The organism is Pseudarthrobacter sp. CC4 (assembly GCF_048957775.1).
In the GTDB taxonomy this organism is placed as follows: Bacteria; Actinomycetota; Actinomycetes; order Actinomycetales; family Micrococcaceae; genus Arthrobacter.
On sequence record NZ_JARCCZ010000013.1, the window covers coordinates 1 to 115,343 of the forward strand.

General features: G+C 65.8%; 101 protein-coding genes, 1 tRNA gene and 2 pseudogenes. 62 read left to right on the top strand and 42 right to left on the bottom strand.

From position 1 onward, the window contains the following. Window positions 1-80 precede the first annotated feature (80 nt). The 12 genes from PV768_RS09885 to PV768_RS09940 form a co-directional block, all read right to left on the bottom strand. The gene (locus PV768_RS09885) at window positions 81-332 is read right to left on the bottom strand and encodes a Flp family type IVb pilin (RefSeq protein ID WP_421092930.1); all 252 of its coding nucleotides are present in this window, start codon (window positions 330-332) and stop codon (window positions 81-83) included. Between the two features lie 267 nt (window positions 333-599). Beyond that, entirely contained in the window at window positions 600-815 is a 216-nt protein-coding gene (locus PV768_RS09890; RefSeq protein WP_421092931.1) for a Flp family type IVb pilin, read from the bottom strand. Between the two features lie 8 nt (window positions 816-823). Next, a complete protein-coding gene (locus PV768_RS09895; RefSeq protein ID WP_421092988.1) occupies window positions 824-1,699 on the bottom strand; it encodes a type II secretion system F family protein in 876 nt (291 codons plus the stop codon). Window positions 1,700-1,710: 11 nt separating this feature from the next. Further along, window positions 1,711-2,658, bottom strand: a complete 948-nt coding sequence (locus PV768_RS09900) for a type II secretion system F family protein (RefSeq protein ID WP_421092932.1) — start codon at window positions 2,656-2,658, stop codon at window positions 1,711-1,713. Window positions 2,659-2,660: 2 nt separating this feature from the next. Then, the gene (locus PV768_RS09905) at window positions 2,661-4,136 is read right to left on the bottom strand and encodes a CpaF family protein (protein ID WP_321214061.1); all 1,476 of its coding nucleotides are present in this window, start codon (window positions 4,134-4,136) and stop codon (window positions 2,661-2,663) included. Beyond that, window positions 4,133-5,338, bottom strand: a complete 1,206-nt coding sequence (locus PV768_RS09910) for an AAA family ATPase (RefSeq protein ID WP_321214060.1) — start codon at window positions 5,336-5,338, stop codon at window positions 4,133-4,135. The genes PV768_RS09905 and PV768_RS09910 overlap by 4 nt, the downstream gene beginning before the upstream one ends. After that, window positions 5,335-6,111 carry a Flp pilus assembly protein CpaB gene (cpaB, locus tag PV768_RS09915; protein WP_421092933.1) on the bottom strand — a complete coding sequence of 259 codons (777 nt, stop codon included), beginning with the start codon at window positions 6,109-6,111 and terminating at the stop codon, window positions 5,335-5,337. The genes PV768_RS09910 and cpaB (PV768_RS09915) overlap by 4 nt, the downstream gene beginning before the upstream one ends. Window positions 6,112-6,132: 21 nt before the next feature. Beyond that, entirely contained in the window at window positions 6,133-7,134 is a 1,002-nt protein-coding gene (locus tag PV768_RS09920; RefSeq protein WP_421092934.1) for a pilus assembly protein TadG-related protein, read from the bottom strand. Continuing rightward, entirely contained in the window at window positions 7,122-7,514 is a 393-nt protein-coding gene (locus PV768_RS09925; RefSeq protein ID WP_421092935.1) for a TadE/TadG family type IV pilus assembly protein, read from the bottom strand. The genes PV768_RS09920 and PV768_RS09925 overlap by 13 nt, the downstream gene beginning before the upstream one ends. A gap of 73 nt (window positions 7,515-7,587) precedes the next feature. Further along, on the bottom strand, window positions 7,588-7,788 hold the full coding sequence (locus PV768_RS09930) for a Flp family type IVb pilin (RefSeq protein WP_421092936.1): 201 nt from the start codon (window positions 7,786-7,788) through the stop codon (window positions 7,588-7,590). A 119-nt stretch (window positions 7,789-7,907) separates the two neighbouring features. Then, on the bottom strand, window positions 7,908-8,108 hold the full coding sequence (locus tag PV768_RS09935) for a Flp family type IVb pilin (protein WP_421092937.1): 201 nt from the start codon (window positions 8,106-8,108) through the stop codon (window positions 7,908-7,910). A 277-nt stretch (window positions 8,109-8,385) separates the two neighbouring features. Continuing rightward, window positions 8,386-9,021 (bottom strand): prepilin peptidase, encoded by a 636-nt coding sequence (locus tag PV768_RS09940; RefSeq protein ID WP_421092938.1) that lies wholly within the window; start codon window positions 9,019-9,021, stop codon window positions 8,386-8,388. A gap of 325 nt (window positions 9,022-9,346) precedes the next feature. On the opposite strand from PV768_RS09940, the gene rplM reads away from it, so the two are divergent. Both rplM and rpsI read left to right on the top strand, forming a co-directional pair. Beyond that, window positions 9,347-9,790 (top strand): 50S ribosomal protein L13, encoded by a 444-nt coding sequence (gene rplM, locus PV768_RS09945; RefSeq protein WP_015937805.1) that lies wholly within the window; start codon window positions 9,347-9,349, stop codon window positions 9,788-9,790. A gap of 38 nt (window positions 9,791-9,828) precedes the next feature. After that, window positions 9,829-10,335, top strand: coding sequence for a 30S ribosomal protein S9 (gene rpsI / locus PV768_RS09950; protein WP_050684362.1), 507 nt, complete (start codon window positions 9,829-9,831; stop codon window positions 10,333-10,335). Between the two features lie 59 nt (window positions 10,336-10,394). On the opposite strand, the gene PV768_RS09955 is transcribed toward rpsI, so the two are convergent. Further along, on the bottom strand, window positions 10,395-12,098 hold the full coding sequence (locus PV768_RS09955; RefSeq protein ID WP_421092939.1) for an ArnT family glycosyltransferase: 1,704 nt from the start codon (window positions 12,096-12,098) through the stop codon (window positions 10,395-10,397). 290 nt (window positions 12,099-12,388) lie between these two features. Next, window positions 12,389-13,633, bottom strand: coding sequence for a glycosyltransferase (locus tag PV768_RS09960; RefSeq protein ID WP_421092940.1), 1,245 nt, complete (start codon window positions 13,631-13,633; stop codon window positions 12,389-12,391). Window positions 13,634-13,827: 194 nt separating this feature from the next. Between PV768_RS09960 and glmM the strand changes: the two genes are divergently transcribed. Continuing rightward, window positions 13,828-15,189 (top strand): phosphoglucosamine mutase, encoded by a 1,362-nt coding sequence (gene glmM, locus PV768_RS09965; RefSeq protein WP_421092941.1) that lies wholly within the window; start codon window positions 13,828-13,830, stop codon window positions 15,187-15,189. On the opposite strand, the gene PV768_RS09970 is transcribed toward glmM, so the two are convergent. The 4 genes from PV768_RS09970 to coaA all read right to left on the bottom strand — a co-directional run bounded on the left by PV768_RS09970 (window position 15,179) and on the right by coaA (window position 18,767). Then, window positions 15,179-16,354: a hypothetical protein gene (locus PV768_RS09970; RefSeq protein WP_421092942.1), complete on the bottom strand. Its 1,176-nt coding sequence runs from the start codon at window positions 16,352-16,354 to the stop codon at window positions 15,179-15,181. The two genes, glmM and PV768_RS09970, sit on opposite strands and share 11 nt — an antisense overlap. 110 nt (window positions 16,355-16,464) lie before the next feature. Next, the gene (gene mscL / locus PV768_RS09975; protein ID WP_421092943.1) at window positions 16,465-16,869 is read right to left on the bottom strand and encodes a large conductance mechanosensitive channel protein MscL; all 405 of its coding nucleotides are present in this window, start codon (window positions 16,867-16,869) and stop codon (window positions 16,465-16,467) included. A gap of 24 nt (window positions 16,870-16,893) precedes the next feature. Further along, window positions 16,894-17,766 (bottom strand): D-alanyl-D-alanine carboxypeptidase family protein, encoded by an 873-nt coding sequence (locus tag PV768_RS09980; RefSeq protein ID WP_421092944.1) that lies wholly within the window; start codon window positions 17,764-17,766, stop codon window positions 16,894-16,896. 5 nt (window positions 17,767-17,771) lie between these two features. Continuing rightward, a complete protein-coding gene (gene coaA, locus PV768_RS09985; RefSeq protein WP_321214048.1) occupies window positions 17,772-18,767 on the bottom strand; it encodes a type I pantothenate kinase in 996 nt (331 codons plus the stop codon). A gap of 116 nt (window positions 18,768-18,883) precedes the next feature. On the opposite strand from coaA, the gene glmS reads away from it, so the two are divergent. The 8 genes from glmS (at window position 18,884) to PV768_RS10025 (ending at window position 31,667) form a co-directional block, all read left to right on the top strand. Beyond that, window positions 18,884-20,770: a glutamine--fructose-6-phosphate transaminase (isomerizing) gene (gene glmS / locus PV768_RS09990; protein WP_421092945.1), complete on the top strand. Its 1,887-nt coding sequence runs from the start codon at window positions 18,884-18,886 to the stop codon at window positions 20,768-20,770. 116 nt (window positions 20,771-20,886) lie between these two features. Next, window positions 20,887-21,234, top strand: coding sequence for a holo-ACP synthase (locus PV768_RS09995; RefSeq protein ID WP_157241634.1), 348 nt, complete (start codon window positions 20,887-20,889; stop codon window positions 21,232-21,234). A gap of 29 nt (window positions 21,235-21,263) precedes the next feature. After that, on the top strand, window positions 21,264-22,859 hold the full coding sequence (locus PV768_RS10000) for an NAD(P)H-hydrate dehydratase (protein WP_421092946.1): 1,596 nt from the start codon (window positions 21,264-21,266) through the stop codon (window positions 22,857-22,859). 67 nt (window positions 22,860-22,926) lie between these two features. Further along, window positions 22,927-25,182, top strand: a complete 2,256-nt coding sequence (gene glgX / locus PV768_RS10005) for a glycogen debranching protein GlgX (protein WP_157241636.1) — start codon at window positions 22,927-22,929, stop codon at window positions 25,180-25,182. Next, window positions 25,179-27,506 carry a malto-oligosyltrehalose synthase gene (gene treY / locus PV768_RS10010; RefSeq protein ID WP_421092947.1) on the top strand — a complete coding sequence of 776 codons (2,328 nt, stop codon included), beginning with the start codon at window positions 25,179-25,181 and terminating at the stop codon, window positions 27,504-27,506. Before glgX ends, treY begins: the two co-directional genes overlap by 4 nt. Next, window positions 27,503-29,272 carry a malto-oligosyltrehalose trehalohydrolase gene (treZ, locus tag PV768_RS10015; RefSeq protein WP_421092948.1) on the top strand — a complete coding sequence of 590 codons (1,770 nt, stop codon included), beginning with the start codon at window positions 27,503-27,505 and terminating at the stop codon, window positions 29,270-29,272. Before treY ends, treZ begins: the two co-directional genes overlap by 4 nt. Window positions 29,273-29,377: 105 nt before the next feature. After that, entirely contained in the window at window positions 29,378-30,418 is a 1,041-nt protein-coding gene (mgrA, locus tag PV768_RS10020; protein ID WP_321214044.1) for an L-glyceraldehyde 3-phosphate reductase, read from the top strand. Window positions 30,419-30,581: 163 nt separating this feature from the next. Continuing rightward, a complete protein-coding gene (locus PV768_RS10025) occupies window positions 30,582-31,667 on the top strand; it encodes an inositol-3-phosphate synthase (protein ID WP_421092949.1) in 1,086 nt (361 codons plus the stop codon). Between the two features lie 123 nt (window positions 31,668-31,790). Here the strand turns inward: PV768_RS10025 and PV768_RS10030 are convergent, their stop codons facing one another. After that, a complete protein-coding gene (locus tag PV768_RS10030) occupies window positions 31,791-32,408 on the bottom strand; it encodes a MerR family transcriptional regulator (RefSeq protein WP_421092950.1) in 618 nt (205 codons plus the stop codon). A gap of 92 nt (window positions 32,409-32,500) precedes the next feature. On the opposite strand from PV768_RS10030, the gene PV768_RS10035 reads away from it, so the two are divergent. Then, on the top strand, window positions 32,501-33,058 hold the full coding sequence (locus PV768_RS10035) for a DUF2306 domain-containing protein (RefSeq protein WP_421092951.1): 558 nt from the start codon (window positions 32,501-32,503) through the stop codon (window positions 33,056-33,058). A 44-nt stretch (window positions 33,059-33,102) separates the two neighbouring features. On the opposite strand, the gene PV768_RS10040 is transcribed toward PV768_RS10035, so the two are convergent. The 3 genes from PV768_RS10040 to PV768_RS10050 form a co-directional block, all read right to left on the bottom strand. Further along, entirely contained in the window at window positions 33,103-34,779 is a 1,677-nt protein-coding gene (locus PV768_RS10040) for a formate--tetrahydrofolate ligase (RefSeq protein ID WP_157243037.1), read from the bottom strand. Window positions 34,780-34,821: 42 nt separating this feature from the next. Then, window positions 34,822-36,087, bottom strand: coding sequence for a D-inositol-3-phosphate glycosyltransferase (gene mshA, locus PV768_RS10045; RefSeq protein WP_157241642.1), 1,266 nt, complete (start codon window positions 36,085-36,087; stop codon window positions 34,822-34,824). Window positions 36,088-36,162: 75 nt separating this feature from the next. Beyond that, on the bottom strand, window positions 36,163-37,584 hold the full coding sequence (locus PV768_RS10050; RefSeq protein WP_421092952.1) for a 6-phospho-beta-glucosidase: 1,422 nt from the start codon (window positions 37,582-37,584) through the stop codon (window positions 36,163-36,165). A gap of 69 nt (window positions 37,585-37,653) precedes the next feature. Here PV768_RS10050 and PV768_RS10055 point away from each other — a divergent pair, with 69 nt between their 5' ends. From PV768_RS10055 to tsaD, 6 genes are read left to right on the top strand one after another with little or no spacing between them, the layout of a single operon-like run. Beyond that, window positions 37,654-38,745: a carbohydrate kinase family protein gene (locus PV768_RS10055; RefSeq protein WP_157241644.1), complete on the top strand. Its 1,092-nt coding sequence runs from the start codon at window positions 37,654-37,656 to the stop codon at window positions 38,743-38,745. 41 nt (window positions 38,746-38,786) lie between these two features. Further along, on the top strand, window positions 38,787-40,007 hold the full coding sequence (alr, locus tag PV768_RS10060; protein WP_323056651.1) for an alanine racemase: 1,221 nt from the start codon (window positions 38,787-38,789) through the stop codon (window positions 40,005-40,007). Further along, window positions 40,004-40,585 (top strand): tRNA (adenosine(37)-N6)-threonylcarbamoyltransferase complex ATPase subunit type 1 TsaE, encoded by a 582-nt coding sequence (gene tsaE / locus PV768_RS10065; RefSeq protein ID WP_321214037.1) that lies wholly within the window; start codon window positions 40,004-40,006, stop codon window positions 40,583-40,585. Before alr ends, tsaE begins: the two co-directional genes overlap by 4 nt. Further along, window positions 40,585-41,256 (top strand): tRNA (adenosine(37)-N6)-threonylcarbamoyltransferase complex dimerization subunit type 1 TsaB, encoded by a 672-nt coding sequence (tsaB, locus tag PV768_RS10070; RefSeq protein ID WP_157241645.1) that lies wholly within the window; start codon window positions 40,585-40,587, stop codon window positions 41,254-41,256. Before tsaE ends, tsaB begins: the two co-directional genes overlap by 1 nt. A gap of 44 nt (window positions 41,257-41,300) precedes the next feature. Beyond that, window positions 41,301-41,780: a ribosomal protein S18-alanine N-acetyltransferase gene (gene rimI, locus PV768_RS10075; RefSeq protein WP_321216278.1), complete on the top strand. Its 480-nt coding sequence runs from the start codon at window positions 41,301-41,303 to the stop codon at window positions 41,778-41,780. Then, window positions 41,777-42,880 carry a tRNA (adenosine(37)-N6)-threonylcarbamoyltransferase complex transferase subunit TsaD gene (gene tsaD, locus PV768_RS10080; protein ID WP_421092953.1) on the top strand — a complete coding sequence of 368 codons (1,104 nt, stop codon included), beginning with the start codon at window positions 41,777-41,779 and terminating at the stop codon, window positions 42,878-42,880. Before rimI ends, tsaD begins: the two co-directional genes overlap by 4 nt. Window positions 42,881-42,895: 15 nt before the next feature. Here the strand turns inward: tsaD and PV768_RS10085 are convergent, their stop codons facing one another. Continuing rightward, the gene (locus tag PV768_RS10085) at window positions 42,896-44,047 is read right to left on the bottom strand and encodes a glutamate--cysteine ligase (RefSeq protein ID WP_321214035.1); all 1,152 of its coding nucleotides are present in this window, start codon (window positions 44,045-44,047) and stop codon (window positions 42,896-42,898) included. A gap of 377 nt (window positions 44,048-44,424) precedes the next feature. Between PV768_RS10085 and PV768_RS10090 the strand changes: the two genes are divergently transcribed. Further along, the gene (locus PV768_RS10090; RefSeq protein WP_321216277.1) at window positions 44,425-45,858 is read left to right on the top strand and encodes a glycoside hydrolase family 3 N-terminal domain-containing protein; all 1,434 of its coding nucleotides are present in this window, start codon (window positions 44,425-44,427) and stop codon (window positions 45,856-45,858) included. A gap of 109 nt (window positions 45,859-45,967) precedes the next feature. Further along, window positions 45,968-46,765 (top strand): shikimate 5-dehydrogenase, encoded by a 798-nt coding sequence (locus PV768_RS10095; RefSeq protein WP_157243042.1) that lies wholly within the window; start codon window positions 45,968-45,970, stop codon window positions 46,763-46,765. On the opposite strand, the gene PV768_RS10100 is transcribed toward PV768_RS10095, so the two are convergent. Further along, window positions 46,749-48,032, bottom strand: a complete 1,284-nt coding sequence (locus PV768_RS10100; protein WP_421092954.1) for a THUMP-like domain-containing protein — start codon at window positions 48,030-48,032, stop codon at window positions 46,749-46,751. The genes PV768_RS10095 and PV768_RS10100 overlap by 17 nt on opposite strands. Window positions 48,033-48,086: 54 nt before the next feature. On the opposite strand from PV768_RS10100, the gene PV768_RS10105 reads away from it, so the two are divergent. Continuing rightward, on the top strand, window positions 48,087-48,464 hold the full coding sequence (locus PV768_RS10105; protein WP_157241648.1) for a hypothetical protein: 378 nt from the start codon (window positions 48,087-48,089) through the stop codon (window positions 48,462-48,464). Here PV768_RS10105 and PV768_RS10110 read toward each other — a convergent pair. Continuing rightward, window positions 48,392-49,324: a DMT family transporter gene (locus PV768_RS10110; protein ID WP_370460645.1), complete on the bottom strand. Its 933-nt coding sequence runs from the start codon at window positions 49,322-49,324 to the stop codon at window positions 48,392-48,394. The genes PV768_RS10105 and PV768_RS10110 overlap by 73 nt on opposite strands. Window positions 49,325-49,550: 226 nt before the next feature. Between PV768_RS10110 and groES the strand changes: the two genes are divergently transcribed. Next, entirely contained in the window at window positions 49,551-49,844 is a 294-nt protein-coding gene (gene groES / locus PV768_RS10115) for a co-chaperone GroES (RefSeq protein ID WP_003805290.1), read from the top strand. Between the two features lie 77 nt (window positions 49,845-49,921). Then, window positions 49,922-51,532: a chaperonin GroEL gene (gene groL, locus PV768_RS10120; RefSeq protein WP_157241649.1), complete on the top strand. Its 1,611-nt coding sequence runs from the start codon at window positions 49,922-49,924 to the stop codon at window positions 51,530-51,532. Between the two features lie 102 nt (window positions 51,533-51,634). Here groL and PV768_RS10125 read toward each other — a convergent pair whose 3' ends face one another. Beyond that, on the bottom strand, window positions 51,635-52,237 hold the full coding sequence (locus tag PV768_RS10125; RefSeq protein ID WP_421092955.1) for a dihydrofolate reductase family protein: 603 nt from the start codon (window positions 52,235-52,237) through the stop codon (window positions 51,635-51,637). A 78-nt stretch (window positions 52,238-52,315) separates the two neighbouring features. On the opposite strand from PV768_RS10125, the pseudogene PV768_RS10130 reads away from it, so the two are divergent. The 4 genes and pseudogenes from PV768_RS10130 (at window position 52,316) to PV768_RS10145 (ending at window position 57,148) form a co-directional block, all read left to right on the top strand. Beyond that, window positions 52,316-53,839 (top strand): annotated as a pseudogene (locus PV768_RS10130) (ATP-dependent DNA ligase). A 127-nt stretch (window positions 53,840-53,966) separates the two neighbouring features. Next, window positions 53,967-55,610 (top strand): LuxR C-terminal-related transcriptional regulator, encoded by a 1,644-nt coding sequence (locus PV768_RS10135; protein WP_370460646.1) that lies wholly within the window; start codon window positions 53,967-53,969, stop codon window positions 55,608-55,610. 90 nt (window positions 55,611-55,700) lie between these two features. Beyond that, window positions 55,701-56,045 (top strand): hypothetical protein, encoded by a 345-nt coding sequence (locus PV768_RS10140; protein ID WP_157241652.1) that lies wholly within the window; start codon window positions 55,701-55,703, stop codon window positions 56,043-56,045. Then, complete coding sequence (locus PV768_RS10145) at window positions 56,042-57,148, top strand: flavin-containing monooxygenase (protein WP_421092956.1); 1,107 nt, start codon at window positions 56,042-56,044, stop codon at window positions 57,146-57,148. Before PV768_RS10140 ends, PV768_RS10145 begins: the two co-directional genes overlap by 4 nt. On the opposite strand, the gene PV768_RS10150 is transcribed toward PV768_RS10145, so the two are convergent. Then, a complete protein-coding gene (locus tag PV768_RS10150; protein WP_323056644.1) occupies window positions 57,117-58,085 on the bottom strand; it encodes a DUF389 domain-containing protein in 969 nt (322 codons plus the stop codon). The two genes, PV768_RS10145 and PV768_RS10150, sit on opposite strands and share 32 nt — an antisense overlap. 123 nt (window positions 58,086-58,208) lie before the next feature. On the opposite strand from PV768_RS10150, the gene PV768_RS10155 reads away from it, so the two are divergent. The 5 genes and pseudogenes from PV768_RS10155 to PV768_RS10175 all read left to right on the top strand — a co-directional run bounded on the left by PV768_RS10155 (window position 58,209) and on the right by PV768_RS10175 (window position 65,868). Then, a complete protein-coding gene (locus PV768_RS10155) occupies window positions 58,209-60,287 on the top strand; it encodes an acyltransferase family protein (protein ID WP_421092957.1) in 2,079 nt (692 codons plus the stop codon). 230 nt (window positions 60,288-60,517) lie between these two features. Then, window positions 60,518-62,029, top strand: a complete 1,512-nt coding sequence (guaB, locus tag PV768_RS10160) for an IMP dehydrogenase (RefSeq protein ID WP_104998577.1) — start codon at window positions 60,518-60,520, stop codon at window positions 62,027-62,029. Between the two features lie 20 nt (window positions 62,030-62,049). Then, the gene (locus tag PV768_RS10165; protein ID WP_421092958.1) at window positions 62,050-63,477 is read left to right on the top strand and encodes a hypothetical protein; all 1,428 of its coding nucleotides are present in this window, start codon (window positions 62,050-62,052) and stop codon (window positions 63,475-63,477) included. A 91-nt stretch (window positions 63,478-63,568) separates the two neighbouring features. Further along, window positions 63,569-63,976: a hypothetical protein gene (locus tag PV768_RS10170; protein ID WP_421092959.1), complete on the top strand. Its 408-nt coding sequence runs from the start codon at window positions 63,569-63,571 to the stop codon at window positions 63,974-63,976. Window positions 63,977-64,014: 38 nt separating this feature from the next. Further along, window positions 64,015-65,868, top strand: a pseudogene (locus PV768_RS10175) (ABC transporter ATP-binding protein). On the opposite strand, the gene PV768_RS10180 reads toward PV768_RS10175, so the two are convergent. After that, window positions 65,846-66,529 carry a hypothetical protein gene (locus tag PV768_RS10180; protein WP_421092960.1) on the bottom strand — a complete coding sequence of 228 codons (684 nt, stop codon included), beginning with the start codon at window positions 66,527-66,529 and terminating at the stop codon, window positions 65,846-65,848. The pseudogene PV768_RS10175 and the gene PV768_RS10180 sit on opposite strands and share 23 nt — an antisense overlap. Before the next feature lie 65 nt (window positions 66,530-66,594). Here PV768_RS10180 and PV768_RS10185 point away from each other — a divergent pair, with 65 nt between their 5' ends. From PV768_RS10185 to PV768_RS10215, 7 genes are all read left to right on the top strand, one after another. After that, window positions 66,595-67,731 carry a GuaB3 family IMP dehydrogenase-related protein gene (locus tag PV768_RS10185; protein WP_321214022.1) on the top strand — a complete coding sequence of 379 codons (1,137 nt, stop codon included), beginning with the start codon at window positions 66,595-66,597 and terminating at the stop codon, window positions 67,729-67,731. Between the two features lie 75 nt (window positions 67,732-67,806). Then, window positions 67,807-69,546: a glycerol-3-phosphate dehydrogenase/oxidase gene (locus tag PV768_RS10190; RefSeq protein WP_157241659.1), complete on the top strand. Its 1,740-nt coding sequence runs from the start codon at window positions 67,807-67,809 to the stop codon at window positions 69,544-69,546. A gap of 41 nt (window positions 69,547-69,587) precedes the next feature. Then, window positions 69,588-70,076 (top strand): PTS sugar transporter subunit IIA, encoded by a 489-nt coding sequence (locus PV768_RS10195; protein ID WP_157241660.1) that lies wholly within the window; start codon window positions 69,588-69,590, stop codon window positions 70,074-70,076. Between the two features lie 107 nt (window positions 70,077-70,183). Continuing rightward, window positions 70,184-71,020, top strand: coding sequence for an SURF1 family protein (locus PV768_RS10200; RefSeq protein ID WP_421092961.1), 837 nt, complete (start codon window positions 70,184-70,186; stop codon window positions 71,018-71,020). Beyond that, window positions 71,017-71,571 carry a DUF3817 domain-containing protein gene (locus PV768_RS10205; protein ID WP_421092962.1) on the top strand — a complete coding sequence of 185 codons (555 nt, stop codon included), beginning with the start codon at window positions 71,017-71,019 and terminating at the stop codon, window positions 71,569-71,571. The genes PV768_RS10200 and PV768_RS10205 overlap by 4 nt, the downstream gene beginning before the upstream one ends. 90 nt (window positions 71,572-71,661) lie before the next feature. Further along, window positions 71,662-73,257, top strand: coding sequence for a glutamine-hydrolyzing GMP synthase (gene guaA / locus PV768_RS10210; protein ID WP_421092963.1), 1,596 nt, complete (start codon window positions 71,662-71,664; stop codon window positions 73,255-73,257). A gap of 130 nt (window positions 73,258-73,387) precedes the next feature. Next, window positions 73,388-77,545, top strand: a complete 4,158-nt coding sequence (locus PV768_RS10215; protein WP_421092964.1) for a DUF4011 domain-containing protein — start codon at window positions 73,388-73,390, stop codon at window positions 77,543-77,545. 85 nt (window positions 77,546-77,630) lie between these two features. On the opposite strand, the gene cpaB (PV768_RS10220) is transcribed toward PV768_RS10215, so the two are convergent. The 3 genes from cpaB (PV768_RS10220) to PV768_RS10230 all read right to left on the bottom strand — a co-directional run bounded on the left by cpaB (PV768_RS10220) (window position 77,631) and on the right by PV768_RS10230 (window position 79,520). Further along, window positions 77,631-78,398, bottom strand: a complete 768-nt coding sequence (cpaB, locus tag PV768_RS10220; protein ID WP_421092965.1) for a Flp pilus assembly protein CpaB — start codon at window positions 78,396-78,398, stop codon at window positions 77,631-77,633. Window positions 78,399-78,502: 104 nt separating this feature from the next. After that, complete coding sequence (locus PV768_RS10225; protein WP_321214016.1) at window positions 78,503-78,775, bottom strand: FmdB family zinc ribbon protein; 273 nt, start codon at window positions 78,773-78,775, stop codon at window positions 78,503-78,505. A gap of 121 nt (window positions 78,776-78,896) precedes the next feature. Then, window positions 78,897-79,520, bottom strand: coding sequence for a 5-formyltetrahydrofolate cyclo-ligase (locus PV768_RS10230; RefSeq protein WP_421092966.1), 624 nt, complete (start codon window positions 79,518-79,520; stop codon window positions 78,897-78,899). 79 nt (window positions 79,521-79,599) lie between these two features. On the opposite strand from PV768_RS10230, the gene galU reads away from it, so the two are divergent. The 5 genes from galU (at window position 79,600) to PV768_RS10255 (ending at window position 83,355) form a co-directional block, all read left to right on the top strand. Continuing rightward, window positions 79,600-80,505, top strand: coding sequence for a UTP--glucose-1-phosphate uridylyltransferase GalU (galU, locus tag PV768_RS10235; RefSeq protein ID WP_421092967.1), 906 nt, complete (start codon window positions 79,600-79,602; stop codon window positions 80,503-80,505). A 4-nt stretch (window positions 80,506-80,509) separates the two neighbouring features. Continuing rightward, window positions 80,510-81,130 carry a GNAT family N-acetyltransferase gene (locus PV768_RS10240; RefSeq protein WP_157241666.1) on the top strand — a complete coding sequence of 207 codons (621 nt, stop codon included), beginning with the start codon at window positions 80,510-80,512 and terminating at the stop codon, window positions 81,128-81,130. 105 nt (window positions 81,131-81,235) lie between these two features. Continuing rightward, window positions 81,236-82,156, top strand: a complete 921-nt coding sequence (locus PV768_RS10245; protein ID WP_421092989.1) for a hypothetical protein — start codon at window positions 81,236-81,238, stop codon at window positions 82,154-82,156. 130 nt (window positions 82,157-82,286) lie between these two features. Beyond that, window positions 82,287-82,359: transfer RNA gene (locus PV768_RS10250), tRNA-Ala, on the top strand. A gap of 231 nt (window positions 82,360-82,590) precedes the next feature. Continuing rightward, complete coding sequence (locus PV768_RS10255; protein ID WP_321214014.1) at window positions 82,591-83,355, top strand: PKD domain-containing protein; 765 nt, start codon at window positions 82,591-82,593, stop codon at window positions 83,353-83,355. A 26-nt stretch (window positions 83,356-83,381) separates the two neighbouring features. On the opposite strand, the gene PV768_RS10260 is transcribed toward PV768_RS10255, so the two are convergent. The 4 genes from PV768_RS10260 to PV768_RS10275 are packed head-to-tail and all read right to left on the bottom strand — an operon-like array spanning window position 83,382 to window position 85,879. After that, window positions 83,382-83,906: a hypothetical protein gene (locus PV768_RS10260; protein WP_421092968.1), complete on the bottom strand. Its 525-nt coding sequence runs from the start codon at window positions 83,904-83,906 to the stop codon at window positions 83,382-83,384. Window positions 83,907-83,909: 3 nt separating this feature from the next. After that, window positions 83,910-84,905 (bottom strand): magnesium/cobalt transporter CorA, encoded by a 996-nt coding sequence (gene corA, locus PV768_RS10265; RefSeq protein WP_157241670.1) that lies wholly within the window; start codon window positions 84,903-84,905, stop codon window positions 83,910-83,912. Between the two features lie 37 nt (window positions 84,906-84,942). Further along, window positions 84,943-85,368 (bottom strand): DUF1761 domain-containing protein, encoded by a 426-nt coding sequence (locus tag PV768_RS10270; RefSeq protein WP_421092969.1) that lies wholly within the window; start codon window positions 85,366-85,368, stop codon window positions 84,943-84,945. Window positions 85,369-85,399: 31 nt separating this feature from the next. Then, window positions 85,400-85,879, bottom strand: coding sequence for an Lrp/AsnC family transcriptional regulator (locus tag PV768_RS10275; RefSeq protein WP_421092970.1), 480 nt, complete (start codon window positions 85,877-85,879; stop codon window positions 85,400-85,402). 172 nt (window positions 85,880-86,051) lie between these two features. Between PV768_RS10275 and PV768_RS10280 the strand changes: the two genes are divergently transcribed. Continuing rightward, window positions 86,052-87,305: an MFS transporter gene (locus tag PV768_RS10280; RefSeq protein ID WP_157241673.1), complete on the top strand. Its 1,254-nt coding sequence runs from the start codon at window positions 86,052-86,054 to the stop codon at window positions 87,303-87,305. A 17-nt stretch (window positions 87,306-87,322) separates the two neighbouring features. Here the strand turns inward: PV768_RS10280 and PV768_RS10285 are convergent, their stop codons facing one another. Beyond that, window positions 87,323-87,826 carry an Lrp/AsnC family transcriptional regulator gene (locus tag PV768_RS10285; RefSeq protein ID WP_321214012.1) on the bottom strand — a complete coding sequence of 168 codons (504 nt, stop codon included), beginning with the start codon at window positions 87,824-87,826 and terminating at the stop codon, window positions 87,323-87,325. 131 nt (window positions 87,827-87,957) lie between these two features. Further along, entirely contained in the window at window positions 87,958-89,199 is a 1,242-nt protein-coding gene (locus PV768_RS10290) for an MFS transporter (RefSeq protein WP_421092971.1), read from the bottom strand. A gap of 173 nt (window positions 89,200-89,372) precedes the next feature. On the opposite strand from PV768_RS10290, the gene PV768_RS10295 reads away from it, so the two are divergent. Continuing rightward, window positions 89,373-90,347, top strand: coding sequence for a LysR family transcriptional regulator (locus PV768_RS10295; protein ID WP_421092972.1), 975 nt, complete (start codon window positions 89,373-89,375; stop codon window positions 90,345-90,347). Between the two features lie 66 nt (window positions 90,348-90,413). After that, window positions 90,414-91,343 carry an N-acetylglucosamine kinase gene (locus PV768_RS10300; RefSeq protein ID WP_323056627.1) on the top strand — a complete coding sequence of 310 codons (930 nt, stop codon included), beginning with the start codon at window positions 90,414-90,416 and terminating at the stop codon, window positions 91,341-91,343. A 5-nt stretch (window positions 91,344-91,348) separates the two neighbouring features. On the opposite strand, the gene PV768_RS10305 is transcribed toward PV768_RS10300, so the two are convergent. Beyond that, complete coding sequence (locus PV768_RS10305) at window positions 91,349-92,371, bottom strand: pirin family protein (protein ID WP_321214008.1); 1,023 nt, start codon at window positions 92,369-92,371, stop codon at window positions 91,349-91,351. 249 nt (window positions 92,372-92,620) lie between these two features. Here PV768_RS10305 and PV768_RS10310 point away from each other — a divergent pair, with 249 nt between their 5' ends. From PV768_RS10310 to PV768_RS10335, 6 genes are all read left to right on the top strand, one after another. Continuing rightward, the gene (locus PV768_RS10310; RefSeq protein ID WP_157241675.1) at window positions 92,621-93,718 is read left to right on the top strand and encodes an ABC transporter ATP-binding protein; all 1,098 of its coding nucleotides are present in this window, start codon (window positions 92,621-92,623) and stop codon (window positions 93,716-93,718) included. Then, window positions 93,718-94,449 carry an ABC transporter permease gene (locus PV768_RS10315; protein WP_157241676.1) on the top strand — a complete coding sequence of 244 codons (732 nt, stop codon included), beginning with the start codon at window positions 93,718-93,720 and terminating at the stop codon, window positions 94,447-94,449. Before PV768_RS10310 ends, PV768_RS10315 begins: the two co-directional genes overlap by 1 nt. Continuing rightward, a complete protein-coding gene (locus PV768_RS10320) occupies window positions 94,446-95,192 on the top strand; it encodes an ABC transporter permease (protein ID WP_157241677.1) in 747 nt (248 codons plus the stop codon). The genes PV768_RS10315 and PV768_RS10320 overlap by 4 nt, the downstream gene beginning before the upstream one ends. Continuing rightward, the gene (locus PV768_RS10325) at window positions 95,189-96,151 is read left to right on the top strand and encodes an ABC transporter substrate-binding protein (RefSeq protein ID WP_157241678.1); all 963 of its coding nucleotides are present in this window, start codon (window positions 95,189-95,191) and stop codon (window positions 96,149-96,151) included. Before PV768_RS10320 ends, PV768_RS10325 begins: the two co-directional genes overlap by 4 nt. A gap of 167 nt (window positions 96,152-96,318) precedes the next feature. Then, complete coding sequence (locus tag PV768_RS10330) at window positions 96,319-97,539, top strand: pyridoxal phosphate-dependent aminotransferase (RefSeq protein WP_157241679.1); 1,221 nt, start codon at window positions 96,319-96,321, stop codon at window positions 97,537-97,539. Between the two features lie 51 nt (window positions 97,540-97,590). Further along, window positions 97,591-98,445: a polyphosphate kinase 2 family protein gene (locus PV768_RS10335; protein ID WP_157241680.1), complete on the top strand. Its 855-nt coding sequence runs from the start codon at window positions 97,591-97,593 to the stop codon at window positions 98,443-98,445. Window positions 98,446-98,455: 10 nt separating this feature from the next. On the opposite strand, the gene PV768_RS10340 is transcribed toward PV768_RS10335, so the two are convergent. Continuing rightward, window positions 98,456-98,674 carry an exodeoxyribonuclease VII small subunit gene (locus PV768_RS10340; RefSeq protein WP_321214006.1) on the bottom strand — a complete coding sequence of 73 codons (219 nt, stop codon included), beginning with the start codon at window positions 98,672-98,674 and terminating at the stop codon, window positions 98,456-98,458. Then, window positions 98,667-100,007: an exodeoxyribonuclease VII large subunit gene (gene xseA, locus PV768_RS10345; protein ID WP_421092973.1), complete on the bottom strand. Its 1,341-nt coding sequence runs from the start codon at window positions 100,005-100,007 to the stop codon at window positions 98,667-98,669. The genes PV768_RS10340 and xseA overlap by 8 nt, the downstream gene beginning before the upstream one ends. A gap of 194 nt (window positions 100,008-100,201) precedes the next feature. Here xseA and PV768_RS10350 point away from each other — a divergent pair, with 194 nt between their 5' ends. Both PV768_RS10350 and PV768_RS10355 read left to right on the top strand, forming a co-directional pair. Continuing rightward, window positions 100,202-101,050 carry a hypothetical protein gene (locus PV768_RS10350; protein ID WP_321214005.1) on the top strand — a complete coding sequence of 283 codons (849 nt, stop codon included), beginning with the start codon at window positions 100,202-100,204 and terminating at the stop codon, window positions 101,048-101,050. Window positions 101,051-101,059: 9 nt separating this feature from the next. After that, complete coding sequence (locus PV768_RS10355; RefSeq protein ID WP_157241683.1) at window positions 101,060-102,139, top strand: 4-hydroxy-3-methylbut-2-enyl diphosphate reductase; 1,080 nt, start codon at window positions 101,060-101,062, stop codon at window positions 102,137-102,139. A 19-nt stretch (window positions 102,140-102,158) separates the two neighbouring features. Here the strand turns inward: PV768_RS10355 and PV768_RS10360 are convergent, their stop codons facing one another. Further along, window positions 102,159-103,400 (bottom strand): DNA recombination protein RmuC, encoded by a 1,242-nt coding sequence (locus PV768_RS10360; protein WP_421092974.1) that lies wholly within the window; start codon window positions 103,398-103,400, stop codon window positions 102,159-102,161. Between the two features lie 115 nt (window positions 103,401-103,515). Between PV768_RS10360 and ychF the strand changes: the two genes are divergently transcribed. From ychF to PV768_RS10390, 6 genes are all read left to right on the top strand, one after another. Continuing rightward, window positions 103,516-104,601: a redox-regulated ATPase YchF gene (gene ychF / locus PV768_RS10365; protein WP_321214003.1), complete on the top strand. Its 1,086-nt coding sequence runs from the start codon at window positions 103,516-103,518 to the stop codon at window positions 104,599-104,601. An 84-nt stretch (window positions 104,602-104,685) separates the two neighbouring features. Next, window positions 104,686-106,458 carry an ABC transporter family substrate-binding protein gene (locus PV768_RS10370; protein ID WP_421092975.1) on the top strand — a complete coding sequence of 591 codons (1,773 nt, stop codon included), beginning with the start codon at window positions 104,686-104,688 and terminating at the stop codon, window positions 106,456-106,458. A 267-nt stretch (window positions 106,459-106,725) separates the two neighbouring features. Further along, complete coding sequence (locus PV768_RS10375; RefSeq protein ID WP_157241686.1) at window positions 106,726-108,411, top strand: peptide ABC transporter substrate-binding protein; 1,686 nt, start codon at window positions 106,726-106,728, stop codon at window positions 108,409-108,411. A gap of 122 nt (window positions 108,412-108,533) precedes the next feature. Next, complete coding sequence (locus PV768_RS10380) at window positions 108,534-109,463, top strand: ABC transporter permease (RefSeq protein WP_321214001.1); 930 nt, start codon at window positions 108,534-108,536, stop codon at window positions 109,461-109,463. Further along, complete coding sequence (locus tag PV768_RS10385; RefSeq protein WP_157241687.1) at window positions 109,453-110,397, top strand: ABC transporter permease; 945 nt, start codon at window positions 109,453-109,455, stop codon at window positions 110,395-110,397. Before PV768_RS10380 ends, PV768_RS10385 begins: the two co-directional genes overlap by 11 nt. Before the next feature lie 11 nt (window positions 110,398-110,408). Continuing rightward, the gene (locus PV768_RS10390) at window positions 110,409-112,115 is read left to right on the top strand and encodes a dipeptide ABC transporter ATP-binding protein (RefSeq protein ID WP_421092976.1); all 1,707 of its coding nucleotides are present in this window, start codon (window positions 110,409-110,411) and stop codon (window positions 112,113-112,115) included. A gap of 67 nt (window positions 112,116-112,182) precedes the next feature. Here the strand turns inward: PV768_RS10390 and PV768_RS10395 are convergent, their stop codons facing one another. Next, window positions 112,183-113,025: an SGNH/GDSL hydrolase family protein gene (locus PV768_RS10395; protein WP_421092977.1), complete on the bottom strand. Its 843-nt coding sequence runs from the start codon at window positions 113,023-113,025 to the stop codon at window positions 112,183-112,185. A 268-nt stretch (window positions 113,026-113,293) separates the two neighbouring features. Here PV768_RS10395 and typA point away from each other — a divergent pair, with 268 nt between their 5' ends. Continuing rightward, entirely contained in the window at window positions 113,294-115,222 is a 1,929-nt protein-coding gene (gene typA / locus PV768_RS10400) for a translational GTPase TypA (RefSeq protein WP_157241690.1), read from the top strand. Window positions 115,223-115,343 lie beyond the last annotated feature (121 nt).

The following is a 115,343-nucleotide window of genomic DNA, read 5'->3' on the forward strand; positions in this document are numbered from 1 at the left end:
TTTCGACATAAGGAGTGGCGGCGGCTTGAATGCCGCCGCCACTCAGGAGCTTAGTAACGCCCTCGAGGGACGTACTTTGACTATGGGGTAGTGGGGTAGGCGCAGGTTCCGCCTGCGGATACGCCCTCTGCTGCTGCGGTCGCCGACCATGTGCCGCCGCCGACCTGGCACTGCACCTGTTCGAACATGGCGTTCAAGGAGCCGCCAAGAAGGCTCACGGCGACAATGATGACAACTGCGATGAGTCCGACCATGATGCCGTATTCGACGGCGGTGGCACCCTTTTCGTTGCTGCGGAGACGGACTGAGAGATTGGTGTAGAGAGAAAGCATTTGAGACTCCTGAGCGAGTGGGGAAGCTGGTCCTGCACCAGCTCTGAAATCAAGTTAGCAACGGACGCTAGGCCTGCGGCCGGATCTTGGAGCATCCTGCGCGAAGGCTTTACGCAGTGTATTTTTCTTGCGCTTATCCTTGGTTTTCGCTGCGCTAACGCTGGGTTTGGAATTGCCCGGGCACACAAACGGACCCCCTCGGTTCTGGGTGCCGAGGGGGTCCGGTCTATGGGGCGCCAAGGCGGCGCGGTACTTTCATCAGGTGAGCTAAGGGATGCCCAGGGCTGCGCTTAGGGCTGCCGTGAGGCTTTGGTAGTGAAGATTCAATGCGTGACCGAAAGCCGTGACACCGAGGACCAGCGCCAAAGCCAGGAACGAAACCAAAATCCCGTACTCAGTGGCGGTGGCGCCACGTTGGTCCTCAAGAAGGGTCTTGAGTGTCCCTGAAAGACGCACCGGGCATCTGCTGATATGGAGATGCATAACTTCCCCTAGGAGAACACAGACATGATCTGAAGCACGGCCGGCCCCAGCAGGACGATGAAAAGAGTAGGCAGGATGAAGAAGATGAGCGGAAAAAGCATCTTGACCGGCATCTTCATTGCGTGTTCTTCCGCGAGCTGCCGGCGCTTGATTCTCATATCCTTCGCTTGCGTCTTGAGGACGCCTGCGATGGCAATGCCGTACGTGTCGGCCTGCACGACGGCCCGTACGAAAGTACGGACTGAAGGAACATCGACTCGTTCGGAAAGCGCCAAGTAAGCCTCCTTGCGTGAACGTCCCACCTGGATGTCCTGCAGGGTCCTGATCAGCTCGTCGGCCAATGGCCCGCGGCCGTTCTCGCCCGCCCTGCCCATCGCAGATTCGAAACCCAGGCCCGCCTGGACGGAGATGAGCATCTGATCCAAGGCGTTGGGAAGTTCAAGACGGATCTCTTCCCGCCGCTTTTGGGCCCGGTTTCGGATAAGAAGGTCGGGAACGAAGTAGGCCAGCGCAACCATGACCACAGCGATGGCGAACCTGCCGGCCGAGGGTGCGCCCAGGAAAACCAGGAGGCCAAGAAGCGCGCCAGCGAAAGCGAGCAGGGGCTTCACCATAAGAATCCGGGTAAGCGGCCATTGCTTCGGCCGACCTGCACCAGCCAGCTGCTTGTCTAGCCAGGCTTCGTAGCTCTTGGGCGTAATGCGCTTGGACAGATCCGTGAACTGCTGGCTGATGTTGAGGGACTGCACGGCTTGACTTGGGCGGCCGCCAAGGTTGGCCTTGATCCGACGCAATCCTGCACGGTCTCCCGTGAAGGACAGCCAGACCATGCCGGAGATAGGAACGATAATTGCCAAGATTGCTGCTAGAGCGATGGGTTGCATGTCGTGTCCCCCTAGTACTTTGGCTTGATGATGCGGCTGAGCCAAAACCCGCCGGTAGAGAGGAGTGCGATCGCGGCGGCCAACATGACAAATCCGATGAAGGTCGTCGTGAACACCCGCGCGTAGGTCGGGTTGAACGTCACCAGTCCGATGAACATCAGGATGGGCAAGGCCATGAGAACCAGGGCGGAAATTCGCCCTTCCGCACTCAGGGCCCTCACCTGGCCTTTCACCTGGTTCCGGTCACGGATGGTGTCACCCACGTGGTCCAGGACCTCGGCAAGGTCACCACCGACTTCACGGTGAATCTCAATTGCCTGTGCGATCCAATAGAAATCTTCGCTCGCGGTTCTCCTGGAGACATCCGCCATCGATTCGCCCAGGTCCCGGCCGATCCTGGTCTCGTTGACGATGCGGCTAAGCTCCTCGGCCATCGGACCATCGTTTTCCTGAGCGGCTGCATCGATGGCACGGAGCAGGCTGTGGCCTGCACGAAGACCTCCCGAGAACATTTGAAGCGTATCCGGTACTTGGGAGTCGAACGTCTTTCGACGCCGGGAAATAAGGAAGTTGAGGGCGACGTAAAGGAGGACTGGGGCCATGATGAAGGTAAGGACGCTGATGCCGAGACCGCCGAGCAAGAAGCCCAGCACCGTCGCCACCAGCGTGATTGCCCCCGCCATCAGGAGGTAGTCTCCCGGTTCTTTGTTTAGGCCTGCCTGCTCGAGCTTTTCCCTGTTGAAGAGGCCCGTGGGTCGCTTCTTAAGACTGCGGTTCAGGACCCCGACGGCCTGGTTGGTCAGGCGGGACAGGCTCGAAGAATGCTGGGCAATGTCCGGACGTCTCCGCGAGAGGGGGACGGCGGAGCTTCTCCACACAACCGTGAAGACCAAGGCCAGTGCAGCATAGACCAGGAACAGTCCGGCCATGAACACCGCGACAGGAGTGTCGACTGCCATTGTCATCGACCCCTGATCGGGTCGGCCCCAAAGATGTGGGGTGAAACGTGGATCCCGAGCTCAATAAACCGGTCAGTGAACCGCGGGCGAACGCCTGTAGGAATGGGCTTCCCGAGGAAGCGTCCGCTTGCATCTACCCCGGCCGAGTAGTCAAAGACGAAGGCATCCTGAAGGGTTACGATATCCCCCTCCATCCCTTGAACCTCGGTGATGTGAGTGACTCTCCGGGTTCCGTCGCGGAGCCTGGAAATGTGGACGATGAGGTTCACGGCGGAAGCTACTTGTTCCCTTACTGCTCGGAGCGGCAGATCCATGCCGGCCATCAGGACCAAAGTCTCCAGGCGGGCGATTGCGTCCCTGGGTGAGTTCGCGTGGACCGTTGAGAGGGAACCGTCGTGCCCGGTGTTCATGGCCTGCAACATATCGAGACATTCGCCGCCGCGGACTTCGCCTACAACGATTCGGTCAGGCCGCATGCGAAGCGAGTTCCGGACAAGGTCCCGGATGGCAACCTCGCCCTTGCCCTCGATGTTTGCCGGCCGGCTCTCCAACCTCACCACATGGTCCTGCTGCAGTTGGAGCTCCACCGCGTCCTCAATAGTGACGATCCTGTCCGAAGCCGGGATGAAGGACGACAGTGCGTTGAGCAAGGTGGTTTTGCCTGTACCCGTACCGCCGGAAACGATGATGTTCATTCGTGCCAGTACGCAGGCCTGGAGAAGTTCTGCCATCTCAGGGGACAGGCTGCCAAAACCAATCAGCTTTTGTACGGTGAGCGCATCACCTCCAAACTTTCGGATGGTCAGTGCCGGTCCGTTGACCGCCAGCGGCGGGATGATTGCGTTGACGCGGGAGCCGTCAGCCAAACGTGCGTCCACCAGCGGAGAGGACTCGTCAATACGGCGGCCAACCTTGGAGACGATACGTTCGATGACGCGACGCAGTGCGTCGTCGGAAGCGAACTTGGTATCCGTGAGTGTCAGTTTGCCGGCGCGCTCCACGTAGACCTGGTCAAAACGGTTCACCATGACTTCGGTGACCGACGGATCATCCAGGAATCGCTGGATGGGCCCGTGGCCAAGGACGTCGTCGATGATTTCCCGAATCAACCGCTGCCGTTCAGCGGATGTGAGGGGGACCTGCTCCTCGTCGACGACGATTTTCAGCTCGTCTTTGACATATTGATGGAGCTCTGCCTCCTCAAGCGACGAGTCAGTGATGCGCGCGCCCAGGCGCTCGTAAAGCGCTTGGCTAGCACGTTCCTTCAGGGCGCTGAGAGCGCCGCTGGCCACGGCGGCTGTGGGTGCCAACTCAACGACCTCGGCTATTTCCGCTGATTTCGCCTCATGGATCCGCCCGAGAGTGGCCGGTTCAAGAGGGCCCATCGCTGGCACGAAGACGTTTTGCGGCTCGACTTCCGCTACTGGCGCGGTTGACTCAGTACCGCGTACCTTTTCAAGCCTGCGTGAGAGGTTCACTGGACAACCGCCCTTCTATGCAACTTCTTGTGTGGTCTTTCTTCCCAATTGGGCTTGAAACGCTCTACCAGCTGCCGGAGCCCCCTTGTTGCGGGGTCCCTGGTGCCGTCCTGGAGCAGCGGTATGCCTTTGTTGGTTGAGAACGGCAAGGTCCTTGAACGGGGGAGTACGACATCCACCGGCGCACCGATAGTTGCTTCGACGTCCTGAAGGGTCAGTCCGCTTCTGCGGTCAGCCATGTTGAGCACCACGTGCCGCCGTTCCGGCAGAAGGTTCAACTCCGCAAGAATCTGGTTGCCGGTGCGAAGGCCGCGGATGCTTGGAACGTCCATTCCGCAGATCCATACGGCGTCGGAGGCCATGTCAAGCGTGGCCAGAACGTGCTCGCCGAGCCCAGGTGCAGTGTCAACCACAACGTACTGGAATTCCTGGCGGAGCTGTGAGAGGAGATGACTGACGTTTTCTCCACTAATCCTGTCCATTTCGACGGGGTTTTTTGGCGCGCACAGTGCATAGATTCCGCCTGGATGAACTGTCAGGTATGTCTTGAGAACCATGGAATCCTGGCTTGCCGCGCCCACAACAGCATCCGTGATGGTGTGCTCAGGTTCCAGCATCAGCCCGCTCGCAACGTCGCCAAACTGGAGGTCGAGGTCGACGATGACCACACCCATTGGTGCAATCTTCCCCAGCCCTATGGCGATGTTCGTTGCAACGGTTGTCTTGCCGACGCCGCCCTTCGGTGAGATGACAGCGATGATGCGTCCGCCGGCGGCATGCTCGTGGTGCTCGGAGCTGCTTGGCGCCAAACCGCGCCGGCGACCTGCTGATGCCAGGCTGGCACGTTCCACAATGATCCGGATATGGTCCACGTCCGCTGCTGGATCCAAAAGATCGCGGATTCCGGCGCGCATCGCTTGGATTGCCACGTCCGAGGACTCACCGGCCACCAGGATCATGCTGATCTCCGGATACTGCAGGTCCATGACGGCGGCGAACTTCAGAGCGTCGTCCGCAGGAAGGCCCGGACCGAGGACGAATACCTCGGGTGGTTCCCCCAGCAGCTGCCTGAGGACCTCTTCAGGGCCCTGCGGGAGGTAATCGGCTTGGAAGTACTGGAGGGAGCCAGGCATGCCGACTGTTGCCATACGAACCCGGCGTTCAAAATCCGTATTGGGTGTGATCAGTACGAAGCGGCTCATCGGAATACCTTCGTCTTATCCACAACACCGTTGTTGCCCTCGGTGGCTTCGCTGGGTTCCTTGGAGAGGTAGATCCTTCCGAATTCGGCAGCGTATACGAGCCGTTCGGCTTCTACGGAGTTGCGGGCAACCGTGATGAGGTAGGTGCCGTCGCTCTGGTTTTCTCCGGAGCTCAGCTTGCCGTCAGACTGTCCTTCCTTCGCTGCATCCGGCTGGGCGGGGCTGCCGTTGCTGAACTGGGTGGCGGTTACAAGCACCTTGTGGAATGTCAGCTGCGTACCTGCGGACTGAGTGGCGTTCGCGCCTTCACCGGTTGAGTCCGTCAGGGAAATGAAGATGCCCACGGTGTCGCCGGCGGTAATTTTTCCGCCCACAACACGTTCAATAGGAAGTTTGAGCGAAATCTCCTGCATGCCATCGGGGACCGCAACCCTGGAAGGACCAAGGAACGAGTTGGCTTCGACCAGGCGGCTGGCCAGCAACTGTTCACCAGGAACGAGCGACACCGCGGTGACTTTGGCTCCTTCATCAGCAAGGTCAGTGACTGTGTCACTCGTCAGCGCGGACTTGGGCAGCGGCTTTTTTACCACCATCCCTCCTATTTCGCTGACCGGTGTTCCCGCTGGAATGGGTGCCTGGACCACAAGTACCTCAGTGGTTTCGGTTCCTGCCATTGCCCGCGCGTCGGCACTTTGTACGTAGGTGATCAGAAGGACTGTGCCGGCTATCGCAATAACCAACGCGGCGATGCCTCCCAGTAGGCGTGCTTTCACTTTCTTCCCCTTTGATGATGCTTACTTGATCAGCCCCAGGACAACGACGTTGCCCGTGGGTGTGGTTGTTCCTCCGGTGAAGAGGTTGGGATCTGCGGAATAGCCGACGAAGGTGCCGTAAAGACCTTTCTCGCTTCCGCTGAATACGTTGGTCGGGTCATACTTGGCCTGACCGGACAAGTTCCAGGCCTGGAGTTTGAACCCGGCCCACTTTTCGATGAAGTACTGGACGGTGCTGCCGCTGCAACTGCCGAACTGTGCGGCAGGCATTCCATCGCAGGTGTATTTGTAGACAGGCAATGCCACCGTGGATCCTGCGAGGGAAGGGTTCAGAGATGGATTGAAAAGGTCAATGCATCCATTTGGTACGGCGGCACCAGCGCTCGTTTCGCTCCATTCGTCGACCTTCGCGGTGACTTTGCAGCCTGTGGAGCTATCCGGATTGAGCCACGCGAAGCCACCAGGAATGATCTGGTTCGAGGGGTTAAGGCCGTTACAGTCCTGGGCGCCGCCCTGGATTAGAATCTTGTGGGGTAGCCCGTCGTCCTTGAATTCGCAGGTAGCAAAGGTGAGGGGAAGAACTGTGATCCCTTCGGTTGGATACAGCCACTTGGCTGTCGCCGTCGCACCTACGGTGGCTGCCGGTGCGTTCAAGGCACTCGCAAACATTTTGCTGAGGAAGCCTGCGTTCGTAGTCCCGTCCTTCGTGGACGTGGTGACGGTGACCTCGCCGGGAACAGAAAGATCCACGGACTGAACCGTGGACTTATTGTCATTGGAGTTGCTGTTGGCAAGGGCCTCGGCCACCGCATTTGCGTTCGCTTGCGTGCAACCCCCGGCTTCGGAGCAGATGTCCACACCAGCAAGGGCGCCAGCATCCGCTGCGTTTTGCAGCTGGGCGCGTTCGGCATAGATCTGCCCGGTGTCCACGGCCAGGGCGCCGGCGCCGATGAGGACGACCATCATGACGGCCACCAATACCCCGGCAGCTCCCCGTTCGGAATCGCCGCCTATCCGTTGCATCGCATAGCTCCTACTCCTGTGAGTGTGACGGAACTGCCAAAGAACCCGGTTAGCGTAGACGCGGGATAGGTGATCGTTACTTGGGCAGTTGCGTTCGGCGCGCAAGCTGCTGGACTGAAGGTGTAGGCGAAAGCCGCGGAGTTGATCCCAGGCGAACCGGCAACCGCCGCTGCTTTGGCGTCGGCTTGGTTGTTTTTCACTGCCATCGTTCGGGCCGCTTCACGCGCCGCCTGAGTGACTGATATTTGGGCGTTATAGGCGTTGGCGAACTCCACGATGCCGACGACGAGCGCCAGCAGCACCGGAGCGACCAAAGCGAACTCCACGGCGATGGCACCGCGGCTCTTGTGCTCCCTGTTTTCTTTACGGGTCTTCTTCAACTGATCCCCCGAGGATGGTTGTAAGGGTGGGAATGTGCCGCCTGTTTATACGGGCGGCACATTCCTTTGAGCTTTACCAGCCGCCGACGGTAGTTCCGAGGTTGGTGAACCAGCTGTTGAGTGCGGTCCCAAATGCGGTGACGCCGACGATGATGAGCAAGGCAATGAAGGCCACGAGGAGCGAGTACTCGGTGGCGGTCGCGCCCCTCTCTGATGAGAATCGTTCTTTAATTCCTGTGAGGAAGGCCAAAAGTGCGACCTGAGAAAAAGCCATGTCATGTTCCTTCTTGTGTGGAAGTTGCTGTCCTTAGTGCCGGTGCAGGGCTGATTCGCGTAATGCGCGGGGGGTGCCGAGTCCTTCGAGAACTTGGCACCTCCCAGGTGCTGCTGCTGTTACCAGCCGCCAACACGAGTGCCGAGGCTGGTGAACCAGGTGTTCAGCGCGCCGCCGAAGGCGGTGACGCCGACGATGATGAGGAGCGCGATGAAGGCGACAAGGAGCGAGTACTCAGTCGCGGTGGCGCCCTTTTCAGAGGAGAAACGATCCTTGACGCCGGCAACGAAAGCCATCATCGAGACCATAAGTGAAGTCATTGTAATTTCCTTTAATTCGGTGAAATGGAGTTGATTTGATTTCAACGAATTTCCAGCTGCCCCCATAATTCTTTAGCGGCTGGACTTCGCTAAGAAAAGATTGTCAGTGAGGGGGAAGGGCAACAATGCGTAGTTGTACTCGAATTTTTTTCCGGGCCCGATGTGGCCGTACTCAGATGGAGGTCGCTGTACTCAGGTGCCGGCCGTTTGCCGACGTCGACTACTTGGGGACCCCATGCCTCAAGGGAGTGGGAGGGGCAATGAAGCCCGAATCTAACTAGTTGACGAAGAGAGCGACGACTGTGGTCGCAAGCAGCATGGAAGGACCGTGCGCCACTTCTGCCCCTGTGATCCGGCGGTTTCTGCCGGCGGCCAACGCCGAGACCAGCCCGTTGATAATGAAGCCCAGGAGGCCCCCGTAGAGAAGCTGCGTCCAGCCTAGGTACCCAAGGTAAAGGCCGATGGGCGCAGCGAGCTTGACGTCGCCCATCCCGATGCCCGCCGGCGAAATCAGCGCCAAAATCAGGTACGCGAAGAACAAAATCAGGCCGCCAGCAAGTGCTCGCGCGAGTGCACCAGCTTGATTATCGAAGAGGGCCGGCAGCATTAACAGGAGGAGGCCGCCAGCAAGAAGTGTTAGGACAAGTGGGTTGGGCAGCAGGTGCCGGGAGATATCAATTCGCCCCAACTGCGTGCCCATAACCGCCAGGAATAGAAAAGCCGGCAAGCTAAAGGTAATTCCCAAGCGAAAGGAAAAGGCAGCGCACGCTGCGAAGGTAATTGCCGCCGTCGTGATTTGGGCAGGGATGCTGGGGCGGGTACCCGCCCTGGGAAGGAAGTGGGCGATGGCAACCTCCGCGGCGGGGGAGAGGATACCGCCAAGGACGCCGGCTCCGACGACGAAAAGCCACACAGCAGACCCATCGTTGACCCAAGAATTCACTGTGTCCCCCCGCGAACGTCGATCCGGCCCGGCGCGGACCAGCGTCCGGCTACCCCATTTTGACCCTGAACCCCTTAACGCGCTAATCTTGGTAGTCGTTGTGCGTGTCCTATTCCGATGGTGCGTGCCCGCTTGAGAATCCGGTTGCAGGATGACTACTCAACGTGCACATTCGGAAGCAAAGGATGACTGGTTACATAGAGCCCTCACCTCTGTTCCGGTAGCGCGCAGATAGTAGGTGCACGAGCTAGTGACACCTAAACAAGAACGCCAGAACAAGAACGAGGCAAACACCGTGCGTACGTACACCCCGAAGCCCGGCGATATCAACCGCCAGTGGCACGTCATTGACGCCACAGACGTTGTCCTTGGTCGTCTCGCGAGCCAGACCGCAATCCTGCTGCGCGGCAAGCACAAGGCCACCTTTGCGTCCCACATGGACATGGGCGACTTCGTCATCATCATCAACGCTGAGAAGGTAGCCCTGACCGGCGCCAAGCTGGAGCAGAAGCGCGCATACCGCCACTCCGGCTACCCGGGCGGCCTGACCTCCGTCAACTACGCGGAACTCCTGGAGTCCAACCCGGTCCGCGCCGTGGAGAAGGCCATCAAGGGCATGCTCCCCAAGAACTCCCTCGCTGCCCAGCAGCTCGGCAAGCTGAAGGTGTACCGCGGTGCTGAGCACCCGCACGCCGCCCAGCAGCCCAAGACTTTCGAAATCACCCAGGTCGCCCAGTAGTCCTGGCCACCAAACAACTTATCTATACAAGGAGAATCGTGGCTCAGAACGAAGAGACCACCGAAGCCGTTGAGGCTGAGGAAACCCTGACCAGCTACACCTCTGAAAGCTCAGCAGCTGACGCTGCTGCGCCGAAGAAGGAGCGCCCGGCACTGACCGTCGCCGGCGCAGCTGTTGGCCGCCGCAAGGAAGCTGTTGCACGCGTTCGCGTTGTCCCCGGCTCCGGCAAGTGGACCATCAACGGGCGTGCGCTGGACAACTACTTCCCGAACAAGCTGCACCAGCAGGACGTCAACGAGCCCTTCAAGATCCTTGATCTCGAAGGCGCCTACGACGTCATCGCCCGCATCCACGGCGGCGGCATCTCCGGCCAGGCCGGCGCCCTGCGCCTCGGCATCGCCCGTTCCCTGAACGAGATCGACGTCGAGAATAACCGCGCCACCCTGAAGAAGGCCGGTTACCTCTCCCGTGACGCCCGCGTCATCGAGCGTAAGAAGGCCGGTCTCAAGAAGGCCCGCAAGGCCCAGCAGTACTCCAAGCGCTAAATCCGCTTGTACAGAAGCCCGTCCCGCCTTTGGCGGGGCGGGCTCTGTTGTTCGGTGTATCAGCTCTTCGTGAGCTGATACACCGTCGTGCTTTCAATGCTTGTCGGAGAAAAGTTCTCGTGAACCCATCGCGAGATAGCCGTTGACTCGCTCTCGGATGCCTGCACCTCGAGGAATGCCTCCTGCTCTACGAAGTAACAGATTTCTCCGGCAGCTACTTTTTCTTTAAATTCCTTAAGCGTGGGGGAGGGATCGCTCCCAGCGAAGCCGCCGAGTGGCATGACGGCGCGACCAGACTCGAGTTGGAGCCTGGCTGCCGTTTGGCTGGCATAACTGGCTGCTGCCCAAGTGCATTCATCGGCTTCTGCCAGAGTTTCCACTACCGCCGGGTCAGGGTCGCGTCCGAACGCAATATCATGCCCCCAGGGGAGTTCGTTGTTACGTAGTGATTCCATGAGATGGCTGATGCTAGCCGGATTTCTAGAGAGAACGCCGGATAGCGGATTCGACCCGTTGAATCCCACTGTCACGTTTTGAACTGAAGTAACCAAGGGGCCGCAGAGCAGGGAGGCGGCCAGAACTCCGGCTGCACCGTACTCGAACTTCTTACTGGGTGGCCTAACAATTAACGTTGCAACCGAAGCGATGCCTAAGCCAAGTATGGCTGTTGGCAGCCAGACCGGCCATTCGGCGCTTCTCAGTACGAGCCATGCTGTCAGGAGTCCGCTCATAGCGATGGCGGCTCCAGAAAGCCGAACTAGCCGTGTGTCACGTCTGTTAATAAGATTGTCTAGCGTAAGGCCAAGCACCAGAGCCAAAGGCGGTCCAAGCACAGCTGTGTAATAGGTGTGAATCTGTTCGCCCATAAAGCTCAGAAGTAGAAATGCCGTGAATAGCCAAGCCGCCGAAATCAATACCAGCGGACGGGTGGTTACGTTTTGGGCAAGATTCTTCCACTGCATAGCTAACAGTCCGACGGCAACAAGCGCACTAAGTAGGAGCCACGAAGCCTCCTGGTTGTAGTTAGCGTTGAATAACCGGAAGAAGCCTGCGTCGCTGTCCACTGGACGGAATTGGGCAGGAACCTGCATCGCCGCTGGCATTTGGGCGCCATTTCCGATGATCCGCTCGACACCGTTGTAGGCAAAAGTCAATTCAAGAACACTATTGGACGGGGATCCGCCGACATACGGTCGATGTTCCTGGGGAATTAGATCAACGACCAGCATCCAGAGCCCGCCGGTAACTGCTAGAGCGAAAGCGCCACCGGCCGCAGTTGCCAAGCGCTTGGACCATTGCTGTTGGCTAAAGAGTAGAAAGGCCAGCCCGAGGGCTGGCACACTGATGAGTCCCTGCAATTGTTTGGTCATAAAGGACAACCCCAAAAGGGCTCCGGCCACGACGAAGAGATGTCCGCGTCCGGTTTCGATGCTCCGGAGTACAAACCAGACGCTGGCCACCATGAGTAGAAGCATCAAAGGGTCGGGGTTGTTATAGCGCGACATTAAGGTGATTATTGGCGTCGTAAAGAAGACGGCTGCACCAAAAAGTGCAGCCGTGCTTGACGCACATCGCCTTAGAATCAGGTAGATGAGTAGTGTGGTGCCCACGCCCATGGCGACTTGAGGAAGCAGCAGGGCCACCGGATTGAAGCCCAAGACGCGGACTGACAGTCCCATAACCCAAAGGCTCAAGGGAGGCTTGTCCACTGTGATGGAGTTGCCCCAATCCGAGGAGCCGAAGAATAAGGCCTTCGCATCCATGGTGCCAGCTTGAACAGCGGCGCTGTAGAAAAAGTTAGCCCAGCCGTTTATGCCCAGGTTCCAGCAGTACAGCACTGCATTTACTGCTAGGAGCGCTAGCAAGACTGGTCGCTCCCAGCTTGGATCTTCAGCGCGACCTCGCCACCAGCCGCGAACAGATCTCGCAGCACGAGCTTGGAAGCCGGGCAAACGTCCGGGGCGCTGGTTGCTTGCCTTGGGAGGCAACGAGGTCGTCGTCGTCCAGGCATCCTGATTTTTCCTTGGAATTGATAGGGCCTCATGAATGTCGCTCATAGGAAGCGTCCACTTGGTGCAGGAGGTGCGGTAACGGAAATGGCGGCGGCTCCGTCATTTTGCCGCACTCGGAACACCCAGAGCCGCAAGAGAACGAACCTCAGCAGAGTGGCGAGGATGTTAGCCGCCGTCAGCGTAAGCAGTTCCAGGTTCGGCGCCGCATCAGCGTTCACGGCGTGCAGTACCAGCAGCGACGACGACGTGATTGTCCAGGCCAGCAGGAACACCATCAGACCCTGGAACTGCTGGGTGAACAGCTTCGCCGGTCCGGTGATGCCGAACGTGAACCGGCGGTTGGCCGCTGTGTTACCCACGGCCGTCAAAAGCAGAGACAAGAAATTTGCTTCCTGCGCCCCGAAGGGACCCTGCAGAACCAGGTAAAGCAACGCGAAGGCCAAGGTTGACACCGCGCCGACCATGCCGAACCGCAGCACCTGGCCGAAGAAGCTTGGCCGGCTCTCCGGAACAATGGGACGGCGCCCCAGCTCGGCGTATATCGCTTGAACAGGAATGACGCCTTTCACCAGGGAGCCTGCCACGCGCACCATGCCCCGCAAATCGTCCAGGGCGGTCTGCTTAATATCCACCCGGCTGTCGGGGTCGTCCACCCAGTCAACGGGGATTTCGTGAATCCGGAGACCAGAGCGCTCCGCAATTATCAGCAGTTCGGTGTCGAAGAACCAGCCGTTGTCCTCCACATACGGCAGGAGGCGCTTTGCTACGTCAGCACGAATGGCCTTGAATCCACACTGCGCATCCGAAAAGCGCACCTGCATTGTCCGGCGTAGCAGAAGATTGTAGGACCTGGATATGAATTCACGTTTGGGTCCCCGGCTTACCCGGGAGCTTTGCCCCAGCCGGGTGCCAATGGAAATGTCCGAATGCCCCGACAGCAAGGGAGCAACCAAAGGGGGCAATGCCGCAAGATCGGTGGACAAGTCTACGTCCAGGTACGCTAAGACCTTTGCTTCAGATGCGCCCCACGCATCCCGGAGGGCGTAACCGCGTCCCTTAATCTCAAGGCGTCGGTATTCAACGTTCGGCATGTGCTCGCTGAGCCGAGCGGCAATCACCGGAGTCCGATCGGTGCTTGCATTGTCGGCGATCGTGATTTTCCACGTCGACGGCATTTCGTGCGTCAGATATTCGGCGAGCCTCGTGATGCTGCTTTCGAGTACCGCTTCTTCGTTGAAGACCGGTACAACAATTTCGAGCGCCAAGCCCCCATAGCTAGGTGTCATGCATGGATCGTAGGTGCGCTGAAATGGCCGTGGCGAGGCTTTTGGGCAAAGACAGGTACCGGCCAAATAAACCAAGTAGTCCCAGTAATTGGCCCTGATGACACCTAGGTACTTGGCCTCCCGCCAACAAGTAGAAACGTCATGCGCGTCCGTCCAACGCGCCCCGGCCCGAACCCATCCTCTAGACTTGACCGGTGTCTAGATTATTTGGAACTGATGGTGTCCGGGGACTGGCGAACGGCCTGTTGACTGCGGAGCTGGCGTTGCAGCTGGCCCAGGCGGCCGCCGTCGTGCTTGGCCACGACCGCAACTCCAACGGGTCGCGGCCGCGCGCCGTGGTGGCGCGTGACCCTCGCGCGAGCGGTGAGTTCATCGCCGCTGCCGTGGAGGCCGGGCTCTCAAGCTCAGGCGTGGACGTCTACGACGCCGGCGTCCTCCCCACGCCTGCGGCGGCCTACCTGGTAGCTGACCTGGACGCCGATTTCGGCGTGATGATCTCCGCCTCCCACAACCCCGCACCGGACAACGGCATCAAGTTCTTCGCCCGCGGCGGCCAGAAACTGCCGGACGACGTTGAGAATGCCATCGAGGCGCAGATGTCCAAGGAAGCGGTGCGGCCCACCGGCGCTGATGTGGGCCGGATCCAGCGCTTCTCCGACGCCGAGGACCGCTACATCGTCCACCTCCTGCGCACTCTGCCGCACAACCTCGAGGGCATCAAGGTGGTCCTGGACTGCGCGCACGGCGCCGCCAGCGGCTGCTCACCCCAGGTGTTCAAGGATGCCGGCGCGCACGTGGTGGTCATCGGCGCCGAACCCGACGGCCACAACATCAACGACGGCGTCGGCTCCACCCATCTTGGCCCGCTCAAGGAAGCGGTGGTCAAATACCAGGCCGACCTCGGTATTGCCCACGACGGCGACGCCGACCGCTGCCTCGCGGTGGACCACGAGGGCAACGAGGTGGACGGCGACCAGATCATGGCCATCCTCGCAGTTGCCCTGAAAAAGTCCGGCAAGCTCAAGGACGACGTCCTGGTGGCCACGGTCATGAGCAACCTCGGCCTGAAGATCGCGCTCCGCAACGCGGGCATCAGCATCCGCGAAACGGCCGTGGGGGACCGTTACGTCCTGGAGGAAATGCGCGACGGCGGCTTCAACCTGGGCGGGGAACAGTCCGGGCACGTAATCTTCGCCGACCATGCCACCACGGGCGACGGCGTCCTGACCGGCCTGCAACTGGCGGCCCAGATCGCCCTGACCGGAAAGCCGCTCAAGGAACTGGCCACCGTGATGACCAAGCTTCCCCAGGTGCTCATCAACGTCAAGGGCGTTGACCGCACACGGGTGGGCAGGAACGAAGTCCTGGCCCAGGCCGTGGCGGCGGCAGAGGCCGCCCTCGGCGAGACTGGCCGCGTCCTGCTCCGCCCCTCCGGCACCGAGCCCGTCGTGCGCGTGATGGTGGAGGCAGCCGACGAAGATACAGCCCAGTCCATCGCCGAACACCTGGCCCAGGTGGTGCGCACCGAGCTGGCTCTGGAGCTTGTCACGGACTAACGGATACCAATCGGCTGTGCGCCCAAGGGTCCGCGTTCTTTGCTAACCAATGCCATAGCAGCAAGACCCCGAAGGCCTGAACGACCGACAAAATCATTAACGGCCATGCGTAGTGGTTGCTTACGAAATAGAGAACATAGACCGTAAGCCCTGTCCCAGACAAGAGCCACGGTATTATCTGGAGGTTGTTTGCTCGGAGCATCAAGAGGGACATGACTTCGACTGAGAAGAAGTAGCGGTCATGCATCTGTGGGAGAAGCAGGGGGCATGCGGCAAGAGTGAAGACGGCCAGGAGGATTCGGCGCTGGTTCGAGTCTTTCCCACGCCAGTACGCCACGCCCGCCAATCCCACTACGGCAGCACATAACGCAATTCCCCACCATCTACCTTGGGCCACGCTCGCCTGTGGAAACCAGGCGAAGATATTAGCGGCGCCAGACAGAAGCCGATCCCCTTGGGTTTGAGCCATATAGACACCCAACGCGTTGGCTGCGGAGCGTCCGTACAGTACAGGGGGCAAGCTCAACGTGGCCCAGACGCCGCCAGCTAGAAGGGGAAAGAAGATGCTATAGCGGTTTCGCAAGGAGACCATTACGAGTGCTGGCAGGAAGAACACGGATTGCAGCTTGAATGAAAAGGCAATGCCCCAGAATAGCCATGCGCTGCGTCCATCATCCCGCAACAAACTCCTTAGCGAAAACAGCAGGAAGGCCGTGTAGATGGAATCACATTGTCCCCACATGCTGGCATTGAGCAAGACGGTGGGCAAGAAGAGCGCAACCAGCGCCGCTAGTCTCGGCGATACCCTCGCTGTAGGGAACTGAGACACGAGTGCCGCAACAGAGACGGCCAAGAAGCAGTCTCCGGCGAGAGAGACAATCTTGATCGCGGCCAGTGGGTCCGCCGGGAGGTGGCTGGCAAGAAACATTAAGAACAAGTAAGGGAAGTTGTAGTTGGAAAAGTCACCAACCAAAGCGCTGGCACCGCGATTTCGAAATTCCAGCATCCAAGGCAGCAAGAAGTTTGTGGCGTCTTCACTTGCGTATGGCAATAACGCCGCGCGGGCTACTATGGCGATGGCAGCAACCAACCAGGCGACCGGGTCCGGAAGATCCCATTCGGTCCGACGGGTGTGGCCTTTGCTAGTTGTCTGCGGTTCCCCCATTAGGTCATCATTTTGCGAGGGCGTCCAGTGTGTCAATGAACTCATTCCAAATAGCGGAAGACACGTCTCTTGATAGAGGCCGGCAGCTGCGTTGGGTGGGTGTAGTTTAGCTAATTAGTTCGGCTCTTCAGGGCGTCCCGGATCTCGGTGAGCAGGGCGATCTGAGGATCCTCCGCCGACTCCTTCTTGACGTCCTGGCCGATCCCCAGCCTGCGGTTGCGGCGTTCCACCATGAGGTTCATAGGCATCACCACCACGAAGTAGATGGCGGCCGAGATCAACAGGAAATTGACGATCGCCGTCAGCAGGACGCCAAACTCGATGGCGTTGCCGTTGAAGTCAATCTTGGCGAAGCTGTCAAAGTTGGGTGAACCGGTCAGCCCGGCGATGAACGGCATGAGCACTTTGTTCACCAAAGCAGTCACCACCGCGCCGAAGGCGGTGCCGATAACCACGGCGACGGCAAGGTCAACAACGTTGCCCTTCATGATGAAGTTCTTGAATCCAGTCAGCATAGGAACCAAACTAGCGCAGTTGCCTTATGGGTAGCCCGGCGCCGCCTCCACACCGAAGTACTCCTCGAGCGTGAAAATCCCGCGCGCAACCATGTCCGTGGCCGCTTCCACGCCGATGTACCGCAGGTGCCACGGCTCGTAGTAGTACCCCGTGACGGGGTGGAACATCCACGGGTACCGCACCACGAAGCCGAACCGGTGCCCGTTCGCCTTGGCCCACACGGCGGCGGGCTGGTCCGCAAAGCACGGCTGGAAACTGCACGCGCCCCCGCCGTCGGCGATGTCGAACGCCCAGCCAGTCTGGTGCTCCGAGTAGCCAGGGCGCGCACTGGCCGTGTCCGCGTCGGCCTGCCCCCGCGCAGCGACGTAGGTGTTGTAGGTCCCCACCTGCGTACCGTACGAGCGGTACCCGCTGGCCAGGACCATCGCCACGCCGTCCCGCCCGGCAGCGGCGAACATCGCCTCCGCAGCCGCCGCCGTCGTGCTGTTCAGCAGCGCAGCTTCGCCGGACGCGGTCATTGCGACGGCGGGCGGCACCAAATCAGCCGGGACGTAGTCGGCCGGGACCAGGGGGCGGCGCTTGTTGACCACCAGCCAGGGGCTCGCGGGGTCTGTGAGCGAGAACTGCCGCGGCAGCGCTGCGGAGGGCGACGGCGCGGGGGACGGAGCGGCAGGTGCGGCAACCTCGGTGGGGGGCGCCGCCGTCGTGCTTTCCGGGGCGGGTGCGGGGGCACCGCCCGCGGAGGATGAGGGGGAGGTGGACGACGGCGCCATCGCCGCGGGTGCCTCCGGCGTGCACGCTGCCAAAACAGTCAGGCCGGCGCCGGCTGCCAGGAACCGGGTGAAGCTGCGCCGGCTCGCCGTCTGCCTGGAAACAGGCGAGCAGTCGTGGCACACGTGTGTTAAACCTTCCGGAGCAACATCCGGCGGATCGAGTGGTCCGCCTCCTTCGTCAGCACCAGCTGCGCACGGCCCCGGGTGGGAAGGACGTTTTCTTCCAGGTTGGGCTCGTTGATGCGCTTCCAGATGTCCCGCGCGGTGACCTCGGCTTCTTCGTCGGACAACGTGGCGTAGCGGTGGAAGTACGATTCCGGCTGGGCAAACGCCGTGCTCCGCAGCTTGCGGAACCGGTCCACGTACCATTCCTCGATGTAGGAAGTCTTGGCATCCACGTAGATGGAGAAGTCGAAGAAGTCGCTCAAGGCCAGGCCCTGCCGGCCGTCGTGCCGCGGCCGCGCCGGGGCCAGCACGTTCAGCCCCTCAACAATCAGGACATCGGGCCGGCGCACCACCACTTCCTTGTCCGGAACGATGTCGTACGTTACGTGGGAATACCACGGGGCGCGCACTTCCTCGGCGCCGCTCTTGATCTCACTCACGAAACGCAGCAGGGCCCGCCGGTCGTACGACTCCGGAAAGCCCTTGCGCTCCAGCAGCTGCCGCCGCTTCAGCTCCGCCAGCGGATAAAGGAAGCCGTCCGTGGTGATGAGTTCCACGTTGGGGGTACCGGGCCAGCGCCGCAGCATCTCGCGGAGCACGCGCGCAATGGTCGACTTGCCCACCGCCACGGACCCCGCCACGCCGATCACAAACGGCGTGCGCTGGGTGTGCTCACCCAGGAACGTGGTGGTGGCGGCGTGCAGCTGCCCGGCAGCCTCGACGTACAGGTGCAGGAGCCGCGACAGGGGAAGGTAGACCTCGCGGATCTCCTTCATGTCCAAAGGATCCCCGAGGCCGCGGAGACGGATGATGTCCTCTTGGTTAAGAGGCTGTTCCATCTCGTCTGCGAGCCGGGACCAGGTCTGCCGGTCCAGCTCCACGAACGGGGAGACACCCTCTCCGTTCGCCTCGTTGCGTTGCAAAGTCACGTTAGTGATTCTGCCCCTCGCCCGGCACATAGCGAAATGGAGGCGCATTTGAGCGCGTAAGCAGCGGCTATGCGCGCCGCGGATCACAGCCCGTGCAGAGTGTCCCGGTTTAGATGTAGGGCACCCCTGCCGATAGTCTTGAGCCTATGTGTGGAATCGTGGGTTATGTGGGCCGTTCTGGTAACGGCGGAAGTCACAGTGCGTTGGATGTTGTCCTTGAGGGGCTGCGCCGCCTGGAGTACCGGGGCTACGACTCCGCCGGGGTGGCTGTGGTGTCCAAGGGCGTGATCGAGTCCCGGAAGAAGTCCGGGAAGCTGAGCAACCTGATCGCGGAGCTGGAGGCGCGTCCGCTGCCGGAGACGATGACCGGGATCGGCCACACCCGCTGGGCCACGCACGGCGGGCCGACGGACCGGAACGCGCACCCGCACCTGGCTGATGAGGGCAGGCTTGCCGTGATCCACAACGGCATCATCGAAAACTTTGCCGAGCTCAAGCAGGAGCTGCTGGACAAGGGCGTCGCGTTCCTGTCCGAGACGGACACCGAGGTGGCTGCGGCGCTGCTGGGCGACATTTTCCGGAACAAGCTCGGCGGGGACGCGTCCGACGGCGGCCTGACCCGGGCCATGGAGCTCGCCTGCCAGCGCCTTGAGGGTGCGTTCACGCTCCTCGCGGTCCACGCTGACCAGCCCGACGTCGTGGTGGCCGCCCGCCGCAACTCGCCCCTGGTGGTGGGTCTGGGTGAGGGGGAGAACTTCCTCGGCTCGGACGTGTCCGGGTTCATCGACTACACCCGCCGGGCGGTGGAGCTGGGCCAGGACCAGATCGTCACCATCACCGCGGACACGGTGGAGATCACCGACTTTTACGGCAACCCGGCCGCGGGCAAGGAATACCACGTGGACTGGGACCCGGCCTCGGCCGAAAAGGGCGGGTTCAGCTCGTTCATGGAGAAGGAAATCCATGACCAGCCGGACGCCGTGGCGCAGACCCTGCTGGGCCGCTCGGACATCAACCACAAGCTGACCCTGGATGAGCTCCGGATCGATCCGGCGCTTTTGAAGCAGGTCAACAAGATCATCGTGTTGGCCTGCGGCACCGCGGCGTACGCGGGGATGGTGGCGAAGTACGCGATCGAGAACTGGTGCCGGATCCCCACCGAGGTGGAGCTCGCGCACGAGTTCCGCTACCGGGACCCGATCCTGGACGCGAACACCTTGGTGGTGTCCATCAGCCAGTCCGGGGAAACCATGGACACCCTGATGGCCGTCCGCTACGCCCGGGAACAGGGCGCCAAGACCATCTCGGTCTGCAACACCAACGGTTCCACCATCCCGCGCGAGTCCGACGCCGTGCTCTACACCCACGCCGGCCCGGAAATCGCGGTGGCCTCCACCAAGGCGTTCCTGGCCCAGATCACCGCCGCGTACCTGCTGGGCCTGTACCTGGCGCAGCTGCGCGGGAACATCTTCTCCGGCCAGATCAAGGACGTCCTCGCGGACCTGAACAAGATCCCGGCGAAGATCCAGAAGATCCTGGACAACGCCGGCCCGCTGCGCGAGCTGGCCCGGAGCATGGCCAACGAGAAGTCGGTGCTGTTCCTGGGCCGCCACGTGGGCTACCCGGTGGCCCTGGAGGGTGCGCTGAAGCTGAAGGAAATCGCGTACATCCACGCCGAGGGCTTCGCCGCCGGTGAGCTCAAGCACGGCCCGATCGCCCTGATCGATGAAGGCCAGCCGGTGTTCGTGGTGGTCCCGTCCCCGCGCGGCCGTGATTCCCTGCACGCCAAGGTGGTCTCCAACATCCAGGAAGTCCGCGCCCGCGGCGCCCGCACCCTGGTCATCGCCGAGGAAGGCGACGAAGCGGTCAAGGCCTACGCCGAGCACGTTTTCTACGTCCCGGAAACCCCGACGCTGCTGATGCCGCTGCTGACCACCGTCCCGCTGCAGATCTTCGCCGCGGAACTGGCCCAGGCAAAGGGCTACGACGTGGACCAGCCCCGCAACCTCGCCAAGAGCGTCACCGTCGAGTAACTGGACCTGATTTAGAGCTGAAGCCCCGGGCACAGAGCCCGGGGCTTCAGCTTTTAAGCGTGTGCTCCGGCCCGGCATGGGCGGCAGCCCGGGGGCGTCACCGTAGAATAAGCCGCATGATTGTTGGCATTGGCGTAGACGTTGTAGACATCGAGCGGTTCGGCCGCCAGCTTGAGCGCACCCCCGGCCTCCGGGACCGGCTGTTCGTTCCGGCTGAGCGGGAACTGAACACCCGGTCCCTCGCCGCGCGGTTTGCCGCGAAGGAGGCTGTGGCCAAGGTCCTGGGCGCGCCGGCCGGCATGAACTGGCAGGACTGCTGGATCGGCCTGGACCACAACGGGCCCACCGTCCAGGTGAAGGGCACCGTGCTGGCCGTGGCAGAGGCCAAGGGCGTCAAGCGCTGGCACCTCTCCATGAGCCACGACGGCGGCATCGCCACTGCGACGGTCCTGGCCGAAGGCTGAGCGGCTCCGGCCGTCACGGGACTGACACGTTGATCAGCGCCTATACCGGCACCCAGGTCCGGCAGGCCGAGGAACCGCTCCTCGCCTCCGGCCTGGGGGACGCCCTCATGCAGCGCGCCGCCCACGGCCTGGCCAACGCGGTCTTCGCCGAGCTCAAAACCCGCGGCCGCCGCGTTTACGGTGCCAGCGTCGCAGTGCTGGCCGGCAAGGGCAACAACGGCGGGGACGGGCTGTACGCGGCCTCGTTCCTTGCGGCCCGGGGCGTGCGCACGACGGCGGTCCTCACCGGGGATTCCGCCCACGCACTGGCGTTGGCTGCCTTTGAGCGCGCCGGCGGCCGGGTCCGCCGCCTCTCCGAAGCGGCACCCGGGAAACTTGCGGCAGAAACGGCCTGCGCCGACGTCGTGATTGATGCCGTGCTGGGCACAGGTGCGCAAGGCGGGCTGCGGGGAAGTGCTGCCGGCCTCGTGGCCGCCCTCGCCGAGCTCAGGGCTGACGGCGCCGGAAACACCTTTGTTGTGGCCTGCGACCTTCCCAGCGGCGTGGACGCCGACACCGGGGAAGTGTCCCGGCCTGTGCTGCCGGCTGACCTGACCGTCACGTTCGGCGGCGCCAAGGCGGGCCTGCTGGCCGACCCGGGCGCCGACTATGCCGGCAGGGTGGAGGTAGTGCCGATCGGCATCGAGGAACACCTGCCCGAACCGTTGCTGCGCCGGCTCGAAGAAGTGGACATGGCCAGGATCCTCCCGCGCCCTGCCCGCCGGGCCCACAAGTATTCGCGCGGGGTGCTGGGAGTGGTGGCGGGGTCCGCTGATTATCCGGGCGCCGCCGTCCTGGCCTGCCGGGGTGCGCTCGCCGCCGGGGTGGGGATGGTCCGTTACCTCGGTCCGCCCGAAGTCGCTGACCTGGTGCGGCAGTCCTGCCCCGAAGTGGTCTGCAGTACCGGCACGGTTGCGGAGAACCGCGTCCAGGCCTGGCTGGTGGGCTCGGGCATGGGTCCCGGGGACCATGACCAGCTCCAGCGCGCCCGTGATGCCGTGGACTCCGGGCTCCCTGTCGTGGCAGATGCCGGGGCCCTGCCCGCCCTTCCCGATGTTCTGGCCCCGCAGGTTGTCCTCACCCCGCATGCCGGCGAGCTCGCCGCGCTCCTGCGGCGCCTTGGCCGGGGGGAGGACAGGGAAGCCGTGGAAGCCGGAACCCTGGCCGCCGTCCGCCAGGCTTCGCAGCTGACCGGGGCCACAGTGCTGCTCAAGGGCGCAACCACCCTGGTGGCCGCACCCTCCGGCAGCGTGTACAGCCAGGCTGACGGCACACCCTGGCTCGCCACCGCCGGCAGCGGCGACGTCCTGGCCGGCGTCATCGGCGCGCTGCTCGCCCAGGCAGGTTCCGACGTCGGACGCTTCCGGACGGAGGGCGCTGACGGGGACGCGCGCTGGGCCGCTATTGCCGCGCTGGGAGCCGCCCTGCACGGGAAAGCCGGCACGTCGGCGTCGGACGCGTGCTCCGGTGGTCCGATCGCTGCTGGCGGAATTGCCGACGCCTTACCCGAAGTGTGGGGTAAAGTCAGCAAGCTTAGTAACTCTGGGGCCGGGAAATGTAATAGTCACAGCCAGCCGTTACGGTAGGCATTAGTTCGCACCGGCAGTAGGGGCGCTCCTGCTCCTCTGCTGCCGAATCACAAAGAGGAGCATTATGGAAGTCTGGCCTGGATCGGCTTATCCCCTGGGTGCCACGTTCAACGGAACCGGCACCAACTTTGCCCTGTTCAGCGAACGAGCAGAAAAAGTCGAACTTTGCCTCTTCGATGAGGACGGCAAGGAAACCCGCATCACCCTGGACGAGGTGGACGGATACGTCTGGCACTGCTATATCCCGCAGGTCCAGCCGGGTCAGAAGTACGGCTACCGCGTCCACGGACCCTACGACCCCGCGTCGGGCAACCGCTTCAACCCCAACAAGCTCCTGTTGGACCCCTATGCCAAGGCCGTGCACGGCCAGGTGGACTGGGATCCGTCCCTGTTCACCTACAACCTGGGCGAGCCGGACTCCATCAACAACGAGGACTCCGCCAGCCACATGATGATGGGCGTGGTCATCAACCCCTTCTTCGACTGGGACGGCGACCAGAACCTCCGGATTCCCTACCACCAGTCCGTTATCTACGAAGCCCACGTCAAGGGCCTCACCCAGCTCCACCCGGAAATCCCCGAGGAACAGCGCGGAACCTACGCCGGTGTGGCGCACCCCGCCGTCATCTCCCACCTGCAGAAGCTCGGCGTCACCGCCATCGAGCTGATGCCCGTGCACCAGTTCGTCAATGAAGGCACCCTGCAGGACAAGGGCCTGAACAACTACTGGGGCTACAACACCATCGGCTTCTTTGCGCCGCAGAACACCTACAGCTCCACCGGCGACACCGGCCAGCAGGTCCAGGACTTCAAAGCCATGGTGCGGTCCCTTCACAAGGCCGGCATCGAGGTCATCCTGGACGTCGTCTACAACCACACCGCGGAAGGCAACCACCTGGGCCCCACGCTGTCCTTCAAGGGCATCGACAACGCCGCCTACTACCGTTTGATGGAGGGCGACGAAAAGCACTACATGGACTACACCGGCACCGGCAACTCCCTCAACGTCCGCCAGCCGCACTCCCTGCAGCTGCTGATGGACTCACTGCGCTACTGGGTCAGCGAGATGCACGTGGACGGCTTCCGCTTCGACCTCGCCTCCACCCTGGCCCGCGAGTTCTACGACGTTGACAAGCTGTCCACCTTCTTCGAACTCATCCAGCAGGACCCGGTCGTCTCCCAGGTGAAGCTCATCGCCGAGCCCTGGGACGTTGGTCCCGGCGGCTACCAGGTGGGCAACTTCCCGCCGCAGTGGACTGAATGGAACGGCAAATACCGTGACACCGTGCGGGACTTCTGGCGCGGCGAGCCCGCCACGCTCGGCGAATTCGCCTCCCGCATCACCGGTTCCGCGGACCTGTACGAGCACTCCGGCCGCCGGCCGGTGGCCTCCATCAACTTCGTCACCGCGCATGACGGCTTCACCCTCGCGGACCTGGTGTCCTACAACGAGAAGCACAACGAGGCCAACGGCGAAGGCAACAACGACGGCGAATCCCACAACCGGTCCTGGAACTGTGGCGTCGAAGGTCCCACCGATGACCCCGAAGTCCTTGGCCTGCGCGCCCGGCAGCAACGGAACTTCATTGCCTCGCTGCTGCTGTCCCAGGGCGTCCCCATGCTCCTGCACGGTGACGAAATGGGGCGCACCCAGCAGGGCAACAACAACGGCTACTGCCAGGACTCCGAGCTGACCTGGGTCAACTGGGACACCGTCGACCAGCCACTGATCGAGTTCACGGCAGCGGTCAACGCGCTGCGGGCCAAGCACCCCACCTTCCGCCGCAGCCGGTTCTTCGACGGACGGCCCGTGCTGCGGGGCGAGGGAGAACGGCTGCCGGACATCGTTTGGCTGGATCCGTCGGGCGAGACCATGAAGCCGGAAGCGTGGGACAGCGGATTCGGGCGGTCCGTGGGCGTCTTCCTGAACGGCCATGGCATCCAGGGCAAGGACAGCCGCGGCCGGAGGATCACCGACGTGAACTTCCTGCTGTACTTCAATGCCCACGATGACACCGTCAAGTTCACCCTGCCTGCGGACGAATACGCACCGGCCTGGGACGTCATCATCGACACTGCCGGGCAGAACGCGGACACCCAGCCGGTCAACGCCGGGGAGCCGCTGCCCGTGGAAGCAAAGTCCCTGGTGGTCCTGCGCGCGCACCAAGTCGAGGAAGTTGAGCCTGACCACTCCGTGGCCGCATCCCTGGCGGCCCTGACGCAGACCTCCACCAGCGAAACCGAGTCGCTCACCACGCCCATGGTGGCCGAACCCGGGAAGACTACCAAGGTCGGCTCGCGGAAGTCTTCCAAAAAATGAGGGTGCCCGCATCCACCTACCGCCTGCAGATCCGAAGCAGCTTCACACTGTTTGATGCTGCCGAAAAGGTGCCGTACCTGAAGTCGCTCGGGGTGGACTGGGTGTATCTTTCACCCATCCTGACGGCAGAGCAGGGCTCGGACCACGGCTATGACGTGACCGATCCCTCCGCCGTGGACCCGGCGCGGGGCGGCCCCGAGGGGCTGGCGGCGCTGTCCAAGGCCGCGCGCGAACACGGCATGGGCGTTTTGGTGGACATTGTGCCCAACCATGTGGGCGTGGCGACGCCGGCCCAGAACCCGTGGTGGTGGTCTTTGCTGAAGGAAGGGCAGGGCTCACCGTACGCCGAAGCGTTCGATGTCGAGTGGGAGCTTGCCGGCGGGAAGATCCGGCTGCCCATGCTGGGCTCTGACGGGGACCTGGACAAGCTGGAGATCAAGGACGGAGAACTTCGGTACTACGACCACCGCTTCCCGCTCGCCGAGGGCACGTACTCCGACGGCGATTCACCGCAGGAGGTGCACAGCCGCCAGCACTACGAGCTGATGGACTGGCGCCGCGCGGACGCGGAGCTCAACTACCGGCGCTTCTTCGCGGTTACCACGCTCGCGGGGATCCGGGTGGAAACTCCGCGCGTGTTCGAGGAAGCCCATGCCGAGGTGGGCCGGTGGTTCCGCGAGGGCCTGGTGGACGGCCTGCGGGTGGACCACCCTGACGGGCTGGCAGATCCGGTGGGGTACCTGCGCTGGCTGAAGGACCTCAGCGGCGGCGCCTATGTGCTGGTGGAGAAAATCCTCGAACCGGGCGAGGACCTGCCCAGCGAGTTCGCGTGTGAAGGAACCACCGGGTACGACGCCCTGGCGGACGTGGACCGGGTGTTCGTGGACCCGGCCGGAGAACAGGCGCTGGACGCCCTGGACGCGAAGCTCCGGCACTCTGATATTCCCGCGGATTATGCCGGGATGATCCGGGGCACCAAGCGGATGATCGCGGACGGCATCCTGCGCTCCGAGGTGCTGCGGCTGGCCCGGCTGGTTCCCGAGTCCCACGGGCTTACGGTGGAACAGGCAGCCGACGCCATCGCCGAGATCATTGCCGCGTTCCCGGTGTACCGGACCTACCTGCCCACCGGCGCTGAGATCCTCAAAGAGGCGTGCGAGTCCGCCGCTGCCTCGCGGCCCGAGCTGGAGGTTGCCGTGGGAACGCTGCTGCCGCTGCTCCTTGATCCGGCGAACCCCATCGCGGTCCGGTTCCAGCAGACCTCCGGCATGGTGATGGCCAAGGGCGTGGAGGACACCGCGTTCTACCGCTACACCCGTCTGGGCACGCTGACGGAGGTAGGGGCCGAACCGACCGAATTCTCCGTGCCGGTTGAGGAGTTCCACCACAGGATGCTTCGCCGCCAGCAGGAGCTGCCGCTGTCCATGACCACCATGTCCACCCATGACACCAAGCGCAGCGAGGACGCCAGGGCACGGATCTCGGTCATCGCTGAACTTCCCCGGGAGTGGGCGGACACCCTGGACACGCTGCGCGGACTTGCCCCGATCCCGGACGGCCCGTACGAGAACCTGCTCTGGCAGGCGGTCGTCGGAGCGTGGCCCGCCAGCCGGGAACGGCTCCAGGGCTACGCGGAAAAGGCCGCCCGGGAAGCCGGCAACTCCACCACCTGGACGGACCCGGACGGGGACTTCGAGTCCTCAGTCAAGGCAGCCGTGGACGCAATGTTCGACGACGCCCGGGTCGCCAGGGTGGTGGAGGATTTCGTGGCACGGATCGACTCCTACGCCGCGTCCAACTCCGTGTCCGCCAAGCTGGTCCAACTGACCATGCCGGGCGTTCCGGACGTGTACCAGGGCAGCGAGTTCTGGGAACGGTCCCTGACCGACCCCGACAACCGGCGGCCCGTGGACTTCGCCGGCCGGCAGGAGGAGCTGGCAAAGCTCGACGCCGGCACCTTGCCTGAGGCGGGCACCGAAACCAGCAAGCTCCTGGCCACCTCCCGGGCACTCCGGCTCCGCCGCGATCGGCCCGAACTGTTCCAGGGCTACCACCCTGTGACGGCCACAGGTTCCGCGGCAGCGCACCTGCTCGCCTTCCACCGCGGGAGTGACGGTGCCGCGGGCGCCCTGACGCTGGCCACCCGGCTGCCCGCCGGACTGGCGGCCAACGGCGGCTGGCAGGACACCGCCGTCGAACTTTCCGTAGCCATGCGGGACGCCCTGACCGGCGCCGGCTACGGGCCGGGCGCCGTTTCGGTGGCAGACGTGCTGGGTACCTACCCCGTGGCTTTGCTGGTACCAGTGGATGGAGAACAGGCATGACCCTCGTGAATGTTGGGCCGGAGCGTTTCGATGTCTGGGCCCCGGAGGCCAGGTCGGTAACCCTGCTCGCGGACGGCCGGCAGTACCCCATGGTGAAGAAGGAGACGGCGCCCGGCTCGGACGGCTGGTGGGCCGCTCCGGACGCACCGGGCGAGGGCGAGGTGGACTACGGGTACCTGCTGGACGGGGACGGCCACCCGCTGCCGGATCCGCGGTCGCGGCGGCTGCCTGCCGGAGTGCATGAGCTCTCCAGGACCTTCGACCCCGCCGCCCATGCCTGGCAGGACGGCGGCTGGAAGGGCAAGGAACTGCAGGGCTCGGTCATCTACGAACTCCACGTGGGGACCTTCACGCCCGAGGGAACCCTGGAGGCCGCCGCCGCAAAGCTAGGCTATCTGGCGGACCTCGGCGTCGACTTCGTCGAACTGCTGCCGGTCAACGGCTTCAACGGAACCCACAACTGGGGCTACGACGGCGTCCAGTGGTACGCGGTCCACGAAGGCTACGGCGGCCCGGCGGCCTACCAGCGGTTCGTGGACGCGGCCCATGCTGCCGGCATTGGCGTCATCCAGGACGTTGTCTACAACCACCTCGGCCCCAGCGGGAACTACCTGTCCAGGTTCGGGCCCTACCTGAAGCAGGGCGACGCCAACACGTGGGGCGACTCGGTGAACCTGGACGGCCCCGGCTCCGACGTGGTGCGCGAGTACATCCTGGACAACCTGGCGCTGTGGCTCCGCGACTACCACGTGGACGGGCTCCGGCTGGATGCGGTGCACGCGCTGCGCGATGAGCGGGCCGTGCACATCCTGGAAGAGTTCGGCGCCTTGGGCGACGCCGTCTCGGCCGAAACGGGGCTGCCGAAGACCCTGATTGCGGAATCGGACCTGAACAACCCCCGCCTGCTGTATCCCCGGGACGCCAACGGGTACGGGCTGGCCGGGCAGTGGAGCGACGACTTCCACCACGCGGTGCACGTGAGCGTCAGCGGCGAGACCACCGGGTACTACGAGGACTTCCAGTCGCTGGGGGTCCTGGCGAAGGTACTCAAGGACGGCTTCCTGCACGACGGCAGCTACTCCAGTTTCCGCGGCCGGCACCACGGCCGGCCCATCAATGCTTCGCTGGTGCACCCGGCGGCATTGGTGGTGTGCAGCCAGAACCACGACCAGATCGGCAACCGCGCCACGGGGGACAGGCTCTCGCAGTCGCTGTCCCACGGGCAGTTGGCCATGGCCGCCGTACTCACGCTGACCTCGCCGTTCACGCCCATGCTGTTCATGGGCGAGGAGTTCGCCGCGAGCACCCCCTGGCAGTTCTTCACCTCCCACCCTGAGCCTGAACTCGGCAAGGCCACTGCGGAAGGCCGGATCAAGGAGTTCGAGCGCATGGGGTGGGATCCCGCCGTCGTGCCCGATCCCCAGGACCCGGAGACCTTCCGCCGGTCCAAGCTGAACTGGGACGAGGCCGCCAGGGGTGACCACGCGCGGCTCCTTGAGCTTTACCGCTCCCTGACGGCATTGCGCCGGGAGCACGCGGAACTTGCCGGCCTTGGCTTCACCGAGACGGACGTGACGTTCGACGACGACGCGGGCTGGCTGCGATTCCGGCGGGGGAGCATTGAGGTGCTGCTGAACCTGTCGGACGCCAAGGTCCGGCTGGAAAACGTGCCCGGTGCCGTCCTGCTGGCAACGGACGAGGGGACCGGCCTTGACGGCGAAGCCCTCGCCCTGGCGCCTTGGAGCGCGGCCATTGTGAAGTCCTGATCCCTGGTCAGGCAACGTTTGCGCCGCGGGCTGGAGTTGTCAGCCCGCGGCGTAACTTTTGCGCTCCGGACTGTAGCGCCCGTCACAACTGGCAGGATGGAACGTATGACTTATTCAGCCGCGGAAAACCGCTATGAATCCATGCCTTACCGCCGCGTCGGCCGGAGCGGCCTGAAACTCCCGGCCATCTCGCTGGGCCTCTGGCACAACTTCGGTGACGACAAGCGCTTTGACGAACAGCGCGCCATCCTCCGCCGCGCCTTCGATCTGGGCGTGAACCACTTCGACCTCGCCAACAACTACGGCCCGCCGGACGGCTCCGCCGAAACCAACTTCGGCCGCCACCTGCAGGATGACTTCAAGCCCTACCGGGACGAGCTGGTCATCTCCACCAAGGCCGGCTACTACATGTGGCCTGGCCCGTACGGGGAGTGGGGCTCCCGCAAGTACCTCATCTCCAGCCTGGACCAGTCGCTGCAGCGGATGGGCCTGGACTACGTGGACATCTTCTACAGCCACCGACCCGACCCCGAGACGCCCATGGAGGAGACCATGGGCGCCCTGGACTACGCCGTCCGCTCCGGCAAGGCGCTGTACGCCGGCATCTCGTCCTACACACCCGAGCAGACCCTTGAAGCCGCCCGCATCCTGAAAGAGCTCGGCACCCCGCTGCTCATCCACCAGCCCAGCTACTCCATGCTCAACCGCTGGACCGAGAACGGAACGCCGAACCTGTACGAGGCGCTCGACCAGGTGGGTGCAGGCTCCATCGCCTTCTCCCCGCTGGCCCAAGGCATGCTCACCGACCGCTACCTGAACGGCATCCCCGCCGATTCCCGGGCAGCCAAGGCACGTTTCCTCTCCGAGGACGCCATCACGGAGGAGAAGCTGGACCGGATCCGGGGCCTGCACAGGATCGCCGAGGGCCGCGGGCAGTCGCTGGCCCAGATGGCCGTTGCCTGGATCCTGCGGGACCAGCCGAAGGGCTCACCGGTCACCTCCGCCCTCATCGGCGCCTCCAGCGTCCGCCAGCTGGAGGACACCCTGTCCGCCATCAACAACCTCGAGTTCACCGCGGACGAGCTGAACGCCATCGACGAGTTCGCCGTTGAATCGGACATCAACCTCTGGAAGCAGCCTGCCTGATTCCGTTACCGTGATTCCACAGAGTGGGACGGGGGAACAAGCCCCGGTCCCACTCAGTTGGATACTATGAAAACGCGCCGCTTGGCGCAGAGCCTGCCGCGCCGCCGTCGTCCATTCTTCGACGCGATCGCGGCGGGCTGACGTTTGTCCTCAAAGGAGTTCCGTGTCTTCACATCCGATTCGTGTTGCAATCGTCGGCGTAGGTAACTGCGCCGCTTCGCTGGTCCAGGGCGTCCACTACTACAAGGACGCCGACCCCAAGGCCACGGTTCCGGGCCTGATGCACGTTGAGTTCGGCCCGTACCACGTGGGTGACGTTGAGTTCGTCGCCGCGTTCGACGTCGACGGCAAGAAGGTCGGCGTTGACCTTGCCGACGCCATTCTGGCCAGCGAAAACAACACCATCAAGATCGCTGACGTGCCGCCCACCGGCGTCACCGTCCAGCGCGGCCACACCCTCGACGGCCTGGGCAAGTACTACCTCGAGACCATTGAGCAGTCCACCGAAGAGCCCGTGGACGTCGTCCAGGCGCTCAAGGACGCCAAGGTCGACGTCATGGTCTGCTACCTGCCGGTGGGGTCGCAGGAAGCCGCCGAGTTCTACGCCCAGTGCGCCACCGACGCCGGCGTCGCCTTCGTGAACGCCCTGCCCGTGTTCATTGCCGGGACCAAGGAGTGGGCTGACAAGTTCACCGCCGCCGGCGTTCCGATCGTGGGCGACGACATCAAGAGCCAGATCGGTGCCACCATCACGCACCGCGTCATGGCGAAGCTCTTCGAAGACCGCGGCGTCACCCTGGACCGCACCTACCAGCTGAACGTCGGCGGCAACATGGACTTCAAGAACATGCTGGAGCGCGACCGCCTGGAGTCCAAGAAGATCTCCAAGACGCAGGCTGTGACGTCGAACGTCGAAGCCGAACTGGCTGCCAAGGACGTGCACATCGGCCCGTCCGACTACGTCCAGTGGCTTGACGACCGCAAGTGGGCGTTCGTCCGCCTTGAGGGCCGCAACTTCGGCGACGCGCCCGTGTCGCTCGAATACAAGCTGGAGGTCTGGGATTCCCCGAACTCCGCCGGCGTGATCATCGACGCCATCCGCGCCGCCAAGATCGGTCTGGACCGCGGCATCGGCGGACCCCTGCTTTCGGCATCGAGCTACTTCATGAAGTCCCCGCCGGAGCAGTTCAACGACGACCTCGCCCGCGAAAAGGTGGAAGCCTTCATCCGCGGAGACCTCGAGCGCTAAACCTCCAGTCCGGTTGCCCCTGAGACCCTCTCTCACTTGACGCGGGTTTCTGGACGATCCTCTCTCACTTAACGTGGGCTTTCACGCGGCGCTCTCTCACTTCGGTGGGGGAGCGCCGCGCCTTTAATCCTGGTATCGGCGGATGGCGTGGCTGGCCTGGGCGAGTGCCAGGAGTTTGAGCAGAAGCTGGCTGTGCATATGCATGCCGACGGCGGCAGTAAGTATGAGCCTGTCGGTGCTCTCCGGGGCGGTCGTCGCGGCAATGTCGATTCCGGCCACCTCGTCCATTGCCTTGCTGTACGCCTCCAGAACTGTCGCAGAGACAGGAATCTTGAGGCCCGCCATCAGCTCCAGGTGGGCCGTGAGTGCGTTCCGGGCGTCACTTGGGGAATCCGGCCAGCCGCGGAGACGTACGACGGCGGCAGTCGCCTCTGCCGCTTCGCCACCGATCGCCGTGGTGTAGTTACCGAGATCCAGCACCACCCGCTGGACCGCAGCTAGGAGATCGAGGCGGGGCACGCCGTCGTCGGCCATTTTCACGAGGCCGCGGATTTGCCCGATGTTGAGGCCCACGATCCGGCGGAGCGCCTGGATTAATTCGAGCCGCTCGAGATGACTGGCTGAATACTCGGCACGGGTTGCGTGAACGGCCTCGCCCGGCGGAAGCAGGCCTTCGCGCAGGTAGTACTTGATGCTTGCGGGTGTGACTCCTGACCGCTGGCTCAGTTCATGGAGCTGCATCCCGCCTCTTTCCCTGCCCGTCTGTTTGGATAGTGAATCCGGCCCCGGCTATCCTGATGTACACACTTGGATAGTGGCTCTATCCTAAGCCTATGGAGCCTTGGAATGTCCTACTTGCCAGCCACGTGGTTGCCGCCCTTTTTGTTCTGGCCATCGGGCCCCTGCAGATACTGCGCCCACGGCGAGACCGCATCCACCGCACCATGGGCTACTTATGGGTGGCTGCCATGTACTACGTCTGCTTCAGCAGTTTCTGGATTGTGTCCGACGGGCATTTCAGCTGGCTGCACGGGCTGTCGGCCTTCACCATCGTGACCGTTACTCTGGGCCTGGTCAGTGCCGTTCGCGGCAACATCGCATCGCACAGGGGAAACATGATCGGCAGCTATATCGGAATCGCGGTGGCGTTTATCTTTGCCGTCACAGTGCCCGGGCGGGCGATTCCGAAGTTGGTCAGCGAGGACCCCATTTCCGTGGCGTTCGTCTGCGGGCTTGTGGTGCTGACTACGGTGGCGATCTTCGTTTCGCTGAAGCGCGGAGACCGGATGGGCGGGCCGTCACGGACCGTTGTGACCCCACAAGCGTCGGCCGCACGGGTCCCTGACTCGTCGGAAGTGAGAGAGCGTCTGTGGAAAGCCCGCATCAAGTGAGAGAGGGTGCCTTAAAAGCGCACATTAAGTGAGAGAGGGTGCGGCTAGGCGAGGCCCACGGGGTTGCCGTCGCCGTCCACGTCCATCCGCATCGCGGCCGGGGCAGCGGGCAGCCCGGGCATGGTCATCACCGCTCCGGTCAGCGCCACAATGAACCCTGCACCGGTCTTGGGCAGGAGGTCCCTGACGTGGATGGTGAATCCCTTGGGGGCGCCCAGGCGTGAGGCGTCGTCCGTGAACGAATACTGGGTCTTGGCCATGCATACGGGGAGGCCGCCCCAGCCGTTCCGCTCGATATCGGCCAGCCGTTTCAGGGCCGGTACGGAGAAGTCCACCCCGTCCGCCCCGTAGATTTCCTGGGCGATGGTCCGGATCTTGTCCTCCACCGGCAGCCCCAGCGCGTACAGGTGCCGGAAATTGTTTGGCCCCGCCACCGTCTTCGCCACGAGCGCCGCAAGTTCATCCCCGCCGTCACCTCCGCCGCCGCGTCCCCACACATCGGCGACGGCGGCCGGCACTCCTTCCGCCGCGCACCACGCCAGCAGCCAGTCGAGTTCCTCGGCCGAGTCGGAGGCGAACCTGTTGATGGCCACCACGGGCGGAACCCCAAATTTCTCCACGTTCCGCACGTGCCGGTGCAGGTTGGCCATTCCCGCCTCGAGGGCGGCGAGGTTCGGTGCGGTGAGCTGGTCCTTGGCCACTCCGCCCTGCATCTTCAGGGCCCGCACCGTTGCCACCACCACCACCGCCGAGGGGGCCAGGCCACCGGTCCGTGCCTTGATGTCCATGAACTTCTCGGCACCAAGGTCGGCGCCGAAGCCCGCCTCCGTGACCACAATGTCCGCCAGCCGCCGGGCCGTCTGGGTGGCAATGAGCGAATTGCAGCCGTGGGCAATGTTGGCGAACGGGCCGCCGTGGACCAGGGCGGGGGTACCGGCGATGGTCTGCACGAGGTTGGGCTTGACGGCTTCCTTCAGCAGCAGCGTCAGCGCCCCCTGCACGCCGAGATCCGCCACGGTCACGGGCGACCGGTCAAAGGTGTAACCGAACGTGATCCGGCCCAGCCGGGACCGGAGGTCGGCCAGGTCCGTGGCCAGGCAGAAGACCGCCATGATCTCCGACGCCACGGTGATGTCGAAACCGTCCTGGCGCGGGACGCCCTGCGTGGGCCCGCCCAAACCTATGACCACCTCCCGCAGTGCGCGGTCGTTCATGTCCAGCACCCGCTTGAACGTCATGCGCCGGGGGTCGATGTTGAGCTGGTTGCCCTGGTAGATGTGGTTGTCCACCAGGGCCATCAGGGCATTGTTGGCGGCCGTGACGGCATGGAAATCCCCAGTGAAGTGGAGGTTGATTTCGTCCATCGGCAGCACCTGGGAGTAGCCGCCGCCGGTGGCTCCGCCCTTCATGCCCAGCACCGGGCCCAGGGAGGGCTCGCGCAGGGCGATCATTACCTTGTGGCCGGCCCGGGCAAGGGAATCGGCAAGCCCCACCGTGGTGGTGGACTTCCCCTCGCCGGCGGGGGTGGGGGACATCGCGGAGACCAGCACCACCTTCCCTGCCGGGGCCGGAGCCTGCAGCCGCGCGGGGTCGATCTTCGCTTTGTAGCGCCCGTACTGTTCCAGGGCGTCAGCGTTGATGCCGGCCGCCGCTGCGATTTCCTCGATGGGCCGGATCCGTGCCGTCCTGGCGATCTCCAGGTCACTTGGGGTGGAAGGCATCATTGTCCTTTGCTTGGCGGGTCCGGTGGGGTGTAGGGGTGGTCAGGAGGCCGGAAAGGCCTGCACCAGCCTGCTCCCCGAGTAACGGTCGACGGCGGCGTGGTAGCTTTCGAGCGTGATGGCGGCGGTGCGGGCCCATCCGGAGTTCTGGGCGCGGATGGCGGCTGCCCGCCCCATGTCCTCGCGGGTGGCGGGATCGTCATAAAGGGCCTCAAGCGCATCAGCCCAGTCGGCGGCGTGGTGACCGTCCACCAGCAGCCCGGTCCTGCCGTGGAAGATCGCCCGCGACAGCCCGCCCACCCGCGTGGCCACCACCGGCGTGCCGCAGGCCTGCGCTTCGAGCGCCACCAGCCCGAAGGACTCGCTGAAGGAAGGCATCACCACTACGTCCGCCGCCCTGAACCACGCCGCAAGTTCCGGCGCCGTGACCGGCGGAAGCTGCGTGACGACGTCGTCCATGTCCGCCTCGGAGACCAGGCGGCGGAGGTTGAATTCCTTGTTACCGCTCAGCGAGCCAAGGATGGTGACCTGGAGGTCGATGTCCGGGCGGCGCCGCCGGAGCAGCGCGGCGGCCTTGACCAGGACCTGGGGCCCCTTCAGCCGCTGGATGCGGCCGGCGAAAACAAGGTGGAACGTCCCGGGACGGATACCCCGTTCTGCCCGGGACCGTGCCCGGAAGGCAGGCGTGAAGGTGCTGAGGTCCACGCCGGGCGGGGCGATGTCGATCCGGTCGTACGTGGCGCCGTAATGCGAAACGAGTTCAGCGGCCTCGGCACTGGTATTGGCAATCAGCCGGGCCGCCCCGTCCACGATCCGGTGCTCGCCCAGCTCCCGCCGCCGCGGCTCCGGCTGCTCACCCGATTCCAGGAGCAGGTTCTTGACCTTGGCCATGGTGTGCATGGTGTGGACCAGCGGCACGCCCCAGAGTCCGGACAGCTCCAGCCCCGCGATTCCGGAGACCCAGTAGTGCGAATGGATCACGTCGTAGCGCCCGTGCGGCTGGCGGCGGCGGATCTGCTCGATCTCGGCAACCATGCTGTGCAGGAGGCCAGGAAGCTCTTCCTTGGGAATCTTCTTCAGGGGCCCGGCCAGGACGTTATGGACGCAGACGCCGGGATCCGGGTGCTCGACGGCGGGCTGGTTGGCCGAGGTGGACCGGGTGAAGATCTCCACCTCAACGCCTGCTTCGGCCAGCGCGGATGCGAGTTCGCGGATGTAGACGTTCATTCCGCCGGCGTCGCCGGAGCCCGGCTGCTCCATGGGGGAGGTATGGAGGGAGAGCAAAGCGACCCTGCGGATCAGTGCCATGGGACCTCCTTCCGGCCACCGGCGTGTCCTGGCAGCGCCGGTAGTGTGCGCATCCGATAAAACACTACTCCTCCCTTAACGCCCGCCACGGCGCCACAGGTCCCGGAGCTCGGGGAACTCCCGCTCATAACCCGCCAGCAGCTGCCCGGCCAGCTCCCGGGAATCCACCAGCGGATGGCGCGTGAACGCGTCCAGGGCCGCGTCCCGGTCACCGGCCGTGGCCGCCCGCACCGTCAGCCGCTCCACCTCCTTGACCCGCCGGAGGAGTGCCAGTTGCGGCTCCGGGGGAGCCTGCTGGGCCAGCGGCAGCGCGCCGTCGGCCGTCACCGTGCAGGGAACTTCGACGACGGCGTCCGCCGGCAGCCCGGGAATCGCCGGTTCAAGGGCGGCCGGGCCTGCGGTGGCCGGCTCAGGCGTGCTTGTCTCCGCTGGGCGGGAGAGGGAGTTGCGGGTGTTGAGGATCAGCTGTGTGCCGCCTCCTCCGGACAGGGCGTGCATTGCGGCAAGGGCCACCCGCTCGTAGCCGCCGCCCGCCAGGTCGGCCTCGTCCCGCTGCCCGCCCTCATGGCGGGCCTCGGCCAGGTAGCCCTCCTCGCGGGACCGGCGCGCCTCTTCCCACAGCCGGAAGGCGTCGGCGCCAGCCGCGGCCAGCCGTGGATAAAGCTCCTGCTGCTGGCTGTGGATGGTTTCTCCGCGGGTCCGGGCCATGGCGCGCATCGCCGTCCGCGCGGCGTCCTGCCGGTAGTAGTAATAGAGGTACTCGTTGGGCAGGGCGCCAAGCCCGGCCAGGAACGGCTGCGGGAACAGCCGGCCTTCCTCGAACGAGCCCAGCGCCCGCGGGTCCCGGAGCAGCTCCGGCAGCACATCCAGCCCGGCGGACTCCAGCCGGTACAGCCAGCCCAGGTGGTTGAGCCCGTAGTAGCCCACGCCGTCGAGCCGTCCTTCCGGAAGCGCCGCGCCGGCCGCCCGTGCGGCCCGCTGCACCAGGGCCCCTGCGGAGTCGCAGATGCCGATCACCTTCCGGCCCAGCTCAGGGAACAGCGCCTCCGTGACCATGCCCGCTGGATTGGTGAAGTTGATCAGCCAGGCATCCGGGCAATGCTCCCTCATCAGCCGGGCCAGTCGAAGCATGTGCGGGATGGTCCGCAGGGCGTAGGAAATCCCGCCCGCGCCCGTCGTTTCCTGCCCCAGCAGGCCAAGGTCCTGGGCCACCTTTTCGTCCGCCACCCGTCCTGCCGTCCCGCCGGGCCGGATCGCGGCGAACACCATCCCGGCACCGTCCAGCGCCTCGGGAAGGTCGGTGGTGGAATGGACGGGAAGGCGTGCACCGGGTCCTCCCGGCATGCTGCGAAGAACAGCGGTGACAGCCTCGAGGCGGGCGGGGTCGACGTCGTACAGCACAAGGTCGCTGACCATCCCCGCAAAGCGGCCGGAGGCCAGCGCCCGGTATATCAGCGGCACCCGGAAACCCCCGCCGCCGGCAATAAGAAGCCGCATAATCAGCAGTCTAGGCCCGCGCCCGGCAGGCCCCTACCGGATGTCCGCGCCAGGGCGTAGTGTGCGGACATGGACGCGATCCCAGCCCGCCCCTTCGACCCCCTGGAAGCTGTCCGCCCGCCCTCCACTCCCGGATTCGACGTGCTGCTGGCCGGAACAGTTTTCCAGGACATCATTTTCACGGGCCTTCCGCACGCGCCGGAGCCCGGCACCGAAATCTGGAGCGACGGCATGGGCAGCTGCCCCGGCGGGGTTGCCAACCAGGCCATCGCCGCGGCACGGCTGGGACTGAAGACAGGACTGGCCGCCGCGTTCGGCGACGACGGCTACGGGGACTTCAACTGGAAGATTCTCTCCGGCCAGGAGCACGTGGACCTCTCGCTGTCGCAGAAAGTGCCCGGCTGGCACTCACCCGTCACCGTCTCCCTCTGCGTGGAGAAGGACCGGTCGATGGTGACCCACGGCCACGCCGCGCCCATCACCTCCTCCGAGCTGATCGGGGACCCCCCTCCTGCGCTCGCAGGCATCGCGGAAGTGGGCAGGGAGATCGAGCCGTGGGCCAAGGCAGCCCACCACGCGGGGGTCAAGCTGTTCGGCGACGTCGGCTGGGACCCGAGCGGAGAATGGGCGCCCGCCCGGCTGGACAACCTGCAGTACTTCCATGCCTTCCTGCCCAACCAGCGCGAGGCCATGGCCTTCACCGGGAAGGACGATCCCTGGACAGCCCTCTATGCGCTGGCGGACCGGGTCCCGGTGGCCGTGGTGACGCTCGGTGCCCAGGGTGCCATGGCCGTGGACTCCGAAACGGGGGAGGAGGAATGGGTGCCGTCGCTTCCGGTCAAGGCCTACGATCCCACCGGCGCGGGGGACTGCTTCGACGCCGCGTTCATCGTTGGCAGCCTCGCTGGCTGGCCGCTGGGCAACAGGCTGCGTTTTGCCAACCTCTGCGCCTCGCTGGCGGTGCAGGAGGTGGGCGGATCGCTGGCCGCCCCCGGCTGGGGAGATATCGCCGACTGGTGGAAGCGCGCCAACGCCCGTCCCGAGCGCCAGACAAGCCAATGGCTGAGGCGCTTCGGCTTCCTCGCCGACATCATCCAGGACGTCCCGCTCGCCGCCCAGCGCCGGGCTTCGGCAACCATCGCCCACCTCTCGGACGCCTGACGGATTATTCGGCCTGAAGCGCCAGCACTAGAATCACTAGGGTGACTTACCCCGCAACAACCGGAGAATTCAGCGCTGCCCCGGGGCCCGGCCCCCGCTATGAACGGTCGGCCGTGATCGACCTCGACGCGATCCGGCACAACGTCCGGCGCCTGGCCGCCGCCGCCTCCCCCGCGAAAGTCATGGCCGTGGTCAAGGCTGATGCGTACGGGCACGGTGCGGTCCCGGTGGCGCGGGCAGCCCTGGAGGCAGGCGCCGCCTGGTTGGGCGTGGCCCACATTTCCGAGGCCCTGGCGCTGCGCGCTGCCGGTATCGACGCGCCGCTGCTCGCCTGGCTGCACACCACGGAAAGCAACTTCGGTGCTGCCGTGGCGGCCGGCGTCGACATTGGCTGCTCGGGCTGGGAGCTGGAAAGCATCGTGGCCGCGGCCCGGGAGCAGGAGCGCCCCGCCCGCATCCACCTGAAAGTGGACACCGGACTGGGACGGAACGGAGCCGCCCTGGACACCTGGGACCAGCTGGTGGGCGAGGCCATGGAGTACCAGGACCAGGGCCTGCTGCGCGTAGTGGGAATCTTCTCCCACCTTGCGGTTGCCGATGAGCCCGAGCGCCCCGAAACAGACCAGCAGCTGGCCACATTCCGGGAGGTCCTTGCCGTTGCCGAGGACGCCGGGGTGGACCCGGAGGTCCGGCACCTCGCCAATACCCCTGCCACGCTCTCCCGGCCCGACACCCACTTTGACCTGGTCCGGGTGGGCCTTGGCATCTACGGCCTCTCGCCGTTCAGCGGGCAGAGCTCAGCCGAGCTGGGGCTGCGTCCGGCCATGACCCTGCGGACCCTGGTGTCACAGTGCAAGGACGTGCCGGACGGGCAGGGCGTCTCCTACGGCCTCCGCTACCACACCAGCGGCCCCAGCACGCTGGGCCTGATCCCGATGGGTTATGCCGACGGCGTCCCGCGCGTCGCTACCGGCGGCCCGGTCCGGGTGGCAGGCACGACCTATCCCGTGGTGGGCCGGATTGCGATGGACCAGATGGTCATTGACATGGGCGACGACGGCCCCGCCAGCGCGGACCTGCTGGGCGCGGAGGCGGAACTGTTCGGCGACGGCGCGGACGGCGGCCCCACCGCCGATGACTGGGCGCGGGCGGCCGGCACCATCAACTATGAGATCGTCACCAGGATCAGCCCCAGGGTGCCGCGCTGCTTCGTCAACGAAGAGGACCCGGGCTCCGTGTCCAGCCAGGAGAAGCTCCCGTGAGCACCAATGGCGAGGCTGCCCTGCCCAACTGGGAACAGACTTTCACCGCGACGACGGCGGAGCAGACCCATGCGCTCGCCGTCCGCCTTGCTGCGGTCCTGGAGGCCGGGGACCTGCTGGTGCTGAGCGGCGAGCTGGGTGCCGGGAAGACCACCTTCACCCAGGGGCTGGGAGAGGGGCTGGGCGTCCGCGAGGGCATCATTTCCCCAACGTTCGTCCTGGTCCGCATCCACCCCAACCTGCCGGCGGGACCACGGCCCGGCGGCCCGGACCTGGTCCATGTGGATGCCTACCGGCTGGGATCAGCAGCCGAGATTGACGACATCGACCTTGAAAACACCATGGACTCCTCCGTCACGGTGGTGGAGTGGGGCAAGGAGCGGGTGGAACACCTCAGCGAAAGCAGGCTGGAGATCGACCTGCACCGGGCCATCGGGCTCGGCACTGGCCTGCCCTCGGCCGGCCTGGACTTCGACACGGAAGACGCGGACGAGCCCCGCACCATCGTCATGCGCGGGTACGGTCCCCGCTGGCCTGAAGCCCCGGCGCTCGGCGCCGCGAAGGAAGGCGTCCGCTGATGCTGATCCTCGCCATTGACACCTCCGCCGTAGCCAGCGCCGCCCTGGTTTCAGACCATGTGCCGGAAGGAGTGCTCGCCAGCTTCTCCACAGAGGACACCCGCAGCCACGCCGAGGTCCTTGCCCCCGGGATCGCAGGGATGCTCGCCGACGCCGGCGTTACCGGAAACGACATCGACGCCCTGGTTGTGGGGGTGGGTCCCGGGCCTTTCACCGGGCTGCGGTCCGGAATCGCCACCGCGAGGACCCTGGCCTTTGTCTGGGGCAAGCCCCTCCACGGGCTGATGAGCCTGGATGCCGTGGCCCTGGAAGTGGCGGAATCCTCGGCGGCGGTGAGCGAGTTCCTCGTGGCAACCGACGCGCGCCGCAAAGAGGTCTACTGGGCTCGCTACAGCCTCACGGAAGGCCAGCTTCCAGTCCTGGAAGACGGCCCGCATGTCAGCTTCGCCGCCGACCTGCCCGACCTGCCCGCTTTCGGTGCCGGAGCCGGCCTGTACGCGGACGTACTGAAAGTCCACCCCGACTTCGCGGAGGAACAGCCGGACGCCCTGTACCTGGGGCAGTTCGCGCTGGCCAGGCTGGCGGCCGGCAACGGACTTCCCGACTCCACGCCGCTGTACCTTCGGGAATCCGACGCCCAAGTCCCCGGACCAAGGAAGAGGGCCCTGTGAACGCCACGCCCGGCTCCCGCAGCCAGGACGTCACCGTCCGCGACATGACCCTGGACGACATCCCCGCCGTCAGTGCCCTGGAACAGCGGCTCTTCCCGGTCGATGCCTGGCCCCTGCAGATGTTCCTCGACGAACTGTCCCAGCCGGAAACCCGCCGCTACCTGGTGGCGCAAGGCAGCGACGGCATCGTGGGCTACGCCGGCCTGATGTGCATTGAGCCCATCGCGGACGTCCAGACCATCGCCGTCGTCCCTGAGTATGAGGGCCGGGGCATCGGCACCGCGCTGCTCACCAGCCTCATCGACGAAGCCCGGCGCAGGCGGGCGGCGGACGTCCTGCTGGAGGTCCGGGCGGACAACCCGCGGGCCCAGCAGCTGTATGTCCGCTTCGGCTTCGAACAGATCCACGTCCGCCCCCGGTATTACCGCGACGGCACCGACGCCCTCATCATGCGCCTCCAGCTCACCGGAACCCCGGGAACAGGCACTGAAGACGCGAATCCCACGGAAGGACGCCGGCCATGAACCGCTCGCAGCCACTGGTGCTGGGCATCGAATCGTCCTGCGACGAGACCGGCGTCGGCGTGGTCCGCGGCACAACGCTGCTCACCAACACCGTGTCCTCCTCCATGGACGAGCACGTCCGGTTTGGCGGTGTCATTCCCGAGATCGCCTCCCGGGCCCACCTGGATGCCTTCGTTCCCACCCTGGAACAGGCGCTTTCCGACGCCGGCGTGACCCTCGACGAGGTGGACGCCATCGCCGTCACGTCCGGTCCTGGCCTGGCCGGAGCCCTCATGGTGGGGGTGTGCGCGGCCAAGGCGCTGTCGGTGGCAACCGGCAAGCCCCTGTACGCCATCAACCACCTGGTGGCCCACGTGGGTGTGGGACTGCTGGACGGGGGCGCCCCGGCCGGAACGGCCCCTGGTACCCCGCAGCTGCCCGAGAACCTCGGCGCCCTGCTGGTCTCCGGCGGCCACACTGAAATCCTGAAAATCAACAGCATTACCGACGACGTGGTGCTCCTCGGCTCCACCATCGACGATGCCGCCGGCGAAGCCTACGACAAGGTGGCCCGCATCCTGGGCCTCGGCTATCCGGGCGGACCGGCCATCGACAAGGTGGCCCGCACCGGCAACCCGAAGTCCATCCGGTTTCCCCGCGGCCTCAGCCAGCCCAAGTACATGGGCACGGCCGAGGAGCCCGGCCCGCACCGCTATGACTGGTCCTTCAGCGGCCTCAAGACGGCGGTGGCCCGCTGCGTGGAGCAGTTCGAGGCGCGCGGCGAGGAGATTCCGGTGGCTGACATTGCGGCCGCCTTCCAGGAGGCCGTGGTGGACATCATCTCTTCCAAGGCCGTCCTGGCCTGCCGTGAACACGGCATCAAGGACGTGCTCCTGGGCGGCGGCGTAGCGGCCAACTCAAGGCTGCGCGAGCTCACGGGCCAGCGCTGCGCCTCCGCCGGGATCAGGCTGCACGTGCCGCCGCTGGACCTCTGCACGGACAACGGCGCCATGGTGGCGGCACTGGGCGCGCAGCTGGTGATGGCGGGCGTGGAACCCAGCGGCCTCCGCTTCGCCCCGGACTCGTCCATGCCGGTCACCTCGGTGTCCCTCCCGGCGTAAACCGCCGGAAGGGGCCTAAGCGGTGGGGCCGTTGCGCATCTGGTTGACCAGGTCCAGGACCACGGCCCGGAGGTCTCCGCCGTGTTCGGCGGCCACGCGGCGCTGGCGCTGGTAGCCGGCACCGCGGCGGATGATCTTTTCGACGTCGGCCAGCTCGTCCGGGCAGCCCAGCTTGGCGGCCACGGGCTCAAGCCGGTTCAGGGTCTCCAGCAGGTGCTCGGTGACCAGCTGCTCGTGGCCCGCGGCGTCCAGGATGATAATGGCGTCCATGCCGTAGCGGGCTGCGCGCCACTTGTTTTCCTGGATGTGCCAGGGCGGCATGGTGGGGATGGTGCCGCCGTTGTCCAGGATCGTGGAGAACTCGTCCACCAGGCACTGGGTGAGGGCCGCGATGGCGCCCACTTCCTCCAGCGTGGCCAGGCCGTCGCAGATGCGCATCTCAATGGTGCCCAGGTTGGGCACCGGCCGGATGTCCCAGCGGATCTCCGAGAGGGTGTCGATCACGCCGGTGGTGAACATGTCCTGCACGTAGGACTCGTACTCCTCCCAGGACTTGAACTGGAAGGGCAGGCCGGCGGTGGGGAGCTGCTGGAACATCAGCGCCCGCTGTGAAGCGTAGCCGGTGTCCTCGCCGCCCCAGAACGGGCTTGATGCGGAGAGCGCCTGGAAATGCGGGAAGTAGTTGACCAGGCCGTCCAGCACGGGCAGCGCCTTGTCGCGGCGGTCCAGGCCGACGTGGACGTGCACGCCGTAGATGACCATCTGCCGGCCCCACCACTGGGTGCGGTCGATCAGCTTGGCATAACGGGCCTTGTCCGTCACCGGCTGCAGCTGCGGCGGGCTGAACGGGTGGCTTCCGGCACAAAAGAGTTCCACGCCCATGGGATCGGTGATTTCGCGGACGGCGGCCAGGGAACGGCTGAGGTCCTCCTTGGCTTCAGCGGCGGTCTCGCAGATGCCGGTCACCAGTTCAACCGTGTTCAGGAGCAGTTCCTGCTTGATGTGGGGATGCTCGTCGTCATCATTGAGTTCCGGGTGTCGTGAAGAAACGCCGCGAAGCACCTCATTGGCTACGGACGCGAGTTCGCCTGTCCTGCCGTCCACCAGCGCGAGTTCCCACTCAACTCCCAGCGTTGACTGCCTTGAGGGGGCGAAATCGATCTTCACGCATTTCCTAACTGTCCTGTTTGCCGCTGGCTCACGCCGTCACTGACAGGCTGTTGCCGGCAGGCGAACGGATGGTTCAAGTCTAGTGCAGGGGTAGCATCGTATTGATGGCCTTGTTCCAACACCTGCGTGAGAGTCCTAACAAAACCTTCCCCCTCCTGGCGGCAGCCTCCGCCGCAGTAGCCCTGGCGTCCTGTACGGCCGCACCCGGCCCCGTCCCGTCGTCGGCCCCTTCTGCGCCAGCCCCGCCCGCCGCATCGCCGAGTACGACGACGGCGCCCGCCACCTCCTCCCCGCCACCTGATCCGGGTGCCCGGCCACTGGGCTGGGGGCCCCGGCAGCGCGACCAGGACAAGGCCGCCGCGGCGGTGGCGGCGATGACCACCGAGGAGAAAGCCGGGCAGGTCCTCCTTCCGTCCTTCAAGGGCAAGGAGGTGGAGGCCCACGCTGCCGCCATCGAGCGCCTGCACCTTGCCGGGTCCATCATCATGGGCGACAACGTTCCGCTCGACCCCCAGGGCAGGCTGGACGTGTCCGGCATGGCCGCCGTCAACCAGCGGCTGGCCCAGGCTGCAGCCGCCGGCGGCCGGCCCTGGCCCGGGATCATCGCGGTGGACCAGGAAGGCGGCCAGGTTGCCAGGCTGGGGCCACCCCTGACGGAATGGCCCACGCCCATGAGCTACGGGGCCGCCGGGAGCGTGCCACTGGCCAAGGAGGCCGGGCAAGGTCTGGCTGCGGAGCTGGTGCCGCTGGGGTTCAACGTGGACTTCGCTCCCGATACGGACGTCACCATCGGCCCGAAGGATCCCACCATCGGTGCCCGGTCCATGTCCTCGGACCCGGGCGCTGCCGCTTCGCTCGGCGTGGCATTCTCCCAGGGGATGCTCGCGGCGGGCGTCCTGCCTGCGGTCAAGCACTTCCCGGGACACGGTTCGGTGGCCGTTGATTCCCATGTCAGCCTCCCCGTGCAGCCCGCGGCCGTTGCGGACCTCGGCGGCCGCGACTGGAAACCGTTCGGGGCCGCCATCGCCGCCGGTTCGCCCATGGTGATGACAGGGCACATCGCCGTCCCGGCGCTGCAACCCGGCGTGCCGGCGTCGCTCTCCGGACCCACGTATGCCGCACTGCGGGGCCTGGGCTTCAACGGGGTGGCGGTGACGGACGCCCTGAACATGGGCGCCGTGGCCAAGCAGTACCCCGGCGGAACCGCCGCCGTGATGGCCCTTGCCGCCGGAGCTGACCTCCTGCTGATGCCGGCCGACGTGGGGCAGGCGCATGCGGCCATCGTCCAGGCCGTCGCCTCCGGCGCCCTGCCGGCTGAGCGCCTGGACGAGGCCGCCCGGCGGGTGGCAACGATGATGGCGTGGCACGGCAGGACCGCTGCGGCGAACGGTGCGCCGGCGGGAAGCGGGGGAGCCCTCTCAGCCCGGGTTTCCGCCTCCGCCGTCACCGTGCTCTCCGGACCGTGCAGCGGACCCCTGGTGCCCGGAGCGGTGCGGGTGGCCGGCGGCGGGCCGGGGGACAGGGCCCGGTTTGAGGCCGCTGCCGCCCGGGCCGGACTGTCCGTGGGCTCCGGGCCGCTGGTGAGCCTCATCGGCTACGGCGGGCGCGGGGTGGAAGGGGACATCGCCGTCGCGCTCGATGCGCCCTGGCCGCTGCAGGACTCGCCCGCTCCGGTGAAGATAGCCCTCTATGGCCGCACCGACGGTGCCTTCGACGCCCTGGCCGCCGTCCTGGCAGGGAAGGCGCCCGCCCCCGGGAAGCTGCCCGCCGCCGTCGGGAGCTTCCCGGCCGGCACCGGCTGCCCCTAACCCAACTAGGTAGCGCTAAGTGTCGTTTTGGGGGCTCAAAACGACACTTAGCGCTACCTAGTTGGGCGGGAGCGGGTTAAATGGTGGGGTGCCCATTCTGAATAAAGACATGACCCTTTGCATCTCGCTCTCGGCCCGGCCCAGCAACAACGGGACCCGGTTCCACAACCACCTGTATGAGCAGCTGGACCTCAACTGGATCTACAAGGCCTTCGCCCCCACCAACCTTGAACAGGCCATCGCCGGGGTCCGGGGGCTGGGCATCCGCGGCTGCGCCATCTCCATGCCGTACAAGGAGGACGTCATCGCCCTCGTCGACGAGATGGACCCCTCGGCCAAGGCCATTGATTCAGTGAACACCATCGTGAACACGGACGGGCACCTCAAGGCCTACAACACCGACTACACGGCAATCGAACAGCTTCTGGCCGCCAACAAGGTGCCTACGGGCTATTCCGTCCTGGTCCAGGGCGCGGGCGGGATGGCCAAGGCCACTGTCGCCGCGCTTCGGGACGCCGGCTTTACCGACGTCACGGTCATTGCACGGAACGAAACCACGGGCCGGGCGCTCGCAGAACAGTACGGGTTCCAGTGGCGCGCCGAACTCGACGGCGGGACCGCCGACCTGATCATCAACGTGACGCCGATTGGCATGGCGGGCGGATCCGAGGCAGGTGCCCTGGCCTTCCCGCAGGAAGCCATCGACGCCGCCAAAGTGGTGTTCGACGTGGTTGCGCTGCCCGCCGAGACGCCGCTGGTCAAGGCTGCGCGGGCGGCGGGGAAACCCGTGATTACCGGTGCGGAAGTGGCAACCATCCAGGCCCTGGAGCAGTTCGTGCTGTACACCGGCATCCGGCCCACTGCCGGGCAGGTGCGCGCGGCGGAAGAGTTCATGCGCGCGCAGTAGCCGTTTCTTCGCGGGCAGTGCCCGGCACCGGCTCCACCACGATGGCCACCCGGTCCTCCCCGATACGGGTCAGGACCAGGGTGGCTGTTTTGGTCCCGGCCTTCTTGCCGGAGTTCTTTCCGGCTGCGCTCTTCCCCCCTGGCAGGAGCTGCCTGCGGAGCTCCTCGGGAGTGACGGCGGTGCCGCGCTTTTTGATGTCCAGCACCCCGATGCCCTCTGCCTTCACCCAGGCCTTGAGCGCCTTGACGTTGTAGGGCATCACGTCCAGGACCTTGTAGGCGCGCGCGAACGGTGTATCCACCAGCTCCGGTGCGCACACATAGGCGATGTGCTCATCCACCAGGTGTCCGCCAAGCTGCAGCGCGACGTCGGCCACCAGACCGGCCCGGATCACCGCGCCGTCCGGTTCGTAGAGGTAGCCCCCCACCGGCCCCACCGGAGCGGCAGGACCGGCGCCGAAGTCTTCTCCGCTGGTCAGCTCCGCCGCGCCCCGGGCGCCGAGCACCAGAGCGGCCCGGCGGACTCCGGGCCGGCGCACTGCGTTGAACCACAGCGCAACCTCGGTGACGTCGCCCGCCACCGAAACCCACTGTGCCTCACAGCCGGCCGGAACGGACTCGTGCGGCATGCCCGGGCCCATCTTGACCCCGACGGCCAGGCCGGACGCGGCCAGGCCCTCAACGAAGGACAAGGGCGGCGAAAAGGCTTCAGGGTCCCAGATCCGCTTGGTGCCCGACGTCGAAGTAACCCGGCGCGCGGGATCCAGCCAGACGCCGTCGATCCCGTCCAGCGGCACCGCCGTGGCGTCTGCGTGGACCACGGTGGCGTTGGGGAACGGAATGAGGTTCACCGTGGCGCAGGCCGCCGTCGTCTCGTCCATCTCCACAGCGGTGACGTTGATGTCCATGGAAGCCAGCGCCAGCGAGTCCGCGGCCAGGCCGCAGCCCAGGTCCGCCACGTGGCGGACTCCGGCCTCGGCGAACCTCTGGGCATGGCGGGCGGCGACGTTCAGCCGGGTTGCCTGTTCCAGCCCTGCCTGGGTGAACAGCATGCTGCGGGCGAACTCACCGAACTTCGCCGCGGCCTTGGTGCGGAGCCGGGACTGGGTCAGGACGGCGGAAACCAGTTCGGGGGAGTGGCCGGCCTTGCGGAGGGCCGAGTTCAGCTCGAAGGACTTCTCTTCCTGGTAGGGGCCCAGGGACGCCAGGAGCTCCCAGCCTTCAGGGGTGAGCAGCGGTGCAATCTGGTCCTGGGGAGCGTGAGCCATGGGTTCCAGCCTAGTGGAGGAGCGGGCCGCCGCTATGCCGATAGTGTTGAAGCCATGAACCAGAGTGCAGGTCCGCAGCAGCCCCGTCAGCACCAACCCGGGGACGGCGGCCCGGCGAGGTTCGCCCGGCCGGCACTGATCGCAGGTTCCGTGGTGGCGGTGGTGTGCCTGGCGCTCCTGGTGATCATCTTCTTCCTGGACACCTTCAACGCCACCGTCTATTCGGTGGGCGGCAACGACATCAAGGACGACACCCAGGAGGCCCGGGATATCCGGGGGCTGTACGACGGAGCCCGGGCCGGCAGCGTCGTCTTCCTTGCCGCGTCGCTGTTGACCGCCCTGGTTTCTGCCTTCCTCCTCTACCGGGGGCGGAACTCCGCAGGCGGGGCCGACGGCGGAGAGGACGTCGACTTCGACGACCTGGGCCGCTGAGGTGGCCTGCCGCCCGCGCTGGTGAGCAGGACCCCGGAAATGACCAGGACGCCGCCCAGGACCTGCGGGACCGTGATGGGCTGGCCAAGGGCCACCGTGATGATCGCGGTGAAGACGGCAATGAGGTTCAGGTAGTTTCCGGCATTGGCAGCCGAGGTGCGCTTGAGTGCAAGGTTCCAGAGCAGGTAGGAACCCAAGGAGGGGAACAGGGCAATGTAGGCCAGCGACCAGCCCTCCGAGGCGGTGGCCGGCAGCCCTGCCCCGGTGGCCACCGCAAAGGGAACCAGGACAATCGCCGCCATGGCCACCTGCACCGCGGTGGACGTAATCGCCGGGACGGAGAGCCTGCGGGCGATGATCGTATAGAAGCCCCAGACGGTGATGGCGGCCACGATCAGCAATTCGCCGGCATCAATCGAGAAAGTCAGCAGCCGCTGCAGGTTGCCTCCGGTGAGGACCAGCAGGACGCCTGCCAGGCCCAGGGCAACGCCCACCCAGCTCAGGGGACCCGGCCTGTCCCGAAGCAGGATGGCGGCCAGGACCATGATCAGGGCCGGGTTCGCAGCCGTCACCAGGGAGGCGTTCAGGGCAGAGGTGTGCCCCAGCGCACTGTAGAGCAGCAGGGTATAGGCGCTCATCCCAAGGCAGCTCAGGAGCAGGAGCATCGGCCAGCGGCGCAGGACAGCGCGCCAGTCCGGCCGGTCCACCGCCTGTGCCAGGGCCAGCAGCGGCACGGCAGCCAGGGCCCAGCGCCAGAAGGTCAGCTGGAGCGGCTGCATGGTTTCCATGGCGGCCTGGCCTACAACGAAGTTACCCGCCCAGAAGAGGGTGGCAAGGGTCAGGTACAGGGCTGCTCGCACCGGTCAAATGTACATGGATTGGTGTCCGCCCATGACGAAACGCTGGCACTCGCCTTGACCGAGTGCTAAGCCTTACATAGAGTCATCATTAGCACTCTCCCTAGGAGGGTGCTAACACATGAAGAGCTGCCAGCCTGGCTGCTGCCGGCACCGCGACGACGGTTTGCCAGCCAGGGCGGAAAGCTTTCCAGTCCACGAATTTGCTGACGAAGAAGGAGAGGTCCGAGTGTCGGTCTCTATTAAGCCTCTTGAGGATCGTATTGTTGTCCGCCCGCTCGAAGCCGAGCAGACCACGGCTTCCGGCCTGGTCATCCCGGACTCCGCACAGGAGAAGCCGCAGGAAGGCGAAGTTGTTGCAGTAGGCCCCGGCCGCTTTGAGGACGGCAACCGCGTTCCTGTCGACGTAGCCGTTGGCGACGTCGTTATCTACTCCAAGTACGGCGGAACCGAAGTCAAGACCGGCGGCACCGAGTACCTCGTGCTGTCCGCCCGCGACGTCCTGGCGATCGTCGTAAAGTAACTCTCCGGATCCCCGTGCCGCTGGTCATGCATTCTGCTGGTCGGCTGCGCGGGGTTCTGTCTTGAAAGGACAAAACCATGGCAAAGCAGCTTGCGTTTAACGACGCTGCCCGCCGGTCTCTTGAAGCCGGCATCGATAAGCTCGCCAACACCGTCAAGGTGACGCTCGGCCCCCGCGGCCGCAACGTCGTCCTGGACAAGAAGTGGGGCGCTCCCACCATCACGAACGACGGCGTCACCATCGCCCGCGAAGTGGAACTGGACGACCCCTACGAGAACCTTGGCGCGCAGCTGGCCAAGGAAGTCGCAACCAAGACCAACGATGTTGCCGGTGACGGCACCACCACGGCAACCGTCCTGGCGCAGGCCCTGGTCAAGGAAGGCCTGCGCAACGTGGCTGCAGGCGCAGCTCCCGGCCAGATCAAGCGGGGCATCGAGGTTGCCGTTGAGGCCGTCGCCGCCCGCCTGCTGGAGAACGCCCGCCCCGTTGAAGGCACCCAGGTGGCCAACGTTGCAGCCATCTCCGCCCAGAGCGACGAGATCGGCGAGCTCCTCGCCGAGGCATTCGGCAAGGTGGGCAAGGATGGTGTGATCACCATCGAGGAGTCCTCCACCACGCAGACCGAACTGGTCCTGACCGAGGGCATGCAGTTCGACAAGGGCTACCTGTCCCCGTACTTCGTCACGGACGCGGAACGCCAGGAAGCAGTCCTCGAGGACGCCCTGATCCTGATCAACCAGGGCAAGATCTCCAGCATCCAGGAATTCCTGCCGCTGCTGGAAAAGGCGCTGCAGGCTTCCAAGCCGCTGTTCATCATTGCCGAAGACGTTGAGGGCGAGGCCCTGTCCACGCTGATCGTCAACCGCATCCGCGGCACCCTGAACGTCGTCGCCGTCAAGGCTCCCGGCTTCGGTGACCGCCGCAAGGCCATGCTGCAGGACATCGCCACCCTCACCGGTGCGCAGGTTGTGTCCCCGGAACTGGGCCTCAGCCTGGACACCGTCGGCCTTGAGGTGCTGGGCACCGCCCGCCGCATCACCGTCACCAAGGACAACACCACCATCGTTGACGGCGCAGGCTCGGCCGAAGACGTGGCAGCACGCGTGGCCCAGCTCCGCGCCGAGCTGACCCGCACCGATTCCGACTGGGACCGTGAAAAGCTCCAGGAACGCCTGGCCAAGCTGGCCGGCGGCATCGGTGTCATCAAGGTTGGCGCAGCCACCGAGGTTGAGCTCAAGGAGAAGAAGCACCGCATCGAGGATGCTGTTTCCTCCACCCGAGCTGCCCTGGAAGAAGGCATCGTGGCCGGCGGTGGCTCGGCCCTGATCCACGCCTTGAAGGCACTGGATGAGGACCCGGCCGTCAAGGCACTCGAAGGCGACGCCGCCGCTGCCGTGGGCATTGTCCGCCGCGCGCTGGTCCAGCCGCTGCGCTGGATTGCCCAGAACGCCGGCTTCGACGGCTACGTCATCACCGCCAAGGTTGCCGAGCTCGAAACCAACAACGGCTTCAACGCCAAGTCGGGCGAGTACGAGGACCTGATCGCTGCCGGTGTCATCGACCCCGTCAAGGTCACCCGCGCGGCCCTCCGCAACGCGGCTTCCATCGCTGCCCTGGTTCTCACCACCGAGACCCTGGTTGTCGAGAAGCCTGCCGAGGAAGACGAGCACGCGGGACACAGCCACTAGCAAGTAGCTGCGCACGGGCAACCGTGTAACGCAAAAAACCGGTCCAGCCTCCGCTGGGCCGGTTTTTTGTTGCCCCGGGACCGTCCGTTCAGGGCATCCGCTCTACGCTCCCGGCATGTCCTGCGTTTCCACGTCGCCGGCGCGCTCGTAGACCAGCGACACCGCCCCCTTCGGGAAACTGCGTGCCGGCTCCGCGAGGCGGAAGGACGCAGGGATGGTCCCGGCGTCGAACAGGCGCTTGCCCTGCCCGAGGGTTATCGGATAAAGCCAGAGGTGGAGGCGGTCCAGTACGTTTGCCGCGAGCAGCGAACGGATGAGGACGCCGCTGCCGAACATGTGCACCTGGTCGTATTCCTCCCGCAGCCGGCCCGCGGCCGTGGCATCCGGCAGGACTTTTGTGCCCGCCCAGCCCGGAGAGGTGAGGGTGCCGGAGACAACGTACTTCGGCACCCGGTTGAGCGTGCCCCCGATATCACCGGACTGGCGGGGCCAGTACGAAGCGAAAATGTCGTAGGTTTTCCGGCCGAGAAGCAGGGCGTCGATCTGGCTGATCTCAGCCTCGATGGCCGCTTCAGCCTCGTCGTCGGACACGGGCGCCTGCCAGCCGCCGAAGGCGAAGCCGCCCGCAGTGTCCTCCTCGCGGCCGCCGGGCGCCTGGTAGACGCCGTCGAGGGTGATGAACAGGTTGGCGATAATGATCCCCACCAGCCCATTTTGGGACGGAGTTCCGGCCCTGTCCAGCATCCGCCGCCCGCGGCACAACAGCCGTGGCAGACTGGGGCAATGCTGCTCGACGAGCTCGTGAGTACTTCGGATGCCGTCGCGTCCACCCGGTCCCGGCTGGCGAAGGTGGACGCACTGGCCCACCTGCTGCGCCGCCTCGAGCCCGCGGAGATCGCGACGGCGGTGGGCCTGCTGGCTGCCAGGCCGCGCCAGGGCCGGGTAGGGATTGGCTGGCGCGGCATGTCAGCGGCCATGGGGGAGCCGGCCGCCGAGCCCAGGCTTACTGTCGCAGACCTCGATGCGGCGTTGGACCGGCTGCTCGCAACAGCAGGCGCGGGATCGGCAGCAGAACGTGCTGCGACCCTCAGGACGCTCACAGCGGCAGCCACTGAACGCGAGCAGGCATTCATCGCCGGCGTGCTGCTGGGAGAACTGCGGACCGGTGCGCTCGAGGGCGTCCTGGCGGATGCGGTTGCCCGTGCCTCCGGCCGGCCGGTCGAGGCCGTGCGCCGGGCGGCCATGCTCTCCGGCGACCTGGGCGACACCGCCGTCCTGGCGCTCACGGGAACGCCTGCCGAGCTTGACGCCGTCGGACTCGTCGTGGGACGCCCCGTGCAGCCCATGCTCGCCTCAACCGCGGCCAGCGTCGGCGCGGCGCTGGAGGTCACCGGGGAGGCGTCCGTGGAATACAAGCTCGACGGCGCACGCATCCAGGTGCACCGTACCGGCGACGACGTGCGCATCTACACACGCACCTTGGCGGAAGTGACCCACAGGCTGCCTGAGGTGGTGGAGGTGGTGCGCGGACTTGGGGTGCGGGACGTGATCCTCGACGGCGAGACCCTCGCCCTGGACGAGGACGGCGGCCCCCGGCCGTTCCAGGAAACCATGTCCCGGTTCGGGGCGGACGCTGCACGCGAGACGCTGCTGCATCCGTGGTTCTTCGACGTGCTGCACCTTGACGGGCGGGACCTGCTGGACGAACCGTTGTCCACACGCATCGGCGTGCTTGAAAGCATCGTGCCCGGGCACAGGATCCCCGGGGAGATCACGGCGGACCCGGCCGCTGCCGAAAGGGTGTCGCGCGATGCACTCGCTGCCGGCCATGAGGGCGTGGTGGTGAAGGCCGTGGGGTCCCCTTACGCGGCCGGCCGCCGGGGCTCCAACTGGATCAAGGTGAAGCCGGTGCTCACTTACGACCTGGTGGTGCTCGCCTGCGAATGGGGCTCGGGCCGGCGCACCGGGCTGCTGTCCAACCTGCACCTTGGCGCCTTGGACCCCACGGGTGAGTTTGGTGATCCCGGCGGCTTCGTCATGGTGGGCAAGACCTTCAAAGGCCTCACTGATGAGCTGCTGCGCTGGCAGACCGGGCGGTTCCAGGAACTCGAGGTGCGGCGCACGGCGGGCACCGTCTGGGTAGAGCCGGTCACGGTGGTCGAGATTGCCATCGACGGTGTACAGTAGTCGTCCCGCTATCCAGGCGGTATCGCGCTGAGGTTCGCGCGCGTAAAACGCTACAGGGACGACAAGCCGGCCGCGGAAGCGGACACCATCCAGACCCTGCGGGGGCTGCTGCGGCCGTAGCCGGACCCGCCTCTTCCAGCCGCTTGTGCCCGGTGTGCACCGGGCGTAGCGTGACGCTTAGGTCCCGGGCGTCCGGCGCCCGTGGCGGCGAGGCCGGCGGGGCGGGCAGGTGCCCAAGGAGGTCCGAGTGTCAACTGAAACGGCCATTGACGAGGGCAGGTCAGCCTTCCGGGAGAATCGCTGGACCGATTCCCTCAGGAGCTACACGGACGCGAACCAGCGTGGCGGGCTTCCCGCCGCCGACCTTGAACGGCTGGCCACCGCCGAGATCCTGACCGGAAACACCACAACGGGCCTGGACACACTCACCCGGGCCCACGAAGAGTACCTGGAAATCGGCGATGTGGCAGGGGCCGCCCGGTGTGCCGGCTGGCTCGGGATCCAGTTCATGAACCTCGGCGAGGCGGCGCAGGCCGGGGGATGGTTCGCCCGCGGCCAGCGGCTCCTCGATGAGCTGACGGAGCCCAACGTCGTGGAGGGGTTCCTGCTGGTCCCCGCAGCCCTGGGCAAACTATATGGCGGGGAGCCCGCAGCCGCACTCCAGCTCTTCTCCCAGGCTGCCGAGGTCGGCCGGAGGTTCCAAGATAAGGACCTGTCCGCACTTGGCCTCCTTGGCACCGGCCAGGCCACCCTTATGCTGGGCCGGGCGGACGAGGCGATCAGCTTGTTCGATGAGGCCATGGTCGCTGTGACAACAGGTGAGCTGTCCCCGATCCCTTCCGGCATCATTTACTGCGCGGTCATCGGCAATTGCCATCTGGCCTTCGACCTGAAGAGGGCGCTGGAGTGGACAGCGGCCCTCGACCGCTGGTGTGCTGCCCGCCCGGATATGGTGCCGTTCAGCGGCCAGTGCCAGTCCCACCGGGCCGAACTCTTCCGGCTCCATGGCGCCTGGCATGAAGCACTGGAGGCAGCGGCGGTCGCACAGCAACGGGCCATCCACGGTGATCCCCAGGCGCTGTTCGGCGGCTACTACCAGCAGGGCGAGGTGCAGCGCCTCGCCGGCGACCTTGACGCAGCGGACGCTTCCTACCGCCAGGCGGCCCGGAGCGGCTACGAGCCCCAACCTGGCCTTGCCCTCCTTTGGCTGGCACGGGGTGACCCTCGGCAGGCGCAGTCGATGATCCGCCGGACCGCCGGCGAAGCTGATGAGGCCACCCGCCGGCACCTGCTGCCGGCACTGGTGGAGATCGAGTTGGCAGCAGCCGATGTGGAAGCAGCGGCCCGGGCTGCCGCAGAGCTGGAGTTCTTCGCCCGGGAGTACCCCAAACCAATGGTCCGGGCGGCAGCCAGCCAGGCTGATGGGGCGGTCCGGCTGGCGGAAGGCAATCCTGCCGCGGCGTGCGTGTCTTTGAGGCAGGCCTGGCACCTGTGGGCTGGACTTGGCGTGCCGTACGAGGCTGCCCAGTGCCGTGTGCTGATCGGAATTGCCTGCCGGGCGTTGGGCGATGAAGCCTCTGCGCTGATGGATTTTGAGTCCGCCCATGCTGAATTCCTCGAACTTGGCGCCGCTCCGGCCGCCGCGTGGGCGGCCTCCCTCATGCAGGCAGGCACGGACGACGCCGGCCGGCACCAAGGCCCCTTGACCGAGCGGGAGGTCGAGGTGCTGCGGCTCGTGGCGTCCGGGGAGGGTAACCGCGCCATCGCGGCGCACCTGTTCCTCAGCGAGAAAACCGTGGCCCGGCACATCAGCAACATCTTCCTGAAGCTCGGACTGTCTTCGCGGGCTGCGGCCACGAAGTACGCCTTCGAGCACGGGCTCACCGGCTAGGGGGTGCACAAAATTACCCAGCAGGTCCTGCGGCCCAGTTGCATGTTTTGCCCGACGCGCCCGCCCGTTCGCGGCCCATAGCCTTCAAGCATGAACCTTTCAGTCCTTGCCGGCACCCTTTCCACGGTGCTCTTCGCCCTCGGTATGCTGCCGATGCTGGTCAAGGCGGCACGGACCAAGAACCTGTCCTCCTACAGCCTGGGAAACCTGCTGCTGACAAATGTGGCCAATGCGGTCCATTCCGTGTACGTGTTCAACCTCCCGGCCGGGCCCATCTGGGCCCTCCATCTCGCCTACGTCGCGGCTTCCGGCCTGATGCTGGTGTGGTGGCTGCGCTACGGCGGCGCAGGCCGCACTGAGGGAGGCGCCCACGCGTCAGGACAGGAAGGCTCAGAATCAGGCATTCCCATCAGCACAACAGGAGCACAGCCATGAACAGCAGCAACGTGACCGGCATGCTGGACACAATGATCATCGGTGGCGGCCAGGCGGGACTCGCCCTGGGCCACCACCTCAAGGAGCAGCAACGGACCTTCCTCATCCTGGATGCAAATCCGCGCACCGGCGACGCCTGGCGCCAGCGGTGGGATTCGCTCCGGCTGTTCACGCCCGCGAAGTTCGACGGACTTCCCGGAGAACCGTTCCCGGCCGATCCGCTGTCCTTCCCCACGAAGGACGAGGTGGCCGGATATCTGGAAAGCTACGCCGCGGGGAAGGGCCTGCCCATAGTCCACGGCACCCGGGTGGAACGCCTGTGGCGGGAAGCGGACCACTTCGTCGCAGCGTCCAACGGCCGCCGCTGGGAGGCGCGCAACGCCGTCGTGGCTACCGGGGTCAGCCAGGCACCCAAAGTGCCTGCTTTTGCGGCGGAGCTTGCCCCCTCCATACTCCAACTCCACTCCAGCGGCTACCGGAATCCGGGCCAGCTGCAGGACGGGCCGGTCCTGGTGGTGGGGCTGGGCAACTCGGGGGCGGAGATAGCCCTCGAAGTATGCCGGACCCACCCCACTACCGTGGCGGGCAAGCCCGGCGGCGAGCTTCCGGTGAAACACGGCCGGGCCGCTGCCCGCTACGCTCTGCCCCTTGTCCGCTTCCTTGGGCTGCATGTGCTCACGCTTGGCACGCCCATCGGGCGCAAAGCGGCGCCGGTCTTCAAAGCGCACGCCACGCCCCTGATCAGGACCAAGACCAAGGACCTGGCGGCGGCCGGCGTGCGGCTCGCACCGCGGGTGGCCGGCGTGGAGGACGGCAAGCCGGTCCTGGCGGACGGCACCCGGCAGGATGCCGCAAACGTGATCTGGTGCACGGGGTTCCGGGACGATTTCAGCTGGATCGATCCGGACCTGCTCGACGGCGGCGCGCTGCCGCGCCAGCACCGCGGTATCGCCCTGGACACCCCCGGGCTGTTCTTCCTGGGGCAGGAATTCCTGTACGCGGCGGCCTCCGCAACCCTTCCCGGAGTCGGCCGCGACGCGCGGTACCTTGCGGCCAGGATTCCTGCTCCGCTCAACCGCGAGTCCGCCGTAGCTCCCACTTGAGCCGCCGCGTTGTGGCCTCAGGCAGCCGTTTGGAGACAACACGGTAGATGAGGAGGATCGCCACAGCGGCTACAACTATGCCGACGAGGTTCAGCAACAGCTGGAAGGCGGATCCGGCCGCCTTCTGGAACTCGCCCAACACCAGCGCCACGGCAACGTATCCCGCCGCCGGGACGGTGGTGACCGAGATAAAGACGCCGATGAGCGCCGCTGACCGGCGACTGATGACGGACAGCATTCCGGCGGCGCCGGCCAGGATGGCGACGATCAGTGAATAGGGTCCTGGATGGTAGATGAATTCGACGGCGGATCCGGTGTCCAGGGCATCGGCGGGAAAGAGCCCGAGCGGGATGGATAGCCAGGCGGTCAGCGCCGCCAGCAGCATCGCCACCGGAAAACCGACGCCAAGCGCGACGGCGGCCTTCCGGCCGAGCCCCCACTGGCCCCGCGCCAGTGCCACCGCCAGCGCAGCCAGGGGACCGAACTCCGGCCCTACGGCCATCGCCCCCACGATGGCGATTGTGGAATTGGTCACGATGCCGATCGCGGCAAGCTGGGTGGCCAGGACCAGGAAGGCCAGATAGCTCCACGATAATTTTGAGTCCTCGCCGGTCTGGTGCGAGACCTCGTCCCAAATCACCGCATCCGCGCCGAATCCAGGGGCAGCTGACTCGGCACTGTCTGCGCGCCGCGACAGTACGAGCTCCGGCATCGAAATGACGATCGATCCCATCTCTTGCGCCTTGAGGACATCAAGTTTCTCAAGCAGCCCCTCGACCGATTCCCGGGCAACCTGGAGTTCGATGACATCGCCCGGGGGCGCCACGGATGCGCCTGGAAAAAAGGCTGCCTCGGCCGTTCCGGGGTGGTCCTGACAAGTATTCAGCGTCACTGCCGACAACTCTTCCGGCACACAGATCCGCAGCTGGACAATCACGTCGGCTCCCCTCCCTGGTTGTGGCAAGCATAGTTCGTGGGCTGGGGCGCTGCCGTTTATTGGCCTTGGCCGACGCCGATCCGTAGGCTTGATGTTTTGGCTGGCGGGTCTGGAGGGGTTTTCATGTCGAGTGCGGGGACCTTGGTTGAACCACGCCGTGGACGCCAGGCCCGGTCCGGCCAGCGGAAACCGACCTTCCGTCCCGAAGTCCAAGGGCTCCGGGCGCTCGCCGTCCTGATGGTCGTCGCCTACCATGTGTGGCTTGGCCGGGTATCGGGCGGAGTGGACATCTTCCTGTTGGTCTCCGCCTTCCTGCTGACACTCTCCTTTGTCCGGAAAGCCGAAGCAGGGCGCCCGTTTGGACTCCTGGCCCACTGGCTGCACCTGTTCAAGCGGCTGCTGCCGGCCGCCGTCGTGGTAATCCTAGGCGTCCTCGCCGGCACCTGGCTGATCCTCCCGCAGAGCCGTTGGCCGCAGGTACTGGAACAGGCCTGGGCCTCGCTGCTTTACGGCCAGAACTGGCTGCTCGCGGACACGGCGGTGGACTACTACGCGCAGGACCACGCAGGCGCCAGCCCGCTTCAGCATTTCTGGTCGCTGTCCATCCAGGGCCAGGTGTTCATCCTGTGGCCACTGATCTTCACCGGCACCGCGGCGCTGCTGGCGTTGCTGCACCGCGTCCCGGCACTGGCCGGGGTCAACTACCGCGGGTTGTTGGGGCTGGCCTTCGGCGCGGTGTTCGCGGCATCGCTGGCATACTCCGTGGAGCAGACAGCCACCAACCAGGCCTACGCCTATTTCGACACCAGGACCCGGCTCTGGGAGTTCGCGCTGGGCTCCCTCCTGGCGCTTGCCCTGCCCTGGCTGAGGCCGGCACGGGCCCTCCGCGTGGTGCTGGGCTGGGCAGGCCTGGCTGCCATGGTCTCCTGCGGCCTGCTCCTGACCGTGGACCGCTCGTTTCCCGGGTACGTTGCACTCTGGCCCACCCTGGCCGGCGCCGCGATCATCCTGGCCGGGCAGACCGGCAGCCGGTGGGGCGTGGACCGGCTCCTCGGCAGCAAGCCGCTGGTGGCACTGGGAGACAATTCGTATGCCCTGTACCTGTGGCACTGGCCCGTCCTGGTCCTCTCGCTCGCCGCCACCGGCGTGGAGGCGCCCAATCTCGTCCAGGGCCTGGGGATCGTCGGCGCCTCCATCGTGCTCGCCGTCCTCACCACGCGTTTTGTGGAAAAGCCGCTCCGCGACTGGCGCTGGCCCCAGCTGCGGGCCCGGCGCACCGCCGTCGTCATTGCCGCCTGCGGTGCCGTCCTGGCGGGGCCCGTCGCAGTGTGGCAGACCACGCTCACCGCCGAGGAAAGCGCGACGGCGGCGCAGCCCCGGGAGCTCACGCCCGGTGCCGCGGCACTGAACCTGGAAAACGCCCCGGTGCCGGCCCCGGATGCCAGGATCATTCCCGGGCCTGCCGCGCTGGACAACGACTGGGCCGGGATCCATGCTCCCTGCACCGGGGCCAACGCCACCAGCGACCCCATCCTTGAGGGCTGCCGGCAGGAGCTTCCGGAAGGGGAGGCGGCCAGGCGCATTGTGGTCCTGGGCGACTCCCACTCCCAGCAGTACCTCGGCGCGCTGGCGCCGGTCGCGGCCAGCCGGGGCTGGGAACTGGTGACGCTGCTGATGCCGGCCTGCCGCTTCGGGGCGGAATCGGCCGAAAGGAGCGCCGAGTGCAACGCCCACAACCGGGCCAGCGCTGCCTACGTCCTGGAGCATCGGCCCGATGCCGTGTTCACGGTGGCCTCGCTGACGCACGAGGAGGCGCCCTACGAGACTGAGGTCCCGGGATACCTTGAGGGAGTCCGCCCGTTCGCGGCCGCGGGAATCGATGTGATCGGGATCAGGGACAACCCCCGTTTCACCTTCAACATGCCCGAGTGCGTGCAGCGGAACGGCGCGGACGCCGCGGAATGCAGTGTGCCCCTGGCGGAGTCCCTGGCGGACCCGTCGCCGCTGGACGGCTACCGGGGCAAACTGGAGCGGCTGCACCTGATGGATCTGAGCGACTTCATCTGTGCCCGGGGGATCTGCCCCGGCGTGGTGGGGAACGTCTATGTGTACAAGGACGACAACCACCTCACCCGGACGTATGTGGAAAGCATGATCCCCATGTTTGAGGAGCGGTTGCTGGCAGCCGCGGGGTGGAGCTGAGGGCCGGGGCTGCTCAGCGGCCGGCCGGGACGTGCAGTTGCTCACATTGCACGCGTGGAATAGGGGGATCGGCGCGGAGGTTCTAATATTTACTCAATACTTTCCGGCCCGCAGGGCGCCGCCCCCGCGGCTGCCCGGCAACATCTCCTGCACAGGCCAGTCCCGTAATGACGGGCTGGTCATCGGCTGCAACCCCTACCCGTCCAGCAACCAAGGTAAGAGGCGCACTCATGACCGAGCCCGAACACAACCCCTTCGGCTTCATAGGCCTGACCTACGATGACGTCCTGCTCCTGCCGGGCCACACCGAGGTCATCCCGTCCGAGGCCGACACGTCCTCCCGGATCTCCAAGCGGATCACTGTGCAGACGCCGTTGCTTTCCGCGGCCATGGACACCGTCACCGAATCCCGCATGGCCATCGCCATGGCGCGGCAGGGCGGCCTGGGCGTGGTGCACCGGAACCTTTCCATCGCGGACCAGGCGGACCAGGTGGACCGGGTCAAGCGCAGCGAATCCGGCATGATCACCAACCCGCTCACCATCCGGCCCGAGGCAACCCTGCGCGAGCTGGACAACCTCTGCGCCCAGTACCGGGTCTCAGGCCTTCCCGTGGTGGATGAGGACAACCGCCTGCTGGGCATTGTCACCAACCGCGACACCCGCTTTGTTCCCGAGTCCGACTTTCCGCTCCGGCTGGTCAGCGACGTCATGACCAAGATGCCGCTGGTCACCGGACACGTGGGAATCAGCCGCGAGGAAGCCTCGCACAAGCTGGCCACCAACAAGATCGAGAAGCTGCCCCTGGTTGACGACCAGGGCCGGCTCAAAGGCCTCATCACCACCAAGGACTTCACCAAGGCGGAGCAGTACCCGCTGGCCACCAAGGACGACGAAGGCCGGCTCCGCGTGGGGGCCGCCATCGGCTTCTTCGGGGACGGCTGGGAGCGCGCCATGGCACTCGTGGACGCCGGCGTCGACGCCCTGTTCGTCGATACCGCCAACGGCCACTCCCAGGGCGTGCTGGACATGATCCGCAGGCTCAAATCCGATCCCGTTGCCGCGCACGTGGACATCATCGGCGGCCAGGCCGCCACCCGCGAAGGCGCCCAGGCGCTGATCGACGCCGGTGCCGACGGCATCAAGGTGGGCGTGGGGCCGGGCTCCATCTGCACCACCCGCGTGGTGGCCGGTGTTGGCGTCCCGCAGATCACCGCCATCTACGAGTCCGCCAAGGCCGCCATCCCGGCCGGCGTTCCGCTGATTGCCGACGGCGGCCTGCAGTACTCGGGCGACATCGGCAAGGCGCTGGTTGCCGGAGCCGACACCGTCATGCTCGGCTCCCTGCTCGCGGGCTGCGACGAGTCCCCGGGTGAACTGATCTTCGTCAACGGCAAGCAGTTCAAGTCCTACCGCGGCATGGGCTCGCTGGGCGCCATGCAGTCGCGCGGCAAGAACACGTCCTACTCCAAGGACCGCTACTTCCAGGCGGACGTCTCCGGGGATGACAAGCTCATCCCCGAGGGCATCGAAGGCCGGGTTGCCTACCGCGGTCCGTTGTCCTCCGTGGCCTACCAGCTGGTGGGCGGCCTCCGCCAGACCATGTTCTACACCGGTGCGCCCACCGTTGCCGAACTGAAGGCCCGCGGCAAGTTCGTCCGGATCACCCCGGCCGGCCTGAAGGAATCGCACCCGCACGATATCCAGATGACCGTCGAGGCGCCGAACTACGGCTCCCGCTAAACACCAGGAAGGGATGGGCAGTGCTGCCCATCCCTTCTTTTTGCGCCGTCAAGTACATTCGATGGATCAACATCCGGCAATTGGGGGACGGTTTGAACGGCGGATTCTACGGAGCTGACGTCGCGCAGTTGCAGCAGCTCGCAACAACCATGAGCAGCGCGGGCCGGATGCTGGAGATGCAACGGCTGGCTCTGAACGGCCGGGTGGCCGGCACGCCCTGGCCCGGTCCGGACGCTGAGATATTCCGCCAGGACTGGAAAACCGTCCACAGCCGCTCGCTTGGGGCAGCCGCCATACTCCTGCAGCAGGCAGCTAAGGACCTGATGCGGCAGGCGGATGAACAGCAGCGGGCAAGTGCTGCAGGCGGTGCTTCAGCGATGCTGTCCCTGCCTGGCGTCGAGCGGTCCCCGGAGCCCCGGCCCGAGGACCTTCACGGCAGATCCCCGGCGGAGATAAGGACCTGGTGGTTCGGGCTGGCCGGCCACCAGCAGCAGGCGTTCATCCGCAACCACCCCCACGAGGCGGGAAACACCAACGGGATCCCTTTCGACGCGCGGATCGAGGCCAACCGGCTCAACGCCCGGTTACGGATCGACTGGCTGCAAAACAACGATCCTGAGCCCAGGCTGAATCCCTGGATCCTCGACTCGGGCTATCCCGCACGCTTCGCTGCCGAACATGAGGCGTGGCGCAAGCGTCAAGATGGCATCGGATACCTTCAAAATGTCGTGGAAGGCAAGATCCACCTGGCAGCCTACGATCCCGGCCAAAGTTCGATCGTGGAGCTGCTGGGTGAATACAACGCTGCCACGACGACGGTGATCACCTACGTTCCCGGAACCACCACCAACGAGGCGTCTTTTTACGACGGCGGCCCACAGGCTGTGCCCAACCGCCTGGTCCAGGCCGATACCTCCGGGAGCACGGCGGCATTTGTCTACAAGGGATCCGAGTTCCCCGACGGCGACCTCGTGGAGGCCTTCCTGGTGGAGGCCAAAAGCGATGAATTCGTGGCTGCATCGGCACCGGTCCTCGCTGCCTTCCAGGAGGCGGTGGACCTGGAGCTGCCACGCGACGCCCAGACGGTGGGCATGGGCCACAGCTGGGGCCTGCGGAACGTGACGGGCTCCGAAATGGAGGGGGCGTCCTACAGCAAGGTCATCGCGCTCTCAGGTGCCGCGATGCCGCCGGGCTGGACGCCCAGCCCTGGGACCGACTACACCAGCTACACCTACCCCGATATCCTGCTCACGGCAGAGGCCAACGGGCTGGTGGGCGAGAACTACCCCATGCGGGAGCCCGCCTTTGACAAGCACGTCTACGCTCCGCCGGGCGGTCTCAGGCCCTCGGAGATGTACAGCATCGACAACCATTCGCTGATTGCCGAGACTGTTCCCGAAAACGAGGAAGCCCTTGATGACATCGAAGAGGAAATCAGTGGCCGGTAAGTCCAGGCGCGCTTCTGCCTGGCGACTTGCAGGAGCAACAGCACTGCTAGCAATGGTGGCCTCGTGCGGACAGGCCGGAAATGGAAAGAACATGGACATCAGCCTGGAATCAGCCAAGGACAAGGTCATGTCCACCGAGCAGGAGATCGTAGGCCTCCTGCCCCAGGACAAGGTGCTGTCCAGGTTCGCCCACGACACCTCGCCGCTGATGCCCTGTTCCGGGGAACAACGAAAGTGGACCGGCGACGCCGAGGCCGAGCTTGCGCCGGGAGTTGACCGGGATGCATTCCTGGACGATGTCGTGGCGTCGATGTCCACCAAGGACGGCTGGACAGTGGATGACGGCAAAACCGCCGGCGGAAAGCGCAGGGTCGACCTGTTGCACAGTGACGGTACCCACTTGCTGGTGTCCTTCCGGGATGCACCCGAGACACTCAGGGTGTCCGGCTACAGCGCCTGCTTCCCCTTCCCCGAGTACGAGTACGGCGAGGAGTACTGACGCCCGCCCGACCCGGGGCGCGGCGCTAGGCTGGGACCATGCCCCCAACGCAACATCCGGCGGAGCTTACCCCCAAGCGGGAGCCCTCGCGGCGGCTGGCCCTTCGCCCATACGCCCGCGCGGTGGCCCAGGTACTGCGCGTCAGCTTCCATGCCTCGCCTGGCGCTGTGATCATGAAGGTGCTCGGCTCGCTGATCTCGGCCGTGCTTCCCTTGGTGACCACCTACTTCGCCGCGCTCACCACCACGGCGCTGGCGGCGGCCTACGCAGGTGACTCCGGCGCAGGGCAGCTGGCCATCGTCTACGTCATCATCACCGCTGCCCTGGGGCTGTTCTGGGGCGCCTTCAGCAGCGTGGACCGCTACATCCAGCAACTGATGAGCTTCAGGGTGGGCGCCATCGTGGGCGACCAGATGTACGAGCGGTTCCTGGCGCTGGAGTTCTGGCGGTACGACGACAAAGAAACCGTTGACCTGTACGACCGTGCCAAGCGTTTCTCCGATTCCTACGCCCGGGTGCTGGACCGGATCGCAGCCATCTTCACCCAGCTCGTATCGGTGATCCTGGCCGTCGGGGCGCTGCTCCTGGTCAGCTGGTGGATCGCGGTGATTGTCCTGGTGGCCATCGTGCCCAGCGTCTACCTTCAGTTCAAGCTGTCCCGTGAGCAGATTGCCCACTGGAACACCCAGGTGGACTCGCGCCGGCAGCGCAGGATGATCGAAACGAACCTCCTCCGGCCGCAGCACATCGCGGAGATGCGCCTCTACGGCATCGTGGGATTCCTGATGGGCCTCCGTTCCCGCCTCCGGGACGCGGACGAGCGCCGCCGCCTTGATTTCCAGCGCCGGTATATCCCGAAGCAGCTCGCCGCTGATGCCCTGCAGTACGGCGCGGAAGTGGTGTCCCTGATCTGGGTGGTGGGGCAGATCATCGCCCGGGCCCAGCCCGTGGGCCAGTTCCTCTACGTACAGCAGATTGTCAGCAGGGCACTGTCCACCGCGAACAGCCTCGTATCCTCCCTCAGTTCCATCGATGAGGACCTGGCCAACCTCAAGGACTACGAGCTGTTCATGCGGTTGCCGGTGCACTCGGAACACGCGCCGCCCCTGCTGGAGTCCCCGAAAACCGTTGAGCTGAAAGACATCCGCTTCACCTACACGGGCAGCGACATCGAGGTGATCCGCGGCATCAGCATGACCATCCGCGAGGGCCAGCACATCGCCGTCGTGGGGGAGAACGGCGCCGGAAAGTCCACCCTGATACGTATACTCGCCGGACTCTACCGCCCCGACTCCGGGCAGGTGATGCTCGACGGCGTTGACCTCGCCGCCGTCGACGTCACCTCCTGGCACCGGCACCTGGCGGTGCTGAGCCAGGAGTTCCTCAAATACGAGTTCGCCACGGCTGCGGAAAACATCTACTTCGGCGACGTCGACTCGCCGCGGGACGATGCGCGCATCCGCAAGGCTGCTGGAGACGCGGAGGCGCTGGAGTTCATCAACAAACTGCCTAACGGCCTGGAAAACCACGTCAGCAACTGGATGGAGGACCCGCGCGGCCGGAAGGGCAGCGGCCTCTCGGGCGGCCAGTGGCAGCGGCTCGCGATGGCCCGCAACTTCTACCGGAACGCTTCATTCATGGTGATGGACGAGCCGACGTGAGCCATCGACGCCCTCGCCGAGCACCGGATCTTCACCCGCCTCTTCGCCGACCGCGGCAGCACGATCATCGCCATCAGCCACCGCCTGGCCACCATCGAGAAGGCGGACATCGTGTACATGCTGGAGGACGGCAGGATCGTGGAGCGGGGCACGCACAAGGAACTGGTGGCGCTGCGCGGGCGGTACTTCCGGATGTTCGAGTCCCAGCTCAGCGTCCCCACCAGCCCCTGACCCCGCTTCGCCTGCCAGGGAACCGGCGGGCGTCGGCCGCAGGCGGCCGGCGGGGCGCGGCCTCAACCACGGTGGTGCGCACGCGGGCGAGGCTTGGCTGCGGCGGAACGCTGCTGAAACCGAAGGTCACCGGCGGGTGGACAGGTGCCAGTGCGCCGGCGTCAGCGCCGTCCCAGCTGACGACGGCGGCACTGATGGTGTGCAGGTCGCTCACCCCGTAGTACTCCCGCCGGCCGCTGCCCGCGGTGCCGGACGTCCGGGAGCCGCCGCTGACAATGCCGGCCACGGGACTGACGGCGCGCAGCCAGCCGGGGTGGACTGCCAGCCGCCGGGGGACGGCCCGCAGCGCGCTGCCAAGGAGGGTCCGGCTGCCCAGGCTGGCGCTGATCCCCAAGGGACCGGCGTCGACCGTCAGGATCCCCTGCTCCAGCCGCGCGGACACGCCGACCACTGCAACGTCATCGAAGGTGTAGGTGGCGGAAATGAAGTCCGCCGCCGCCCCGGTGGGGGCCAGCAGTTGCCGGTGCCCGGAGGGGTGCTGGACCATCACTTCCGCAAACCGTCCGAACGGGGACTCCTGCCAGATGCCCACCACCGCCCGCAGTCCGGAGCCCGTGCCAATGCCGGCAATATGGCCGTCGAATACCCACTGTGAACCCATCAGGCCACTGTAGCCACGGACAGCCGCAGCCGTGGCCAGCACCCCGGCTGGGATAACCTAGAGCAGTGACTTACGAGATCGAGATCGGCCGTGGCAAGCGTGGGCGTCGAGCCTACTCCCTGGATGACATTGCAATCGTCCCTAACCGTCGTACCCGCGACCCCAAGGACGTCTCCGTCTCCTGGCAGATCGACGCCTACCAGTTCAGCATGCCGGTGATCGCGGCGCCGATGGATTCAGCCATGTCGCCCCAGACCGCCATTGCCCTGGGCCGGCTCGGCGGCCTCGGCGTGCTTGACCTCGAAGGCCTGTGGACCCGCTACGAGGACCCGCAGCCCATCCTGGACGAGATCGGCGCGCTGGAGGATGAAACCAACAGCCCCGCTGTGACGGGGCGGATGCAGGAGCTGTACAAGGCGCCCATCCAGCCTGAACTGATTACGTCCCGCCTGGCGGAGATCCGCGAGGCCGGAGTGACCGTTGCGGGGTCGCTCACCCCGCAGCGCACCCAGGAGCACTACAAGACCGTCGTGGCCGCCGGCGTCGACATCTTCGTCATCCGCGGCACCACCGTATCCGCCGAGCACGTCTCCAAGGACCACGAGCCGCTGAACCTCAAGCAGTTCATCTACGAACTCGACGTCCCCGTTATCGTGGGCGGCGCGGCCGGCTACACGCCCGCCCTGCACCTCATGCGCACCGGCGCGGCCGGTGTCCTGGTGGGCTTTGGCGGCGGTGCCACCACCACCACCCGCCGCGCCCTGGGCATCCACTCGCCCATGGCCTCCGCCATTTCCGACGTCGCCGCCGCACGTCGGGACTACATGGACGAATCCGGCGGCCGCTATGTCCACGTGATTGCCGACGGCGGCATGGGCACCTCGGGCGACATCGTCAAGGCGATCGCAATGGGAGCCGACGCCGTGATGCTCGGCAGCGCCCTGGCCCGGGCCGAGGAGGCGCCAGGCAAGGGATGGCACTGGGGCCAGGAAGCCCACCACCTCGAACTTCCCCGCGGCGACCGCGCCAACGTGGGCACTGTAGGCCCGCTGGAGGAAGTGCTGTTCGGGCCGGGCCACCACACCAACGGAACCTCCAACCTCATCGGCGCATTGCGCCGCTCCATGGCGACCACCGGCTACTCGGACCTGAAGGAATTCCAGCGGGTCGACGTCGTGGTTTCCCCTTACGCCGGAAACTGACAGACTCCTGCCCAAGCGTGCCCCAAGCAAGTAGGGTGGTTTTACTACCGGCACGAGAGGCACTGGAGGCGTTCAATGAAGAGATTTCCTGTTAACGGCGGGGCACTCGGCCCGGAAGCCAGGGAAGCATCCATCCAACGGCTGCGTGCGACCTCGGAGCCCGGCCAGGAGCTGGACATCCTCATTGTTGGCGGCGGGATCGTGGGCACCGGAGCCGCGCTGGACGCCGTCACGCGGGGCCTGACGGTGGGCATCGTTGAGGCGAACGACTGGGCGGCAGGCACGTCCTCCAGGTCCTCGAAGCTTATCCATGGCGGCCTCCGCTACCTCGAAATGCTGGATTTCGGCCTGGTGAAGGAGGCCTTGCAGGAGCGGGGGCTGCTGCTCTCGGAACTGGCGCCCCACCTCGCGCGGCCGGTGCCTTTCCTGTATCCGCTGACCAAGCCCTTCATCGAGCGGCCCTACGTGGGTGCCGGGATCGCGTTGTATGACGTCATGTCCATCTCCAGCGGGCACAGCAGGGGAGTGCCGTTCCATAAACACCTCACCCGCCGGGGCACCCTGCGTGCCGCCCCCAGCCTCAAGAACGATGCCTTCGTTGGCTCCATCCGGTACTACGACGGCCAGGTGGACGACGCCAAATACTGCGCCAACCTGGTGCGGACCGCCGCCTACTATGGCGCCCACGCCGTCAACCAGATGAAGGTGGTGGATTTCCTCCGCGAGGGTGAACGGGTAGTGGGGGCCAAGGTGGTCAACCATGAGGACGGGACGCAGTTCAACATCCGCGCCAAGCAGGTCATCAATGCCACGGGCGTCTGGACGGACGAAACCCAGGCCATGGTGACCGACCGCGGCCAGCTGAAGGTCAGGGCCTCCAAGGGCATCCACCTGGTGGTTCCGCGGGACCGCTTCCAGTCAACGGTGGGGCTGATCCTGCGCACCGAAAAGTCGGTGCTGTTCGTGATTCCCTGGGGCCGGCACTGGATCATCGGCACCACGGACACCGACTGGAACCTGGACAAGGCCCACCCGGCCGCCTCCAGCAAGGACATCGACTACATCCTGGAACACGTCAACAAGGTCCTCAAGCGGCCGCTGACCCGGGAGGATGTGGAGGGCGTCTACGCCGGCCTGCGTCCGCTCCTGGCCGGGGAAAACGACTCCACCGCCAAGCTGTCCCGCGAACACGTGGTGGCCCATCCCGTTCCGGGCCTTGTGGTGGTGGCCGGCGGGAAGTGGACCACCTACCGCGTGATGGCCAAGGACGCGGTGGATGAGGCCACCCGCACCATGGACGAGCGGGTTCCGCCCAGCTGCACGGAGACCATCCCGCTGCTGGGCGCAAGCGGCTTCAGGGCGGCCTGGAACCGGCGCAACCGCACCGCGGAGGAATCCGGCGTGCATGTGGCCCGCATCGAGCACCTGCTGAACCGCTATGGCTCCATGACCGATGAAGTGCTGGCCATCATCGAGGAGAATCCGGCAATGGCTGAGCCGATTCCCGGCGCTGATGACTACCTCCAGGCCGAGGCCGTCTACGCCGCCACCCACGAGGGTGCCCGGCACGTGCACGACGTCCTGACCCGAAGGACCCGGATTTCCATCGAGGCGTGGGACCGCGGCGTGTCCGCCGTGCCGGTTGTCGCTAAACTAATGGGTGACGTTCTTGGCTGGAGTGACGAACAGCGCGAAAACGAGGTCCGGCACTACATCGCACGGGTGGAGGCCGAACGCCTCAGCCAGCAACAGCCGGACGACGAATCCGCAGACGCCGCCCGCCTGGGCGTGGAAGACATCGTGCCCTTGCGCTGAGGGGTCCACGGCAACAGCACTCCTGACCGAAGGGACACGCCTTGGCGGAACCACTTGACCGGTACGATGCCGGGCTCACCACGCCCGAAATGGTGATCCTGGAGCTGGAGGCAACGGACAAGGCTGATGCCGCCACGCAACTCGCCAAGCGGCTGTATGCCGCCGGGCGGATTTCGGACCTGGACGGATTCCTCAAGCATGTGAATGCCCGGGAACACCAGCTGGCCACAGGGCTTCCCGGCGGGATTGGCCTTCCGCACGCCCGCAGCGAGTTTGTTTCCCGCACGTCCATTGCCGTCGGCATCGCCAAGTACGGACATGCCCTGGACTTTGGCGCGGCGGACGGTCCCGCTACCGTGATCCTGCTGATCGCCACCCCCGCGAGTTCCTTCTCGGACCACCTCGAAGTCCTGGCAACCTTGGCCCGGTCGCTGTCCAAGGAGTCGTTCCGGGAGTCGCTGCGCCGGGCTTACGATCCTGAGGTGATTGCGGAGCTCATCAACTCGAGCCTGGTGTTCTTCGATCACTAGGCAGCCCCAGCCAACCACCCGGGCCACCGGGACCGACCGTCCGGTGCGGTTCCTGCCGCCGTCCCGGCGTTTAGTTGTTCTACAGCGGCACGAAGTACGGTTAAGACGTGTGGAAAACAGCCCTTAAGCCCCGATGGATCGCCGGTTTTGTCTTCGCGATCGCCATCTCCGGGGTCTTCGTGCTGCTGAGCCAGTGGCAGTTCGGGCGGTCCACCAGGCCCGAAATCCCCGCCAACCCCGCCACCGAACAGGTCCAGCCCCTCACTGAAACCCTGCAGCCCGGCGAGTTCTTCCACGGAACGGATGCCGACCAGATGGTTTCGGCAGAGGGATCCTATGATCCCGCAAAGCAGCTGCTGGTTCCCGGTCGGCTTCACGACGGCAGGCCAGGCTACTGGGTAGTTACCGCCTTTGCCGTCTCCGGCGCACCCACGCTGAGCGGCGTTGCCGCCTCACCCCAGACGTGGATCCCGGTGGCCCGCGGCTGGGTGGCGGACCGTGCGGCTGCTCCAGCGCCGCCGTCGGGCATCCTCCAACTGACGGGGCGGCTCCTGCCGTCCGAGGCGCCCGTGCCGGGAACGGCACCCCAGCCGGGAGAAGCCACCGCGGTTTCCGTGGCTGAGCTGATCAACTACTGGGAGGTCAGCAGCTACCCCGGTTTCGTCGCCGCCACCGCGGAAATAACGGGCGGTGAGGACGTCAGCCCGGCTGCCGTGCCCGGCGAGCTCCTTCCCCTGAACATCGGCCCGCAGCCGCCGGCCCAGCAGATCAACTGGCTCAATCTCTTCTACTCCCTCGAATGGGTGGTCTTCGCCGGCTTTGCCCTCTTCATCTGGTGGCGGCTCGTCAAGGACGACTACCACCGCGACCTCGAGGACAGCCTTGAGGAAGAAGACGAAGACACCCTGCATCCCGAACACAACCAGCAAAAGGTACAGCCATGATCGACCCGAAACCGGCCAACCCCGCCACCGCCGCAGGCAGTAACACGGGCACCAACACAGGCACCAACACAGGCACCAGCCCGGCAGGAAAGTCCGCCGGCAGGAAGCGGCGCTTCGGCGGGACTGAGGCCCAGATCCGCTCTGCCCTGAAGTTCTACAAAGTGCTCGCGTACCTGACCGGCACCATGCTGCTGCTGCTCTGCGCCGAACTGGCCGCCCGGTACGGCTTCGGGCAGTACCTGTTTGCCGGTGGCACCAATGCCGTCACCGGGCAGCCTTTCGGCTTCGGTTTTGCCGATGCGGAGCCTCCGGGTGTGCTGGGAGGCGTCAACCTGTCCGTGGCCGTCCTGATTGTGCACGGCTGGATGTACGTGGTGTACCTGATCTCCAACTTCCGGCTCTGGTCCCTAATGCGCTGGCCGTTCCTCAAACTGGTCCTGCTGGCACTGGGCGGCGTGGTTCCCTTCCTCTCCTTCATCGTGGAAAAGAAAGTCCACGCCGAGGTTGAGGCGGAGCTGGCCGCCAACCCCCAGGCACCCCGGCGCTACTGACCGGCAATGGCCGGGGCTGCCCGCCGGGGAGTCTGCTCCGTCACAGCACCGCTTCTCAAGGTGCGCCGGCGCAACGGCGCAAAGTAGGCTATGACGGTGACTACTCCCACTGCATCCCAGACTTCCCAGAAGCCGGTGCTGGTTGTTGACTACGGTGCCCAGTACGCGCAGCTGATTGCCCGCCGCGTCCGGGAAGCAAACGTGTATTCGGAAGTGGTTCCGCATACTTACACCACCGAGCAGCTCCTGGCCAAGAACCCCGCCGCCATCATCCTGTCCGGCGGCCCCTCCAGCGTTTACGCTGACGGGGCCCCGAGCGTCGGTGCCGACCTCTTCGAGGCCGGGGTCCCGGTCTTCGGCATCTGCTACGGCTTCCAGGCCATGGCGAACGCCCTCGGCGGCAAGGTGGACAAGACCGGGCTGCGCGAGTACGGCTCAACCCAGACCACCATCATCGGTGAAGGCCGCTCGGTCCTGGAAGGCATGCCCCAGCACCAGAACACCTGGATGAGCCACGGCGACTCCGTCCACGAGGCCCCGGAAGGCTTTGAAGTGCTGGCGACGACGGCGGGCGCCGAAGTGGCTGCCTTCGCCAACGAGGAGAAGGGCCTGTTCGGCGTGCAGTGGCACCCCGAGGTAAAGCACTCCGCCTACGGCCAGCAGGTCCTGGAAAACTTCCTCTTCAAGGGTGCCCGGATCGAGCCCAACTGGACCACCGGGAACATCCTCGAGGAGCAGGTGGAGCGGATCCGGAAGCAGATCGGTGATGCGAGGGTCATCTGCGGCCTCTCCGGCGGCGTGGATTCCGCCGTCGCCGCAGCCCTGGTGCAGCGCGCCGTCGGTGACCAGCTGACCTGTGTGTTCGTGGACCACGGACTGCTGCGCGAAGGCGAAGCCGAGCAGGTGGAGCGCGACTTCGTGGCCGCCACCGGCGTGAAGCTGTATGTCGCGAACGAGCAGGAGCGCTTCCTGTCCGCGCTTGCCGGCGTCAGCGATCCCGAAACCAAGCGCAAGATCATCGGCCGCGAGTTCATCCGCGCGTTCGAGGAAGCCGAACTGACCATCATCGCCGAGGCCGCCGCCCATGGCGAGAAGATCAAGTTCCTGGTCCAGGGAACCCTCTACCCGGACGTCGTCGAAAGCGGCGGTGGCGAGGGCGCAGCGAACATCAAGAGCCACCACAACGTGGGCGGCCTGCCCGAGGACCTGCAGTTCGAGCTCGTCGAACCGCTTCGGGCACTCTTCAAGGACGAAGTCCGCGCCGTGGGTGCACAGCTGGGCCTGCCCCAGGAAATCGTGGGTCGCCAGCCCTTCCCCGGCCCCGGCCTCGGGATCCGGATCGTCGGCGAGGTCACCAAGGAGCGCCTTGACCTGCTGCGCAAGGCCGACGCCATCGCGCGCGCCGAGCTGACCGCCGCGGGCCTGGACAACGAGGTCTGGCAGATGCCCGTGGTGCTGCTGGCTGACGTGCGCAGCGTCGGAGTCATGGGTGACGGCCGCACCTACGGCCACCCCATCGTGCTCCGCCCCGTCTCCTCCGAGGACGCCATGACGGCGGACTGGTCCCGGCTTCCGTACGAACTGCTGGCCAGGATCTCCAACCGCATCACCAACGAGGTGGAAGGCGTCAACCGCGTGGTGCTCGACGTCACCAGCAAGCCGCCGGGAACCATCGAGTGGGAGTAGCATCCTGAGTGGCCGGCCTCCGTCAAGGGAGGCCGGCCACTGGTGTTCCGGGGTGAAATCCTCCGGAATTTCGGGGCGCGCAGTGTTGCGGTCTCTCAGTCCCGCCGCCTAAGCGGCTACTCTCGAACCTATGCTCGTATGGTCCAGGACGTCACGTGCAAGCGCAGAAAAGAAGGCAGTAGTGTCAGTTGGTCAAGGCCACCCGGAGGGCTCCGAGGAGCTCCGCAAATGGCTGTCCGGGCTTAAACCCGTCACCGGGGCGGACACAATGCTGCGCTTCACCAAGACTCCCGAAGGTTCCATCGATCTGACACACGCCCACCCGTCCGGGCTGGCCCAGCTCATGGCCGGACGCAAGACGCGGCTGTCCACCCTGATCCGGGACCGCCAGCAGTACGTCGTCGCAGCCAGGGCATCCCGGAACATCAGGTCTAAGATCTTCGAGCTTTCCAATGAGCGCGGCATTGACGCTGGCTACCTCTCCGCAGGCACCGTGGTGTGGACGTCCGCCGTCGGCGGCAAGCCCCAGCGCGTCTCGGCGCCGGTCATGCTCACGGCCATTTCCCTGACCGTCCGGCCGGGGGAGGACGACTACGAACTCCAGCTGACCGAGCAGGCGCACATCAACCCCGCCCTGGTGCGGCACCTGAAGAACATCCACGGCATTGTCTTCGACGTCAACGCCGTCACCCGGCTTGCGTACAGCACGGCCCGCTTCGATCCGCAGCCCGTCCTGGACCGGCTGGGCACGCTGATCAGGCCCATCCACGGCGCAGAAGCCCAGCACAACCTGCTGGTTTCAACCTTCGCGGACCTCTCGGGCAACCTGGATGACCCGTGGATCAACGACTCCAACCCGCTCATCTCCGCGCTGGCCACCGCGGGCGGAGGCGAAATGGTGGACGTCGAGGAGCCGGATCCCTCACGCTTCCCTCCCCTGGACAGCAGGCACCCCCAGGACGAACTGCTCCTGCTGGACGCGGACACGGATCAGCAGTACGTCATAGACGCTGCCCGTGCCGGGGATTCCCTGGTGGTCAGGACCCCGCCGGGCACCGGCCAGACCCAGACCGCCATCAACACCATCGGTGCGTTGGTGGATGCCGGAAAAACCGTCCTGGTGGTGGGGGACCGCCGCGCCAGCCTCAACGAAGTATCCGGCCAGCTGGAGGGCCTGGGCCTGGAGTCCATCCTCTTCCAGCTGTCCGGAAACGTCACCGCCCAGCAGCTGAAAGCCCAGCTGGTCCGGGCCATCGTCCGCAACGAAAAGTCGCTTGAACCCCAGCTGGGAAATCTCCACAACACCCTCACGGAGCACCGCCACGCCCTGATGGACCACGTGGCCTCGCTCCACAACGTCAGGCAGCGGTGGGGCTGCTCCCCGTACCAGGCCATGCAGTCGCTGGCGGAGCTCACCTCCATCCACCCTGCCCCGGCCACCACCGTCCGGCTGAAGCGGAGCGTCCTGGACAGCATCCGGGACCGTGACGAGCTTGCAGGCAGGCTCCGCCGGGCAGCTGAGCTGGGCAGCTTCAGCAAGGCCTCCACCACCAGCCCGTGGCATGGCGCCCGGCTGCTGACGCGCAAAGAGACCGAGGAAGCGCAGGAACTGGTCCGCTCCGTGGAGAAGAGCCTGCCTGCGCTGCGCGACCGCATGGAGGCGGTTGCCGAGCACGCGGAAATCCGGCTGGGTGCCTCCTTTGCGGAGTGGGGCGAGCAGCTTGAGCTCCTGGTGGCGGTGCGGGGCAGCCTGGACAAGTTCACGCCGGACATCTTCGACCGCCCGGTCACGGACCTCATTTCCGCCACCGCGCCCTCGGCCTGGCGCAAGGAGCGCGGCATTGAGATGACCTCCATGCAGCGTTCAAGGCTGCGCAGGGTCGCGAAGGAGTACGTACGGCCCGGGGTTCACATTGCCGACCTTCACACCTCCCTGCTGCTGGTGCAGGAGCAGCGGGCGCTGTGGGCAGGCTATGCGACCACGCAGCGGCATCCCGCCGTGCCGTCCGGGCTCGCCGAGATGAACGCGATGTACCGTTCGCTGGACGGCGACCTGGCCCGCCTGGGTGAGGCCCTGCGGCACACGGAGGCCGGCGGTTCCCTGGCTGCCGTGCGCTACGAAGAGCTCATGGAACGCCTTGGACGGCTGGTGGCGGACACCGACACACTGAAGACACTGCCCGAGCGCACCCTGCTGGTTGAGAACATGCGCGAGCACGGGCTCGGTGAGCTCCTCGCCGACCTCGCCGAGCGCGAGGTTCCCGCAGGCTCCGTGGGGGCCGAACTTGAGCTGGCATGGTGGCAGTCCGCCCTTGAAGCGATGATCAGCGGCGACGACTATCTGGCCATGTCCGACGGCGACGCGCTGCGGAAGCTGGAGGCCGAGTACCGCCTTGCGGACAACGCCCACATTGCCAGCGGCGCCGCCCGCCTCCGCTGGGACCTCGCCGAGCGGTGGCGCGGCGCCATCGCCGCGCACCCCCGCCAAGCGGATCTCCTCCGGAGCCTGCTCAAGGATGGCAGGGTGTCGCTGCCGTCGCTGACGGCGCAGGCGCCTGAACTGATCGGAACCCTGGTGCCGGTCTGGTCCGTGAGCCCCTATCTCATGACCGGCCTGCTGCCGGCGGAGCAGCGCTTTGACGCGGTGGTCATCCTGGACGCCGAGGCGACGTCGCTCCAGGCGGTGCTGCCGTCCATCGCCCGCGCCAGGCAGGTCATTGCCTTCGGCGACTCCCGCATCGCCAGCCCCCGCACGTTTACTGTCGGCGTCGAGCGCCTGGCGCCTGGCGAATCGGCGCACCAGCGGGTGGAGAGCGCCTTTGGTGCCTTGTCCAGGGTACTTCCGGTGTGGCGGCTCAACTTCGTCTACCGGGCGGTGGATGAGGACCTCGTGCTGCAGCTGAGCAAGAACTTTTACGACGGCGGCCTCCGCCGGCTCCCGGAGGGTCAGTCCGCCACGGGACTGGACCGGTCGCTGCTGGTGGAGTACCTGCCGGACGGCACCGGCTTGCCCAGTGCAGACCATGAGGGCGTGGAATCCGTGGTGGCGGAAGTCAACCGCGTGGTCCAGCTGGTCTTCGAGCACGCCCGGCTGCGCCCGCGTACGTCGCTGGCCGTGGTCACGGCAAGCCTCCGCCATGCGGCCAGGATCGGGGAATCCATCCGGCTCCAGCTGCCCAACTACCCGGCCCTGGCGGGCTTCTTCGGAGCCGGCCCCGAGTCATTCCGCGTTGTCGATCTTGAACGGGCCCAAGGGCTGGTACGCGACCATGTCATCTTCTCGCCCGGCTTTGGCCGCACACCGCACGGGCGGGCCCTGCACAACTTCGGGCCCCTCTCCGCCGAGGGCGGCCGGGAGAAGTTCGCACTGGCCATGACCCGCGCCCGCAGGTCGATGCACGTTCTCACCTGCTTCCGGCCCGAGGACCTGGACCACACCAGGCTGACGCACGGCGCCGTGGACCTCTACTCGCTCCTTGACCGTGAGATTGCGGGAAACACGGACCTCGGAACTCCGGCCTCGCGGGCCGCGGCCAGCGAGCAGGCCCTTGGGGCCGATCCTCTGGTGGCTGACCTTGGAGACCGCCTGCGCGCCCGGGGCGCCCGGGTGTGGCACCAGTATGACGGCGCCATCGACGTGGTGGCTGCCGCAGATCCGCTGAGCACCATGGGCCAGGAGGATGCCGACCTCCCCTGGCCTGTGGCGATTGAATCGGATGGCACCGAACAGTACCGCGCCCTGAGCGTCCGGGAGCGGAGCCGGCTGCGCCCCCAGCTGCTGGAGCGCCTCGGCTGGCGCTACATGCCGCTGTGGACCATCGAGGTGTTCACGGATCCGTCCGCCTGCGCCGACCGCATCGCAGGATACCTCGGCCTCGAAAAGAACGCGCTCTCCGGGCGGACGTCCACATCCATCGCCTTCCTGGACGATGACGTGGACCAGGCGCTCAACGGAATCGATGCCGTGTCCCGGCGCGCGGCATCGGACCATGAACCAGCACAGGCCGAACGCCTGGACAGCAAGGAGGCGGGTGCCATGGCCCCGGATCACGAGAAGAACGACTCTTCGGACACCGAGCCGTCCGTCGCCGCAGAAGCTGCAGCCGGGCAGGACCAGGAGGGCGGCCCCGTTCCCGGCAGCGCATCCACCCCGGGCACGGCCGCCCTGCCGGGCACGTCTGCCTTGCCGAACAAGGCGGCGGAAGACGAAGCCCGGGGCTGGGGCGACCGCGAAGACGACGACCACGATGCGTGGCTGAAGGAACAGAAACCCCCGCACTGGGGCTGAGGCAGGATCGCAGCCGGGGCAGGAGCCTGCGTCCGTGGAGGCTGGCGCTGTGGCTGCGCGCCGGCCCGGACCATCGCTCGCAGGGCTACGGCCCCACCAGGACGAAAAACAGCTTTCCCTGGGTGGAGGCGCCGGCGAGCCGAACCGCCTGTTCCGGATTGGCGGCCACCACTATGAGTCCGTCCGTCTCCGCCGTGCCCAGCCACTGGCCGCCTTGCCCGCCCTGACCGGAAGTCCACAACACCGGAACCCCTGAAGCCAGGACCTCCGGTGGCTCCTGCTGGTCGTAGCCGCCGGCTGCCGTTAGCACCACGTTCACGAGCTGCCCTGGGGAGACGAGCTGGATGGACGATGGATCCGCCATGCGAAGGGGAACAGCCGCTGACCCTGGGGGAGTGCCGGCGAGCAGCCCCGGACCAAGCAGTTGGGCATCCGTGAGCAGCTGTCCCTTGCGCAGCGGCGCCGCGAGTTGTTTCCCGGCCGCCTCGCCCGGTCCGTTGAGGAATCCGTCGGCCAGCATGCCCGGCGGTACCTGGACAGAGGCGAGGTCCGCAGCCGCCATGGCTGTGCCGGCGGGAAGGTCGCGGGCTGCGGCGAGCGCAGGCACCGTGTAGACCGGTGCCGGCGTAAGTTGCTGGACGGTGATGGCGGCTACGGCGCAAAGGAGCAGCGCGGCGGCCAGCCGCCTGTTGCGGCTCAGCCAGGAGGCAAAGCGGGCCGGCGGGCGGCGGCGTGCGTTGTGGCCGGCGGCGCGGCTCCCGCCGTGGGCGCCACTGCGCCGTAAAGCCCCGGGGAGCCCAGGTCCGTGCGACGCGCTTGATACAACCCGGTGTTGCTGTCCGTGTGCAGGCATGTGCCCACGCTAAAGCCGCGCATGGCGGCCGCGGCAGGGGCGCCGGCAGCTATGTGGACAACGCAGTCAGCTGCCAGGCAGCAGCCTGGACCGCGGAACGTGGATCAGCTGGCGGCAGCAGCCGGAGCCGGAGCAGCTGGTGCAGCCGCAGGCGTTGCCGCCGAGGCAGCGGGAGCGGCAGAAGCCGTGCTGCCCTTGGCATCCCGGGAGTCTGTGCGGTAGAAGCCGGAACCCTTGAAGACAACGCCCACGCTGTTGAACTTCTTGCGCAGGGTACCCTGGCACTCAGGGCACGACGACAGAGAGCTGTCCGAGAACGACTGGACGATGTCAAAGGCATGGCCGCAATCCTTGCAGGCGTACGCATACGTTGGCACTGGTGCTCCTCCTCTTGGGCAAACGAGAGGTCCCGGACTGCCTCTGGATTATGGATGTCCATTAGCAGTCGCAGGGCCTGAGTGCTAATTCTACCATCCTCGTACGCGGGGACTTCCCCGGTCAGGCGGCGTCCGCCAGGCTCCGGAACCCGGAGGGAAGCACGACGCCAGGCACCGGCCGGTCGAATGCCTCCACCGGAATCCTGCCGGCAGGCAGCAGTTCCCCGTCGTAGATCACCGCGGCCAGCGGAATATGCTTCCCGGCTGATTCGAGGTGGCCCAGGAACTTGTCGTAGTAACCTCCGCCCTGGCCTACCCTGCTGCCCGCGAGGTCAATCGCGGTGGCAGGGATGAAGAGGGCGGCAGCTTCCCCGGCCACCTCAATTTCGTGCCGTGTCCCCACGGGCTCCAGGATGGGGGCAAACCTGCTCGTCACCAGATCCACGCCCGGCGCCCAGAAGACCCACTTCAGCTCCCGCCCCGGCTCGCAGACGGGAAGCAGGACTTTGTGGCCGGCGTCGTGGAGGGCCGCGATCAGCGGCAGCGTGGGCGGTTCCGCCCCGACTCCGAGGTAGGCGCAGACCGTCGCTGCCTTCCCCCGGGTTACCGAATCTGCCCACGCTGCCCCGTGCTTCGCCAAGGCTTCCCCGGCATCCTGCCGCTCCTGGAGTGTAAGCAAAGCACGACGGCGGCGATGGGCAGCACGTATCTCGTCCTTGGCCGCCTTTGAATCCTCAAGCGTCATGTGTTTCCTCCGTAGCTGCCGCATGGCGTCGGCCATCCCCTGATTACTGAATGCTTGACGCTGACGTTAGATTAGTCCGGTGACTACCAGTAATCCGAGAGTACGCAAAGCTGTCATTCCTGCCGCCGGACTTGGCACCAGGTTCCTGCCGGCGACCAAGGCGATGCCCAAGGAAATGCTTCCCGTTGTGGACAAGCCTGCCATCCAGTACGTGGTTGAGGAAGCCGTGAACGTCGGCCTCAACGATGTCCTGATGATCACCGGGCGGAACAAGCGGGCGCTGGAAGACCACTTCGATCGTGTGCCGTCCCTGGAGTCCGCCCTTGAAGGCAAGGGGGATATCGAGAAGCTGGCGTCCATCCAGGCTGCGAGCAACCTGGGTGACATCCACTACGTCCGGCAGGGGGACCCGCACGGACTGGGCCATGCCGTACTCCGCGCGAAGCAGCACGTTGGCGACGAAGCCTTCGCCGTGCTGCTGGGCGATGACCTGATCGATGCCCGGGACGAACTGCTCAGCACCATGATTGATGTCCAGGCCAAAACCGGTGGTTCCGTCGTCGCGCTGATCGAAGTGGAACCCTCGCAGATCAGCGCCTACGGCTGCGCTGACATCGAACCGATCGACGGCGAATCATACGTGCGGGTCAACCGGCTCGTGGAGAAGCCGAGCCCGGAGGAAGCGCCCTCCAACCTGGCGCTGATTGGCCGTTACGTACTCCATCCGGCCGTCTTCGACGTCCTTGAGCGCACCGGGCCGGGACGGGGCGGCGAAATCCAGCTGACAGACGCCCTCCAGGAACTGGCCACCGGTGACGGCGAAGGGCACGGTGTCTACGGCGTCGTGTTCCGGGGGCGGCGTTACGACACCGGGGACAAGCTCAGCTACCTCAAGGCCTGCGTCCAGCTGGCCATTGACAGCGAGGACCTCGGCCCCGGCCTGCGGGAATGGCTGCCCGGCTTCACCGCCGGCCTGTCCAAGTAGCGCCATGCGCCCTGGTCCCATCTGGCCCGTGACCCTGGAATGCGGGGATCTGGTCCTGCGGCCCATCCGGTACCGGGACAAGAAGGAATGGACGGAAGTCAGGTCCCGCAACAGCCAGTGGCTGGCGCCGTGGGAAGCATCCAACCCGGATCCATCCGGCGGCCTGCCGGACTACCGGCAGATGGTCCGGTCATTGAAGGCGCAGGCGGCCCAGGCAACGGCTTTGCCCTTCCTCATCACCGAGAGGCGGCCCGGCAGCGTCAAGCCGCCCATTGTTGGCCAGCTGACCGTATCGTCGATCGTTTGGGGCTCGGCCATGATGGCAACCCTCGGCTACTGGGTGGACCAGGCCTGTGCGGGCCGCGGCATCGCGCCCACCGCCGTCGCCATGGTGACGGACCATTGCTTCAAGACCTTGGGCCTGCACCGGATGGAAATCAACATCAGGCCAGAGAACGGACCCAGCCTCCGGGTGGTGGAGAAACTCGGGTTCCGGGACGAAGGCTACCGGCCGCGCTACCTCCACATCAACGGTGAATGGGCCGACCACCGCTCGTTTGCCTTGACGTCTGAAGAGGTCCCGGAGGGACTACTTAGGCCGTGGCTTGCCTCACACCGGTCATAAATCCAGTGAATTGCCGTCTGCGCCACGACACACCGCAGCTAATGCTGCCGCAGCGGGCCGGATGCTCATACGGTTTTGAGTGTGGACTTCCCCCTTAGCAGCTCAGTGATCCTTGTGGTTGCCGTTGTGCTCTGGATTGTGTGGGTTGCGCCCTACGTCCTCCGGAACCGCAGGCACCAGTTCCAGCCCGCCGGCGATTTCCTGGCAGACGCCGCAGCCGATGAAACACCGGAATCGCCAGCCGTTTTGGTTATGAACGTTGCCGCCCAGCAGGAGAAAGCCATGGACACCAGGAAGAGCGCCGGACCCGGGACCGCTGCTGCCGGCACGCCGGCCGGGGCCAAGTTCCGCATACGCTATGGCCGGACGGCACTCGCCCTCATCGGGCTGCTGTCGTTGGCCACCGCATTCGTTTCCGGAGTGCTCCTCCTCTTCGGGCTGGGCGCTCCCGTTCTTCCGTTGGCGTGCCTCGGACTTACCGCCGGATCCGTGGTCCTCCTGCGTTGGCTGGCTGTCCGGGACAGGAGAGCCAAGGTCAACGCAGCCTTCCGGTCCGCGATGACCGCGCCGACCCGGCAGTCCAAGGCTGCCGGGAATGTCCCGCCGAGGCCTGAAGCAGCGCCGGCCAGGCCGGACAACCCGCTTTTCGACGCCGAGGCGCACCAGCCAAAGGTAAAGCCGCTGACCGCAGTGGAACTGCGCGAGGCTGCACTTGCGGTCGCGGTCGCCGCGGGGGATCCGAGCGCCGCAGCAGCCGGTGCCGCGGGCGCTGCACCGGCGTCTGCCACGTGGGAGCCCGTAGAGGTCCCCAAGCCCGTTTATGTTGAGGCAGCCAAGGCCGAGCGCCCTGACCCCGAGCCCCTGGAGCTCCCCGAATCGCCCAAGGCTGTTGGCAAGCCGTCCCTGAAGCAAGGTGCTGCCGCCGCGCCGCCGGCGGGTACTGCTGCCGCGGACGGGCCCCAGCTTTCCAAGGCGCAGAGCGCCCTCAGCAATCTCGACGACGTCCTGCAGCGCCGCCGCGCCTGACCCGGGCAGTGCGGACAGGCCACCCGCGGCAGTTCCCGTGAGCCGGGGTCGGCATGGCGGTTTGGCATTCTCCCCGGAAAATTTGTAGCCTAGGGTCACCGGTGCCGCACCTGCAGGGGCGGATGGTTCCGGGGCTATAGCTCAGTTGGTAGAGCGCTTCGTTCGCATCGAAGAGGTCAGGGGTTCGAATCCCCTTAGCTCCACCGTTTGAAGGAGTTTCCTGGCCATCGTGCTGTTTCGATAGGCACTTTCTTGCTCAACCTGGACCTGGGACACGACGCCGAACGCCTGGTCAAGGCTGGAGCACGCCACGCCTTGGGCGCCTGGCTGTAGGCACAGACTTTATTGCGGCAATCTTGTTGCCGCCCCCGTAGCGCAACCGGCCATTATCTGGGCATGCTTCTTCCTGAAGGAAAAGATCAATGGGGAGATCGATGAACAGGAACGCAGCAGTTCTGGCGGCCAGTGGGCTTGCGCTCATGCTCAGCGCCTGTGCCGAAGGCCCCGGTGCCCTGTACGGACCGGAGGTAACCCCGGCAGCCCCTCCTCCGGCCCCTGCAGCCACCGCCTCCCCCCAGGCCAGCCCGCCGACCGGCCAGGGCGGTGACTCTCCGCTGCAGGTCACCGTCATCCCGCTGGGCAAGAACAACGGCGTCGAGGCCAGGTTTCCTATCAACGGCTACTACGCCGCACCAGGCATGGAGATCACCTTCGACGCCTCCGGGTCCGTCGGTGCGATCAGCAAGTACGAGTGGGACTTCGACGGCGACGGCACTTACGATGCGACGACCACCGGGCCGGCCTACAAGCACACCTATGAGGATGAATTCGAGGGAGAACTGGCGCTGCGGGTCTCGAACCCGATCGGCAGCACCCACGTCCTCCGGGTCCCCGTTCACGTCAGCACGAAGCCGTTCCATCAGCAACTGGCCCCGCCGGGAAATGTCCAGGCCGAGGCCCTGACCACGGTGAATGGAATCAGCACAATCAAGGTCACCTGGGAGTCCGATGACCCGGCCGCTGACTCTTGGGCTGTCGCGATCAACGGCATGCCGGTCGGCCGGATCGAAAAGACGGCACGCTCCGTCACGGTTACAGACATCCAAAGGGACGAGGACGTGAGCGTCGAAATCTTCGGCCTGACCGCGGGCATGGAGGTCGGGCGGCGCGCTGGCACCACGCTGCCGGCGGCAAAGTAGCAGGCTCCGGCAGGGAGTTCCCCTGCCTAACTCCCTGAAACGCCCTCAACGGCGATGGCCTCGTCCGATTCAACCCTCCCAAGGCCCGCCAGGAGCCGGTCGATGCCGGCAAGGGAGGCACGCAGCCGGGCGTCCGCGGCGCCAGAGGCGGCGGCCGCCCAGTCCATGGGCCCGGTGCCGACAACAAAAAGCGTCGCATTCCTGGCCGCGAGGACGGCAAGAACGGCGGCGAACTGCTCCCAGGCCTCAGCCCGGGACCCTGCGTCCGCAGGTTCCGGTGCTGGCACGCCGTCAATAACGCACAGCTCCGGACCGGCCGCCAGGACGGAGTAGTCCTCCGCCGACGTGCCCGGCGCGCAGAGTTCGTCAAAGCTGATCCACAGCAGGTCAGGCTCCAGGGCCTTGGCATCGAACGTACTGGAACCGGATGGGAGAGCCCGGTGCCGGTCGGGCTGCGGACGGAACAGGCCGTAGGCAGCCAACTGGCGGCTGCTGCCGGGAACAATAATGCGGCCTTCCCGGAGGGCTGGAGGCTGTGACCGCGATTCCATGCCTTACAGCCAGCCCTTCTTCTTGAAGATGCCGTACATAAGGGCCGCCGTCCCGATCATCAGTCCGATCGCCATCGGGTATCCCAGCTCCCAGTGGAGCTCGGGCATGTGGTCGAAATTCATGCCATAGATCCCGGCCACGAAGGACGGTGCGAAGAGGATCGCAGCCCAGGAGGATATCTTCTTCACCTGTTCGTTCTGCTCGGCGCTGGCCTCGTTCTGCCGGTTGGCGGTGAGGGTGCCGTCCAGGGTCAGGGCGTTCTGCAGCAGGTCGCGGAAGGAATCGGCCCGGGAGATGACCCGTTCCACGTGGTCCTCCACGTCACGCAGGCTGTGCCGGAGATCGGTCTCCACGTCGTACTTTTCAAAGCCCTGCTTGAGCTGGCGCATGATGTCCGGCAGGGGATGGATGGCCCGCTGGAACTGGATGACTTCACGGGCAAGCTCGTAGATGCGCCGGGATACGGCGGTGTCACCGCTGAAAAGCTGGTCTTCAATTTCGTCGATGTCGTTTTCAAGTCCGGCAACCACGGGCCCGTAGTCATCCACAACCCGGTCGAGCAGGGCGTAAAGCACGGCCTCGGGGCCGTGCCGGAGCAGGTCGGGCCGGCCTTCGAGGCGCTGCCTCACCTGTGCCACGCCGGCCGTCTCGGCGTGCCGTACCGTGACCACGAAGTTCTTCCCCGTGAAAATGTGCAGCTCGCCGAATTCAACCGTTTCAGTCGCGTCCAGGTACCGTGCAGGCCGGAGGACAGTGAACAGGTTGTCTTCGTAGCGCTCGATTTTCGGGCGCTGGTGGGCCGAGATGGCGTCCTCCACCGCAAGTGCGTGCAGGCCGAATTCAGCGGCAACGGCAGCCATTTCCTGCTCGGTGGGCCGGTAGAGGCCGATCCAGGCCATTCCTCCATGCCGGGCCAGTGTCTCGAAGGTCTGTTCCAGGTTTTCGGGCTCCACGTGGCGGACCCCGTTGACGTAGACGGCGTTGTCAATGATGGTCATGGGCGCCGGTCTTCCGCCGCGAGGACAGCGGCCACCATCACGACATTCCTCCGATGATGGCGCCGGCCACCGTCATGGCCACGATGTCATGGCCGGAGTCGATCAGCGTGACGGCTGCCGGGCGCCCGGCGAAGCCGTTGTGGATGACGTGGCCGCCTGCCCTGAAGACGAGTCCCGCAACCAAGGCGAAAAAGCCGCCTGCCACGGCACTGTCCAGTCCGAGCCTGGTGATCAGGACAGCGAGCAGGGCCGCCGTCAGGGCCGCGGCCGCCATCATCGGGACCCAGATGCCTGCCCCGCCGCTGATGTTCTTGAGATCGTCCTCCGTCTTGCCGATGGCGGCCATCCACCGGTTGCCCAGGACCGAGGGCATGTACCAGACAAAGCCGATGGCCATGGTTGCGACGAAGGCCAGCAGCACGGCGAGCCAGTTGATCTGTGAAACGTACGAGAGCCAGTCCATTCTGGAAATCCTAGCCGCCCGGGCGCGGACGTCAGGTGTTCGACGCCTTGGCCAGGCCGCTGATCAGCGGCTCGGTGCGGTAGGGGATATGGGTATGCAGGGCCAGTACGGTTTCGGTCCGGATCACGCCCTTGATCCTCAGGATCTGCCTCAGGGAGGACTGGAGGTTGTGGGTGTCCGTGGCTGCCACCCGGCACCAGACGTCGCCGCGTCCGGAGATTTCATGAACTTCCAGTACCTGCGGGATCAGTCGGAGTGCGGCCACCACGCCGTCCAGCTCCCGGTGCGAGACCTCGATCGTCACGAAGGCCACAACGTCATAGCCCACAGCCTCCAGGTCCACCTCGCGGCCGCCCGGCCTCAGTACTCCTGCCCGGATGAGGCGGCGCAGCCGCGTCTGGGCCGTGTTGCGGGCGATGCCCAGGGACTCGCTGAGTTCACCGACCTGGATCCGAGGGTCCCGGATGAGGGCCAGCAGGATCTTCAGGTCGGTGGCATCCAGATTGTTCATATTGTCATTCTGCATCACATGGCCGGGAAGATTTTGACGTTCTTGCGCAATAGGTCCGCAGATCTCCGAGCAATGGAGCAGAAGTACCGCATTCTTGTGCCATCGGATATCCATCCCGCGCCGGGCTCCCACAAGGTCCACCTGCCGCGGTAGAACCAAAAGGCGGCGCCACATGACGGTCTTCAGCGAACTCCGGATGCGTCCTGCCCCGGCTGCTGCCAGGGCGGGTTGGGATGCGTCCACCACGGCGCGCCTGGTGATGGCCGGCGCTGTCATTTTCGTCCTGCTGGTGGGCGCCAACCTCGCGACGCCGCTGTATCCGCTCCTGCAGGCGGAACTCGGGCTGTCCACGCTGGGCGTGACCGCCGCGTTTGCCAGCTATGTCCTGTCCCTGGTGGCCACGCTCATGCTGGCCGGGCACTGGTCGGACCACATCGGGCGCCGGGCTGCGCTCATCCTCGCGGTCGTCATCGGGCTGGCAGGCGGCTGGCTCTTTGCCGAGGCACAGACGCTCGCTGCCCTGTGCGCCGGGCGGGCGCTGCAGGGCGCAGCCGTTGCGCTGGCAACCGGGGCCAGTGCCGCAGCCCTGCGCGAGCTCCTCCCGACCCGTCCCGAGTGGGCATCCCGATTCACCTTGCTGGCGTCGTCCGGCGGAGTGGCGGCCGGACCGGTGATTGGCGGACTGCTGTCCCTCCTCCCTGGCCCGACCAGCGCACCCTACTACGTCCATTCGCTGGTCCTGGCCGGCCTCCTGGTGCCGCTGTACCTGCTTCATGCCCGCCCGGCGATCAATCCTCCGGCCTCCGCCAGGCCGCTGCAGGCACTGGCACCCCGCCGCCCTTCCGTATCGCGGGAGGCGAGGGGCGCCTTCTGGCTCGCTGCCGGCGTCGGCTTCCTCAGCTTCGCTGTCTTCGGCTTCTGCCTATCGCTTGCACCCGGCTACTTTGCCCAGGTCCTGGCCACAGACTCCCGCCCCCTGGTCGGCGTGCTGGCCGGCCTGGCCCTGGGGTCCTCGGCGCTGAGCCAGCTGCTGACCCTTCGGGGCCGCTACGTGGTTCCGGCGGGGCTTGGCGTCCTGGGGGTTTCCGTGCTTCTCCTGGGGGCGGCGGGAGCCTGGGGGAATCCGCTGCTGCTCGTGGCAGCCGCCCTTGCGGCCGGGGTAGGGCAGGGCATCGCCTTCCGCACTGTCTTCAACGAGGTGGCGGCCAAGGTGGAGGCATCACGGCACGCCCAGATCGTCAGCACCGTCTATGTCATCACGTACCTGGGAAGCGCTGTGCCGGTCCTTGGCCTGGGCTGGGCCTCCGGCGTGGTCGGTGTGCCGGCCGCCATAGCGGGTTTCGTTCTGTTGTGCGGCGCGGCGGCGCTAATCCTCTCCGCCGTGACTTTCCGCCTCGCGGTCATCGGCCGCGGGGGTGCAGCTTAGTCCGTTCCGCAGGGCACTTACTCAGGCAGCGGCCCGTGATTGCCCTGGATGTGTTCGAACACCAGGGTGGTTTCCGTGTGCCCCACCACCGGATCAGTTGCCAGGTTGTCCAGCACCCAGTCCCGCAGGTCCTCGGTAGTGGCGACGGCGATGTGCAGCAGATAGTCCACGGAGCCTGAGGTGTGGAACGTGGACAGCACCGCGGGCAGGTGCGGCACCCGGGCAGTGAAGCGGTCAATCTGGTCGCGGTCGTGGGCGCGGAGGCGCACGGCAACCAATGCCTGCACGGACCGCCCGATGGCAGAAAGGCTGAGCTTGGCCTCGTAGCCCTGCACGATCCCGCGTTCGGACAGGGCGCGTGTCCGCATCAGGGCAGTGGAAGGGGCAATCCCGACGAGTTCCGCAAGCTGCTTGTTGGAGATCCGGGCATCAGCCACCAGCGCGGCCAGGAGCCGTTCGTCAATCGCATCCAGCGGCTCAAGGTGCGCTCCCGGCCTGGGATTCCTGGCGTTCGTGCTCACTGCAACTCCTCAATGGTCCTCTGTTCATCCTAGACCTGCGAATATGCGCTTTCGCGCTTGTACGGGCCGCGCAGCCGAATTTTTGCGCCGCCGCGTGATTGGCAGGGGCAGATAATTCGTGGCGCTGCCTGTTACGCGCGAGGTCCTTCTGCCCGGGGATGGACGACGGCGACAGCAGCCGCGGTGAGGCAGGCCAGGACCATGACTGCCGCGGCCAGCGCGTTCCAGCCGAGGGACTGGAAGGCCAGTCCGCCCGCCCAGCCGATGATGCTGGACCCCAGGTAGTAGGCGAGGTTGTACAGCGAGGCGGCCTGCGCCCGGCCGGTGCTGGCGAGGGCGCCGGTCCAGCCCGCCCCGATGCTGTGGGCGGCGAAGAAGCCGCCGGTAAACAGCACAAGGCCGGCGAGTATCAGGGGGAGGGCCTGCGTCAGCGTCAGGGCAAGGCCCGCCGTCGAAAGTGCCAGGCCGGCGAGCAGGACATTGCGACGCCCGAAGCGCAGGGTCAGCCCTGCGGACCAGCGTGAGGTGACGGTCCCGGACAGGTAGGCCAGGAAGATCAGGCTGATCAACGTTGCCGGCAGGCCGAACGGTTCGCCCGAAAGCCGGAACCCCAGGTAGTTGTAGACCGCCACGAACCCGCCCATCATCAGGAAGGCCTGGCCGTAGAGGACCAGCAAGCGGACATTCCGCAGGTGGCCGCCCAAGGTCCGGAAGGCGCCGCGCAGCCCGGAGACAGGGGCGGAGACGAAGCCCCGGGCCCGCGGCACCAGGACCAGGAAGGCGACCGCGGCCAGCGTGGCAAGGATCGAAACAGCCAGTGCGGCGGCCCGCCAGCCCCACAGTTCACCGGCCGGCCCGGCCACCAGCCTGCCGGCAAGCCCGCCCAGCGTGGTGCCGGCAACATAGCTTCCCGCTGCCAGGGCCGTGTGCGCTTTGGTGACCTCCTCGTTGAGGTAGGCGATGGCAATGGCCGGGATGCCGCCCAGTGCCATGCCTTCTATAAGGCGGAGGGTGAGCAGCATGCCAAAGCTGGTGGACAAGGGAACCAGCAGCCCCAGGACGGTGGCCAATGAGATACCCCACGTCATCGCCCGGACCCGGCCTATGCGGTCCGCCAGGAAGGACCACGGGATCACCGTCACCGCAAGGCCCACGGTGGCCAGCGAGATGGTCAGGGCCGCCTCGGCCGCCGTGACCTGCAGGTCCGAGGCCAGGATCGGCAGGACGGCCTGGGTGGAATAGAGCTGCGCGAAGGTGGCAACACCCGCAAAGGAAAGGCCCGCGAGGATCCTGGCGTACGCCGTCGACCCCTTGGCATGACCTTCCCAACGAGGGGAAGGGCTGCTGCCGGCGGAACGGACGATGTGTGCCATCCGGCCAGCCTAGCTTTCACCCAATAGATGCCTCCAATGCATGCTTCGTGTAAAACTGATAGCCGATTTGCATGCTTTCCCAACTGGGTAGCGCTAAGTGTCGTTTTGAACGCCGAAAACGACACTTAGCGCTACCTACTTGGGCTCGCGCGGAGCAGGAAGGAGGCCGGCCCGTGGAACCGGACCAGAAACAGCTGGTGCAGTTGCTTCCGCTGCTGCCCGTGCTGGCCGAGCTGGGGCGGACCGAGCACGTCACGGAAACCGCGGAACTCCTTGGAGTACCCCAGTCCACGGTGAGCCGGGCGCTGGCCCGGGCGAGCGCCGTCGTCGGTACCGAACTCCTGGTCAGGGACGGCAGGGGAGTCCGGCTGACGCCCGCGGCACGGACCCTGCTGCCCTACATTGAGCAGGCGCTGACGGCGTTCCAGGCAGGGTTGGACGTTGTGCGGGACGAGTCGGACGTGGCCCGGGGGAGGGTCTCCCTGTCGTTCCAGCACACTTTCGGTGAGGCGACGTTGCCGCTCCTGATCAGTGCTTTCCGGAGCAGGCACCCGGGCGCAGTTTTCACCCTGAGCCAGGGCGCCCGCAACGCGTGCCTCGACGAACTGGCGTCGGGCGAGTCCGATCTCGCCCTGACCGCACCGGTGGCGCCGCCGGGCCGGAACGTGACCTCGGCGCCGCTGTACCGGGAGCCGCTCCGCCTGGTTGTGCACCACAGCCATCCCCTTGCCACGCGGCCGGCAGCCCGGCTTGCCGACATCAGGGGAGAGCCTTTTGTGGCGCTCGGGCCCGGATACGGGATGCGGTCGCTCACCGATGCCATGTTCCGCGAGGCCGGCTACCGGCCCCGCATCGCCTTCGAAAGCCAGGATTCTCACACGGTCCGCGGCCTGGTCTCGGCGGGCCTCGGAGTCAGCATCCTGCCGCCAGGCGGGGATGCCCCCGGACGGACGGTCAGCCCCGAAACCGGGAACCTCGGCTGGGTTGAGGTCCCGCTGGAGTCCGGCCTGGCTTTCCGCGAAGTGGGCCTGTCCTGGCGGCGGCGCAAGCCCGGGTCCGAACCCGTGCCGGTCCGGTTGTTCCGGGACATGGTGGTGACCGAAGGGCCCAGGCTCCTGGCCGGGCTGGTCAGGCAGCGGTCCCGCTGAAGCGCGAGCGCCCGAAAGTGAGGCGGCCGGGGTGTCCCGCCGCTCCGGCACCATTACCCTTGTGACGTGACCAACGCTGAAAACTCCTCCGCACTCCCGGCCCCCAGTCCACTCCGCGGCGCCATCATCGGGCTGGATATCGGCGGGACGAAGACCCACGGTGTCCGTTTTGAGGACGGGGCTCCGGTTGCGGATGAGTCGGCCGGCAGTTCCAATGTGCAGAACGTCAGCCGCGACGAGGCGGCCGCCAACCTTGCCGACCTGTTTGCACGCATCGGCGGGGGCCAGGTGTCGCAGGTGTACGCCGGTTCCGGCGGCATTGATACCGACGACGACGCCGCCGCCCTGGCGTCCCTGATCCAGCCGCATGTCCCCGGCGCCCGGGTCACCGTGGTCCACGATTCGCGCCTGCTGCTCGCGGCAGGCTACGCGAGCACCGGTGTTGCGGTGATTGCGGGCACCGGCTCTGCAGCCTGGGGCAGGAATGCGGACGGCGGCGAAGCGCGGGCTGGCGGCTGGGGCTACCTTCTGGGCGATGAAGGCAGCGGATACTGGCTGGGCCGCGAAGCGGTGCGGCACAGCCTCCGGCGGATGAACCAGGGCCTGCCGGTGGACGTCCTGACTGCGTCTCTTTTGCAGTCCTGCGGGGTGGACGATCCCAACCGGCTGATTGCGCTGTTCCATTCACCGAAAACCGGCCGGCGCTTCTGGGCGCAGCAGGCCCGGCTGGTAGTGGAGGCGGCGGCCGGCGGCCACCCGGAGAGCCAGGCCCTGCTGGACCAGGCAGGTGAAGACCTTTCAGCGCTGGCCCTGCAGGTGCTGGGCCTGCTTGGCATCACCGGGCCGGTGATCCTGGGCGGCGGACTGGGCATGAATGTTGCCCCGCTGCAGCACTCCTTCCGCCGCCGCCTCAAGGACGCGGGCGTGACCGACATCCGGGTGCTGGACCAGGAACCGGTGTTCGGTGTGCTGCAGTTGGTGGCCGAGCAGACCTGAGTGGATCAGTCGCCCCGGAGCCGTTTCCGGGGCGTGAGCCGCACGCCCGGCAGCGGCGGAGCAGGAATGCGGCCCGCCTCCGGTCCAGCGTCAGGACCGTGGCCGTGAACCACGCCGTACCGGGCTGCTGCCTCCTCCGTTTCGGGCAGTCCGGCCTGGGCTTCCCAGTCACTCCGTGCCTGCTCCACTTCGTCGTGGGTACGGCCAACGAAGTTCCACCACATCAGCAGTTCCTCCTGGAACGGCTCGCCTCCAATGAGGAGGAAGCGCGTCCCCGGGAGCGCCTGCACCTGGAGTTCCGTACGCCCGGTGCCCAAGTAGCCCAGCGGGCCGGGCGGAACCTCCTGGCCGTCCACCGCCAGGCCGCCGTCGAGCACCAGGATTCCGTGCTCGAAGCCGGCGTTGAGCGGCAACACCGCTGCTCCGCTGCACGAAACGTCCGCGCCCACGATCGGTGAGTACATCGTTGCCGGCGAGGTGACGCCGGCGAGTTCGCCCACCATGACGGTGGCCGTGAACCCCTGGCCGCCGGCCCGGGGAAGTTCTCGGTGCTGCTCGAAGGCCGGCTGCCGGTGCCGTTCACCCTCAGGCAGGGCCACCCAGAGCTGCAGGCCACGCTGAACCGGCAGGGCCTCCCCGGCAGGCGGCAGCACGGCGAACTCCGAGTGGGAGACGCCGTGGCCGGCCGTCATGATGTTCAGCTCGCCAGGCCGGACCACCACGTCGCTGCCCACGCTGTCGCGGTGCCGGATATGGCCGGCGAGGGGCCAGGTCACGGTCTGGAGGCCGATATGGGGATGCGGGAGCACGGACATCGCCGTCCGGTCAGGGCCGAAGCTGTCCAGGAAACACCACGCCCCGATGGTGGGGAGGCCGCGCTGCGGCAGCGTCCGCTGGACGTTCATGGCCCGGACGCCGCCGAGCGGCACTTCGCGTTGCGGCCACAGCTGCAGGCAAGGCCCGGATGTACCGTCCGCGCCTGCCGGCGGGCACACTTCCTGCTGGGGTGCTATTTCCAAGTTGGTCACGAATCCACTCTAGGCCGGACGAAGCACGTCGGGCACGGTTCCAGGTCTCCAGTTGTTCCGGCCGGAAAATGGGCTCCCATCCGGGCCGCTCCCGGCTCCGAATGGTTACAGTAGGGATTCCTTTGCCCGGATTCGGGATGCTGCAGGGTGTTGCCGGCCCCGGATTGGGTTACCGTAACTATCAGCGTCCTGATGACAATGTCGCGGTGCTTCCAGGAGCCCGTCCCAGAGAACAGGTAAGTCCGCACCATGGACCAGGCGATGATCGAGTTTGAGAGCGTTACCAAGCAGTACCAGGGCGGACAGCCGGCCGTGGACAACCTCTCCATGTCCATCAGCAAAGGCTCCATCACCGTTCTGGTTGGTCCGTCCGGCTGCGGCAAGACGACCACGCTGCGCATGATCAACAGGATGGTGGAGCCCACTTCCGGGACCATCACGGTGGGCGGCAGGGACGTGACCGCCGTCCCGGCAGCTGAACTGCGCCGCTCGATGGGCTACGTGATGCAGTCAGCAGGGCTGTTGCCGCACCGCTCGGTGCTGGACAACATCGCCACCGTTCCCCGGCTGAACGGCGTGTCCAAGTCCGAAGCCCGGCGGCGCGCCGAGGAACTCCTGGACGTTGTGGGCCTGGCCCGCCCGCTCGGCAGGCGCTACCCGTCGCAGCTCTCCGGCGGCCAGCAGCAGCGCGTGGGGGTAGCGCGTGCGCTCGCCGCCGATCCTCCCGTCCTGCTTATGGACGAACCTTTCAGCGCCGTGGACCCGGTGGTCCGCGATGAACTCCAGCAGGAACTGCTGCGGCTCCAGAAGGACCTGGCCAAGACCATCGTGTTCGTCACCCACGACATCGACGAGGCCACCGTCCTGGGGGACAAAGTGGCGGTCTTCGCGGTGGGCGGGAAGCTCGCCCAATACGCCACCCCTGAGGAAATCCTCCGCGCGCCGGCAAATGACTTCGTGGCCTCATTCGTGGGACGGGACCGTGGCTTCCGGCACCTGGGCTTCACCCCGTCCGACGGCGTCACCATCCATCCGGTGCCAACGCTCGTCCGCGGCCGCAGCGTCAACACGGATCCGGGCGCCGCCGACGGCTGGCAGCTGGTGGTGGACGAGGAGATGCGCCCGCTCGGCTGGTCCACTCCCGGCACTGACGAAGGCCTCATCCCCGGCGGTTCCCTGTTCCGCCCGGGGGAAAGCCTGCGCCGCGCGCTTGATGCCGCGCTTTCCTCGCCGTCGGGCCTGGGCGTGGCAGTGGATGGAGAGGGCAAGGTGATGGGCGTGATCCGCGGCGGAGAAGTGCTGGCCCTCATTGAAGAGGCACGCCAGCTCCGGCAGGCTGCACTCTGATGGAGTGGTTCCTCGCCAACAGCGGCATGGTCCTGGAGCGCGCCGGCCAGCATCTGGTGCTGGCCCTCGTCCCCATGGTCCTGGGGCTGGTCATCTCCATCCCCCTCGCGCAGCTGGCGCGGCAGAACCGGGCGCTCCGCTCGGTGCTGCTCACAGCCTCCTCGCTCCTGTACACCATTCCTTCGCTGGCGCTGTTCATCATCCTGCCCACCGTCCTGGGCACCAGGATCCTGGATCCGGTCAACGTGGTGGTGGCCCTGACCATCTATGCCGTTGCCCTGCTGGTCCGGGCCGCCCTGGACGCCTTCGATTCGGTCAGCCAGGACGTGAGCCAGGCCGCCGTCGCCATGGGGTTCAAGCCGTTGGCCCGGTTCCTCCGCGTGGACCTTCCGCTGTCCCTGCCGGTCCTGTTCGCAGGGCTCCGGGTGGTGTCGGTCAGCAACATCTCCCTTGTCAGCGTGGCAGCCCTGCTGGGCATCGGAAACCTGGGGATGCTGTTCACATCAGGACTGCAGCGGGGCTTCGTGACCGAAATCGTGGTGGGCATCATCGCCATCCTCATCCTTGCGCTGCTGATGGATGCGGTCCTGGTCCTGCTGGAACGCATCCTCACTCCATGGGAGCGGGCGGGGAAGCGGCCGGACCGGCAGCCGGAAGCGGGGACCGTTGGCGAGGCACTTGACCCGGCCCTCGGGCTGGCCCGGCCCAAGACGGGAGGCGGAAACGCATGAGCAACGTTTTCGCCGATACCTTCGCCTGGCTGGCCGACCCCCTGCACTGGACAGGAAGCGCCGGGATCCCCGCCCGGCTGGGCGAACACCTCCAGTACACCGGCCTGGTGATGCTGATCGCGGCCGCCATCGCCGTCCCCGTAGGCATGTATGTAGGCCACACCGGCAGGGGACGGGTTGCGGTGGTTGCGCTCGCCGGCGCGCTGCGTGCGCTGCCCACACTGGGCCTGCTGACGCTCTTTGTGCTGCTTGCCGGGATCGGGCTGATGCCCCCCATCTGGGCGCTGGTCATCCTCACTGTCCCGCCCCTGCTCGCGGGCACCTATGCCGGCATCTCCAGCGTGGACCGCAACGTGGTGGACGCCGCGCGTGCCATGGGCATGACCGAACTGCAGGTCCTCTTCCGGGCGGAGCTGCCCAACGCGCTCACCGTAATGTTCGGCGGCTTCCGCACCGGCGTGCTGCAGGTGATCGCCACGGTTTCCGTGGTGGCGTACATCAACCTGGGCGGCCTGGGCCGGTACCTTTTCGACGGACTGGTCCTCAGCGACTTCCCCCAGATGCTCGGCGGTTCCCTGCTCATCGCGGCGCTGGCGATCGCCGTCGACCTTGTCCTCTCCCTTTTCCAGAGGCTGTTCCTGGCAACAGGCGCCTCGGGGCAGTCCCGCCGCAGCCAGCAGGCTACGGCCGATCTCACAGACCCCGTCCTCACGGAGGCTGTGGTACCAGGAGGTAAATCATGAAAGAAAGCCGTCCATACCATCCCGGCAGGCGGGCATTCGGCGGCCTCGCCGCAGGACTCGGCCTGGCCATGGCGCTGTCTGCCTGCGGCGGATCCTCGGATCCACTGAGCAAGGCGCCGGCCAGCAGCGGAGCGGCCTCCGGGGGAGCAACATCCCTGGTGATTGGCTCAGCCGACTTCACCGAAAGCCAGATCATCGGCGAACTGTACGCCGGGGCGCTGAACGCGGCCGGCGTCACGGCCACCACCAAGCCCAACATCGGCTCCCGCGAGGTGTACTTCAAGGCAGTCCAGGACGGTTCCGTGGACGTCATTCCGGATTACACCGGCAACCTGCTGCTGCACGTGGACAAGGAAGCCTCCGAGGTGTCAGCGGAAGACATCGCCAAGGCGCTGCCGGACAAGCTGCCCGGCGGGCTGGCCATCCTGGAACCGGCCAAGGCAGAAGACAAGGACGCCATGGTGGTCACCAAGGCAACCGCCGAAAAGTACCAGCTGAAGTCCATTGAGGACCTGGCCAAGGTCTGCAGCGAGATCGTGGTTGGAGCTCCGGCCACCTTCGCTGAGCGCGCCTACGGCCTGCCGGGCCTGAAGAAGAACTACAACTGCGAGCCCAAGAAGCTGGAGCCGTTCAGTGACGGCGGCGGTCCCGTGACCCTGAAGGCACTCCTGGAGGACCAGGTGCAGGTGGCGGACATCTACACCACTACCCCGTCCATCGCGGACAACGATCTTGTGGTGCTCGAGGACCCCAAGAACAACTTCATTGCCCAGCAGGTGGTTCCGCTGTACAACGAGGCGAAGATGACGGACAAGGCGAAGGAAGCCCTCAACTCGGTGTCCCGCGTGCTGACCACCGAGGACCTGATCAACCTGAACAGGGCCGTCAGCGGCAGCCAGAAGCAGGGTGCCAAGGAAGCCGCGCAGGCGTGGCTGAAGGAAAAGGGCATCGTGAAGTAGCAACTGCATCGCGCCGCCATCGGTGCGATGGCTCAGCAGTACGACGGCGGCTGCCGGACCTTCGGAGGTCCGGCAGCCGCCGTCGTCCGTCCTGCCTGCCGGAACCCGCCGCACCGTGTGGCTGACGTCTCAGCTGCCGCCCATCCTTCCTGTGGCATATTTGAGGGATGGCAGAATTCAGGCAGTCCACGAAACTCAACAACGTGCTTTACGACATCCGTGGACCGATCCTCCAGGCCGCCCAGCAGATGGAAGCGGAGGGTCACCGGATCCTCAAGCTGAACATCGGAAACCCGGCGCCGTTCGGATTTGAAGCGCCGGACGCCATCCTGGTGGACATGATCCGCCACCTGCCGCATGCCCAGGGCTACAGTGACTCCCGCGGCATCTTTTCCGCCCGGACCGCAGTGTCGCAGTACTACCAGACCCGCGGCATCCAGAACATCCATGTGGACGACATCTACCTGGGCAACGGCGTCAGCGAGCTCATCACTATGTCCCTGATGGCCCTCCTTGACGATGGCGACGAGGTCCTGATCCCCACGCCGGACTACCCCCTCTGGACGGCCTCGGTGGCGCTGGCCAGCGGCAAGCCAGTCCACTACCTCTGCGACGAGGAGTCCGGGTGGCAGCCCGACCTGGAGGACATGGAAGCCAAGATCACGCCCCGCACCAAGGGCATTGTGGTGATCAACCCGAACAACCCCACCGGAGCCGTCTACCCGGAAGAGACGCTGAAGAAGATCGTGGCCCTCGCCGAGAAGCACGGCCTGGTCCTCTTTGCCGACGAAATCTACGAGAAGATCCTCTACGAGGACGCCGTCCACGTAAACCTTGCGGGGCTTACCGGCGACGACGTCCTGTGCCTCACCTTCAGCGGCCTGTCCAAGGCCTACCGGGTGTGCGGGTACCGGGCAGGCTGGATGGCCATTTCGGGGCCGAAGAAGGATGCAGCCGACTACCTGGAAGGCATTAGCCTCCTGGCCAACATGCGCCTCTGCGCCAACGTGCCTGCCCAGCATGCGATCCAGACAGCACTGGGCGGCTACCAGAGCATCAACGACCTGATCCTGCCGGGCGGGCGGCTGCTGGAGCAGCGCAACAAGGCGTACGACATGCTCAACGCCATTCCGGGCGTGAGTACCCAGCAGGCCCGGGGCGCCCTGTACCTCTTCCCGAAGCTCGACCCCGAGGTGTACCACATCCGTGACGACGAGAAGTTCGTCCTGGACCTCCTCAGGGAGCAAAAAATCCTGGTCTCCCACGGCCGGGCGTTCAACTGGGTGCGCCCGGACCACTTCCGCATGGTGACCTTGCCCAACGTCAAGGACATCGAGGAAGCCGTGGGCCGGATGGGGGACTTCCTAAGCAGGTACCAGGGGAACTAGCCTGTGTCCACGGGCACCCCGGACCCGTGGAACTTCGCTGAAAGGATTCCCATGCCCGACGCCGTTGGCTTCGACCAGCACCCCTCTGAAACCCTGCGGGCGGGGAAGGGGTTCCTGTTGAGCAAAGTCGATCCTGACGCCACCCCCGGCTACAGCGGCACCAAGGAGGACGGCCAGGCCCTGCTCGCCGAAATGGACAACGGACTGACGGAACTGCAGGAAAAGCTGTTCGCCGAGTCGCGGTTCGGCGGACGGAAGCGGATCCTGCTGATCCTCCAGGCGATGGATACCGCCGGCAAGGGCGGGATCGTCAACCACGTCATGGCCGCCATGAACCCCCAGGGCGTCCAGTTCAAAGCCTTCAAGGCGCCCACGGAGGAGGAAAAGTCCTACGACTTCCTGTGGCGCATCGAAAAGGAGGTGCCGGCCGCCGGGATGGTGGGTGTTTTTGACCGCTCACACTACGAGGACGTCCTGATCCACCGGGTGCGTGCCTGGGCGACTCCCGCGGAAATCAAACGGCGGTACGTGGCCATCAACGAGTTCGAGACGCGGCTGACCGACTCCGGGACGAAGGTGGTCAAAGTCATGCTGCACATCAGCGGCGAGGAGCAGAAGCAGCGGCTGCTGGCCCGCCTGGACAACCCGGCCAAACACTGGAAGTACAGCCGGGGAGACCTGGAGGAGCGCGCCTTCTGGGACGACTACATGAGCGCCTACCAGGCGGCAATCGAGGAGACCAGCACCGCTGCAGCTCCCTGGCATGTTGTCCCGGCGAACAAGAAATGGTTCGCCAGGATTGCCGTCCAGCAGCTGCTCTTGGGCGCGCTCACTGACCTTAACCTTGAGTGGCCCAAAGCGGAGTTTGATGTAGCGATGGAACGGGAACTGGCCGCGCGCTCCTGAGCCCCTGCTGTCAGAGCGGCTGGTCGCGGGCGGCTGCCAGCCGCTTCCGGGCACCTTCCAGCCATTCCTCGCACCGGGCGGCCAGGGCTTCGCCCCGTTCCCAGAGCGCCAGGGATTCCTCAAGGCTGGCCCCGCCGGCCTCGAGCTTCCCCACCACCGCGATGAGCTGCTCGCGGGCCTCTTCGTAGCTCAGGGCCGCGATTCCGGCCCCTGCCGTCTGCTCAGTCATGTAGTTCTCCGGTTTCGGTAGTGGTCTCTTCAGGTGTTCCGGTGGAGGTTGCGCCGAAGCGGCCCTCCGCCACGCGGATGGACAGCGGGGCGCCGGCGGGAGCCTCAGCCGGGCGGCGGACCACAGCGTGGCCCGCGGCGCCTGACTGCGCAGCGCGCTTCGCGGCGAGTTCGACGACGGCGTACCCCCGGTCCAGGGTTTTCTGCGGCGACAGCGCCCGCACCTGCGCCTTCAGGTGGTCCAGTTGGTCAGCCGCGCGGACCACGGTGGAACTGACTGCGGCCGATGACCTCCTCAGCAGCCGCTCGATTTCTTCTGAACGGACGGTTACCAGTCCTTCCGGCGCAGCCAGCACGGGCCGTGAATGCAGGGACGCCAGCCGGTCCGATTCCCGGTCCACCAGCCGCTCGATGCACCGGCGCAGCTGCTCCCGGGCCTGGCGGACGCCCGCAAGTTCCTCGGAAACTTCCGGGACAATCCGCTTGGCGGCATCCGTGGGGGTAGATGCACGCAGGTCTGCGACGTCGTCGAGCAGTGGCCTGTCCGCCTCGTGGCCGATGGCACTCACCACCGGGGTAACGGCTGCTGCGACGGCGCGGATCAGTTCTTCACTGTTGAACGGCAGGAGGTCCTCCAGGGCGCCGCCGCCGCGGGCGATCACAATGACGTCCACCTCCGGCAGGGCGTCCAGGTCGCGCAGGGCACGGACCACCTGGGCGACGGCGGTGTTCCCCTGGACGGCCACCTCCCTGATTTCAAACTCAACCGCGGGCCAGCGCAGGGCGGCGTTGCGCAGGATGTCCTTTTTGGCATCCGAATCGCGCCCCGTGATGAGCCCGATGCGGTGCGGCAGCAGGGGAAGGGGTTTCTTGCGGGAGTCAGCGAAAAGGCCCTCGGCGGAGAGCGCCTGGCGCAGCCGTTCAATCCGGGCAAGGAGATCGCCCAGGCCCACCGGCCTGATGTCACGGACCAGCATGTTCAGCCGTCCGGTCTTGATCCAGAACTCCGGCTTCAGCAGGGCAACCACACGGGATCCGCGCTCCAGCGGCAGGTCCTGGCGGTCCAGTACCTTGGTCCAAACGGAGGCGGGCAGGGAAACTTCGGCGTCCACGTCCCGCAACGTGAGGTAGGCATTGGTGCCCCGGCGGTTCAGCTCGATGACCTGGCCCTCAACCCATGCAGACGGCGTGCGGTCGATGTGCGCCTTGAGCTTCTGCGACAGCAACTGGAGCGGCCACGGATTGTCAGGGGTGGTTTCGGCGGCCGTGGCGGGCAGCGTGGTGGGCGCGGTGGATTGCTGGCCGGTGCCCGGGAGTGACGCCTGTTCAGACATGCGAACGCCCTCGCGGGGCTGGAGCTGCGGGCATGGGGTCCTTCGTCCGGTGTTTGGCTGCCTGGTGTCGGGCTGTGGGCTGAGGTCGGCGGTCATTCAACCTTATCCATAAGCTGTACCACCCGGGGCTGACAAAGAACCGCCGCCAAGCCTGCCTAGGATGGGATAACCCCACCAACGACGAAGGAACCGCCGTGCGAACTTTTGTTTCTGCTGCCGCCACCGTGCTGGCAGTCCTGCTGGCAGCCGTGGCAGTTCCGGCCATCTGGCTGGACCGCAACATCGTCCAGGAACAGGGCTTCGTGGAGTTGGCGGCCCCGCTCGCAACAAATTCAGCGTTCCAGCAGGAGCTGGCTGTAGCGGCGGTGGGCACCATCGACACCAGCGCCGTTCCCGGTTTCCTCTCCGACCTCGTCCAGCCGGTGCTGGAAGACGCGGCTTCGTCACTGACAGGCCTGCCGGGCTATCCAGCCGCGTGGGAGGAAACGCTGCGCAGGAGCCACCGGCTCAGCTTCGCCCCGGCAACGGACGACGGCGGGGCGGCCTCGGCTTCGTCCCTCACTTTGGACGTCGCCCCCTTGGTGGCGCTGGGCGCGGAGGAGATTTCGCGCACTACCAGGCTGCCCCTGGACCCACCTGAACAAACCCTGATCAACGTGGGCCAGCCTATGTACAAGGAGTGGACTGAACGGCTCACCACCTATGCGCCTGCGGGCTACCTGCTGGCTGGTGGATCCGCCGTAGCGCTGCTCCTTGCCCTGGTGGCTGCACGCCGCCGCTGGACAGTGCTGGCCGGGGCGGGCGCCGGCGCGCTGCTCCTGGCGGCTGCCTGGGCGGCGGGCTCACAGGCGGCGTCCGCCGCCGTCGTGTCCGCGGACAGCGGAAATGAAGTTGCCAACATGTTCCGGGACGAATTTGTGGCCGCCTCCGCGGCGGATTTCCAGGCCTGGACCCTGGCAGCGGCGGTCACCGGCGGCGTGCTGCTGGTGCTGGGCGTCGTGGCCGGGTTCACCTCGCGGAAGCCGCAGCGGGCAAACCGGTAGCATGGAGGAATGACCCCCTCAGCTGTTTCCCTTTCGATGCCCACCATCCCGCGTCGGCGCCGGTCACCTGAGGAAGTAGCTGCCGCAGCCCCGGTGCCGGGAACCAAGAAGGTGCTGCTCGCTGCTCCCCGCGGTTACTGCGCCGGCGTTGACCGCGCCGTCATCGCCGTGGAGAAGGCCCTGGAGCACTACGGTCCGCCGGTCTATGTGCGGAAGCAGATCGTCCACAACGTGCACGTGGTCAGCTCTTTGGAGGAACAGGGAGCCATCTTCGTCGACGAGACAGACGAAGTGCCCGAGGGTGCCCTGGTCATTTTCTCCGCCCACGGCGTCTCCCCGGCCGTGGTCCAGTCTGCCGAGGACCGCGGCCTGCGCACGATCGACGCCACCTGCCCCCTCGTTACCAAGGTGCATAAGGAGGCCGTCCGGTTTGCCAAGGACGATTTCGACATCCTGCTGATCGGCCATGACGGCCATGAGGAAGTGGAAGGCACGGCCGGCGAAGCACCGGAACACATCCAGATCATCAATGGTCCCCACGAGGTGGACAAGGTGACGGTCCGGGACCCGGAAAAGGTCATCTGGCTCTCGCAGACCACCCTGAGCGTTGACGAAACCATGGAGACGGTCCGGTTGCTCAAGCAGCGGTTTCCCACCCTGCAGGATCCGCCCAGCGACGACATCTGCTATGCCACCACCAACCGGCAGGTGGCCATCAAGAAGATCTCGCCGCAGGCAGACCTGGTCATCGTGGTGGGCTCGGCCAACTCCTCAAACTCCGTCCGTCTGGTGGAGGTGGCCCTCGAGTACGGGGCGAAGGCGTCCTACCGGGTCGATTTCGCCAACGAGGTCGACGAAACCTGGTTTGAAGGGGTTGCCACCGTGGGCGTGACGTCTGGAGCGTCCGTCCCGGAAGTGCTGGTGCAGGAGGTGCTGCGCCTGCTGGCCGACTACGGCTACGGAACCGTGGAGGAAGTCGTCACGGCGGAGGAAGACCTGCTCTTCTCGCTGCCCAAGGAACTCCGTGCCACCCTCAAGCAGGCCGGCGACGTCAGCCGCGCGCTCGGCGGGCGCCGGGCGCGCAGCTGATCACCGGGAAGCCCGCTGCTCACGCGGCTTCGTCATCGCTTCGGAGTTCCGGTGCAGCAAGGGCGCGCGGGGTGGCTTCCACCACCGGCGGCGCGGCAAGTCCGGACTCTTCCAGTGAGTTCAGTTTCCGGGCGGTAGGAAGGACACGCGCTTCCAGCGTCCCCACCATGGCGTTGTAGCGGTCCACGGATGACTTCAGCGACGACCCGAGTTTGGTGACGTTCTCGCCCAGGGTTCCCATCCGGTCGTACAGCTGCCGCGCCAGTTCGAACAGCTCCCGCGCACTGTCTGTCAGGACATCCTGACGCCACGTGAATGCCACCGACTTCAAGACGGCCAGGAGCGTGCTGGGCGAGGCCAGGACAACGTTCTTCGAGAGTGCGTGGTCAAGGAGGCCGGCATCGGCCATGAGGGCCGCGGCGAGAATTGACTCAGCCGGGATGAAGCAGATCACCAGCTCCGGGGAGTTGCCGGGAATGTCCCAGTACTTCTTATTGCCCAGGGAATCCACGTGTGCCCGCAGCGCTTTGGCATGGGCCTGCAGCAGCGCCTGCTGGCTGCGGTGGCCGTTGCTTGGGGCCGGACCGGCGGGGAAGGCGCTGGAACCACCCGCGGTGCGGCCGTCCGGGCCCAGTTCCTGGGCTTCCAGGTAGGAGGACAGCGGAACCTTGGCGTCGACCACCAGCTGCTTTTCACCGGGCAGCTGCACCACCAGGTCCGGCCGCACGCTGGAATCGCCCCCGGGACTGTGGACCTGTTCCACGAAGTCCACGTGCCGGAGCATCCCGGACACTTCCACCACGCGCCGCAGCTGGACTTCGCCCCACTGCCCCCGCGCGCTGTTGGACCGGAGTGCGGACTCCAGCGCATGGGTGGAACGGATCAGCTGTTCATCCGAGAGCCGGGCTTCCTGAAGCTGCTGGGCAAGCTGGCCGTACTGTTCCACCCGGTCACGCTCAAGCAGCGCAACCTGCTGCTGAACGGCCGTCAGTTTCTCCGCCACCGGGGCAAGCGCCCGCAGCACGCTGCCGTCCTGGGACCTGGCTTCACCCAACTCCCTGTTCTGTGCCGCCAAAAGGCGCCGCTCGGCGTCGGCCGCGGCGAACTGCGCACTGGCCTCTGAAAGCCGGGACGATACGGCGTCGAAATCCTCCTCCAGGCCCTTGGCGCTTCTCCGAAGCACAAAGAACGCAGCCGCCGCACCCGCGAAGGCGCCCAGCAGCAGCATAAACAAAGCAAGAATTAAGGCGAAAGCATCCATGCCCTCACTGTCGCACGGGGCTGTGACATTTTGCCGAAGCGACATTTCCCCTGGCGTGCACAGGGCTCCCCGGCCGTTACTGTGCGTGGACGCCCTGCGGGTAGAATCAATACTCGTGGCTCTTACTATTGGCATCGTCGGACTGCCCAACGTCGGCAAATCAACTCTCTTCAACGCACTCACCCGCAACCAGGTCCTGGCCGCGAACTACCCGTTCGCCACCATCGAACCCAACGTCGGCGTCGTGAACCTGCCCGACCCCCGCCTTCAGAAGCTGGCCGATATCTTCGGCTCGCAGCGCCTGCTGCCCGCGCCGGTGTCCTTCGTGGACATTGCCGGCATCGTCAAGGGCGCGTCCGAGGGTGAGGGCCTCGGTAACAAGTTCCTGGCCAACATCCGCGAGGCCGAAGCTATCGCCCAGGTGGTGCGCGTGTTCGATGACCCGGATGTCATCCACGTGGACGGCAAGGTGGACCCCCGTTCCGACATGGAAACCATCAACACCGAACTGATCCTCGCCGATCTGCAGACCATCGAGAACGCCATTCCGCGGATCGAAAAGGAAGTCAAGATCAAGAAGCGGGAGGCTGCCGAGCTTGCCGCCATCAAGGCAGCCCAGGTGGTCCTGGAGCGCGGCGACACCATTTTCTCTTCGATCAAGAGCGACAAGCTGGAAATGGAACACCTCAAGGAGCTCGGCCTCCTGACGGCCAAGCCGTTCATTTACGTCTTCAACGCCGACGAAGCCATCCTGGGCAGCCCGGAAAAGCAGGAAGAACTGCGGGCCATGGTTGCCCCGGCCGACGCCGTTTTCCTTGACGCCAAACTCGAAGCCGACCTCGTGGAACTCGATGAGGAAGAGGCCCGCGAAATGCTGGAGATGAACGGCCAGGACGAATCCGGCCTGGACCAGTTGGCGCGCGTCGGGTTCCACACCCTGGGATTGCAGACCTACCTCACGGCAGGCCCCAAGGAAACCCGTGCCTGGACCATCCGCCAGGGGGATACTGCACCGCAGGCAGCAGGGGTAATCCACTCCGACTTCCAGCGCGGATTCATCAAGGCCGAGGTGGTGTCCTTCAACGACCTCATCGAGGCCGGATCCATGGCTGAGGCCAAGGCCCGCGGTAAGGTCAGGATTGAGGGCAAGGAATACGTCATGGCCGACGGCGACGTTGTGGAGTTCCGCTTCAACGTCTGATCCGGCGGACGCCTTATCCTGAATAAAGGGCGTGATCCTGGCGATTCCAGGAGCCCCTCCCGCAGAAGCAAACAAGGAGGCGGCATGCCGGTCAGGCGTCTGATGCAGTACATCACCGCGGCGGTAGCGGCTGCCATGGTCCTGTCGGGCTGCTCCGGCAGTCAAGGCAGCGCACCCGTGGTGGTGGGGGAGGCCAAACGCGGCGGCAGCGTCACCGTCGCTGAGGTCAACGCCTTCTCGTCCTTCAACCCGTACAGTGCGGACGGGAACACCGATATCAACTCCAAAATCGGCCACATCACCCATTCGGGCTTCTACTACCTCGATGATGCCGCCAAGGTGGTGCGGAACGAAAAGTTCGGGCGCTTCGAAAAGGTTTCGGACCAGCCGCTCAAGGTGCGGTATACCGTCAACGAGGGCGTCATGTGGTCCGACGGCGAAGCGATCGACGCCGGCGACCTCCTGCTCAGCTGGGCCGCGGGTTCGGGGTACTTTGACGATGCCGACCCCCTGGCGGGGACGGGCACCAAGTACTTTTCGACCGCCTCCGACACCAGCGGCCTCGCTGGCACCGTGCTCCCCGAAATCGGGGCGGACGGCCGGTCCATCACACTGGAGTACACCGTGCCCTTCGCCGACTGGGAAGTGGCGTTCGACGTCGGACTGCCGGCGCACGTGGTTGCAGCCAAAGGTGGCCTCAACGACGAAGAAGACCTGATCGACCTGATCAGGAACTCACCCCGCGGGGACGAGGAAAAGCCGGCCCTGAACGCACCGCTGAAGCAGGTCAGCGACTTCTGGAACTCCGGATTCGACTCCAAGGGCCTTCCCGGGGATCCTGCCGTGTTCCTTTCCAGCGGCCCGTACATCGTGCGTGAGATCATCCCGGAAGTCTCCATGAAACTCGTCCGGAACCGTGACTACGTCTGGGGGCAGGAACCATGGCTGGATGAAATCAACGTGCGCTTCACCGGCTCCGTTCCTACGGCAGTCGATGCGCTCCGGAACAGCCAGGCCGACATCATTTCCCCGCAGCCTTCCGCCGACACCGAGGAGCTCCTTGCAGGACTGGCTGGCCAGGGCATCACCATTGAACGGTACAACCAGTCCGGCTACGACCACCTGGACCTCAACTTCTCCGGGCCTTTCCTGGACGACAACGTCCGCCGCGCGTTTCTCAAAGCGGTTCCCCGGCAGGCCATCGTCGACGCCGTGGTGGGGGACCTGCTGCCGGACGCGAAGCCCTTGGATTCCCACGTTTTCCTGCCTGCCCAGCCCAAGTACAACGACACCGTGAAGAACAACGGCTCGGCCGATTACGCCGAAGTCGACATCGAAGGGGCGAAGGCGCTCCTGGAGGGCGAAACCCCCACCGTCCGGATCCTGTACAACCGCGACAACCCCAACCGCGCCAAAGCGTTTGCCCTGATCCGCGACTCGGCAGCGCGGGCAGGGTTCCAGGTGGTTGACGGCGGGCAGGCAAGTGCGGACTGGGCACGGTCACTCGGGGGCGGGGGCTACGATGCCGCGCTGCTCGGATGGATCGGCACGGGTGCAGGCGTCAGCCGTGTCCCCCAAATCTTCCGCACCGGCGCGGGCAGCAACTTCAACGGTTTCTCCGACGGCGACGCGGACAAGGCGATGGAGCAGCTTGCCGGAACAACCGATCTGGGCAAGCAGGATGAACTCCTGGCGGAGATCGACAGGCAGATCTGGGAGAGCGCCTATGGTCTCCCGCTGTACCAGACGATTGGTACCACTGCCTTCAACGCCCGGGTTGCCGGCGTCAAGACCAGTTCAGGTCCGTTGGGCATCTGGTGGAACGTGTGGGATTGGCGGCTGGCCAACCCGTCATGACGCCGGAGCGCGGGAGAGGCAGCTCCCGGTTGTCCCGATTCGCCGCCGCGGCTACCGGCGAGTAGCATGTGACGTGCACAACTTCTGTTGACCGACTAAGCGTTCAGGGCTGGCCGGTCACGGTTTGGCAACGGAGTACCAGTATCTGGACTTCGTGCAGTTAGGCTACTCGTATATGTAGGCTGCGTCACAGCGGACAGCTGGGTCTCGCCTGCGGGGGAGCACAAGATTCCCCCTCGTTATCTCCCACAACTCATAGGAGGCGGAATGCGTTTTACGCGCACTTCCAAAGCACTGGGCATAGTGGCAATAGCCGCGCTTGCCCTGACCGGCTGCGGCGCTGGAGGCGGCAGCACTGACGGAGCCAGCAACGCCGCCGGCGACCCGAACAAGGTCATCACTGCCTACAGCAACGAACCACAAAATCCGTTGCTGCCGGCGAACACGAACGAAGTCTACGGCGGCCGCGTCGTCGAGCTTCTGTTCGAAGGCCTGCGGACCTACGACGCTGATGGCAAGCCGGTGAACGCGCTGGCAGAATCCATCGAGTCGCCTGATGCCCAGAACTGGACCATCAAGATCAAGCAGGGCCAGAAGTTCACGAACGGTGAAGAGATCACGGCCAAGACGTTCGTGGATTCCTGGAACTTCGCGGCGAACTCGAAGAACCTGCAGAACAACGGGTTCTTCTTTGAATCCATCGCCGGCTATGAGGAAGTCTCGGCGGTTACCAAAGAGAAGTCTGCGGACGGCAAGACCACCACCACTCCCGCACCCACCGCGGAAACCATGTCCGGCCTCGAAGCCAAGGACGACTCCACCCTTACCGTCAAGCTGGCCCAGCCCGAAGCTGACTGGTCCTTGCGACTCGGCTACTCCGCCTTCTTCCCGCTTCCCTCCGCTGCGCTGGCAGACCCGAAGGCATTCGGCGAGAACCCGGTAGGCAACGGCCCGTACAAGATGGAGAAAGAAGGCGCCTGGGTTCACGACCAGTCCATCTCCCTCGTGAAGAACCCGGACTACAGCGGTCCCCGCGAGTCGAAGAACGGTGGCGTGACGTTCAAGTTCTACACGGATCCGGGCCCCGCGTACACCGACCTGCAGTCGGACAACCTGGACGTAACCGACGTCCTCCCGTCGAATGCGCTTAAGACGTACGTTTCGGACTTCCCGGACCGCAATGCCACCAAGCCCGTTGCCACCAACTCCACCCTGAACATCCCGGGTTACAACCCGAACTTCCAGGGTGAAGCCGGCAAGCTCCGCCGCCAGGCACTCTCCTACGCCATCAACCGCGAGGAGATCGCCAAGGTTGTCTTCAACGGCACCCGCACCCCGGCCAAGGCATTCGCCCCGCCGGTCATTGACGGATTCAAGGAAGGCCTCAAGGGCAGCGAAGTCCTGAAGTTCGACGCCGCAAAGGCCAAGGACCTCTGGGCACAGGCTGACAAGATCCAGCCGTACGACAATTCCAAGCCGCTGCAGATTGCATCCAACACCGATGGCGGCAACAAGGAATGGATCGACGCCGTAGCTAACGGCTTCAAGAACAACCTGGGAATCCAGGCTGAAATCCAGCCCTTCGCCAAGTTTGCTGAGGTCCTGAACCTGCGCAAGTCCCAGTCCCTCCCGGGCCTGAGCCGCGCCGGCTGGCAGGGCGACTACCCGTCGCTCTACAACTTCCTGGGGCCGGTCTGGGCCACGGGCGCATCCTCCAACTACGAGAAGTACTCGAACCCCGAGTTCGACAAGCTGCTCAAGGAGGGCCTGGCAGCCAAGACCACGGATGAGGCCAACGCCAAGTTCAACGCGGCACAGGAGATCCTCTTCGAGGACCTTCCCGGCCTGCCGCTCTGGGACCAGGCACGGCCGATCGTGTGGAGCAACAACGTCGCCAAGGCTGAAACCGGCTGGAACGGCAGCATCCTTTACTACGGCATCACCGCAAAGTAGTCCCAGAACTAACTTGTCGGTAAGCACATGGGGGTCCGGCTACCGCCGGGCCCCCATTGGCTTGCACGGCAGGAAGGCACCAATGAACCTGTTTTCTTCCCAACCGGAAGGCTGGTGATCCGGTGGTCCGCTTTATTCTGCGCCGACTCCTTCAAGTGATCCCCGTCTTCATCGGCACCACCCTTTTGGTCTATTACATGGTGTTCGCCCTCCCGGGTGACCCTATCGCTGCGCTTTTCGGGGACCGTCAGCCTCCGCAGGCCGTCATCGACACGCTGCGCAGCCAGTACCATCTTGATGAGCCGTTCTGGGTCCAGTACGGCCTGTTCCTCAAGAACCTCTTTACGTTCAACCTTGGCAACGACTTCACCGGCCAGCCCATTGCGGCAAGCCTGGCCCGCGTCTTCCCGGTCACCGCGATGCTGGCCGTTGAGGCCTTGGCCATCCAGGCGATCTTCGGTGTGGCATTCGGTGTTTTCGCAGGCCTGCGCCGCGGCGGCTGGTTCGACTCCACCGTCCTGGTGGCGTCGCTCGTGGTCATCGCCGTGCCCACATTCGTCCTGGGCTTCGTCTTCCAGCTCGTCTTCGGCGTCAAGCTCGGATGGGCGAAACCCACCGTCGGCGCCAACGCCGACTGGGGGAGCCTGCTGCTGCCCGCCATTGTCCTGGGCCTGGTGTCCTTCGCTTATGTCCTCCGCCTCACCCGCGCCTCGGTCAGCGAAAACATGAATGCCGACTACGTGCGCACTGCCACTGCCAAGGGCCTGTCGCGGCCCCGCGTGGTCCTGGCCCATATCCTGCGCAACTCCCTGATTCCCGTGGTGACCTACCTCGGTGCCAACCTCGGCGGCCTCATGGGTGGCGCGATCGTGACGGAGGGTATCTTCAACGTGCCCGGCGTCGGCAACAAGCTCTACCAGGCGGTCCTCCGCAGCGAGGGTCCCACCATCGTTTCCATCGTCAGCGTGCTGGTGCTGGTCTTCGTAGTGGCCAACCTGCTTGTCGATCTCCTTTACGCCTGGCTTGACCCGAGGATCCGCTATGACCAGTAATAACAGCCACTTTGTGGCGCCCATCGACGAAACCCCGTTGCTGGCAACGGATGCCGTAAAGACTGACCAGGCCCCGCTCAGCCTGTGGTCCGACGCCTGGCGCAAGCTCCGCCGTCGTCCGCTGTTCATCATTTCCGCGCTGCTGATCGTGATGCTGACCGTGATAGCGCTGTTCCCCGGACTCTTTACCTCCGTGGCTCCCAACGAGGGCTGCGAACTGGCCAATTCCGAGGGCGGACCCATGGCCGGCCACCCCTTTGGTTTCACTTTCCAGGGCTGCGACGTGTACTCCCGCGTCATCCACGGGACCCAGGCCTCGCTGTCAGTGGGCCTTCTCTCCGTGCTGTGCGTCCTGGTCATCGGTGTCACCATCGGTGCCCTGGCCGGTTACTACGGCGGCTGGATTGACGCCGTGCTCGCTCGCCTGGGTGACATCTTCTTCGCCCTGCCGCTGATCCTTGGCGCGCTGGTCATCACCCAGCTTCCCATGTTCCGCGAGAACAGGGGCGTCTGGACGGTGGTCTTTGTCATCTCGCTGCTGGCGTGGCCGCAGATGGCACGCATCACCCGCGGTGCCGTCATTGAGGTACGCAACGCTGACTTCGTCACTGCGGCGCGTGCCCTGGGCGTCTCCAAATTCGGGGCCCTTGTGCGGCACGTACTGCCGAACGCCCTCGCGCCGATCATCGTCCTTGCCACGCTGGAACTCGGCGTGTTCATCGTGGCCGAAGCCACGCTGTCCTTCCTGGGTATCGGCCTGCCGCAAAGCATCATGTCCTGGGGCAATGACATCGCCGGCGCCCAGGCGTCCATTCGAACCAGGCCGGAAATCATGCTGTATCCGGCCGCGGCCCTGTCCATCACGGTCCTGAGCTTCATCATGCTGGGCGATGCTGTACGTGACGCCCTCGATCCCAAGAGCCGTCAGCGATGAGAGATAACGAGATGACCACTCCACAAATCCGCATCGACGAGGCCGGCGCCACCGGCGTCCAGCCGCTGCTGGAAATCCGCGACCTGGCCATTACGTTCAAGACCAGCGGCGGGGACATCCAGGCGGTCCGGAATGCGCACCTGAGCATCATGCCGGGTGAGACCGTCGCCATCGTGGGGGAGTCGGGTTCCGGCAAATCCACGACGGCGCTGGCGGCCATCGGGCTGCTGCCCAACAACGGCCGTGTTTCCGGTGGCCAGATCCTGCTGGACGGTGAGGACATTGCCCACGCCACCGAGCAGCGGATGATCGAACTGCGCGGCAACACCATCGGCATGGTGCCGCAGGATCCCATGTCCAACCTCAACCCCGTCTGGAAGATCGGCTACCAGGTCAAGGAGACCCTGCGCGCCAACGGCAGGCCGAGCGGGCCGGAGGACATTGCCAAGGTACTTGCCGAAGCCGGCCTCCCGGATGCGCACAGGCGTGCCAACCAGTATCCGCATGAGTTCTCCGGCGGTATGCGGCAGCGCGCCCTCATTGCCATCGGCCTCTCCTGCCAGCCGCGGCTGCTCATTGCCGACGAGCCGACTTCGGCGCTGGACGTGACCGTGCAGCGGCAGATCCTCGACCATCTGGACACCATGACCACGGAACTGGGCACGTCGGTACTGCTGATCACGCACGACCTGGGCCTGGCTGCGGAACGGGCGGACAAGGTCGTGGTGATGTACCAGGGACAGGTCGTGGAAGCAGGGCCCTCCCTGGAACTGCTGCGAAACCCCCGGCACCCTTACACCAAGAGGCTTGTCGAATCCGCACCTTCCCTCGCCAGCCGGCGGATCCAGGCTGCCAAGGAACAGGGCGTGGAAACGGCCGATCTCCTGGCCCCGGCCGCAGAGGCGGCAACGGCAGACAACGTCCTGCAGATCCAGGACCTGCGCAAGGTCTACAAGCTCCGGCAGGGTTTCGGGAGAGCTTCGGACTTCGCCGCCGTTGACGGTGTGAGCTTCGACGTCAAACGCGGAACCACGACGGCGATCGTGGGGGAGTCGGGTTCCGGCAAGTCCACAGTGGCCAAGATGGTGCTCCAGCTGGAGAAGCCGACCGAGGGCAGGATTCTGTTCGATGGCGTGGACACGTCAGGTCTGAAGCCGGCGGAACTCTTCAAGTTCCGCCGCCGGGTCCAGCCCATCTTCCAGGATCCATACGGTTCCCTGGACCCCATGTACAACATCTTCCGCACTATTGAAGAACCGTTGCGCGTCCACAAGATCGGCGACAAAGCCAGCCGTGAGAAAAAGGTCCGGGAACTCCTGGACCAGGTGGCCCTTCCGCAGTCGGCCATGCAGCGCTACCCCAACGAGCTGTCCGGCGGCCAGCGGCAGCGCGTGGCCATCGCCCGTGCACTGGCGCTGGATCCGGAAGTGATCATCTGTGACGAAGCGGTGTCCGCCCTCGACGTCCTGGTCCAGGCGCAGGTGCTGAACCTGCTGGCGGACCTGCAATCCAAACTCGGACTGACGTACCTCTTCATCACGCACGACCTTGCGGTGGTGCGCCAGATCGCGGACCACGTCTGTGTCATGGAAAAGGGGCGGCTGGTGGAGACCGGATCCACGGACGACGTCTTCGAATCGCCGCAGCAGGAGTACACCAAGGCCCTGCTCAATGCCATTCCCGGTGCCAAGCTGATGTTGCCGCCGGAAGTGGCCTAGCGACGCGGCACCAACGCGCGACGGCCGGCGCCGGGGTATTGGACTCCGGCGCCGGCCGTTGCTGTTTTCAGTCCTGGCCCGCGCCTGCGCCTCCGGTGCGGGCATCCAGGAGCGGGGCAACGTCCGCCGTCGGCGTTCGCTCCAGGCCCAGTTCGCGGAGGCGGCGCTCAAGGAGCGTACCCAGCGCCCGGCGGCCCCCCGGGTTCATGTGCACGGAGTCCGCGAGATCCTGGACCAGGCCGTATTTGGTCAGCCAGTCACCCACGGCTACAAAGGGCAGGCCGTGGTCCGCCGCCACGGATCCCAGCAGGGCGTCCACCTCGCTTCGCCGGCCTCCGCCATGGCCTTCGCCGCGGGCCAGAGTCCCGATCATCGCCAGGCGCGTGCCCGGGTACCGCCTTTGGAGCTCCCCGATCAGCCGCTCAGCGTTGGCAACGATGTCGCTGTCACTGGCTCCGCTGGTGGCATCGTTGCCGCCGCCCTGCACCACGATCAGCGCGGGCGTGCCGGCCGGGAGCAGCCAGTCGCCGCGCAGGAGCGCATCGATGTAGTTGCCCGTGGCACCCTTCGACGTGACAAAACCGGTGCCGCCCCTGCCGCAGAAGTACACCCGGTATCCCGCAGCGGCCAGGCCCAGCCGCGGCCAGCCGTCGGCCGGCTCCGATTGCGAATCGCCGATCAGGAGGACGGTCCTGCCGATCTCCGGGACCACCGCCTCAAGCCGGCCGTTGCCGGGATTGAGGACACGCGAAACGGCAGGCGCCGCGTCCACCAGGGCCGGACCCTCGCCGGACTGGGCGGGCAAGGCGCAGCCGGAGAGGACAAGGGCGCCTGCCACGGCGATAACCGCAACGGCGGCCGCCGCGGTACGGCGGCGGTACCGGGCCGCAGCGGCCAAGGCATTTCGCATCTGGTGTCTTTCCCGCTTGCGCTGTATGTCAGAGCAATCATGTGGCATCGCCGCCGGATCCGCCAGTGATTTTGCCCACAAATAAGCATCGTGGCGCGGCGGTTGGCCGGCCACCGGATCCGCGGTCGGCGGAAAAATTTAGGCCAATAAAAGGCACACCGGCTAGACTTGGGGAAGGTGCCCTGTGCTAAGGGCCTGATCCGTCGTGCGTTCCAGTTGGAAATGTCGCGATACATTACAGCTGACCCACTGAATCGAGCAATAACGCATGTCTGAAACCACCACCAACATTGCGGTAGCCACTGCATCGCGCAGTGACCTGCGCAACGTCGCGATTGTGGCCCACGTTGACCACGGCAAGACCACCCTGGTCGACGCCATGCTCAAGCAGACCAACTCCTTTGCCGAGCACAACCACCTCGAAGACCGCGTCATGGACTCCGGTGACCTGGAGCGCGAAAAGGGCATCACCATCCTGGCCAAGAACACCACGGTGGCCTACAACGGTCCGTCCTCCCACGGCGAAACCATCACCATCAACGTCATCGACACCCCGGGCCACGCCGACTTCGGCGGCGAGGTGGAACGCGGCCTGTCCATGGTTGACGGCGTCGTCCTCCTCGTTGATGCCTCTGAGGGCCCGCTGCCCCAGACCCGCTTCGTGCTGCGCAAGGCCCTCGCCGCACACCTTCCCGTGATCCTGCTGGTCAACAAGACCGACCGTCCCGATGCCCGCATCGACGAAGTGGTCCACGAGTCCATGGACCTGCTCCTGGGCCTGGCCTCCGACCTTGCCGATGAAGTGCCGGACCTGGACCTGGACAAGGTCCTGGAAGTTCCGGTTGTCTACGCTGCCGCCAAGGTTGGCCGCGCGTCGCTGGAGCAGCCCGCCAACGGTGCAGCCCCGGACAACGAGGACCTTGAGCCGCTGTTTAAGACCATCATCGAGCACATCCCGGCTCCCACCTACAACCCCGACGGTGTCCTGCAGGCGCACGTCACCAACCTGGACGCGTCCCCGTTCCTGGGCCGCCTGGCGCTGCTGCGCATCTACAACGGCACCCTGCGCAAGGGCCAGACAGTTGCCTGGGCCCGCGCCAACGGTGAACTCAAGAACGTCAAGATCACCGAGCTCCTGGCCACCAAGGCGCTGGACCGCGTGCCGGCAGAATCCGCCGGACCGGGCGAGATCGTCGCCGTCGCCGGCATCGAGGAAATCACCATCGGTGAGACGCTGACCGATGCCGAGAACCCGCAGCCGCTGCCGCTGATCACCGTGGACGATCCCGCCATCTCCATGACCATCGGTATCAACACCTCGCCGCTGGCCGGCAAGGTCAAGGGCGCCAAGGTCACGGCCCGCCAGGTGAAGGACCGCCTGGACAAGGAACTGATCGGTAACGTCTCCATCAAGGTTCTGCCCACCGAGCGTCCCGACGCCTGGGAAGTCCAGGGCCGTGGCGAGCTCGCCCTTGCAATCCTGGTTGAGCAGATGCGCCGCGAAGGCTTCGAGCTGACCGTAGGCAAGCCGCAGGTGGTCACCAAGACCATCGACGGCAAGGTCCACGAGCCGATGGAGCACATGACCATCGACGTGCCGGAAGAGTACCTCGGCGCCGTCACGCAGCTCATGGCAGCCCGCAAGGGCCGCATGACCAACATGGCCAACCACGGCACCGGCTGGTGCCGGATGGAGTTCATCGTTCCGGCCCGTGGCCTGATCGGTTTCCGCACCAAGTTCCTCACGGACACCCGCGGCGCCGGCATCGCAGCCTCCATTTCCGAGGGCTACGAGCCGTGGGCCGGCCCCATCGAGTACCGCACCAACGGTTCGATGATCGCTGACCGCGCCGGCGTCGTGACTCCGTTCGCCATGATCAACCTGCAGGAACGCGGCTCCTTCTTCGTGAAGCCCACGTCCGAGGTCTACGAGGGCATGATCGTGGGCGAGAACTCCCGCGCCGACGACATGGACGTCAACATCACCAAGGAAAAGAAGCTCACCAACATGCGTGCAGCCTCCTCCGACACCTTCGAGAACCTGACGCCGCCGCGCGACCTTACCCTCGAAGAGTCCCTGGAATTCGCCCGCGAGGACGAGTGCGTCGAGGTCACCCCGGAAGCCATCCGGATCCGCAAGGTCATCCTGGACACCAACGAGCGTGCCAAGGCCAACCGCGCCCGCGCCAAGGTCTAGCAACTCTAGTTTCTTCCACAGAATGCCACCGGCCCCGTGCCGGTGGCATTCTGCGTTCCCCCTGCGCAGTCATATCCGGGTTCGGCGCGCAGGGGCAGTCCCCGTACACTGACCGGCGCCT

Excerpts from the sequence above, each read along its gene's own strand:
- PV768_RS10290 (WP_421092971.1), bottom strand. The coding sequence starts at position 89,199 with ATGGCACACATCGTCCGTTCCGCCGGCAGCAGCCCTTCCCCTCGTTGG.
- PV768_RS09895 (WP_421092988.1), bottom strand. The coding sequence starts at position 1,699 with ATGCAACCCATCGCTCTAGCAGCAATCTTGGCAATTATCGTTCCTATC.
- PV768_RS10280 (WP_157241673.1), top strand. The coding sequence starts at position 86,052 with ATGACGGTCTTCAGCGAACTCCGGATGCGTCCTGCCCCGGCTGCTGCC.
- PV768_RS10260 (WP_421092968.1), bottom strand. The coding sequence starts at position 83,906 with ATGGAATCGCGGTCACAGCCTCCAGCCCTCCGGGAAGGCCGCATTATT.
- PV768_RS10370 (WP_421092975.1), top strand. The coding sequence starts at position 104,686 with ATGCCGGTCAGGCGTCTGATGCAGTACATCACCGCGGCGGTAGCGGCT.
- PV768_RS10310 (WP_157241675.1), top strand. The coding sequence starts at position 92,621 with ATGGACCAGGCGATGATCGAGTTTGAGAGCGTTACCAAGCAGTACCAG.
- PV768_RS10035 (WP_421092951.1), top strand. The coding sequence starts at position 32,501 with ATGGAGCCTTGGAATGTCCTACTTGCCAGCCACGTGGTTGCCGCCCTT.
- PV768_RS09970 (WP_421092942.1), bottom strand. The coding sequence starts at position 16,354 with ATGGGGGAACCGCAGACAACTAGCAAAGGCCACACCCGTCGGACCGAA.
- PV768_RS10320 (WP_157241677.1), top strand. The coding sequence starts at position 94,446 with ATGAGCAACGTTTTCGCCGATACCTTCGCCTGGCTGGCCGACCCCCTG.
- PV768_RS09935 (WP_421092937.1), bottom strand. The coding sequence starts at position 8,108 with ATGACTTCACTTATGGTCTCGATGATGGCTTTCGTTGCCGGCGTCAAG.
- xseA (WP_421092973.1), bottom strand. The coding sequence starts at position 100,007 with ATGTCTGAACAGGCGTCACTCCCGGGCACCGGCCAGCAATCCACCGCG.
- tsaD (WP_421092953.1), top strand. The coding sequence starts at position 41,777 with ATGAACCGCTCGCAGCCACTGGTGCTGGGCATCGAATCGTCCTGCGAC.
- PV768_RS09995 (WP_157241634.1), top strand. The coding sequence starts at position 20,887 with ATGATTGTTGGCATTGGCGTAGACGTTGTAGACATCGAGCGGTTCGGC.
- PV768_RS10145 (WP_421092956.1), top strand. The coding sequence starts at position 56,042 with ATGAACAGCAGCAACGTGACCGGCATGCTGGACACAATGATCATCGGT.
- PV768_RS10090 (WP_321216277.1), top strand. The coding sequence starts at position 44,425 with ATGACCACCGAGGAGAAAGCCGGGCAGGTCCTCCTTCCGTCCTTCAAG.
- PV768_RS10340 (WP_321214006.1), bottom strand. The coding sequence starts at position 98,674 with ATGACTGAGCAGACGGCAGGGGCCGGAATCGCGGCCCTGAGCTACGAA.
- guaA (WP_421092963.1), top strand. The coding sequence starts at position 71,662 with ATGACGGTGACTACTCCCACTGCATCCCAGACTTCCCAGAAGCCGGTG.
- PV768_RS10335 (WP_157241680.1), top strand. The coding sequence starts at position 97,591 with ATGCCCGACGCCGTTGGCTTCGACCAGCACCCCTCTGAAACCCTGCGG.
- PV768_RS10360 (WP_421092974.1), bottom strand. The coding sequence starts at position 103,400 with ATGGATGCTTTCGCCTTAATTCTTGCTTTGTTTATGCTGCTGCTGGGC.
- PV768_RS09960 (WP_421092940.1), bottom strand. The coding sequence starts at position 13,633 with ATGACACCTAGCTATGGGGGCTTGGCGCTCGAAATTGTTGTACCGGTC.
- corA (WP_157241670.1), bottom strand. The coding sequence starts at position 84,905 with ATGACCATCATTGACAACGCCGTCTACGTCAACGGGGTCCGCCACGTG.
- PV768_RS10040 (WP_157243037.1), bottom strand. The coding sequence starts at position 34,779 with ATGCCTTCCACCCCAAGTGACCTGGAGATCGCCAGGACGGCACGGATC.
- PV768_RS10375 (WP_157241686.1), top strand. The coding sequence starts at position 106,726 with ATGCGTTTTACGCGCACTTCCAAAGCACTGGGCATAGTGGCAATAGCC.
- PV768_RS10190 (WP_157241659.1), top strand. The coding sequence starts at position 67,807 with ATGAAGAGATTTCCTGTTAACGGCGGGGCACTCGGCCCGGAAGCCAGG.
- treY (WP_421092947.1), top strand. The coding sequence starts at position 25,179 with ATGAGGGTGCCCGCATCCACCTACCGCCTGCAGATCCGAAGCAGCTTC.
- PV768_RS09890 (WP_421092931.1), bottom strand. The coding sequence starts at position 815 with ATGCATCTCCATATCAGCAGATGCCCGGTGCGTCTTTCAGGGACACTC.
- guaB (WP_104998577.1), top strand. The coding sequence starts at position 60,518 with ATGACCGAGCCCGAACACAACCCCTTCGGCTTCATAGGCCTGACCTAC.
- rimI (WP_321216278.1), top strand. The coding sequence starts at position 41,301 with ATGACCCTGGACGACATCCCCGCCGTCAGTGCCCTGGAACAGCGGCTC.
- glmS (WP_421092945.1), top strand. The coding sequence starts at position 18,884 with ATGTGTGGAATCGTGGGTTATGTGGGCCGTTCTGGTAACGGCGGAAGT.
- PV768_RS10330 (WP_157241679.1), top strand. The coding sequence starts at position 96,319 with ATGGCAGAATTCAGGCAGTCCACGAAACTCAACAACGTGCTTTACGAC.
- PV768_RS10155 (WP_421092957.1), top strand. The coding sequence starts at position 58,209 with ATGTCGAGTGCGGGGACCTTGGTTGAACCACGCCGTGGACGCCAGGCC.
- PV768_RS10270 (WP_421092969.1), bottom strand. The coding sequence starts at position 85,368 with ATGGACTGGCTCTCGTACGTTTCACAGATCAACTGGCTCGCCGTGCTG.
- PV768_RS10395 (WP_421092977.1), bottom strand. The coding sequence starts at position 113,025 with ATGCGAAATGCCTTGGCCGCTGCGGCCCGGTACCGCCGCCGTACCGCG.
- PV768_RS10325 (WP_157241678.1), top strand. The coding sequence starts at position 95,189 with ATGAAAGAAAGCCGTCCATACCATCCCGGCAGGCGGGCATTCGGCGGC.
- groL (WP_157241649.1), top strand. The coding sequence starts at position 49,922 with ATGGCAAAGCAGCTTGCGTTTAACGACGCTGCCCGCCGGTCTCTTGAA.
- PV768_RS10140 (WP_157241652.1), top strand. The coding sequence starts at position 55,701 with ATGAACCTTTCAGTCCTTGCCGGCACCCTTTCCACGGTGCTCTTCGCC.
- PV768_RS09955 (WP_421092939.1), bottom strand. The coding sequence starts at position 12,098 with ATGGATGCGAAGGCCTTATTCTTCGGCTCCTCGGATTGGGGCAACTCC.
- tsaB (WP_157241645.1), top strand. The coding sequence starts at position 40,585 with ATGCTGATCCTCGCCATTGACACCTCCGCCGTAGCCAGCGCCGCCCTG.
- PV768_RS10095 (WP_157243042.1), top strand. The coding sequence starts at position 45,968 with ATGACCCTTTGCATCTCGCTCTCGGCCCGGCCCAGCAACAACGGGACC.
- coaA (WP_321214048.1), bottom strand. The coding sequence starts at position 18,767 with ATGTGCCGGGCGAGGGGCAGAATCACTAACGTGACTTTGCAACGCAAC.
- PV768_RS10390 (WP_421092976.1), top strand. The coding sequence starts at position 110,409 with ATGACCACTCCACAAATCCGCATCGACGAGGCCGGCGCCACCGGCGTC.
- PV768_RS10100 (WP_421092954.1), bottom strand. The coding sequence starts at position 48,032 with ATGGCTCACGCTCCCCAGGACCAGATTGCACCGCTGCTCACCCCTGAA.
- PV768_RS10055 (WP_157241644.1), top strand. The coding sequence starts at position 37,654 with ATGGACGCGATCCCAGCCCGCCCCTTCGACCCCCTGGAAGCTGTCCGC.
- PV768_RS10170 (WP_421092959.1), top strand. The coding sequence starts at position 63,569 with ATGGACATCAGCCTGGAATCAGCCAAGGACAAGGTCATGTCCACCGAG.
- mscL (WP_421092943.1), bottom strand. The coding sequence starts at position 16,869 with ATGCTGACTGGATTCAAGAACTTCATCATGAAGGGCAACGTTGTTGAC.
- PV768_RS10385 (WP_157241687.1), top strand. The coding sequence starts at position 109,453 with ATGACCAGTAATAACAGCCACTTTGTGGCGCCCATCGACGAAACCCCG.
- PV768_RS09885 (WP_421092930.1), bottom strand. The coding sequence starts at position 332 with ATGCTTTCTCTCTACACCAATCTCTCAGTCCGTCTCCGCAGCAACGAA.
- glgX (WP_157241636.1), top strand. The coding sequence starts at position 22,927 with ATGGAAGTCTGGCCTGGATCGGCTTATCCCCTGGGTGCCACGTTCAAC.
- PV768_RS10215 (WP_421092964.1), top strand. The coding sequence starts at position 73,388 with ATGCTCGTATGGTCCAGGACGTCACGTGCAAGCGCAGAAAAGAAGGCA.
- PV768_RS10315 (WP_157241676.1), top strand. The coding sequence starts at position 93,718 with ATGGAGTGGTTCCTCGCCAACAGCGGCATGGTCCTGGAGCGCGCCGGC.
- PV768_RS10030 (WP_421092950.1), bottom strand. The coding sequence starts at position 32,408 with ATGCAGCTCCATGAACTGAGCCAGCGGTCAGGAGTCACACCCGCAAGC.
- typA (WP_157241690.1), top strand. The coding sequence starts at position 113,294 with ATGTCTGAAACCACCACCAACATTGCGGTAGCCACTGCATCGCGCAGT.
- PV768_RS10205 (WP_421092962.1), top strand. The coding sequence starts at position 71,017 with ATGATCGACCCGAAACCGGCCAACCCCGCCACCGCCGCAGGCAGTAAC.
- PV768_RS09930 (WP_421092936.1), bottom strand. The coding sequence starts at position 7,788 with ATGGCTTTTTCTCAGGTCGCACTTTTGGCCTTCCTCACAGGAATTAAA.
- mgrA (WP_321214044.1), top strand. The coding sequence starts at position 29,378 with ATGACTTATTCAGCCGCGGAAAACCGCTATGAATCCATGCCTTACCGC.
- PV768_RS10050 (WP_421092952.1), bottom strand. The coding sequence starts at position 37,584 with ATGCGGCTTCTTATTGCCGGCGGCGGGGGTTTCCGGGTGCCGCTGATA.
- PV768_RS10180 (WP_421092960.1), bottom strand. The coding sequence starts at position 66,529 with ATGGGTTCACAGTGGGTATTCGACGGCCATATTGCCGGCATTGGCACG.
- PV768_RS10275 (WP_421092970.1), bottom strand. The coding sequence starts at position 85,879 with ATGAACAATCTGGATGCCACCGACCTGAAGATCCTGCTGGCCCTCATC.
- PV768_RS10230 (WP_421092966.1), bottom strand. The coding sequence starts at position 79,520 with ATGACGCTTGAGGATTCAAAGGCGGCCAAGGACGAGATACGTGCTGCC.
- PV768_RS10105 (WP_157241648.1), top strand. The coding sequence starts at position 48,087 with ATGAACCAGAGTGCAGGTCCGCAGCAGCCCCGTCAGCACCAACCCGGG.
- PV768_RS10255 (WP_321214014.1), top strand. The coding sequence starts at position 82,591 with ATGAACAGGAACGCAGCAGTTCTGGCGGCCAGTGGGCTTGCGCTCATG.
- mshA (WP_157241642.1), bottom strand. The coding sequence starts at position 36,087 with ATGGCACTGATCCGCAGGGTCGCTTTGCTCTCCCTCCATACCTCCCCC.
- PV768_RS09910 (WP_321214060.1), bottom strand. The coding sequence starts at position 5,338 with ATGAGCCGCTTCGTACTGATCACACCCAATACGGATTTTGAACGCCGG.
- cpaB (WP_421092965.1), bottom strand. The coding sequence starts at position 78,398 with ATGCCTGCACACGGACAGCAACACCGGGTTGTATCAAGCGCGTCGCAC.
- PV768_RS09900 (WP_421092932.1), bottom strand. The coding sequence starts at position 2,658 with ATGGCAGTCGACACTCCTGTCGCGGTGTTCATGGCCGGACTGTTCCTG.
- PV768_RS10355 (WP_157241683.1), top strand. The coding sequence starts at position 101,060 with ATGACCCCCTCAGCTGTTTCCCTTTCGATGCCCACCATCCCGCGTCGG.
- PV768_RS10240 (WP_157241666.1), top strand. The coding sequence starts at position 80,510 with ATGCGCCCTGGTCCCATCTGGCCCGTGACCCTGGAATGCGGGGATCTG.
- treZ (WP_421092948.1), top strand. The coding sequence starts at position 27,503 with ATGACCCTCGTGAATGTTGGGCCGGAGCGTTTCGATGTCTGGGCCCCG.
- PV768_RS09920 (WP_421092934.1), bottom strand. The coding sequence starts at position 7,134 with ATGCAACGGATAGGCGGCGATTCCGAACGGGGAGCTGCCGGGGTATTG.